This window comes from Maridesulfovibrio bastinii DSM 16055 (assembly GCF_000429985.1).
Taxonomy (GTDB): Bacteria; Desulfobacterota; Desulfovibrionia; order Desulfovibrionales; family Desulfovibrionaceae; genus Maridesulfovibrio; species Maridesulfovibrio bastinii.
This window is the reverse complement of the sequence record NZ_KE387014.1, coordinates 57,672-139,338: the sequence shown is the minus strand read 5'-3', so window position 1 is coordinate 139,338 and position 81,667 is coordinate 57,672. Positions and strand designations below refer to the sequence as shown.

At 43.3% G+C, this 81,667-nt stretch carries 77 protein-coding genes (1 of these 77 running past the window's edge); 57 read left to right on the top strand and 20 right to left on the bottom strand.

The window, feature by feature from the left end; translation table 11 throughout:
• The 3 genes from G496_RS21305 to G496_RS20025 all read right to left on the bottom strand — a co-directional run.
• A partial coding sequence (locus G496_RS21305) for a hypothetical protein (RefSeq protein WP_034633506.1) occupies positions 1-218 on the bottom strand: 218 nt, incomplete at its 3' end.
• Positions 219-235: 17 nt separating this feature from the next.
• Positions 236-547 carry an HMA2 domain-containing protein gene (locus G496_RS0115060; protein ID WP_027179989.1) on the bottom strand — a complete coding sequence of 104 codons (312 nt, stop codon included), beginning with the start codon at positions 545-547 and terminating at the stop codon, positions 236-238.
• A gap of 1 nt (position 548) precedes the next feature.
• The gene (locus G496_RS20025; protein WP_034633504.1) at positions 549-2,732 is read right to left on the bottom strand and encodes a heavy metal translocating P-type ATPase; all 2,184 of its coding nucleotides are present in this window, start codon (positions 2,730-2,732) and stop codon (positions 549-551) included.
• A 515-nt stretch (positions 2,733-3,247) separates the two neighbouring features.
• Here G496_RS20025 and G496_RS20020 point away from each other — a divergent pair.
• Together G496_RS20020 and G496_RS0115045 are read left to right on the top strand one after the other, a co-directional pair.
• Complete coding sequence (locus tag G496_RS20020) at positions 3,248-3,595, top strand: hypothetical protein (protein WP_051295089.1); 348 nt, start codon at positions 3,248-3,250, stop codon at positions 3,593-3,595.
• 34 nt (positions 3,596-3,629) lie between these two features.
• Positions 3,630-3,968 carry a magnetosome protein MamC family protein gene (locus tag G496_RS0115045; protein ID WP_027179988.1) on the top strand — a complete coding sequence of 113 codons (339 nt, stop codon included), beginning with the start codon at positions 3,630-3,632 and terminating at the stop codon, positions 3,966-3,968.
• A 125-nt stretch (positions 3,969-4,093) separates the two neighbouring features.
• Here G496_RS0115045 and G496_RS0115040 read toward each other — a convergent pair whose 3' ends face one another.
• Complete coding sequence (locus G496_RS0115040; RefSeq protein WP_027179987.1) at positions 4,094-5,641, bottom strand: methyl-accepting chemotaxis protein; 1,548 nt, start codon at positions 5,639-5,641, stop codon at positions 4,094-4,096.
• Positions 5,642-6,035: 394 nt separating this feature from the next.
• Between G496_RS0115040 and G496_RS0115035 the strand changes: the two genes are divergently transcribed.
• On the top strand, positions 6,036-6,527 hold the full coding sequence (locus G496_RS0115035) for a YajQ family cyclic di-GMP-binding protein (protein WP_027179986.1): 492 nt from the start codon (positions 6,036-6,038) through the stop codon (positions 6,525-6,527).
• 93 nt (positions 6,528-6,620) lie between these two features.
• Here G496_RS0115035 and G496_RS20015 read toward each other — a convergent pair whose 3' ends face one another.
• Positions 6,621-7,100 carry a hypothetical protein gene (locus G496_RS20015; protein ID WP_051295088.1) on the bottom strand — a complete coding sequence of 160 codons (480 nt, stop codon included), beginning with the start codon at positions 7,098-7,100 and terminating at the stop codon, positions 6,621-6,623.
• 629 nt (positions 7,101-7,729) lie between these two features.
• Between G496_RS20015 and G496_RS0115025 the strand changes: the two genes are divergently transcribed.
• The 11 genes from G496_RS0115025 (at position 7,730) to G496_RS0114975 (ending at position 24,109) form a co-directional block, all read left to right on the top strand.
• Positions 7,730-8,611, top strand: a complete 882-nt coding sequence (locus G496_RS0115025) for a hypothetical protein (protein WP_027179985.1) — start codon at positions 7,730-7,732, stop codon at positions 8,609-8,611.
• Between the two features lie 33 nt (positions 8,612-8,644).
• Positions 8,645-9,754 carry a hypothetical protein gene (locus G496_RS0115020; protein WP_051295087.1) on the top strand — a complete coding sequence of 370 codons (1,110 nt, stop codon included), beginning with the start codon at positions 8,645-8,647 and terminating at the stop codon, positions 9,752-9,754.
• A gap of 125 nt (positions 9,755-9,879) precedes the next feature.
• Positions 9,880-11,088: an S-layer homology domain-containing protein gene (locus tag G496_RS0115015; RefSeq protein ID WP_027179983.1), complete on the top strand. Its 1,209-nt coding sequence runs from the start codon at positions 9,880-9,882 to the stop codon at positions 11,086-11,088.
• 14 nt (positions 11,089-11,102) lie between these two features.
• Positions 11,103-12,035: a hypothetical protein gene (locus G496_RS0115010; RefSeq protein WP_027179982.1), complete on the top strand. Its 933-nt coding sequence runs from the start codon at positions 11,103-11,105 to the stop codon at positions 12,033-12,035.
• Positions 12,036-12,059: 24 nt separating this feature from the next.
• Complete coding sequence (locus G496_RS0115005) at positions 12,060-14,234, top strand: AsmA family protein (protein WP_027179981.1); 2,175 nt, start codon at positions 12,060-12,062, stop codon at positions 14,232-14,234.
• 3 nt (positions 14,235-14,237) lie between these two features.
• A complete protein-coding gene (locus tag G496_RS20010) occupies positions 14,238-16,946 on the top strand; it encodes a NosD domain-containing protein (protein WP_156900675.1) in 2,709 nt (902 codons plus the stop codon).
• Positions 16,947-16,957: 11 nt separating this feature from the next.
• Complete coding sequence (locus G496_RS0114995) at positions 16,958-18,610, top strand: SpoIID/LytB domain-containing protein (RefSeq protein ID WP_034633501.1); 1,653 nt, start codon at positions 16,958-16,960, stop codon at positions 18,608-18,610.
• 21 nt (positions 18,611-18,631) lie between these two features.
• Positions 18,632-19,354 carry a tetratricopeptide repeat protein gene (locus G496_RS0114990; RefSeq protein ID WP_027179979.1) on the top strand — a complete coding sequence of 241 codons (723 nt, stop codon included), beginning with the start codon at positions 18,632-18,634 and terminating at the stop codon, positions 19,352-19,354.
• 522 nt (positions 19,355-19,876) lie between these two features.
• Positions 19,877-22,132 (top strand): methyl-accepting chemotaxis protein, encoded by a 2,256-nt coding sequence (locus G496_RS0114985; protein ID WP_027179978.1) that lies wholly within the window; start codon positions 19,877-19,879, stop codon positions 22,130-22,132.
• Between the two features lie 394 nt (positions 22,133-22,526).
• Positions 22,527-22,967: a MarR family winged helix-turn-helix transcriptional regulator gene (locus G496_RS20710; protein WP_051295086.1), complete on the top strand. Its 441-nt coding sequence runs from the start codon at positions 22,527-22,529 to the stop codon at positions 22,965-22,967.
• Positions 22,964-24,109, top strand: a complete 1,146-nt coding sequence (locus G496_RS0114975; RefSeq protein WP_027179977.1) for an MFS transporter — start codon at positions 22,964-22,966, stop codon at positions 24,107-24,109. The genes G496_RS20710 and G496_RS0114975 overlap by 4 nt, the downstream gene beginning before the upstream one ends.
• A gap of 126 nt (positions 24,110-24,235) precedes the next feature.
• Here G496_RS0114975 and G496_RS0114970 read toward each other — a convergent pair whose 3' ends face one another.
• On the bottom strand, positions 24,236-25,198 hold the full coding sequence (locus G496_RS0114970) for a hypothetical protein (protein ID WP_027179976.1): 963 nt from the start codon (positions 25,196-25,198) through the stop codon (positions 24,236-24,238).
• 304 nt (positions 25,199-25,502) lie between these two features.
• Between G496_RS0114970 and ybgF the strand changes: the two genes are divergently transcribed.
• From ybgF to G496_RS0114935, 7 genes are all read left to right on the top strand, one after another.
• Complete coding sequence (gene ybgF / locus G496_RS0114965) at positions 25,503-26,393, top strand: tol-pal system protein YbgF (protein ID WP_027179975.1); 891 nt, start codon at positions 25,503-25,505, stop codon at positions 26,391-26,393.
• 18 nt (positions 26,394-26,411) lie between these two features.
• Positions 26,412-27,656 carry a DNA-processing protein DprA gene (gene dprA, locus G496_RS0114960; protein ID WP_027179974.1) on the top strand — a complete coding sequence of 415 codons (1,245 nt, stop codon included), beginning with the start codon at positions 26,412-26,414 and terminating at the stop codon, positions 27,654-27,656.
• Between the two features lie 138 nt (positions 27,657-27,794).
• On the top strand, positions 27,795-28,208 hold the full coding sequence (locus G496_RS0114955) for a hypothetical protein (RefSeq protein ID WP_027179973.1): 414 nt from the start codon (positions 27,795-27,797) through the stop codon (positions 28,206-28,208).
• Positions 28,208-29,047 (top strand): HDOD domain-containing protein, encoded by an 840-nt coding sequence (locus tag G496_RS0114950; protein WP_027179972.1) that lies wholly within the window; start codon positions 28,208-28,210, stop codon positions 29,045-29,047. The genes G496_RS0114955 and G496_RS0114950 overlap by 1 nt, the downstream gene beginning before the upstream one ends.
• 71 nt (positions 29,048-29,118) lie before the next feature.
• Positions 29,119-30,084, top strand: coding sequence for a GGDEF domain-containing response regulator (locus tag G496_RS0114945; protein WP_027179971.1), 966 nt, complete (start codon positions 29,119-29,121; stop codon positions 30,082-30,084).
• Positions 30,059-31,009 (top strand): tyrosine recombinase XerC, encoded by a 951-nt coding sequence (gene xerC, locus G496_RS0114940; RefSeq protein WP_027179970.1) that lies wholly within the window; start codon positions 30,059-30,061, stop codon positions 31,007-31,009. Before G496_RS0114945 ends, xerC begins: the two co-directional genes overlap by 26 nt.
• A 48-nt stretch (positions 31,010-31,057) precedes the next feature.
• Positions 31,058-31,618, top strand: coding sequence for a hypothetical protein (locus tag G496_RS0114935; RefSeq protein ID WP_027179969.1), 561 nt, complete (start codon positions 31,058-31,060; stop codon positions 31,616-31,618).
• Positions 31,619-31,629: 11 nt separating this feature from the next.
• On the opposite strand, the gene G496_RS0114930 is transcribed toward G496_RS0114935, so the two are convergent.
• The 7 genes from G496_RS0114930 to G496_RS0114900 all read right to left on the bottom strand — a co-directional run bounded on the left by G496_RS0114930 (position 31,630) and on the right by G496_RS0114900 (position 39,942).
• The gene (locus G496_RS0114930) at positions 31,630-33,588 is read right to left on the bottom strand and encodes a PEP/pyruvate-binding domain-containing protein (RefSeq protein WP_027179968.1); all 1,959 of its coding nucleotides are present in this window, start codon (positions 33,586-33,588) and stop codon (positions 31,630-31,632) included.
• A 62-nt stretch (positions 33,589-33,650) separates the two neighbouring features.
• The gene (locus tag G496_RS0114925) at positions 33,651-34,016 is read right to left on the bottom strand and encodes a response regulator (protein WP_027179967.1); all 366 of its coding nucleotides are present in this window, start codon (positions 34,014-34,016) and stop codon (positions 33,651-33,653) included.
• Positions 34,017-34,045: 29 nt separating this feature from the next.
• Positions 34,046-36,109 (bottom strand): ATP-binding protein, encoded by a 2,064-nt coding sequence (locus tag G496_RS20000; RefSeq protein WP_034633497.1) that lies wholly within the window; start codon positions 36,107-36,109, stop codon positions 34,046-34,048.
• Positions 36,106-37,068, bottom strand: coding sequence for a phosphate/phosphite/phosphonate ABC transporter substrate-binding protein (locus tag G496_RS19995; RefSeq protein ID WP_034633494.1), 963 nt, complete (start codon positions 37,066-37,068; stop codon positions 36,106-36,108). The genes G496_RS20000 and G496_RS19995 overlap by 4 nt, the downstream gene beginning before the upstream one ends.
• Positions 37,069-37,076: 8 nt before the next feature.
• Entirely contained in the window at positions 37,077-37,727 is a 651-nt protein-coding gene (locus G496_RS19990; protein ID WP_245577939.1) for a hypothetical protein, read from the bottom strand.
• A 105-nt stretch (positions 37,728-37,832) separates the two neighbouring features.
• Entirely contained in the window at positions 37,833-38,993 is a 1,161-nt protein-coding gene (locus tag G496_RS0114905; RefSeq protein WP_027179966.1) for a sulfite exporter TauE/SafE family protein, read from the bottom strand.
• A gap of 166 nt (positions 38,994-39,159) precedes the next feature.
• On the bottom strand, positions 39,160-39,942 hold the full coding sequence (locus G496_RS0114900; protein WP_027179965.1) for a DUF169 domain-containing protein: 783 nt from the start codon (positions 39,940-39,942) through the stop codon (positions 39,160-39,162).
• Between the two features lie 445 nt (positions 39,943-40,387).
• Between G496_RS0114900 and G496_RS0114895 the strand changes: the two genes are divergently transcribed.
• The 14 genes from G496_RS0114895 to G496_RS0114825 all read left to right on the top strand — a co-directional run bounded on the left by G496_RS0114895 (position 40,388) and on the right by G496_RS0114825 (position 51,812).
• Complete coding sequence (locus tag G496_RS0114895) at positions 40,388-41,140, top strand: N-acyl homoserine lactonase family protein (RefSeq protein WP_027179964.1); 753 nt, start codon at positions 40,388-40,390, stop codon at positions 41,138-41,140.
• 265 nt (positions 41,141-41,405) lie between these two features.
• On the top strand, positions 41,406-41,612 hold the full coding sequence (locus G496_RS19985) for a hypothetical protein (protein ID WP_034633493.1): 207 nt from the start codon (positions 41,406-41,408) through the stop codon (positions 41,610-41,612).
• Entirely contained in the window at positions 41,612-42,001 is a 390-nt protein-coding gene (locus tag G496_RS0114885) for a holin family protein (RefSeq protein WP_027179963.1), read from the top strand. The genes G496_RS19985 and G496_RS0114885 overlap by 1 nt, the downstream gene beginning before the upstream one ends.
• Positions 41,991-42,203: a hypothetical protein gene (locus tag G496_RS0114880; protein ID WP_027179962.1), complete on the top strand. Its 213-nt coding sequence runs from the start codon at positions 41,991-41,993 to the stop codon at positions 42,201-42,203. The genes G496_RS0114885 and G496_RS0114880 overlap by 11 nt, the downstream gene beginning before the upstream one ends.
• A 226-nt stretch (positions 42,204-42,429) precedes the next feature.
• Positions 42,430-42,702: a hypothetical protein gene (locus tag G496_RS0114870; RefSeq protein ID WP_027179960.1), complete on the top strand. Its 273-nt coding sequence runs from the start codon at positions 42,430-42,432 to the stop codon at positions 42,700-42,702.
• On the top strand, positions 42,680-44,215 hold the full coding sequence (locus G496_RS0114865) for a hypothetical protein (protein ID WP_027179959.1): 1,536 nt from the start codon (positions 42,680-42,682) through the stop codon (positions 44,213-44,215). Before G496_RS0114870 ends, G496_RS0114865 begins: the two co-directional genes overlap by 23 nt.
• A complete protein-coding gene (locus tag G496_RS19980) occupies positions 44,215-44,808 on the top strand; it encodes a hypothetical protein (RefSeq protein ID WP_051295084.1) in 594 nt (197 codons plus the stop codon). The genes G496_RS0114865 and G496_RS19980 overlap by 1 nt, the downstream gene beginning before the upstream one ends.
• An 18-nt stretch (positions 44,809-44,826) precedes the next feature.
• Positions 44,827-45,084 carry a hypothetical protein gene (locus tag G496_RS19975; protein ID WP_051295083.1) on the top strand — a complete coding sequence of 86 codons (258 nt, stop codon included), beginning with the start codon at positions 44,827-44,829 and terminating at the stop codon, positions 45,082-45,084.
• 8 nt (positions 45,085-45,092) lie between these two features.
• The gene (locus G496_RS0114850) at positions 45,093-45,572 is read left to right on the top strand and encodes an aminobutyrate aminotransferase (protein WP_027179958.1); all 480 of its coding nucleotides are present in this window, start codon (positions 45,093-45,095) and stop codon (positions 45,570-45,572) included.
• Positions 45,569-45,718: a Com family DNA-binding transcriptional regulator gene (locus G496_RS20990; RefSeq protein ID WP_084407587.1), complete on the top strand. Its 150-nt coding sequence runs from the start codon at positions 45,569-45,571 to the stop codon at positions 45,716-45,718. Before G496_RS0114850 ends, G496_RS20990 begins: the two co-directional genes overlap by 4 nt.
• The gene (locus G496_RS0114840; RefSeq protein WP_027179957.1) at positions 45,715-47,367 is read left to right on the top strand and encodes a portal protein; all 1,653 of its coding nucleotides are present in this window, start codon (positions 45,715-45,717) and stop codon (positions 47,365-47,367) included. The genes G496_RS20990 and G496_RS0114840 overlap by 4 nt, the downstream gene beginning before the upstream one ends.
• A gap of 191 nt (positions 47,368-47,558) precedes the next feature.
• The gene (locus G496_RS0114835) at positions 47,559-48,710 is read left to right on the top strand and encodes an ABC transporter substrate-binding protein (protein WP_027179956.1); all 1,152 of its coding nucleotides are present in this window, start codon (positions 47,559-47,561) and stop codon (positions 48,708-48,710) included.
• The gene (locus G496_RS20705; protein WP_051295082.1) at positions 48,707-50,887 is read left to right on the top strand and encodes a sensor histidine kinase; all 2,181 of its coding nucleotides are present in this window, start codon (positions 48,707-48,709) and stop codon (positions 50,885-50,887) included. The genes G496_RS0114835 and G496_RS20705 overlap by 4 nt, the downstream gene beginning before the upstream one ends.
• Before the next feature lie 226 nt (positions 50,888-51,113).
• On the top strand, positions 51,114-51,812 hold the full coding sequence (locus G496_RS0114825; RefSeq protein WP_034633491.1) for a hypothetical protein: 699 nt from the start codon (positions 51,114-51,116) through the stop codon (positions 51,810-51,812).
• Between the two features lie 66 nt (positions 51,813-51,878).
• Here the strand turns inward: G496_RS0114825 and G496_RS0114820 are convergent, their stop codons facing one another.
• Positions 51,879-53,597, bottom strand: coding sequence for a Na+/H+ antiporter NhaC family protein (locus tag G496_RS0114820; RefSeq protein ID WP_027179954.1), 1,719 nt, complete (start codon positions 53,595-53,597; stop codon positions 51,879-51,881).
• A 299-nt stretch (positions 53,598-53,896) separates the two neighbouring features.
• Between G496_RS0114820 and thiC the strand changes: the two genes are divergently transcribed.
• From thiC to G496_RS0114735, 17 genes are all read left to right on the top strand, one after another.
• Entirely contained in the window at positions 53,897-55,162 is a 1,266-nt protein-coding gene (gene thiC / locus G496_RS0114815) for a phosphomethylpyrimidine synthase ThiC (protein WP_027179953.1), read from the top strand.
• Between the two features lie 106 nt (positions 55,163-55,268).
• The gene (gene trhA / locus G496_RS0114810; RefSeq protein ID WP_027179952.1) at positions 55,269-55,928 is read left to right on the top strand and encodes a PAQR family membrane homeostasis protein TrhA; all 660 of its coding nucleotides are present in this window, start codon (positions 55,269-55,271) and stop codon (positions 55,926-55,928) included.
• A gap of 12 nt (positions 55,929-55,940) precedes the next feature.
• On the top strand, positions 55,941-56,726 hold the full coding sequence (locus G496_RS0114805; RefSeq protein ID WP_034633488.1) for a sterol desaturase family protein: 786 nt from the start codon (positions 55,941-55,943) through the stop codon (positions 56,724-56,726).
• Positions 56,727-56,885: 159 nt separating this feature from the next.
• On the top strand, positions 56,886-57,230 hold the full coding sequence (locus G496_RS0114800; RefSeq protein WP_034633485.1) for a hypothetical protein: 345 nt from the start codon (positions 56,886-56,888) through the stop codon (positions 57,228-57,230).
• Positions 57,211-57,924 carry a hypothetical protein gene (locus G496_RS20700; RefSeq protein ID WP_051295081.1) on the top strand — a complete coding sequence of 238 codons (714 nt, stop codon included), beginning with the start codon at positions 57,211-57,213 and terminating at the stop codon, positions 57,922-57,924. Before G496_RS0114800 ends, G496_RS20700 begins: the two co-directional genes overlap by 20 nt.
• A gap of 129 nt (positions 57,925-58,053) precedes the next feature.
• Positions 58,054-59,016 (top strand): major capsid protein, encoded by a 963-nt coding sequence (locus G496_RS0114790; protein WP_027179949.1) that lies wholly within the window; start codon positions 58,054-58,056, stop codon positions 59,014-59,016.
• 72 nt (positions 59,017-59,088) lie between these two features.
• Positions 59,089-59,481 (top strand): Bbp16 family capsid cement protein, encoded by a 393-nt coding sequence (locus tag G496_RS0114785; RefSeq protein ID WP_027179948.1) that lies wholly within the window; start codon positions 59,089-59,091, stop codon positions 59,479-59,481.
• A gap of 62 nt (positions 59,482-59,543) precedes the next feature.
• Positions 59,544-60,137, top strand: a complete 594-nt coding sequence (locus G496_RS0114780) for a phage connector family protein (protein ID WP_027179947.1) — start codon at positions 59,544-59,546, stop codon at positions 60,135-60,137.
• A gap of 3 nt (positions 60,138-60,140) precedes the next feature.
• A complete protein-coding gene (locus tag G496_RS0114775; protein ID WP_027179946.1) occupies positions 60,141-62,225 on the top strand; it encodes a phage tail protein in 2,085 nt (694 codons plus the stop codon).
• On the top strand, positions 62,222-62,713 hold the full coding sequence (locus tag G496_RS0114770; protein WP_027179945.1) for a hypothetical protein: 492 nt from the start codon (positions 62,222-62,224) through the stop codon (positions 62,711-62,713). Before G496_RS0114775 ends, G496_RS0114770 begins: the two co-directional genes overlap by 4 nt.
• A gap of 11 nt (positions 62,714-62,724) precedes the next feature.
• Positions 62,725-63,252 carry a hypothetical protein gene (locus G496_RS0114765; RefSeq protein ID WP_027179944.1) on the top strand — a complete coding sequence of 176 codons (528 nt, stop codon included), beginning with the start codon at positions 62,725-62,727 and terminating at the stop codon, positions 63,250-63,252.
• Between the two features lie 92 nt (positions 63,253-63,344).
• Positions 63,345-65,546, top strand: a complete 2,202-nt coding sequence (locus G496_RS0114760; RefSeq protein ID WP_027179943.1) for a hypothetical protein — start codon at positions 63,345-63,347, stop codon at positions 65,544-65,546.
• Positions 65,546-65,776, top strand: a complete 231-nt coding sequence (locus G496_RS0114755) for a hypothetical protein (RefSeq protein ID WP_027179942.1) — start codon at positions 65,546-65,548, stop codon at positions 65,774-65,776. The genes G496_RS0114760 and G496_RS0114755 overlap by 1 nt, the downstream gene beginning before the upstream one ends.
• 250 nt (positions 65,777-66,026) lie before the next feature.
• Positions 66,027-67,205, top strand: a complete 1,179-nt coding sequence (locus tag G496_RS0114750; RefSeq protein ID WP_027179941.1) for an aminotransferase class I/II-fold pyridoxal phosphate-dependent enzyme — start codon at positions 66,027-66,029, stop codon at positions 67,203-67,205.
• The gene (locus G496_RS0114745; RefSeq protein ID WP_027179940.1) at positions 67,202-67,822 is read left to right on the top strand and encodes an alpha/beta hydrolase; all 621 of its coding nucleotides are present in this window, start codon (positions 67,202-67,204) and stop codon (positions 67,820-67,822) included. The genes G496_RS0114750 and G496_RS0114745 overlap by 4 nt, the downstream gene beginning before the upstream one ends.
• Positions 67,819-68,580 (top strand): methyltransferase domain-containing protein, encoded by a 762-nt coding sequence (locus G496_RS0114740; RefSeq protein WP_027179939.1) that lies wholly within the window; start codon positions 67,819-67,821, stop codon positions 68,578-68,580. Before G496_RS0114745 ends, G496_RS0114740 begins: the two co-directional genes overlap by 4 nt.
• 67 nt (positions 68,581-68,647) lie before the next feature.
• A complete protein-coding gene (locus tag G496_RS0114735; protein WP_027179938.1) occupies positions 68,648-69,328 on the top strand; it encodes a CBS and ACT domain-containing protein in 681 nt (226 codons plus the stop codon).
• A gap of 73 nt (positions 69,329-69,401) precedes the next feature.
• Here G496_RS0114735 and G496_RS0114730 read toward each other — a convergent pair whose 3' ends face one another.
• Together G496_RS0114730 and G496_RS0114725 are read right to left on the bottom strand one after the other, a co-directional pair.
• Positions 69,402-69,818, bottom strand: a complete 417-nt coding sequence (locus tag G496_RS0114730; protein ID WP_027179937.1) for a hypothetical protein — start codon at positions 69,816-69,818, stop codon at positions 69,402-69,404.
• A gap of 25 nt (positions 69,819-69,843) precedes the next feature.
• Positions 69,844-70,089 (bottom strand): hypothetical protein, encoded by a 246-nt coding sequence (locus G496_RS0114725; RefSeq protein WP_027179936.1) that lies wholly within the window; start codon positions 70,087-70,089, stop codon positions 69,844-69,846.
• 328 nt (positions 70,090-70,417) lie between these two features.
• Here G496_RS0114725 and G496_RS19960 point away from each other — a divergent pair, with 328 nt between their 5' ends.
• The 3 genes from G496_RS19960 to G496_RS0114710 are packed head-to-tail and all read left to right on the top strand — an operon-like array spanning position 70,418 to position 74,049.
• Positions 70,418-71,287 carry a sensor histidine kinase gene (locus G496_RS19960; RefSeq protein ID WP_084407586.1) on the top strand — a complete coding sequence of 290 codons (870 nt, stop codon included), beginning with the start codon at positions 70,418-70,420 and terminating at the stop codon, positions 71,285-71,287.
• Positions 71,277-72,491, top strand: coding sequence for a hybrid sensor histidine kinase/response regulator (locus G496_RS19955; protein ID WP_051295104.1), 1,215 nt, complete (start codon positions 71,277-71,279; stop codon positions 72,489-72,491). Before G496_RS19960 ends, G496_RS19955 begins: the two co-directional genes overlap by 11 nt.
• Positions 72,454-74,049, top strand: a complete 1,596-nt coding sequence (locus tag G496_RS0114710) for a response regulator (RefSeq protein WP_245577938.1) — start codon at positions 72,454-72,456, stop codon at positions 74,047-74,049. The genes G496_RS19955 and G496_RS0114710 overlap by 38 nt, the downstream gene beginning before the upstream one ends.
• A gap of 58 nt (positions 74,050-74,107) precedes the next feature.
• Here G496_RS0114710 and plsY read toward each other — a convergent pair whose 3' ends face one another.
• The 3 genes from plsY to G496_RS0114695 form a co-directional block, all read right to left on the bottom strand.
• Positions 74,108-74,692, bottom strand: coding sequence for a glycerol-3-phosphate 1-O-acyltransferase PlsY (plsY, locus tag G496_RS0114705; RefSeq protein WP_027179934.1), 585 nt, complete (start codon positions 74,690-74,692; stop codon positions 74,108-74,110).
• A gap of 264 nt (positions 74,693-74,956) precedes the next feature.
• On the bottom strand, positions 74,957-77,020 hold the full coding sequence (locus G496_RS0114700) for a ribonuclease catalytic domain-containing protein (protein ID WP_027179933.1): 2,064 nt from the start codon (positions 77,018-77,020) through the stop codon (positions 74,957-74,959).
• A 135-nt stretch (positions 77,021-77,155) separates the two neighbouring features.
• A complete protein-coding gene (locus G496_RS0114695) occupies positions 77,156-78,430 on the bottom strand; it encodes an IMP cyclohydrolase (RefSeq protein WP_027179932.1) in 1,275 nt (424 codons plus the stop codon).
• A gap of 238 nt (positions 78,431-78,668) precedes the next feature.
• Here G496_RS0114695 and G496_RS0114690 point away from each other — a divergent pair, with 238 nt between their 5' ends.
• A complete protein-coding gene (locus G496_RS0114690) occupies positions 78,669-79,052 on the top strand; it encodes a hypothetical protein (RefSeq protein ID WP_027179931.1) in 384 nt (127 codons plus the stop codon).
• Here the strand turns inward: G496_RS0114690 and G496_RS0114685 are convergent.
• Complete coding sequence (locus G496_RS0114685; protein ID WP_051295080.1) at positions 78,978-80,450, bottom strand: MltF family protein; 1,473 nt, start codon at positions 80,448-80,450, stop codon at positions 78,978-78,980. The two genes, G496_RS0114690 and G496_RS0114685, sit on opposite strands and share 75 nt — an antisense overlap.
• Positions 80,451-80,656: 206 nt before the next feature.
• Here G496_RS0114685 and G496_RS0114680 point away from each other — a divergent pair, with 206 nt between their 5' ends.
• Positions 80,657-81,667: the 5' portion of an adenylosuccinate synthase gene (locus G496_RS0114680; RefSeq protein ID WP_027179929.1), read on the top strand. 267 nt of this gene lie beyond the right edge of the window; the window shows 1,011 of its 1,278 coding nt (coding positions 1-1,011); the start codon lies at positions 80,657-80,659; the stop codon falls past the right edge of the window.

Here is an 81,667-nt window from a genome sequence, read left to right as displayed (position 1 = left end):
TAAACCTGCTGTCCCTGCATGGGCTGCTGCGTGTAGACCTGCTGTCCCTGCATAGGCTGCTGCGCATAAACCTGCTGTCCCTGTACAGGCTGCTGAGCTGCTACTTGTTGTGAACCGTCAGGTGCCTGCATGGTTGCGCCTGTACCGGCATTTCCAGAAGAAGGCTGTGAAGACTGATTTAAATCGAAATTTCCTTCATCCGCATACTTGTGATCCATTTTTATCATCCTCCTTATTACGAAAGCTTATTTTCAAGTTCTGCTGCCAGAGTTTCAAATCTGGCGGCATTTTTAGTTTTCAGAACCTCATCCAGCATTTCCGGATCAATAACGTTCCGGTCGTATTCAATAACTACAGATCTGGCCATTTTGTTGACTCGAGCCTGCCTTACTGCTTTTGGGCGGGGTGAGTCTTCAAACTCTTTCATAAGTTTCAGGGCCTCCGGGTCTTTTAAGACATCAAGGCTGAATTTCAGTCTGATTCTTCCCGGTACATGATGTGCCACATTTAAATAGCGGCGCAGTTCCATAAGGATTTTAAAATTCATTTCAGCTCACTTTTGTTTCAATTGTTTCAGATTCAATTTTGAGAGGTTCAGGCGAGTAGTTCAAAAGCCTTGAAGAGTTGGCGAGAACTCCTGCTGAATGTGCAATGTGGATCATTCCGGCCATAACCGGTGATAATGCTCCCACTGCTCCAAGGATAACCCCGATCAGGTTTGACCCGGTTGCTATCCAGAAATTCTGGTTAACCACTTTAAGAGTTTCGCGGCTTAAGGAATGGACATAGACAAGACCTTCGAGGTCATCATTCACCAGAGCGATATCAGCTGCTTCAATGGCAACTTCCGATCCTCCGGCACCCATTGCGACCCCGATGTCGGACTGGGCAAGAGCCAGAGCATCGTTGATACCGTCGCCGACCATCATCACTGTTTTGCGTTCAGCCTGAATGTTCGAGACGATTTCAGCTTTTTCCTGTGGCATAAGCGAGGGATAGCACTCGGCAATACCCAGTTTTCTGGAAAGTTCTGATGCGGTATTTTTTTCATCGCCGGTAATTAAAACCGTGCCACGAATTCCATTTTGGCGCAGTCTGTTTATAACGGCCTTGCTTTCACTGCGGATCAGATTGTCGAAAGCCAGCAGTCCTACAATTGTGCGGCCTTTAGCCATATATAGTACGGTAAGACCACGCTTTTTCAGTGGAGCGGCTTTGGCTGAAGTTTTGCCCAGAGCAACGTTGTATTCTTCCATCAGTTTTTTATTACCGATAAGAACTTCGTCACCTTCAAGCTCCGCTCTCATGCCCATTCCCAGATAATATTCACACACGGAGTGGGGTATGGGGCTGATGTTTTTATCTTCAGCATGCTTTTTTACGGCCTGAGCTAAAGGATGGTGGTTATGGGTTTCGACAGAGTAGGCCAGTTGGAGCAGTTCGGCTTCGGAAAATTCAGATATACTTATAATGCTGTCCAGAACTGGTTCATTTGTGGTGAGGGTTCCTGTTTTATCGAGGCATACGGTATCTATTTTCCCGGCTTCCTCGAGGTAGCGTCCACCCTTGATAAGAATATTCTTTTTTGCGGCGGCGCTTAGAGCTGCACTTACCGCTGTTGATGCTGCCAGAATAGTTGCACATGGACAGGCCATGACCAGCATGACCGTAAATGCACGCCAGTAGCTTCCTGTTATTAAGAAAGTTGCCGCAGTTGCCCCGAATCCGACTTTAACGAGTGTGGCTGCAAGCTTGTCTGCAACCTGTTCTATGGGGGCTTTGTTTGCCAGTGAATCTTCTACAAGGCTTAAGATTCGTGCGAGGTAGGTTTCATCGCCGACTTTGTCAGCCCGGACGTGGATGACTCCCTGTCTTACAAATGTTCCCGCAAGCACGCTTTCTCCTGTGCCTCTGGGGATAAAATCCATTCTTCCACTTATCGGGGATTCATCAAGCAGGGCTTCTCCGCTTATAATTTCGCCGTCCACACAAACTTTTTCACCCGTATGCAGAACCACCACACTGCCTTTTTTCAGGCTGGAAACCTCAGCTTCAACCTCAACGCCGTCTACCAGTATGAAAGTATGGTGAGATGTAGCGTCCAATATGGATGCAATTGATTTGCGTGATCTTTCGGTAATCCATGCTTTAAGAAGCTCCGCACCGGAATTAATCCAGAGGACTTCAAAGGCTGTCAGGGCTTCACCTGCTGCTACAGCCGCAATTATGCTGGCCCCGAGGAAAACTTCGAGGTTGAATTTTTTATTTCTGATACTTTTCAGGGAACTTTTAATAAGGGGAACTGCTGAAATTACGGCAATAATACCGAGGGGGCTTATCAGAGTTTCGGCTACGGTCAGGCCAAGCAGGGTAGTGCGAATAAAAACTCCACCCATCACGGCTGAAATGGCGGCAAAGCGGAACAGTGCTGGCTTTACAGGATTGCCAGTATCAATTGAACAGCCGCAGGTAGAAGGACAGCTGCTGCCTGCTTCCTCGGTCGGAATTAAAAGCTCTATGGTGGATTTAAGTTTTGTTTCATCAGTCAGGGTGGGATCGTAACGTAAAATTACTGATGAGCCTTTTTTATTTATCCTGATATTTAGAATTCCGACAAAATCTGCAAAGGAGTTTTCAATTTCAGTCCATTCAGGACTGCTTTTTTTCAACCCTTTAATTTTGAGTCGGGTTCTGCCTTTTATTGAATGTCGGACAGAAACTTTATTTATCACTTAAGCTCCTGGTGTTTCTTTTTATTATTCGTTTAATTAGAAAATTGAGAATCACTTTCAATTTAGTATGAGAATGAATTTCATTTTTTAAATCATTAGTCAAGTTGAATTAAAATTTTGTTTTCCGGTGGACCTAAGTGCTCTTTTTTGAATGATAAAAATTTTCATAATTTGATTATATTAAAATAACTATTCTATTTAACAGTGTTTTTTAGAAATAATTTTATTGCTTATTGAAAATGCAATTCAACCTTCCTGATTTACAGAGAAAATAATTCTGTTAATGTTGAAGAAAGTGGATCGGAAAAAGTCTTAAACAGTATTTATGACAGTTATCATCATTTAATGGTTATATCCAGATCGGATTAGCTGAATTGTGATTGTCTGAATTTTGAAAAAAATCGTATTGATACCAGGTAGTAAGTGAAAAGTCTCAATGCCTGGCTGATTGTAATTGTGAATGATAGTGGTGAATTATTTTTATTGTTGTTGATCACTTGGATTGGAGAGTAAAAATGGATTTGGAACTACTGCTGGAACTTAGAAATTATATTTCTATTTGCGGTCATACGCCCGGAAAATTGAAGTTGAAGTTCGGACTTGGAGTTGTGCGGAATCCCAAAGTGATACGCTATGTAAAAGTTAATGGTTTTGGACCGCCGAAAGGTGAAAGCATGCCAGGAATTATTAAAACAACATTCAATCCGTTAAGCAGGTCTATGACCATCAGATATGATAAGGATGTAATTCGTCCGGAACTGCTGCATAAACTGTTTATCTGTAAGAATCCGGATGAATTTGAGGATATTGCCGGGCAGCTGGCATCAACCGTTAATTTTGATCTGGCTGCATTTTGCAATTGATAATTATTTCATAAACTGAAAAATCGGAGGAAACATGACAGTTAAAACTTCTAGAGTAATTCTTCCTGCAGCAGTGACAGCTTCAGGAACAGTCGGTGCGGTTGTAGGTGGAACAGTGGCTGTTGCCAAAGATATCAAGAAGGTCAAAGATGGCAGTATGACTAAAAAAGAAGCTGCCGGAGATGTTGCCCGTGAATCCCTTGGAACCGGGCTTTCCACTGCCGCCGGTGTTGCTGTTATAGGTGCTGCCGGTATTGGGGGCGTTGTAGGTCTGCTTGGAATTGTTGGAGTTGCTTCCGGCACCAAATATCTTTGGGATAAGGCTTTTGCCTCTAAGGCAGAGAAAAAAGCTGCTGTTGTTGCAAGTAAATAATATATTGAATGTTTATTATATCTGATTGACGTTGTATTGAAACAAATCTGTCACTCAGAAAAAAATCAGCCCGCCTATGTTATATAACATGGACGGGCTGATTTTATGGTGAACAAATTATATATTTAAAGCTTTTCTTCCTCTTCCTGCATCTTAAGCATGAAGCTGTCCAGCTCAGTTGCAAGGCGTGCAAGATTCTGTACTGAACCTGCAACATCCTGCATTGAAGTATCTGTCTGCCTTGTAATATCATTTACAGATTCAATTGCATTATTGATTTCTTCACTTGCCGCTGATTGTTGTTCTGCTGCTGTTGCAATGCTTTCAACCTGATCAGCCGTCTGTTTTGAAAATCCGAGAATGCTTTCAAGTGCCTTGCCGGCTTCATTACAAATTTCAGTTGCTTTGGATATGCTTTCGAGAGTGCTGTCTGTAGCTTGAGCACTGTTTTCGGAACTACCCTGTATCGCTGAAATGTATTTTTCAACATCACCTGTAGCGATCATTGTTTTTTCAGCAAGCTTGCGGACTTCATCTGCAACAACGGCAAAACCTCTACCGGCGTCACCGGCTCGGGCTGCTTCAATGGCCGCATTAAGGGCCAGCAGGTTGGTCTGGTCGGCAATATCTGAAATAACCTGCATAATGGATGTTATTCCCTTGCTTTGCGTATCAAGGGTTCCCATTTCTGTTTTCAGGTGACCTGCATTGCCGTTTACTTCACTCATCACTTCAATAACATTTTTTACAAGTCCGGCTCCTGTCAGAGCGGTATCCTGTGTCTGCCGGGCCATTCCAGCGGCATCACTTGCACTTCTTGAAACATCCATAATGGAAGCATTCATTTCACCCATGGCTGTTGCCACTTCTTCCGTCATCTCGCGCTGTTCCTGTATTCCTTCGCTGGAGAGGTTGACTTCTTTGGTTATGCTTTCAGATGTATCAGCCAGTTTTTCGGCCACCTTGCTGGCATCGGCAACGCCTTTGGCAATTTTTTCGTTCTGGGCGATAATGAAATCTTCTTTTGTTTTAATATTAGTGAAATCCATTACAGTTGTCAGGGCACCGATAAGATTTCCTCGGGTATCAAATATGGGAGAAGCTGCAATTGAAATATATTTTATGTTGCCTTTGCGTCCTGTGACCTGAGTTTTTATAAAATGCTGCTTCTGCTCCTGAATGCACTTGTTGACAATGGTGTCGGTTTTTTCTCCGTAAAAGAAAATTGAAAAATCACTGCCAAGGAATTTTTCAGGGTCGCCTTCTTCTTCGACAAGACGGATCATGCTTGTGTTTATCCAGCCGATGATCCCATGAGCGTCAACCATAGCCATAGGAGTCATTATGCTTTTAAGCATTGACTCATTCATGCCGACATTTTCGTTGAGCATATCGTTAAGCTTATCTATGGAACAGGAAAGCTCGCCAAGTTCACAGGAGCAGTTGGTTTGCGGAGTCAGACTGAAATCATGGTTGGATATTCTGTCTATTTTTTCCTTTAATTCTTTAATGGGGAGGATGACTCTTTTTCGGACCAGCAAACCCAATGCAATGAGAATAAGGATGGCGGCTATCTGGGATGATAAAGCGAGTATAGGGTCTTTTATAATCAGTAGTTCAAAAGCCAGAATAGCAATCACCACGAATAGGATAGAGAAAAGCCTTTTGGTCACAGATTCATCCTCCCCTTTTGGCTGAAGCGAGGTCCTGATCCAGCCGTTAAAGTATCAGCTTATACGCATTATATATGCCATTTTTTTTTATCCTGCAAAAGCAATACGTTATAAAACTCAAAAAATGTATATATTTTGTTTATGAAGACATTATGGGACTCCTGATATACTATTGAGTAGTATTGTTAGTGTAAAAATAAAATATTTTAAGGTGTTATATATGTGTCATAAAGAAACAATAAATGTAAAAGATTAAGAACTGATGTCCCGCTGTGGTGAATGTAAGTAAAAAAAATTACATTCAGACATAGTGGAGAACTTGACTGCCTTTAAAAGTTCAGTAACTAAATCCTAACCCGTTTTAAATAAAAATCCAAGGCACAGGAGGAAGATAATGCCTTCTTTTGATATCGTAAGTGAAGTTGATATTCAGGAAGTCGATAATGCAGTAAATAATACTGTAAAGGAAGTTGATACCCGCTATGATTTTCGCGGGATAGAAACAACTATAGATCTTAATAAAAAAGACAGAACCATTTCTCTCGTAACCGGGGATGAAATGAAAGTTAAAGCTGTGCGTGACATGCTGATCACTCATTTTACAAGGCGCAAAGTTGACTCGCGTGTTCTCGAATTCGGTGAGTATGAGCCTACTTCCAAAGGTCAGCTCAAGCAGCTCATCAAGTTGAAAGAGGGAATATCTAAAGAGGATGCTAAAAAAGTTACGAAAATTATTAAAGATTCTAAGCTTAAAGTGCAGCCGTCAATTCAGGATAACCAGATTAGAGTTACCGGAAAAAAATTAGATGATCTTCAGGCTGTCATTTCGTTAGTCAGAGATTGTGATGTTGACCTGCCGTTTCAGTTTGTGAATATGAAAAAATAATCAGGTCTGATTCAGTATTTATTGATAACGCCCCGTAAGAGTAATCTTGCGGGGCGTTTTTGCTGTGCGGCTGTTGGAAATCTCGTAAAAAAATCAGCTTTGGTTATGAAGCTTTCCCCAGTGCGTTTCATAGCTGATAACTGTCTCCATTATTTCCCGGCAGGTTTTCTCGCCCTGTCTGCGTACTTTTTCAGGATGTTCGCTTGCTGCAATCATGTTATCCATGGCGACTTTCTCTGGGTAATCATCAAGACATTCTTCTTCTACAGTATCCTTATCAGGAACAATTTCTCCCTGCTCGGCGACTCTGCAACCGATTATATCCGCAAAGTGGTTGATTGAGGCACGAACAATTTCTTCTCCACCTGCTTCACAAAGGTTTGAAAACAAAATATGGATTCTATCCAGAGGATTGCGCTGATGGTCTTCCGATATGGGTGATGAGCAATACCTGTTTATCTGTGTCTGACCGCGTTGAAAGATCTTTTGTAATTCTTTAGCACCGAGTTTTTCTTTTGCGCATTGCATAAGTTCCCATGTTTCAACTGCATTTAATTTATCATCATTACTCATTGTTTCACCACATGATTTAAAGCTTTCCAAAAGCGAGGGGTAGATCTCACTAAATATACCCTCGCTATTTAAATTATACACAGACATACTTGTAGTCGTGAAAAGAACTGTTTTCCGCTTATGTGCAGGTGGACAGGTCTCAACCATTTCACTGTAGAATTTTGATATACTTTTTCAATAAATTGGAAAAGTACGAAAATAGACTGAATCAGGAGGGTATAGAGAGATCATAATTAAATTAATGTATTTTTTTCAAGGTGTTGTTGACTGATAGTCTTATTGTATGTATAATTTTAAATTATTTGTTTTATTTTTTTCAGATAGTTGTCTCAGGTTTAATTCTTCTATATGGAATTATGGTACTCTTGAGATAATTTAATCAAATTTTGAGAGAAAGCTTGATTTAAGAGGCATCCCGAGGGGGGAGTGTCTTGGTGAATCTAAAAAGCTGTCTCTGACTTTTACTTAAAAGTATAAGATTTTCTGGTGAGGCTGGGGTGGTGTTAAATTTTAAAAACATTTATTGATTCGTTTCCGGGAAATATATTCCTTTATTTGAAAGGATTTATGTTTTTTAATCTATTGGAAGCGATGTGAACCATTATTCATTATTTTAAGGAGAACAGATAATGAAACAGTTGCTTATGCTGGCTGCTGCGGTTTTGGTCTTTCTTGTTGCTCCGACAATTTCGTCCGCAACTGATCTTCCCAGAATCATGATCGCAGGTGAAGATTACGACAGAGATACAATTCCCCGTAATTCAAGGGTCTTCAAACGTGTGTTGGATTCTATAAGCAATGAACTGTTAAACAAGGGCTTTGATGTAAAAGATGAGACCGCTCTAACAAATGATACCCATATACAGGGACGCTCCAGAAGAAGTGATTCAGAACTTATTCAGGTAGCAAGAGATGCTGGAATTGATGTTCTGGTTATTTTCAGCATTTATCCCAGAGTTAAATCAAACGCCAACAGTGTCAGGGTTTCAGCCCGTGTTGAAGGACGACTTCTTTCGGTTATGGACAGTTCCAGACTCGGTAATTTTGAATCAGAGCCGCAGAGTTATACTCCTGTGCCGAAGCCGTACAGCCGGAACGACATTATCGAGGGTGTAGGTAAACTCTCAAAGATTTTAGGATCTGATGTTGGTGCTGTGCTTGCTGACAGACTTGATCAATATCATCCTGAAAATGGTCCCGGCCGTCTGGTCGAATGGACCCTCATTTTTGATGGTTTCGACTCAGATGACATGATGGATATTGAAGACCTGCTGGTTAAATTCACCGGATATGATAGCTACAGACCTAAGAGCAATGCTCTGAATACTTCAAATCATCATGAATACTGGTATAAGTCTTCAATTGATTCTGCGCACCTCGAACGCAACATGAACCGCATGCTCAGAAAGTTCAATATGAGAGGCAGAGTTTATATATCCGGAACTGAAGTTAAAATTGTTAAGCAGCATCAGGTCAGACAGCGTAAAAAGAGCAATAATGACGGCTGGTAGGACCCGCGGTTGATGTAAACCCGGAGGAATAAAATGAAATCACTTAATAAAATCGTTTTCATCATGCTGCTTACTTCTGTTTTTGCAGTGCTGACCTCTGCAGCCTATGCTCTGGAGGTTAACGGAGAAGGTGTCGACCGTCATCAGGCGCTCAACAACGCTCTTCGTTCAGCGGTGGAGATGGAAGTCGGAACCGCAGTAGCTTCCGGTACGCTGGTTGAAAACGGTGTCCTTTTGAATGATGAAATTGCGACCCGTTCAAAAGGTTATGTCAGTTCTTATAAGATTATAAGTGAAGGTCCAATTGACGGCGGTGGATATCAGGTTCGGGTTGATGCAACAGTTGATCGGAAACTGCTTTTCGATAACTACCAGACCCTTGATATCCTTCAGCGCATGTCCGGACTGCCCAGACTGCTTGTTTTTGCCGAGGATGAAGAATTTAATTCTATTCCGGCAAGTTCCATGGATAAGCTTGTGCATGAAGTAGCTGATGTTTTCGGTACAAAATTCAGATTTGAAGTAATTGACTGGCCGCTTTCAAAAGCAAAGTACACCTCGATAGAGGGAATGATGTCTCTTGATAAGGCTGTTAAATTCAACAAGCTGATAAAAGCCGATTACGTTGTCACCGTTGAGCTTAATGAAAACAACGATGGACCTTCAGAGCTTATTCTTAAATGTGTCAGGCTTTCCGATAACTTAAAAGTCGGAGAGATCAGACGTGAAGTTAAAGCTGCTAGTTCTGAGCTGAAAAAGCCGGCTGAGAAATTCAATGCAGCTGTTGAATCTGCTGATCAGGAAGTCTACTGGGCTTCTGTAAAGCTTGCCAAAAAGATGCTCGACTTTATGGAAAGTGAGCTGGATAGAGGTAAAGGGTTCAGATATACGCTGACTTTCCTCGGATTCCCTGATGTCTCCGATATCGGTCCGTCTCTTGAAGAACTTCCGGGCTTCGTCCGCCGCGAAGTAAAGAGAAAGGGAAGCAAAAATGTGGAACTGGTTTACTGGTCCACACTGCGTACTGAAGCTTTGGATTCACAGATTCGTAAGGATCTTAAGGACCTCGGAGTTGAGGAATTTGACTCCAGCGTGTCTGGAAGGGTTCTTAAATACAGATGGAAGGACCCGGAAGGGTTTTAAAATCCAGATATCAAGCGAGGGGGAAATCGTTATATTTTTCCCCTCGCATATTTCTGTTTTAAAAATATAATGAATTATAAATATATTTACCGCCCCCCGAAAGGGTGGTGAGGAGGAGTAACCGGATGAAGAAATATTTAGCCGTATTGGCCGGACTGCTCATGATTCTGGCCCTTGGCGGGTGCGGAAAGAAAAATGCAGCTCCATTGTCTGTGGAAGATAACCCGGCGCATCATTACCTTATGGGTATGCAGCTCATTGAGTCTGGTGATTATGATAAAGCTATGTCCCGCTTTGACAGAGCGGTGGAACTGGATGACGAATATGCCAGAGCTATAGCAGGACAGTCCCTTGTCCATGCTGTCCGTGCTCAGGGTGAAAAGGATTCCGGATATAAAGGTGTTGATGCCGAGCGTGCTTTGGATCTGTTTGACAAAGCAGTATCCGAATCAAGTGACAGTAATGAAAAATTCAGTGTCTATATCACCGGCATCAGAATTTATACCAATTTGAATAGCAGGGGATGGGAAAAACGTGTTGAAGATCTTTATGATGATGCTTCAATCGTTAGAAAATCCGTCAAGGAAGAAGAACTTCCGTACTACAGAAATACAGAAGCTCTGGACTACTTCATGGGTGAAGCCCTGTTTAAAGCAGGTAAGTTCCGTGATTCGGAAGATGCCCTCGGTAAAGTGCTCAGTGCAGCTCCCGGAAAATGGCATGAAAAAGCCCGTGCTCTTTCCCGCCGTGTTCAGAAAATCGTTCTTGCCATGCGCAATTACACCCTTACTGATGTAGCCAGAAAAATTGCTGTAAAAGAAGAAGTTGACCGTGCTGATGTTGCCGCACTGCTTGTTGATGAAATCCATCTTGATAAGCTTTTTGCCGGTCGCATCCCGGTTCCTGCAAGTAAAAATAATGCAAATGAATTTGTACCGGCTGACGTTGTAAACCATATGTTCGAACCGGAAATTATGACCGTACTTAAATGGCATGTCCGTGGTCTCGAACCTGTTTATGACCAGAAATCAAGGGCTTTCCTCTTTTACCCGACCAAGCCTATGACCAGAAAGGAACTCGCTTTTGTCCTTGAGGATGTCATCGTAAAGCTTGTTGGGGATAAATCTATTGCAACCAAGCATCTTGGTCAGAGCAAGTCCCTGTATCCTGACGTTCATCCCACAGACGCATGGTATAATGCCATTGTAACCGTGGTGAACAGAAATCTTATGGAAACGGATCTTTCCGGAGCATTTCGTCCCAATGATACTATGGATGGCGCAGATCTGATTCTGTCATTGATGCGTCTTCGCAACGTGATGAATATTTACTAGTTCAGGAGGTTGATGTGAAAAAGTTAATTTTAGCTCTTGCAGTTGTTTTGGCATATACGGGCAGCGCTTTTGCTGCGGACCACATCGTTGAGGTGGTTAATCCCACACAGGTTTTTGAAAAAGGATACATTCAGGTTATCGGTGAATCCGAAGCCGGACAAAGCCGTTACAGGGCCAAACGCGCCGCAGAAGTCGTTGCTCAGAGACGTCTTCTTGAAATCGTGCAGGGACTTAACCTTTCCGGTGAATCCACTGTGCGTGACGGTATGCTTGAAAATGATAAAATCAAATCCACTGTGCAGGGCTTTCTGCGTGGAGCAACTCCCTGCGGTGAAAGTTATGACCGCAGTGAAAAATATGCCAGAGTATGCCTGAGACTCGACCTTCACGGTTCAGATTCTGTCTACAGTGCTTTTGAAAAAATTATCACCAAGGAACCCGAAGCTCTGAAAGTTCGTTCTCTTCCAACTTATACTCCTGAAAAGAGCGCACTTCCCGATCTTGATGAAGTCCTCAAAGAACAGCCTGTAATTCCGGCTGTTGAGAATGATACTGCACCGGCTGAAACTCCTGTTGAGACTCCGGCAAAAGTGGAAACTCCCATCAAGGCTGTTGACGGCATCATTATAGATGTTCGTGATTTCGATTTCAAACCGGCTCTTGTAAACCGTATCCTCACAGATAAGAATGAAGTCCTTTTCGATCCTTCCAAGGTTGTTAATCAGGTCCTCATTGAACGCGGATGCGGCGGATACACCACTGATCTCCAGAAGGCAAAAGCTCTGCTCTCTTCATGGGGCAGCTCTTCTCCTATGGTTATCAAGGGTGAAACAGTAAAGAATGTAACTGACGCTGTTGTTAATGCAGATGATGCTGCACGCGTTTTTGTAAGCGATCAGAAGAATAATATTCTTGCTCAGGCTAAGGTTGTATTCGTTCTTAAATAATAAAATAAATCTGGATAACGTACTATGACTCGGAAAAAAGTAATTCTGTCGGCAGTTTGTTCCTTGCTGGTTATTTTTGCCGGTGCGGGTTGGATGATTAAAAATCATTTTGCAACCGCCGCGCAGAAACTTCTTTCCGAGATGACGGATATGGGGGTTGTAATGGAAGAGGTTGAATTCCATTACAGCCCGCTTCCTTCACTGACAGTTAAAAATCTGCAAATAACTGATGGTGACCGGCAGATAAAAATACCATTGTTTGAAGTTTATCCGGATGTTGCTGAGCTTTTGAAAGGTAATGTCAGACTGAAACAGGTTGTGGCCCAAAGTCCGGTTATTACCAGTCCCGCAATTGCCGCCTCTGATTCTTCTGATTCTTCCGATCCGGTTGTACTACCCGCGGTTTTTCCTGATAATCTCGAAATAGTTTCAGGACGGGTTACGCTTACCGGTGCCGGAGGTGATACTCCGCTGACCGTTTCGGCAGATGTTGAGAAAGGTGGAGCAGGAATGGCTTTTAATGTCAGGAGTGCTTCCATCAAGGAACTCGGCTTTAATTTTTCCGGCAAGATAGATATCCGCTCAATGTCTCCCCTCAAAGTCGGTCTGGAAGCAAAATCGTGTTCCATAGACCCTGCCGAATTTTTAGGATTTCTGACAGATTTCGGATATCTGGATAATTCCACCATACCCGAACTGGCAAGCGTGGAAAAATTTGAAACAGGCAATCTTAATTTCGATGTGGATACTGTTACCGGAACAATGAATTTCAATGCAGAGAGCCTTACACTTGACGGCAGTGCGGGGCAGAATCTGAAACTTGATCTTGGGCGTGACGGAAAGTTTGAGCTGGGTGTTGCCGAAGCCAGTATCAGTGCCGGTGAACTTTATGCCATGGCTGTTAAAAGTGAGCGGGGCCGGACAGCTCTTGCCGGAATCTGCAAATCCGCACATCTCAAATCCATGATTCCTGATGGAAGTCTGGTTTTGAAAAATGTTGTTCTGTCTTCGGATGGAAATTCCACAGGTTCAGCAGGAAAGGGACTTAACGGCAGATTTACCCTTAGTGCGAAGGGGCTTAACCTGACACTTACATCACTCGAAGGTAAAACTCAGAAACTTTCCATAGGTGATCTTGATGCGGATGTTGAGATTCGTGATGGAAAACCTGTTGTGAGCGTAAGAAAGTTTAATTTAGCCTCATCCGAAGGTGGCAGTGTTGTTGCCAGCGCTTCTTTTTCTTTTCCATTCAATTACAAGGAACTAAAGTTTAACAGTCAGGCTGACGGTTTTAAACTTTTTGACAATGAGCTGACTCTTTCCGCTGAAAAAAAAACTCCCCTTCTTACCGGTTTCGATCTTGAATATAAGAACAGGGATATGTCTGTTGCCGCAGCAGGAAGGTTGAAAAATTCCTATTACGGTTCCGGGGGAATAGAAGCTGTTCTTTCTTCCATGCGGGTGAGCAGGAGTGAGAAGAAAGAAGAAAAGGATGCTGGAATCAGTGAACAGCCTTTTGATTTCAGTCCTCTTTTGGCTCAGGGGTTGAATGGAAAAGCTGTAATACGCAAATTCTCCTACAATGACTGGCCGTTTAGTGATGTTAATATTTCTCTTCAAAGTGGAAAAGACCGGGCCGTGGTTAACGCCAAGGGACGTTTATTTCACTTAAGTCTTGATGCTGATGCTGTTTTCTCCAGTGATAAAGTAGCGGCTCAGTGCAATGTTAAAGGTCGGGGGGCCAGTCTGCCCAGTTTAATAGCCTGTTTTGCCGATGACCTGTCTGTTTATCTGCGCGGCAGTGTTTTTTTAAACGCAAACGTTTTTGTTCAGGGTGAAAATCCTAAGGAACTTGTCGGCTCGGCCCGTGGTGAAGGGCTGCTCAAGATAAGCAATCTGGATGTGTACAGGCTTAGTAACCTTGATGACAGACTGGGGTTTCTTGTTGATATGCTAAGGGTTGTTTCTATGTCTCCGGGAGACAAGGATTCACTTTCATTCAGTTCTGCGGTTGTCCGCACGGCTTTAGTCGGACAAAAGGTTTTTATGAATTCTTTTACACTGCGCGGACCACTTATTCAGGCCTGGGGGGATGGCAGTCTGGACATGCAGGAAAAGAGACTCATACTGGATGGAAAAGTAAGATCAGCAGTTGGAACCGTGAATACATTGAATATTGATCGCAAGTTCAGGTCATAGATTATGAAAAGTAAATCAAAAATATTTTTTTTATTTGTTTCAGTTAGTTGTGTGTTTTTTCTTTCTGCATGCGTTGGCGAAAAAAACGTTAAACAGGAAGTTCATTACGCTGAAGAAGGTTCAATTCCCTATAGAATTGCGATTCTGCCCCCGGAGTATATTCAGCCGGAAAGTAATTCCACGACAGTTAAGTCCATTATTATGGATGATGATAAAATTTTTGTAGCCAATATTGCCCGCGGAGCGTTGCGCAATCAGCTTGCGGGAAAGGGCTATCAGCCTGTTCAGCTCAAGGTTGTGGACAATACTCTTGCCGGTCTGGGACGTGATGAAGGCTGGCGTAAGAAATCCGATAAGGAGTTGTGTAAACTTCTTGAAGCGGACGGCGTGGTTCATATCAGCATATTTTCGGCTGATATGGTTAAAGCCGTTGCATTTGATCTCTTTAAAATTGATGCGGAGGTCAAAATTATCAATGCCGAGGGTGAAAATGTCGGTAGCTGGCGCGAGAGTGCATCCAAACGCAGGGTTTCAGTTCCTACCGGGATACTGTCCTTGGCAGGCACCCTTGTGGAACAGGTTTTTTCAGACCCTGTAAGCCGCCAGATGCGTATGGTTGTTTACGAGTGGGCATGGAACCTGTCGCAAAGTCTTCCTGATTGCCCTACAGGAGATAAACTTCCTGAAGTTATTTCTGTAGATACCAACGTTGATAACCGTATTTTCGGCATAGGGCAGAAAATTGCCGTCAGGGTGGACGCCCAAAATGAGCTGACATGTTCATTTTCAATAGGTGATTTTAAAAAGAACATTCCTCTGCCACAGACTTCTCCGGGAGTGTATGAAGGGTTTTACGCAGTTAAGGAAGGGGATAAAGCCGCGAATGAACCACTGGTCATTCGGATGCGCAAATCTAACGGAGTTGAAAGACTCTGGATAGAATCAGGTTCATTGTTGACTGTGGATGGAACTCCTCCGGATGAGCCTCAGAATATACAGTGCGTTGCCGGCAGAGATGGAATAAGCCTTAGCTGGAAAAATCCCGGTGGTGAAGGCCTTAAGGAATTTGTTGTCGAGCGTGGAAATGATCCGGTCGGTAAATTTGAAGTTATCGGCAGAACACAGGAGCTTAAATTCAATGACCCTCAGTCTCCGCAGGGGCAGACGGTTTATTACAGGGTCCGCAGTGTTGATAGTGCCGGGAATTTGTCAAAAGAGAAGAAACCGGTCGCTGTAACCGTTCCTCAGTTTGATATCCGCGAACTTAGCGGATCACTCAGCGGGAAACTTGTGCGTGGTAATTATATTGTTTCAGACGCAGTCCGAGTTGATCCGGGCCGTAAATTTGAAATAGGTTCTGGTACGGTACTTACTTTTAAATCCGGTGGCTCGCTGCATGTCGGCGGAGAGCTTAATATCAGCGGTGAGATTGAATCCCCGGCGATTTTTAATTCCAATGGAACTGTGGGAATTATTTCCGCAAGAGGTGGAAGAATAAAAATTCGCAACGCTGTATTTAACGGATTCGATAAAGCTGTTGTCGGTGATGGAGGATATGTAGGGATCAGCTCCAGTGAATTTCAGACAAACGGAAAAACAGCTGTTCTGCTCAACGGCGGTGGAGCATATGATCTTCAGGGTGTTAGAATATCCGGCTCTGAAACAGGAGTCGTAATATCTTCAGGTCAGGGGCAGATCGTCAGGAGTTTTGTAAGCAATTGTACTACCGGGGTTCAATATTCAGGCGGTGAAGCCACTATTACCGAGAATAATATTTATGGAAACCGGGTCAATTTGAAGGCTGATACAAAACTTGTCTTGGAAGATAATTATTGGGGATCATCCTCTGCTGACAGCCTTAAAGTTGTTGGTGATGTCCTTGTCAGGTCCATTTATGACGCACCGTATCCTCATGGTAGAAAGATAGTGCTTGTTGATGAAACCGTTATGACTCCCGAAGTTAAGGAAAAGCGGTTCAGCGAAGCCAAATTATCAGGGGAAAAGGCATTCCACGAGCAACGCTACGGAGATTCCTACAAAGCTTTTAACGAAGCCTTGAAATACGGTGAAGACCGGGATGTTTTCCTGTATCTGGCATATACGCTTCTTGCTCTGGAAGAAAATGAGCAGCTTGAACATACTCTTAATGAAGGTATTTCTAAATTCCCTTATGATGTCCGTCTACAGCAGATATATGTCCGCTATCTTATGGGACAGGGAAGGATAGGTGAAGCCCGTGCTGTGCTTGATAAGGCTCTTAAGCTCAGTCCGGCGGACCAGAAATTAATTTTTATGAAGGAATATCTTAACAGTGCTGCTGAAAGCAGTGAGAAAAATGAGTCCGAGCATAAAGTCGGTAACAGCACCACTGAATCTGCTCCGGCTGCGAATAGTGGAGCTGAGAAAGATAAGGTAAAGGATGAAAAATCCGCACCTGCTGAAACTTCACAACCAGAAAAAGATGGGGAGAAAAATGTAAGCCCTGAACCGGCTGCTATCTCTGATCATAATGCAAAAAGCTGGCAGGATGACAAAGCTGAACCAGCTGAGTTTTCCGTTCAGGATGTCCAGAGCGGGGAAATTATCCATTCTTCCCCGGAAGAGTCTGCGCCTGTAGATGTTCACAAAGAACAGCCGGTGAAAACAGATTCTTTAAATCAGTCCCTTGAGACCGAATCCGGTATGACGGATGAACAAAAGACAATAAAATAACGGAGCAGCTGATGAAAATTAAAAATATCGCACTGTTATTGGTTTTATTAATATTTACAACAGTTACATGTCCTTCCGTGGCCGGTGCTGTTTCCAAAGTCGAGCTTGAAGATCAGGCTCAGGCTCAATGGCATATTAATTATGCCAGCTACCTTATTGATGTTGGTAAATATTTTGAATCACTTGAGCAGTATGACACCGCAATAGACTATACCCCGTTTGCAAAAACAAGGGTACAGGCTTTATTTGGTAAAGCGATGGTTCTTTCTACTTTTCTGGATGCTCAGGATAAGGCTGCGGATATTTATGTGGATATTTCAAAAAAATATCCTGAAAGCGCGGAGACAGCTATATATAAGCTGGCGTTTCTCTATTCGCAGGATGATGAACCGGTAAAAGCACAAAAGGTCCTTGATTATTATCTGAAAAAGTATCCTTCCGGCAAATATCGTTTTCAGGTTGAGGCCGTGCTATCCTCTGTAAAAAGAGAGCTTGCTGCAATCGCCGCTAAGAAAAAAACAGATGAAGATATCGCAGCTGAGACTAAAAAAGAAGAGACTAAACCGGAATCAAAACCTGCAACAAAGCCGGCAGTAGATGAAAAGAAACAGCTGGGTGATGAACCTTCTCTTAGAGTCTGCCTCAGCCGTAAGGTTACTAAAATGACCGTAACAACCAAAGGTAGTGCTGATAAGATCTGCACTGATGATCTTGGTTGCGGCAAAAAATATAATATTAAAATAAGTAATGGAGCACTGGTTTTAAATGGTAAAAAAGTAACCGCCGCCAGTATCCGTTTCAGATCAAATACGCACCTTATTGTTGGTTACGGTAAAAGTAAGAAAAAAGTTCGCGGGGATATTTCCGTTAGAGTTTCAAAGGGCAGGCTGCTCATACTCAATAACGTGAAAATTGAAGATTACCTGCGCTCGGTTGTCCCGGCTGAATCGTACGCCTCGTGGCCTCAGGAAGCTTTGAAAGCCCAGTCTGTTGCTGCCCGCACCTATGCTTATTATCAGAAGAAGCACAGAACCCATCTTGACTATGATGTTTATGCCGACACTTATGACCAGATGTACGGCGGGGTGGACCGTGAAGACAAGCGCACGGATAAAGCTTTGAAGTCCACTCACGGACAGGTCCTGATGTATAAAAATAAGCCGATACTGTCACAGTATACAGCCAACAGCGGCGGTGTGACAGCTGATGCAAAAGCCATATTCGGTGCAGGTAAGGCTTACCTTGTGTCCCATGATGACCCGGCAAGTCTTAAAGGCAAGATGGCTTCATGGACAAGATCATTCACGGTTTCACAGATTGAGGCAAAGCTGGCCAAAATTGGTATCTCCGTACCGGGAATAAAGTCTATCAAATCTCTTGAAACCGGACCTTCAGGACGAATAATCAAAGCCCGTATAAATTACAGCGGTGGACATCGTGACCTGCGCACCAGAACAACTCTTGGAAGTTCCAGAGTTCTGAACCTTCCTGATATTCTGCTGTCCATAACTAAAAGCGGTAACAAATATATATTTAAAGGTAACGGCTATGGTCATGGTGTAGGTTATTCCCAGTGGGGATCAGCTGAACTTGGCAAAACCAAGGACTATGAAACTATTCTGGAATTTTACTATCCGAAAACTTCCATTAAACAACTCTGGTAACTGTCTGTATGTGGTGAGCTTATGAACAGAATGCGAAAAGTTAGTATGATGTTTCTGGTTATTATGACATTTTTTTCAATATGTTGTGTTTCCGGTTCATCTGCGTCGGGGACAGCTGAATGCGGTGGTAAGGCTCAGGTTTTAATTGACTCCGGAAAGTATTCCGAAGCCATTGATCTTCTTGAGAAAGGTGTTCAGGAACATCCCGGTTCGGACTGGCTTTTGAGCATGCTTGGCAGAGCTTATTATAAAGAAGGAAATCTGGAAGCGGCAGAGGCTGAATTCCGCAAAGCTCTGGAGATTAATAAGGACAACATAGTTGCCAAAAAATTGATCAAAGAAATGCGCAACACTCAGGACCTGCTGCGTGACCGTGATCTCAGTGAATGGGTTGCTATAGGAAAAGAAAAGGCCGCAGATCTTTTAACAACGGTACTCGGCGTCTGGATAGGTATGCTGCTTTCTTCAATTTCAAGCGGTTTCTATTCCCATTTTACCAGAAAGAGTTTCAGAAGAGCTCTTGCGAAAAAAGATTTTGACTATGCAACTGATATATTGGAAGATCTTGTAGTAAAGAGGGAAAAAGCCCAGCTTCGAAAAAGATTGAAGGAATTGCTGAACGTATTTTCGCTGGAAGATTCCCGTGAACTGATTATTGATTATGTTGACGATCCCGATGTTGAAAAAAAGCTCGTCCATTTTTTGAGTCAGATTTACAAAAAATCATCCCGAAAAGGGGCTTGATGCTTCAATTGTTTTATTAATTTTCATCATCGTAATTTTATAAATGACAAAGGCAGAATTCCCAGTATGTTTACTGAGAATTCTGCCTTTGCCGTTTATTTAAGCAAGCTTGAAAAGGTTTTAGAATAAAATGAATTTATACGATGTATAATTTTATTTTTATCTTGATAAAATAGTGTTACAATGAATGATATCTGTGGATTTAATTTTAATAATCATGTATTAAGTCAATATGTTGGGATAATTCTAGTCTGCTGGTTTATCGGAAACAATTTTACTGTCTGGATTTATAAAGGAGGATTTTCAGTCTGGATTTTACACCGGATCAGAGCTGCTGCTGAGATAGCGCTGCCACTTTGGTTAACCGACAAAATATAATATTTTATAATGCCTTTATCTTAATTTTTTTTGTAAAAGTACGATTATGATAAGTAGATGTTGTTATATTGCTTTATATGTACTATAAAAAAGTGTCACGTTTGCTGGTTTGAATGTTATCTTTTTTAGAAGAGGGGGCCTGTTTTGAATTTTAAGTCTATTAAAACTAAAATAGTTTTGATTTCAGCTCTTTGCGTAGTGATTGTTGCTGCTATTCTGATTTTTCTTCAAATTTCGGATCAGCGGAGTACTAATCAGTTTGTAAAGAGCAATGTTGAGGAACTTCTGGAATCAACAACTAAAATCAGGCTGCTGGCCGTTGCGAAGTCTGAAGCCGGAATAATTAAAGCCAAGCTTGAAACCAATCTGACGGCTGCACGAACTATTGCCAGCGCATTTAGAACCGTCAGAAGTGAAGATGCGATAAGATCAAGCGGTCTTCTCAGCAAGGTCTTTAATGACATCCTGCTGGATGTTTTGAAGGATAATAAGGAATTTCTTGGAGCATACAGTGCATGGCAGCCTGAGGCTCTCGATGGCACAGACTCCACCCATGCCGGCAATACCGATCTTAGCTATGACGACGATGGCAGATTTGTTCCCTACTGGAATAGAGATGAGACGGGAAAAATAGGCCACCAGAATCTTGTCGGTTATGAAGATGCAAGCAGTCATCCTAATGGCGTTAAAAAAGGCGGATGGTATCTCAACCCGAGAGATACAGGCCGCGAAAATATTCTCGATCCTTTCCCGTACATTGTTCAGGGCAAGCAGGACTGGCTTACAACCATGTCAGCTCCGATAGTTGATAATGGTAATTTCCTTGGTGTTGCCGGTACTGACCTGAGATTGAATTTTGTTCAGAAATTATGTGAAAATGTTGCAAGAGAATTATATTCCGGCAAAGCCACACTCAAGGTTGTCAGTTATCTGGGAATTGTTGTGGCTGACAGTCAGAATCCTTCCAATGTCGGTAAACCTCTTGATCAGACTGAAGCTAATAACGCCCAGCTAATTAAAACACAGGTTCGCAATGGTGAATCTTATGTTAATATGGGTAAGGAAACAGGCCTGATTCAGGTTATTTCCCCAGTTTCTCTGGGACGCACCGGAACCCCGTGGGCAGTTCTTATTGAAGTGGACAGAGACGTTGTCTTTGAACATGTTAACGATCTGGCCAAAGCTATGGCTGAGAAAGCTAATTCAAGTTATAAAACAGCTATTTTTACCGGTGCAGCGGTTGCAGTCATTGCCTGCATTGCTATCTGGTTCCTGAGCGGAACTATTGTTGCCCCGATCAAAAAATCCGTGAACTACGCAGAAGCCGTAGCTGAAGGCGATTTTGAACAGAATCTTGATATTGATCAGAAGGATGAAATAGGAGTTCTTGCTGATTCATTGAAGAAGATGGTTCAGAACCTGAAAGCGATGATTCTTGAGGCTGAAGAAAAAAGTAAGGTTGCTGAAGAAGCTGCCGCCAGAGCCAATGTCGCTGTAGAAGAAGCCAACGAGGCCAAAGAACAGGCTGCAAGGGCTGAAAAAGAAGGTAAGCTGCAGGCCGCAAGCGAGCTTGAAGAAGTAGTTAATATTGTAACATCTGCTTCTGAAGAGCTATCGGCTCAGATTGAGCAGTCGACAATGGGAACCAGAGAGCAGTCTTCGCAGATAACTGAAACAGCCACGGCAATGGAAGAGATGAACTCAACCGTTCTTGAAGTTGCCAGAAACGCTTCTGATGCTGCTGAAACAGCCAATCAGGCTAAAGAAAAGGCTCAGACCGGATCGGAAGTTGTTTCACAGGTTCTCAACAGCATGGAAGATCTTCAGAAGATAGCTTTACAACTTAAGGATGACGTTTCGAATCTCGGCAGAGATGCCGAGGGTATCGGTCAGGTAATGGAAGTGATCTCCGATATTGCCGACCAGACAAACCTGCTCGCACTTAATGCCGCAATTGAAGCTGCCAGAGCCGGTGAAGCAGGCAGAGGCTTTGCTGTTGTAGCAGATGAAGTCCGCAAACTTGCTGAAAAGACCATGGCTGCAACTCAGGAAGTCGGGTCAGCAATTGGAGATATTCAGACCGGAACGAAAGCCAATATAGTTAATGTTGAGAAGGCAGTTGAAAAAATTGATGAAACCACTGAGCTTTCCGGTACATCCGGTGAAGCACTTGAAGCTATTGTTAACTTTGTAGACGGTACTTCCACTCAGGTTCAGAATATCGCAACCGCTGCGGAACAGCAGTCTGCTACGAGTGAAGAAATCAATAGGTCACTCAATCAGGTTTCGGCGATTTCCTCCGAGACTTCACAGGCCATGGAAGAGTCAGCCAGAGCTGTCGAAGAAATGGCCAGACAGGCACAGGTTCTTCAGGGACTTATTACCCAGATGAAGAGTTAGCCCTTAGGTTGTTAATTCAGCTCTGATTAAGGTATTAATAAAATTGAAAGGCCGGTCCGGAAAGGACCGGCCTTTTATATATTTGATGTTTTGCATATAGATTTTATTGCTCCATTAATTTTATAATTGTTGCATGGGAAACAGTTGTGTATGCAACAATAGTTGTTTATTCAAAAGCTGTGGGCATAAGAAAACTCTATCAGGAGTTTAAATTACCTTTTCGCTGATGGTGTTCAGGCCTAGGTAGGCCATATGATCGTGATTGGTCGGGATATCAAATTAAGAAATTATTACAGCATATTGTTCAAGAAATGATGGGTATAACAAACTGTGTTTGCAGAAGATTTTCTGCTTTTTAAATCAGTCTGTAGAGCATGAACAAGGGGAGAAGCGTATGGCAAAACATAGGTCGATAGGAAAAAAAGTAGGTATCATAGCAAGATATCTTGATATGATTTTGGATAGTCGTCTTGCCCATCTTGGTCTGAGTGCTGCGACCATACCGATTATTACTTTCCTTTATGAAAACGAAGGGGTGAATCAGGACACTTTGGCTGAGTCCCTGCAGTTTAATAAAAGCACAGCAGCACGAGCTGTCTCCAAACTGGAAAAGGAAGGATATCTTACCAGAACCGTTGATCCGGATAACAGAAGGAGCAACATTCTCCGCACTACGGAGAAATCCCGCAGTATCGAGGAGGCAGTTAATCAAATACTCAAAGGATTGACAGATGATGTGTTCGCTGGATTTAACGATAAGGATATCGATCAGTATTTTCATTTAACCGAACTAATCAGTGCGCGAGTTTTGCAGATGCATAAGGAAACAAAATGATTCGTCTGGCAATTCTTTCTATTTCTTTACTCACGGTTATGTCTGGAGCAGCCGTGGCTCCGGCTGTAGCGGATATCATCGCCTATTTCCCGAATTCTTCGGATATGCTGGGAAAGATGGTGCTCACCACTCCGGCTTTGACAATTATACCTGTGGCTTTGGTTACAGGCCTGCTCAGTAGCAGGATATCTCGAAAGCATCTGGTCTACACCGGAATCTTTTTCTATATTTTGGGTGGAGCCGGGGGCGGACTTGCGACATCTATTCCTTTTCTGCTTTCAATGAGAGCCGTACTCGGCATAGGAGTCGGAATTTTAATGCCCCTATCAACCGGAATCATCGCAGATATCTGGTCCGGTGAAGAAAAGGCCAGAACAATGGGGCTTGCCTCGGCAGCAAGCAATCTGGGTGGCTTTATAGCCATGCTTCTTTCCGGTTTGCTGGCGGCAGTGAGCTGGCGGGCATCTTTTCTCATTTATCTGCTGGGTATAGCTGTCTGGGTGTTGATATTTTTCTTTTTACCGGAAAATCGTCCGACTGCCATAGTGAAAAGTAACTCTACCAAAGGAGCAGGTCAGTTAGTTTCCTATATTCGCTGGGGAATCGGTATGTTCCTGCTCATGATCGCTTTCTATTCCATCCCGGTTAATATCGCCATCTATCTCCAGAATCATCATATTGGAGACTCTCGCATGGCCGGGGCAGCTATGGCCGTTATGACTGCGGCATCATTCCTGACAGGACTTGCCTACGGTAATCTCAAAACAGTGCTGCGCGGGTGGCTTCCAAGTTTGAGCCTAGCCGTATTCGCAATTTCGTACTACGGTCTATCCGCATTTCCTTCAGTGCTCCCCCTTTTCTGCTGTCTGATGTTAAATGGGATGGCTTTCGGAATCCTCGTGCCCTCAATTATGGACGGAGTTACTAAAACTGCTGAGCATACCTCCGGGACTGCCGGAACTTCCGTGGTCACCAGCTTTTTGTTTGCCGGTCAATTTGCCAGCCCTTTGATCATGAGTGAAACCTCAGCTCTTATATTCGGCCCGGGAATATCCAATATTTATCTGACTCTTGCCTTCGGAGCCGGATTAACAGGCGCTCTTGCTTTTGTGCTTCGAATCACAGCCTCAAAGCGAGTTTAAGCACTGCATAAATAATTAAGCTTAGTCGAGATTAATATGGTCTAGGCGTGTCGCTAGGTTGTATAATCAAAAAGCCCCTGACAGATCTGTCAGGGGCTTTTGCAATGCCATTATGGACTGTAATTTTTAAAGTTTGACGAAGATAGAAAAGGCTCCGGCCATGATCAGTGAATGGGCCAGAATAACAAGTATCGGAGCTGCAGCCAGTCCGATCTTATGTCTCATAGGAGTGGCACTTTTCCATGCCACAGCCCAGATTGCACAGCAGATGATGTTTAGAACAGCTGCTCCACCTATGGTCACCAGCATTCCAGTATTCTGCATCAGAGTATCAAGTGACGGGGTGACAAAATATGAAAGCAGCCAGCCTATGGATATAAGCTGTACGATCATAGGGAAAAGTCCCCAGCGGGAGATTACCGGAAGTGCGAATTTGTAATAATCGCGGCCGAAGTTGTCTTTATTGCGTCTGAGAACGAGGTAAAGTCCCCCGGCTGAACCTGCAAAGGTGAAAGCCATGATTACGTATAAAGCACCAAGTGCCATTACTGTTGGTCCGGGGACAACGAGCAGATGGTCCAGAACGGGAATGTCAGGTACAGTCGGTTCAGGATTACTGCCTACCAGCCCGAAGACGAGTCTCATGGTCATTGTGCCACTGTGAATGAAACTAACTCCGCCGAGTACGGCAATTATTCCCAGCAGGATATGGAAAGCTTTTTGTTTTTTTAGTTTTTTCCAGCTGTATTTGTAGGCAATAAGGAAAACAGCACTGATGATGAGTGAAGCGTAAACAATCATCATAGGTGATTCCGGATTTTTGAGCCAGTCCAGAGTCCATTTCCATGTGTGGGCCACATAAGCCAGTGTTCCACCGGTAGCGATGATAAAGACAGCAAAAAGGATAAGAGACATGGAAGCTATCTGTTGAGCCAGCTTATCGTAAAAAATTTTTTTAGAGGCTTTTCCGGTAAGCTCAAGCAGGACAGCTATCAGCGGTGCTCCTATCGCTCCTAGAGCAATATAGTCGAAAATAGCTTTTGGCAGCAGTCCTACCGCCAGCCTTAAAGACTCCATTGGAATTTGCATTTGCGTTCCGCCCTAAAGATATTGATGTTGAAAGAGAGATTTGACCCGTGTGCGGGTCTTTGACGAAATCCGTTTTTTGAGAACTTTTGCCTTAAAATCAGCCTCTAGGCAAGTTTGCCCTCAGATGGTACATCGTAACACAGCTTGACGACTTGCAAAAAGCCATCGACTCGCCTATTTAGATTCAAGTAATTATTGTTTTAGCTTTTCGCAAGGGTTGTTGTCTCTCTTTTATTTTGAATTAATGATACAGTGGAATTGATCCGGTGAATTCAATTGATCGATCAACTTTCGGAGAAGTTTAATGAAATACGCGCGCATTCTCTTATTTCTCATTCTGGCGTTTAGCTCCACAGCCTGTTCCCTGACAAAACAGCAGGATAAACCTGCATGGGGAGGAAGTGAAGAATGGCGCATGAAGAGTCTTGAAGAGAGTTTTTTAAATTTCAAAGAAGGTATGAGCCAGCAGAAAGACGCTTTGAAGAAATTGAACGAAAATATGGATAAAAGATTTGATTCCATAGATGAGAGACTTGATGGTTTTGAAGACAGACTGGCAGAGATGGATAAACAGCAGAAGGAATTGATGGAGGCTCAAAAGAGCAGCTCAACTCCCGAAGTTGTCATGGGCGGAAGTGCCAGTAATGAAGATCGCCCCTGGATGAATGTTCCCGGTGAGGGTAATGAAACAGCTGATAGTCAGGTTGCGGCTGCTCCAGTATCCACCAAATCCGAGGTTAAAACTCCGGTTGTTGAGGAAGCCCCAAAAACAGCTCCTAAGGCTGTTTCCAAACCGGCTCCTAAAGCTCCTGCCGTTAATAAGGCCGAAGCTGTATATAAAGAAGGGGTAAGACTTGTTTTAAACGGCAAGCCGGATGAATCCAGAACTGTTCTTACAAAATTTTTGCAGACATATCCTACCAATGATCTGGCACCGAATGCTTTGTACTGGCTTGGTGAAACTTTCTACAGCCAGAAAAGATATGCGGAATCCATTTTAAGGTTCAGAGAAGTTGGCCAGAGATTCCCTAAAGCGGACAAAGTTCCTGATTCACTCCTTAAAATAGGCCTTGCCTATGACAAGCTTGGCGATAAGCAGAATGCACTTTTTTATATTAACACTTTGATAGGCGATTATCCTAACTCCGCTCCTGCAAAAATCGGTCGCTCAAGACTCAAGGAAATCGGAGGATAGGTTGAACGGTGCGCTGGAATGAGTCTTCGTGAGGAGTTTTTTGCCTGTCTGGCCTTAAGGCATACGCCCGGACTGGGGCCTAAATCATGGTCTGAAATATTAAACAGCTACACAACTGCTTATGAGGCTTTAAAGGACTGTCGGAGCTGGGCTGACAGAGGGTTTACATCTGAGAGTGTGGCCCATGCTGCGGAAAAAGAGCTCTGGCGCAAAAAAGCTGAATCCGAATACAAAGAAGCCTTAAAACAAGGATTCGGCATTCTTCCATGGACCCATTTTTCATTTCCTGAAAGCTTAAAAAAAATCAGCGACCCACCTCCATATATTTATTATTACGGAAATCCGGAACTGCTAAAAAATCCTTCCGTGGCTGTAGTTGGCAGTAGAAAATGCAGTGATTCCGGGCTGGCTGTTGCCGGACGGTTGAGCTTTGAGCTTTCTTCGTGCGGAATTACGGTTGTCTCAGGCTTTGCCAGAGGTATAGATGCCCGCGTCCATGAGGAGGCCTTAAAGCGTATAGGAAGTACCATAGCTGTTCTGGGGACCGGGCTTGATGTTGTTGATTATCCTTCAGGCAGTGTGGAATTACGTGAAAAAATAATAGAAAACGGATTAATGATATCCGAGTTTGTTCCATCGACACGGCCTTATGCCGGTAATTTCCCGTTTCGTAATAGAATTATCAGTGCTCTTAGTGCCGGGGTTATAGTTGCTGAAGCTTCGGTAAAAAGCGGCAGCCTGATCACGGCGAGACTTGCCGGAGAGCAGGGGCGGGAAGTTATGGCTGTACCCGGACCTCCCGGTGATGCCAGATTTTCCGGTTGCCTTAAACTGATTAAAGAAGGTGCGGCACTTGTTGAATCAGTTGAAGACGTACTTTGCACGATAGGGTATGCTCTTGATTCTTCCGGTAATTTTTCGGAAAAAGATGCTGGAATCTCTGGTGGCAGTTCGCTTAAACCTGCCCCTGAGGTAAAACCTCATTTTAATATTTCCGCTCCCGGATCAACTGGCACGTTGCGCAAAAAGAGCGGCATGCGGAACCAGAATGATAACGCAGTTGAAAAAAAAGAACCTGATACTAAAGACCTTAATGCCGATCAGCTGGCATTTGTCGGCGCTCTTAAAGAGTCAGGAAAGCTTCATATAGATGAATTGTCGCGTATGCTGGAGTGGGAAGGCGGTAAGACCGGCGGCGTAGCTCTAGAGCTTGAAGTCCGCGGTGTTATTGCACGGTATCCGGGTATGTATTACAGCCTTTAGCCGGATGAAAATGTTTTATATCGGCTGTTTGGTAAATTTTATTTTCTGTCTTTGTTAAAACTGAACTGGATACTTGCCTGTCAGCAATGTATTCGTTTATAATTTAGCGGTTTTCAATTTCAGGAGTGATTCCATAGTATGCAGAAAATCCCTGTTAAGCTAGCAGCACCGGGCATGAAATTAGCCAAGCCGGTAACCAGAGAGAACGGTATGGTTGTCATCGCCGAGGGGGCCGAACTAAGTGAAACTCTGATCTCACGTCTGGAGCAGATGAAGATTGAGAGGATTATGGTTCAGGGAAACCCGCTGGACCTCGATGGCAGTGGTAATTCATCCTGGAGCAAAAGAGCTGAGAGACTCGACAATCTTTTTCGTAGATATAAAAAAGACAGATGGATGACTCGCGTCAAAGGTTTTTTCAAAGAGTATTTCGAGCTTAAAGCTGCTGAACAGAAGGCGGCTGAGGAAGCTGAGCGGCTGGCTGAGGAAAAAGCCCGTGCGGAAGCTGAAGCAGCAGCACTGGAAGCTGAAAACGGAGATGGTGAAAAATAATGCAGGATCAGGATCTTAAAACCAGTGTCAAAGGGCAGATCCTTTCAGTAACTGATCTGCCGACTCTTCCATCTGTTCTTGATAAGGTTTCCAAACTTGTAGACGATCCCAATTCATCAACCGAACAGGTCGCTAAAGTTATAGCCCATGATCAGGTCCTTTCCGCAAAGGTTCTGAAAATGGTCAATTCTCCTATTTATGGTTTTCCGGGACGCATTACCACTATTCAGCACGCTTTGGTGCTGCTTGGTCTGAACGTCATAAAGGGTATAATTATTTCCACTTCTGTTTTTGATATCATCCAGCAGGCCATGTCAGGATTGTGGGAGCACAGCATAGGGTGTGCTCTTGCCAGCGGAGCTGTGGCAAAAGCTGCCGGGTTTGAAGACCCTGAAGAATTTACTGTTGCAGGACTTCTGCACGACCTCGGAAAGGTTGTTACGGCGGTTCAACTGCCGGAGCTTAATGCTGCCATCCAGCAGACTGTTGAAACAAAGCAGGTCAGCTACTATGACGCTGAACGCATTGTACTCGGTTTCGGGCACGACCGTATCAATGCATGGCTGGCGCGCCACTGGAACCTGCCGCCAAATGTCCGTGAAGCCATGACCTACCATCATCATCCTGATAGAGCCCAGTTTTATCAGCAGACCGCAGCAGTTGTTCATATCGGCAATTTTCTGGTGCGTATTTTTGAATACGGAAACGGTGGAGATGACCAGACTGCTTATTTCAAACCTGCGGCCATGAAGGTTTTGAAACTGAAAATGAAGAATCTTGAACCGGTCATGGATGAACTCTCCGAGCAGCTGATGGAGATTTCCGGATTTACGTTCTAAATATCACAATTTTTTTATTTTTAACGTATTGAGCTTTGACGAACTATGGTGGTGGTGCTATTTTCCTGCATATGGATACAAAGCACGCGCATGGTTTGCAGAATCTCAAGGGGCAGAGAGCTTTTCTGGTCTCTCCTGATGCCTCGCTAAGAGAAATGCTACAATCGATCTGGCCTGAAGAGGTAATAAAATTTACCTGCTTCGAGTATGGTCGTGGTGCTATTGAATTCCTTCTTACAAGCCCGCCTGATCTGCTTATCGTGGATAACCGTGTTGTGGACATCAAAGCCAGTGAAATGGCCAAGCTCGTCAAGAGTGAGAATGTTTACCGTCAGCTACCGGTTATTATCTGTCTTGATGAAACAGATCTGGAAAAACCATGGGACTGGGACGCTATTGAGGTTGATGATTTTCTGCTCCGTCCGTTTTTCCTTCCCGTTGTCCGGGACCGGGTAAATCTTGCCATGTGCCGGGCATTAAGGGCTCTTGATGCCAATCCCCTGTCAAAACTTCCGGGGAACACTTCCATCATTCAGCGTATTCAGTCGCTTATTGACCGCAGGGAAGACTTTGCTCTTGCCTATTGCGATCTTGATTATTTCAAATCCTTTAATGATAAATATGGATTTTCCCGCGGTGATGAAGTCCTCATGATGACCGCAAGGATAATTGTTAATACTATCCGCAGTTTTGCCGGCGAGAAAACATTTGTAGGGCATGTCGGCGGAGATGATTTTGTTTTCATAACTCCACCAGATATTGTGGAGGAAGCCTGTAAACGGATTGTGTTTTCCTTTGATGGGATTGTCCCTAATTTTTATGATCCTGCGGATAGAAAATGCAAATGTATTGTTTCCACTGACAGGCAGGGTAATATTCAGAATTTTCCGCTGATGGCTATTTCCATAGCAGTGGTTTTTAATATTGATGGAAAATTGAAGCATTTTGGAGAAGCCTCGGCAATTGCCATGGGGCTCAAAAAGAAAGCTAAAGAAAACCCCAAGAGTAATTATGTCCTCGACCGGAGAACTCCATAGCCTGCCTGAAACAGCGCAGATGTTTCTAACTCATTTGGATATTGAGAAAGGATCGTCTAAAGCCACTCTTGCCTCCTATGAAAGAGACCTTGACCAGTTTGAACATTTTCTTTCTACACGATCGCTTTCTGTTGCTGAGCCTGAAAAAATAAACAGGGACATACTGCGCGGTTTTTTAGCCTTCCTGCATGGTAAAAAGCTTGCCAAAACATCTGTTTCACGAAAGCTTTCAACATTGCGCTCTTTTTTTAAGTATATGATTAAAATGGGATTTATAACTTCAAATCCTATGAACGGAATCCGTAATCCAAAGCAGGAGACCAGACATCCGCAGGCTCTTAATGTCGATCAGATTTCAACATTGCTGGATTATTCCAAAGACACCTCTCCTCAGCATAAAAGAGATGAAGCCATAGCCGAACTGCTTTACGGCTCCGGCCTGCGTGTGAGTGAAGCAATGGGGCTGAATCTTGATGATGTGGATATTTCTTCTTCGATAATAAGAGTCTACGGAAAAGGAAGCAAAGAAAGACTGGCTCCTTTAAGTGACAGCTCTGTCAAAGCTCTGGATGCATATATCAGGGTTAGAGGAGCCTTTAATCCATCAATTTCCGAAGAAGCCCTTTTTCTGGGAGTCCGCGGCAAACGTCTTAATAGAAGACAGGTTAATAGAATACTGGAAAAAATGGCAGCGGAAGCCCATTTACAGGGCAGGGTCCATCCGCACATGCTGCGACATTCCTTTGCTTCGCACATGCTCCAGTCGGGAGCTGATATGCGCAGTGTTCAGGAATTGCTGGGGCATGAGCGGCTGACAACAACTCAGCGTTATACCCACTTGAATTTACAACACATTATGAATGTGTATGATAAGGCTCATCCGATGTCGGCGGAACATCCGTCAGACAAGGATGACAATAAATGAGGATAGTTCGCTTCTGGATAATCTGTAACAGCAAATCGGAGGATAAGAATGAAAAAACTTACAGCGGCAGCCGTAACCAATGCCATTCAGGAAAAGAGTGAAGAAGCAAGAAAGTCGGCTTTGTTTGAAGTTAAAAGCCTCAAAAAAGATTTGCTTAATCTGGAAAAAATTCTCTCATCTAAAAAATGTATTCTCGAAGACCCTGCTTTCGATATTGTCCACGGTGCTTTTGAAGTTTTCAGACATACTGAAGTTATCTGCCAGAACGTCAAGTTGCAGGAACAGATAGATAACAGCCTTGAGAAGGCTTCGTTTAAAGATTTTCTTGATTCAAAGGGCGCACGTCTTCTAAAAAAGCCTGAAGGATGGCACTGGATTTCTCCAAGCGGTGAAATGCATTATCTTGGAGCTTCCAATGATACTCAGACCGCAGCGGAAACTCTGGAATCACTTTTGAGCAACAAGAAGGCCCCTGCTAAAAAACCGGCAGCAAAAAAGAAAGCAGCAAAGAAAAATACTGAGGGTGCTTCATCCGAACCGGCAGCAAAATCTTCCAAGAAAAAGGCTGATCAAAGCTCTGACAATCCTGAAGCAGCAGCTCAGGCCTGATGACCTCAGCTTCAGCTCACTGAACCGATGATTTGTGAAGCTATCATTCCGGATTTTTCCCGGTCTGATATGTCTTCCGTTCTGGTTGCGGACATTGCGATCAGCAGACCGATAGTTGCAAGCCTTTTCTGGGTTATAGAATCTTTGTAACCGGAAAGGGCGGCTTCAATGAGATCCCCGACCCTTTTAACTTTAAAGTTCTGGGATTCTAAAATCATGGTCATGAACTTGAGCCTTGTCAGTCTGGCTTCATTATTTCCGGCACCGCCTTTGAACCGGAAATGAACGTGGTTCTGTTTTTCTTCAGGACCGCAGACTGCATCTATCTCTGCAAATTCGTGCTTGAATTTAACGGTCAGGTTCATATATGTGCGGGCCAGAATGGCGTATCCGCTGAGTTCCACTTCCGGAGTATCGGCCCAGTTTATGGTTTCTGAGTCAAGCCCGAACCACAGAGCCCACATGGGTGCTGATTTTACATCGTCCGGTGATATTACCTGTTTACCTGCTGCTGTAGTGAAAAGACCGTCAGCGAGGTTTAAAATATTCAGCGTAACCGGAATACGTGCGCTGAGTGATTTTGAACCGTCAAGTCCGAGTCCTTCCTTGCTTACCAGCGCAAACATTTCCGCAATTCCTTTTTCATTGGAAAAGCGGACCAGATCGTACATGGATCTGCTTTTTTCAGGAAGAAAAGAGTCCGCGTCATTTGTTGAGAGGTTCAGTCTGGCAATATGCGGAAGTGCTTTTGAAAATCTATCAAAACTGTTTTTTGTGTTTTCTTCAAGCGGTGTAATAGAAGTGATATGGAGCCTTTTTCTTGAATCCGTTCTCCAGCTGATAGAAAGTTCCTTTCCTGCTTTGTCACGGATGGCTGCTCCTGCTTCAGACAGTTGTCTGAGAGTGTGTTCCGAAAGAGGGTAGTCGTCACTGCGGCCTATCGGACGGTATTTTTTGTCTGTTACCAGAATTTTTATACCCGGATTGCTTCTGCAGACTATACTCATGTAATTATCATCAGGCTCGGCACTGCCGGGTAGTTCAGCGCGCTCCGCTCTGGTGACAAGCTCTCCGTCATATCCTTTGCCGTCATCAGGCTGCAGAATTGAGACAACAGGTGTTTCACCATCCGCAAAGTTTCCGGCAATCCTTTTTTTAAGGAATGAAACAGAATATTTGGCTGCAACAGATCTTTTCCATGCTTTTACAATATCAGCTGGAATAATCTGTGCTTCCCTGTGCAGAATGCCGCCAAGCGGAGTAGGAGAGCCTTCCGGCGTGGCACTTGATATCAGGCTGACATTTTTACCGCCGCGGGCCAGTTCAAGAGCCGCTATTTCCATTTCGTTGGCAATAACGTCCGGCATGTGTGATTTATTTATTATTCCTGTAAGTTCCTCTGAGATGCTTTTAACTGAGAGTTCATCATCAGGGTTTATCAGGGACAGCTCATGGTCGATTATTCTGCGAAGATCGTTGGCTTCTGAAAAATAATGGTAGATATTGGCCGAAAAAACAGTTGATTCAGATATTTTTATGTCAGTGCTTTTTTCTGCGCGGCATAATTCAAGTGCAGGAACACCTGATGCGTTGATATTATTTTCAGCTTCTGACAACGGATAGATAAAAGGTTCAGAAATATCAGGATCAGGCACTGTTACCGCCATGCGGCAGTAAAAGTTGATTTTATTGTAATAATCCATGATGTCCATGAATCTCACCGGATTCATGGTCTGGAGTTGTTCCAGCATCTCACGGACTTTAAAGCCGAGTGATTCTGTTAATTTTTCAACACGCTGCCAGTCTGCTTTTCTTCTTCCGAAATCCATTTCCTCGATTTCAGCAATGATAAGCATGGACTCTTCTTCAAGGTCTATGAGTCTTTTAAACGCGTTGTAACGGCTTCTTAATAACCTTCCCGGAGGAAAGCTTTCATAGGTCCAGTGCAGAAATAATTGTCTGAATGACATTTAGAAATCCTGATATGAAATTTAAGTAGTGTAACAGCTTGAGGTGTAAAGTGAAAAATCAGCTAGGAGTTCTTTTCCAGAACTTCGGCAACTTTTATTTCCAGCTCTTCTTTATCAATGGGCTTAACGCAGTATTCATCTGCTCCCAGTCGCATACATTCACGTGCTGTTTCCAGTGTCGGGTAGCCTGTGAGCATGATAACTTTAATGGATGCCTGTGACTGCTTTAATGCGGCGAGAACATCAACACCTGTCATTTTGCTCAGTTTGATGTCCAGAATGGCGAGATCGACATTATTGTTGCCTACGTATGAGATTGCCTCGTCTTCGTTGGTAAAAACGATTACTTTGTGGCCTTTTCTTTCAAGTATGCGTTTTACAAGTATTCCGGCATCGACTACGTCATCCAATACCATTATTTCAGACATTTTAATTTCTCCTAAGCGGCGTTCAGCAATCAGAATTCAGAAGATAAAATTTCTTTTTCTTTACCGGGTTCAAGTGGCAAAGTAATGGTAAACAGTGTCCCCGGACCTGCTTCTTCAGGAAGTTCTTCTTCCAGTATGCCTTCGGGAAGAGGGCTTGTCACGGATATCTTTCCGCCGTGGTCCTCAATAATTCCGAATGAAACCGAAAGCCCCAGTCCTGTTCCTTTACCTACCGGTTTAGTGCTGAAAAACGGATCAAAAATAGAGTTCAGATTTTTTTTGGCTATACCATAGCCACTGTCGGCAAAAAAGGCCGTTATAGTCATATCCTGAGTATCAAGACGGGTGATAATTTTAACAATTCCGCCACCGTTCATGGCTTCAAGGGCATTAGAAAGAAGATTCAGCCAGACCTGTTTGAGTTTTTCAGGGTCCCCCTGAATAATAGGGTAGCGGTCATCAAGATCAGTTATGATGCTGACATTTTCGAGCTTGAAGGTATGGGTGACCAGCTGAACCACTTCCAGAATAGAATTGTTGAAGCACATTTCTATTTTATCACTGGTTGTCTGACGGGAGAATCCAAGCAGGTCCGCCACAATTTTTCTGCAGAATCTGGCCTGCTTTTCCATGATGCCGAGATCAGCATAAATCTGACTTTCAGGATCAACATCTTCCTGAAGAAGTTGGGCATATCCCAGAATTATTCCCAGCGGAGTATTAATTTCATGGGCCACTCCGCCGGCAAGCTTACCGACAGATTCCATTTTCTGGGACTGTATAAGCTGGGACTGATAACTCTTGAGTTCGGTTATATCTCTGGCTGTTGAAAGAACACCGGTAATATTCTGATCTTCGTCATAAACAGGGACCCTGATGGTATGAAACCATTGAGCGGGATCGCCATCCTCAGGCTGGTACAGGTTTTCCTTGTTGATAATCTTACCAGTGCTGAAAATGCTTATGACTTCCTGTTTACGTTTGTTGGAAATTTCTTCGTTGAAAAGGTCTTCATCTCTCATCCCCATGATTTCTTCTTCTTTTTTGCCGCAGGAGCGGGCAAATGCGGCATTCACGGCCATGTAAGTCAGGTCAGTGCCTACAAGTGAAACCTGATCCGGGGATACACTTAAAATTGTTTGCAGCAGTTTCTGCTGTCTTAAAATATTTTTTTGAGCGGTTTCGAGGTCTTCGATGTGGTATTTCAGAGTATTGGCCATTACATCGAACGTTTCGGTCAGCTCCTGAATTTCATCTCCGCTGGAATTGATGTATATGTCGCAGTTTCGGCAGTTGGTGAGCTTGTCTGGATAATTGTTCTCGCCACATTCCGGGCATTTTGTGCCTGATATATACCAGCACCGGCGCAGATTATCCTGCCATGCCGGGCAGTCTCTTTTTCCGCAGTTGCGAATTTCATGGCAGGTATTGACGGTTTTTTTATCCCGGTTGACTACAAGGTTACCTTTTACCAGATTCTCCGCATGTTCCCTAAGCATCCCTATACGGGCGGTAATTCTTTTAGCAAATTGTGTTGAAACCAGAACCGCCATTGCCAGCGCAAGTCCGGTCAGCATGGAAATAGCCAGAATGAGCGAATTGGTAACCTGCTGAACCTTTGTTCTTGAAAGTCCGAGCCTTACGGTTCCTATTTTTTTGCCGACCAGATAAACGGGAGCCGCAAAGTCATATATTTTTTCTTTGCCGGTATCTATGGTTACAATGTTCATCCGGCTGCCACTCTGGACTTTATTGGCATTAATCAGTTCAACTGGGAATCCGTCTGAAAAAGTATGTACAAGAATTCTGCCCCGTTCATCTTCGATAAAAGCATAAACAACATCGCTGTCAACTTCGGTTATTTCATCAACCATTGTCTTCAGTTGCAGCAGATCAACAGAGAGCAGCGGATCAACAGAACGTAATACCAGATTGCCTGTAAGAACCCGGCCGCGTTTGCGGGCTTCCTGCACCAGAGCGTCTGAAGCCATACGGGTTACGAACATGGCAAGTATCAATGCGGTCATGACCACAATTACGGTAATGCCTATGTTTATTTTGGTGCGGAAGCGCAGGCGACCAAGAAGGTTCAATTGCTGTCCTCCCTGAATGAATTGTTTTCCCTGAACATTCCGAGACTTGCAGCGAGATCCCTGATTGAATCGTAATCACTGTCTTTAGCAGGTATAATTCCACGCATTCCTGCGGTCGAAAGAATTCTGGCCTGAGTAGAATCATTCATACTGAGCTTGAACATAGCTCTGGAAATTTTTTCCACTATTTCAGGGGATAGTCCCTTTCTGGCTGCGTATACCCAGCCCGGATAAGCTTGTGTAGTGGCTAGAATTCTGATTTTATCCATTGAAATTTTATCTTTTACAATATCAAGGCTTCCTTCTCTTATGGAAGCAAGGTCATATTTTCCGGCGTACATTGCCAGAACGGCTTTTTCCTGTTTCCCTCCGGGGCCGGGCGCAAAATTTATCTCTGAAAAATCGTCGGTTGTTATTCCATGTTTGAGAAAAAGTCCGAGAGCGAAAAGATAGCCTCCGGCGGAAAGAGGGTCCACGGCAATCCAGCGTTTTCCCTTGCAGTCTTTAATACTGTGGATCAGCCTGTTGTCTTTACGGATGATAATCTGCCCTCTGAAAGTAGGACTTCCAGAAGGTTCTATGATGCGGGCAAAGGCGCGGGCTCCGCTCTGGGCTATGCGGATGTAGGTCATGGGGTTGGAGAAGGAGATATCTATATCCCCGCGTTCAACCATACGGCGGTGTTCTTCAAAGGTATCGGGAAAGACCTGTCTTATCGGAAGTCCTGTTTCGCGGGCCAGATATTCTATGAGCGGATTATGCCGCTGGTATGAAACCGTGTGTGAATACTGGGGAAGATAGGCATAAGTTATTGCCGGTTCCGGCTCGGGAACTTTTATGTCTTCTCTTTTGGACATGTCCACATGGACGATAGTTTCGTCATCCCTGTCACAGCCACAAAAAACAAGAGGTATAAGAACAACAAAAACTAGGACTGTTAGCAGCCTTCCGATCTTCATCTTTTTCCCTATGATGCAGTTTTAGCCCCTTCACTTTCTTCAAAAGCCAATTGTGTATCTGCTTCTTTCTTCTCTTTCGGCACCAGATCATTCCAAGATTTCATTTCACCGGAATCTTTGGCATCTTCCTCTTTAATTTTGTCTATCCTGTTAAAGAACGGAAGGTTTTTGCGAATCTTAGAAAAGAGATATCTGAGAATTATATAGGCTGAAAGAAAAACAAAGGGATACTCAAGTCCGTAGTTTAGTACGGGAATGGTGTGGATGTCTATGCCGGAAAATCTTTTTTGCAGCCAGCCCATGGCAAATGGGACAGGCCACAGGGAAATGGCAAAAAGCGCAGCGTGTGAAAAAAAGACTTTGCCAAAATATTCGTTGGCCCAGTTGTTTGCCGATTTGAAAATTTTTTTATCTTTTCTGAGAATAGCTTCAATGGAAATATTATGCATACGGATCATTTCTTTGTTTAATCCGTTGTAATATTTCCTGTTCCAGAGATAACCTATGCTCATGCTTATTTCGCCGAACAGGATACACCAGCAGGCAAGAATGGCTGTTCCAAACCAGAATGCCGCAACTGAAGGTATTCCTATTCTGTATGGTGAGATAAGAATTGTGTCGAAAAAAAGATATATGCTGTCGACATCTGCCATGTTCATGCCCTCTCTGGTTTAATGTTCTTTTCCCGGAGACTTTTAAAAGTCTCCGGGAAAAGTGGTGGGAAGGTTGTTATGTTTATTTTATAAGGTGGTGCTTTATACTTTTTAGAACGGAGGAAGCAGGCTTATTCCGAGGAATCCCTTGGATGCGTAGCGGATACCTACATAGAATGCGAGAACTACAAAGAGTCTTTTGAGCCATACGTCCGGGATGTACTTTGAAGTACGGGGTCCGATGAAGGAACCTACCAGAACACCAACAAGCTCAACACCGATCAGGGGCCAGAATACAGGGGTATCCTTAACAACCATGTAGGTGAAGATAGAGGTGGTCATACCAACGAGAACAGCCAGAGCGGATGTTCCTGCAACAAGGTACATAGGCAGACCGGCGATGCTTGTAAGGAAAGGAACAAGCAGGAAGCCGCCACCGACTCCGAGGAAAGATGCCAGAGCAGCGATTACGAAACCACCGCAAACCGGGATCAGAGGGTTGAAGGAAAATTCAACGCCATAGAAGGTGAACACACATTTAGTGATAGCAAAGCTTTTGACTTTTACTCCGAGGGAAGAAGTATCAACGTGGGTACCTTCTTTTTCCTTCTTGATAGTAGCCTCGAAAGCCTTGGCGGCTTCTTTTGCCTTGTTTTTACCTTTCTGAGCACGAGGTGTGGTCTGGTAGAAAAGGTAACATCCGAGGAAAAGAACGAAGAGACCGAAAAATCCTATGTAGGATTTAAGGGAAATTTTACCAGCTGTGAGCCAGGGAACGAGGTATGAACCGGCAATTGATCCAACAGCAAGAGAAAGTCCGAGAGGAAGAACCAGACGGCCCATCTTGTAGTAGTTGAAAGATGACATTGCGGAAGATGTACCTACAAGCCACTGGTTGGACACACGGATGGAGTCTGTAACCAGCTTGTTCATGATAGGGGAAGTCTTCTTGAATGTGGATGCGTAGTTACCGAAACCGTAGATGGTGATGTGGCCTACACCTGCCATGATACCGCCGAATGCACCGACAGTGGAGAAGATCCAGCCTACCCAGATTGCCCATACGAAACCAACGATAAGGTTAACGGATGGAGCGCCGTTGATTCCAAGGAAACCTGTTGCCAGTTCAGGGTTGATCTGGCCGGGTTCGGTTCCGGTTGGAACAGTTTTGATTGCTTCAGCAAGTCTGTCAGCCAGAGCAGGCTGGATGAATGCTGCAACCGCAAGTGCCGCTACGGCAAGGATAAAAAAGCTTTTGCGGGTTTTGAACATGTGATACTCCCAAAACAGTGAAAGTTGGTGGTTTAATGAAATCCTGCCCTTGCATAGGCGACCGCTGCCACGGTTCTCCGGGATTCCAAAGCCTTCATTCCTAATCTAAGGACGGATGGGAATCATCCCATCCATCCTATTTTATATTTCATAAAAAAAGCAAAGACTATTTCTCTTTACCTTCTTTCTTGAATATAATCAGCGGGCAGTTCTTGCAGACGTCTGCTCCGGGGAATCCGTCACCGGGACGGGTAATTGCGCTGCTGGCTTCGTTGATGCGTTCTACCAGTCTGTCTATTACTGCATGGAATTTCTTACCGGGGATGATTACGTTAATTTCGCCGCGTTCTGTTTTACCTGCATTGTAGCTTCCGCTGCATGCGGGGCACATGTTGAATTCCTGCTCAAGGTAGGTCCAGACGTTACCGCCGCATGAGGAGGAGTTCATTGTTACATTCGGGCGCAGAGGATGGGTGTCTGTTCCGGCCATGTAGTCTACTGCAAGGTGGTAAGCCTGCATGTTGTCACAGTAGAAGTGCACGGTGTCAGGTTCAAAAATTCCGTCAATATCACCAAGAGGTGCAACAGCTACTGCGAGAAGACCTTTGGGAAGCTGTGATTTGGATTTTACAAAACGTTCAGCCTGATCTTTGTCACGGGTATATTTTGCATGACCTTTGATTTCGCCTTCATCAAGATCTTTCCAGCCGAAGCTGTAGCGGGCGTTGCCGCAGCCGAGATCGTCGATGGTGGCAAGAACGGTCTGGCCTTTCATGCGTGCAGCGATTTCCCACTGACAGAAAGTCATTGATTTTACCGGGGTGTAGAATTCTGCAGTCTCTTTAAAATGATCCAGTTCTTCCTGCTTGAAAAAGAATTTCACAGCAATAGGATAATGATAAAGACGCAGTTCCTTCATCAGCATTTCCTGAATTTCTTTGTAGGTCATTCCTTTTACCTCCAGCTAAAATTATTGTTCTATAAAGGTTAATTTCGAAGGCTTCAGCCTAAAAACCTCCGAACGACATTTCCATTAAGGCGACTTTTATAGGCATGTGAAAATGTCCACAAGAAAAATGGAAATAGAGAAAAAAATAACTTTTTCACAATAGTCATTCCCTAAAAGAGCAAAATTAGAGCGATACTTTGTGAAAAAAATAACTAAATATTGATATTATCTAATAAAATAAAATAGTTATAAAAAATAGAATAAAAGATTGTTATTTTTGTGATTATCTCTTTTGGGACCATTAAATATTTACTTGTTGAATTTATTGATTATTTTAAAAGTTAAGCAATTAAGCCGAACTCCAGCTTTATTTAAGATCGTGCTTTAGCTATTATTGATAACACTAACATCAGGTGATGTGTTTATCTTTTTTAAGGAGATTTTCATGGGTAAATTTAAAATCCATCCCATAGTCATGGGCAGCAAACGTTTCGATAAAGGTATGATGACTTATCAGCATGATTACGGGCAGCCCTACATAATTCCTATTTATTGCTGGTATATTGAGGGTGGTGACAAGAATATTCTGGTCGATACCGGAGAAATGCAGCCTGTTATCTCAGAAGACCGGGAGAAAGATCTCGGTGGAAAGATATATACTTTTGAAGAAGGTCTTGAAAAATATAATCTTAAACCTGAAGACATTGATATAGTTATCCATACGCATCTTCATAATGATCATTGTGAAAATGACTACAAGTGCGAGAATGCTAAGTTTTACATTCATAAAAAAGAACTTGAGCACATCCGGAATCCACATCCGTTGGATTATCGCTATCTGGAAGATTATATTGATGAAATATCTGAACGGGATCAGATAATTGTTATTGAAGATGATCAGGAAATCGTACCCGGAATAAAAGTGGTTAACACACCTGTGCATACCGAAGGCGGAATGACGGTTCTTATTGATACTGATGGTGGCACAGCCGCGATTACCGGATTTTGTGTTATAAGGGAAAATTTTGAACCGCCGGTACAGATAAAAGCCATGGAAATGGAAGTCATCCCCCCGGGAACAGTGGTAAACACTTATCAGGCTTATGACTGGATGATTAAAGTGAGGGATATGGCTGATATTATTATTCCTTTGCATGAACCGGAGTTTGCCTCTCTGGACACTGTGCCTCAAACCTGAGCAAATAGAAAAGTAAGAGTCTGTTTAAGTCGTCACAAGTAGATTTAAGTTAATTTTTTTAACTTTATATAGTTAAAATTTAGATTTGCTGACGAGAAGAATAGTCTGACAGTATTATAGTTTTATATATCCTATGAAACCCGCTTCCTGAAAAATCAGGGAGCGGGTTTTTGTTTTTTTTATCATTTTTTTTCACAAGCGGACCTGACTCGGCTGATTCATGTCCGCACTCCTCCTTAATCTATATTTAAAAGGGAGGACGAAGATGATTGAAGATCGTGTTGAAACTCTGGCAGCCCTTTATCCTATGGAAAACCGCAGGCTGCTCAGGAATTATGTTTCATTTCTGGATGATTATCCGGACTGGCATTCAAATGGAAGGTCTCTTGATGATTATAAGAGGCGGAGTTTTCTGAGTGAACTTTCATTCGAAGTAGTTTCCAAATCAAAACCTCGGCAAAAGGAAGCATGATGTTTGAATCAATACTGGATATCGGATCGACCATTATTGACAAAATCTGGCCTGATGCCGGGGAAAGGGAGAAGGCCAGACTTCGCTTGATGGAGCTTCACAATAAAGGCGAGCTGGCTGAAATAGAAAACAGGGTAAAAGTCATTGCGGCTGAAATGAACGGCAACTGGCTCCAAAGGTCCTGGCGTCCTATTTTAATGCTCACAATTATAGCAATAGTAGCTAATAATTATCTTTTTTATCCTTACATCAGTTTGTTCTGGACTGATGCACCGAAGCTTGAACTGCCAGAAAGACTCTGGTCGCTTATGCAGCTGGGACTTGGCGGATATGTATTCGGAAGAAGTGCCGAGAAGGTCGCAGCCAAATGGGGGAAGAATGTCAAATGAACAAAGAGAGGAATTGCGTGATCTGCTTATAAGGATAGATGAAAGGGTCCGCTCAATTCAGCTCGAAATAGGAGAAATCAACAGTGACCGCCACTGCCGGACTCATTCTGAAAAAATAAGGAATCTTGAGCGTTCTGTATGGGGAGCCTGCGCTTTGCTCGGAGCCGTTGCCGCAAGGCTTGCTTATGGAGCACTACAATGATTGCAGCAGGCTTAACCTTGCATTCCTGTCTTTCTGTGTCAGGGAAGCATGAAAAAAAATGTTTTCGGTGCGGCAGTTTAAATGGTGTTCAGGAAGCTGTTTTCCGGAGCTCCGGCGATGGTGAAATTTTACGATTCGCGCTTTGCCGTGATTGTCTGAAGGTTGTCAGAGCTGCCCTGATTTCAGCTGCCGGTCCGGTAATATTACATTAGTAGTGGAGGACTGTGTGCGCAAAACTGAAATTATAAAAAAGCAGAAAGAGGAGCTGGACAGATTCAGAGATATTTTTGCCATAGCAATGAAAGGAGATGACATTGATGCGGTTAAGGAACTCAAGCTGAAGCTTGAGATTATGAATAAAAGACATGAAATGGAGCGAAAAACATGGGGAATATGCGATAGCCCGAAATCAGGCAGAGAAAAATCCGCCGGGATGACTGTTAAAGCTCCCAGCAATGAAATCAGGGAAAAACTAAATGAAATTTACAGATCGTGTTAGCGCAGGCAAATGGTATGCAGAGATTCTGCATCAGGCTGAAGCGGCTAAAGAAGTTACCGGAGTTATGGCAGAACTCGGCAGAAGTGATCTTTTCTTTCTGCTTACAAGACTTCTGAACAGGATGGATGCTGATAATGATTGGGTTTTTGCCAGATGTTGCGAAGTTCAGAAACAACCTGACGGTTTTCTGGATCTCTGGAGCAGGGAACACTACAAATCGACTATTATAACTTATGCCCTGACTATACAGGATATTTTGCGTGATCCCGAAGTGACCATAGGGATTTTCAGCCATACCAGGCCGATTGCAAAGGGATTTTTGCGCCAGATTAAAAATGAATTTGAACGTAACCGGTTGCTACAGCAGTGTTATCCTGATGTTTTATGGAGCAACCCTAAAATAGAGGCTCCCAAGTGGAGTGAAGATGATGGAATAGTTGTCCGCCGGACAGGTAATCCTAAAGAAGCAACGCTTGAAGCGTGGGGCCTTGTGGACGGTCAGCCCACCGGAAAACATTTTTCACGGCTGGTCTATGATGATGTTGTGACCAGAGAATCTGTCTCATCTCCTGAAATGATCGCCAAAACAACCGAGGCCTGGGCTTTGTCCGTAAACCTTGGAACCCGTGAAGGCGTTAAGAGGTACATAGGAACCCGCTACCACTTCAACGATACTTATCGGGATATTTTAAAGCGCAAGGCGGCTGTCCCACGAATCTATACTGCAACGGAAGATGGTAACCCGGAAGGCACGCCGGTTCTTTTGAACCGCAGGCAGCTGGAAATAAAAAGGCGTGAAATGGGACCCTATGTCTTCGGCTGCCAGATGATGCAGAATCCCAGAGCAGATGAAGTGCAGGGCTTCAAAGAAGATTGGATTCATCGCTGGGATACCGGAAATATGGATAATAAATTCAAGTGGAAGGACCTTAACCGTTACCTGCTTGTTGATCCTGCCAGTGCTAAAAAATCCGGCAGTGATTATACCGTCATGCTCGTAATAGGGCTTGGTCAGGATCATAATTATTATCTCATTGATGGCATCAGGGACAGGCTTAATCTAACCGAACGCGCCAAAGCTCTGTTCAGACTGCATCGAATATATCAACCGCTGGCTGTCGGTTATGAGCGCTATGGTCAGCAGGCAGATGTTGAGCACATGGAATATGTGATGGGTGAGGAAAACTACAGATTTACCATAACTCCGCTCGGGGGAAATATTTCTAAAAATGACCGGATCAGAAAATTGATCCCTCTTTTTGAGCAGGGCCGCTTCTGGCTGCCATGGCATTGTCGTTTTCTGGATCATCAGGGGCGCGAAAGGGATCTGGCTCGGGAATTTATTGAAGATGAATATCTGGCTTTTCCGGTGGCTCCGCACGATGACATGCTGGATTGCATGGCAAGAATCACAGACCATGATCTGGGGGCAGCTTTTCCTTTGCGCAATTACGACATGCAGAGCGAGGTTCAGGGCATCATGGATTATGATATTTTTGCCGGAGGATTGTAATGTATGCATTTGAAATTCCAGGTGGTTACACATTCTATAAATACAGGGATTTCGATGAAACGCTATCCCTTTCACCGGAACATCTTCACTGGTTCTGGAGGTTGATGTCAGAAGCCGGTCAGCAGCATATTATTTTTTATGACGGCAGTATCATTAGCTATGCAGGTTTCAGAAAACTTGCTGAACAGCGTGATCAGCATTTCTTTCTAGGCTTTAAAGACGGTCGTCCTTCGGGTCTGTTCTGGTTAAACGGATTCGGCATAAAAACCTGTTTCATCCACATGGCTATTCTGGCTGATTTTCACGGGCGTGGAACTCTTGAAATGGGGCGTGGAGTATTGCGCCATCTGCTGACAGCACGCGACGTGGATGGAGAGTATTTCTTGAAAAACGTCAAAGGACTGGTCCCTGTTGCTAATCCTCTTGCCTGCCGTATGGCCGTGGCCAGCGGCTTTAGGGAAGTGGGCACGATAACTGGGGACGCTTATCTTGCTTCGAGAGATAAACATGTTGATGCCGTGCTTTACTGCGCAACTCTCGAAAATCTTAAGGATCGTGGAATTGTTTCACAATCTGAAAATTGCAGTAACTGATAAATTTAGGAGGTTATTATGGGTGGAGGTGGAAAAAGTGCCGGAGTTCCTTCTGTGGCGGCAACTCCGCCACCGGTCGTTGCAGCTCCTGCTGCTCCGGATGTGGATACCGAAGCACTTAAAGCTGAAGAAGAAAAAAAAGTTCAGAGAATGAGGGAACTTGATCGTATGAAGAGAGGGCGCAGTGCAACAATTCTAACTGACGCGGATGATGATTCCTCAGCCGCAGTGCAGAAGCACACTCTTCTGGGGCAGAAGAAAAAACTTGGGGAGTAGGTATTTGGATGGGATCATTTTACAGACCGCAGATGCCTGAAGGTGAGAGGCATAATTCAAAAGTATATTATAAAAATGGAACTCCGGCTTTTAATGCCTATTACAAGTGGAGCTTGAATGAAACCGGCGTAAAACCACATATTTTTGTGGGCCGGCTGGCAGCACCGTTAGACTGGGAACCTCCGGCAGACTGGACTTATTCGGATGAAACAGGGTTCTGGTACACTCCCAAAGAGATGACCGATGCTGGCTATGTTCAACAGGATGGAGAATGGCTTCATAAAAACGAAATAAAAAGAAGAGAGGTAGAAAGACAGAACGCTGAACTTGAAGCTAAAATATCCAGAATAAAGGCCACGCAGGGAAGGATGAGGGATGTTTATGCAAAGGGTAGAGGGCGCACCATTCTTACTTCTGCCGGAGGAGTTCAGGGCGGGGCTGATGTGATTCGCAGTAAACTCACTGAGGCAAAAGGAGTTCTTAAATGAGGGAGTTCAGATGTCCTGTATGCAGGCGGCTTCTGTTTAAAGGTGAAATTGTCAGGGTTCAGGTTAAGTGCCCGAAGTGTAAGAAACTTGTCCTGCTGGTTCCGCCATGCTCATCTGAAACTTTTAAGGAGTTTAAAAATACATGAGCGATAACAGCAGGTATATTTCAAGACATGAGAAGTTGAAAGATGAGCGCAGAAGCTGGGAAGCTCATTGGAAGGAAATTTCTGAATTTGTTCTGCCTCGTAAAGGAATTTTTGACAGGGAAAGAGTAAATGACGGCAGCCCGCGTGGTAACCGTATTGTTGATTCAACCGCGACCCGTGCACTCAGGGTTCTTGCAGCAGGAATGCAGGGAGGGCTGACTTCACCTGCAAGGCCATGGTTCAGATTAAGCCTCGGCGATAATGACTGCGCAGACCGTAAAGACGTGCGCAACTGGTTGGGAAAGGTTGAAAAAGCAATGTACAGGGCTTTGGCAAGGAGTAATTTTTATTCTTGTATCCATTCCTTATATACTGAGCTTGCAGGATTCGGAACCGGAGTTCTTTATTGTGAACCTGATAATGAAAGGGGGGTCCGGTTCAGATGTCTGACTGTCGGCGAATATTCTATATCCACTGATATGCAGGGCAGGGTTGATTCTGTGTACAGGGAATTCAGAATGACAGCCCGGCAGCTTGAGAGCAGGTTCGGCAGAAAGGTCTTGCCTGCCGGTGTTGTCAGCTGTCTTGAAAGCGATCGCGACCGCTGGTTTGATGTTCTCCATGCCGTACAGCCACGCAATGAATTTGATTCTACCAGACTGGATAACATCAATATGCCGTTTGAATCGGTCTTCATTTTACAGGGTATGGGGAACCCTGTGCTTTCGGTAAGTGGTTTTGTTGAAAATCCGTATATGGCTCCGCGTTGGGATACTTCCGGCGGTGATGTCTATGGAAGGTCCCCGGCTATGGATGTGCTTGCTGATGTCAAGATGCTCATGGAAATGAGTAGAAGTCAGATTCAGGCTGTGCATCTGTCACTGCGTCCACCGATGAAAGTTCCGTCCATGTATACCAGGAGGCTTAATCTGCTTCCGGGAGGGCAGAATCCTGTAGAACAGAATCTGCATGATTCTATTTCACCGCTTTATCAGATCAATGCTGATCTTAACGGGGTTTCAGCAAAAATAGCTGATGTGCGGGATGCTGTGCGGGAAGGTTTTTTCAATGATATTTTTCTGATGATGGCAGGTATGGACCGCAGGGATGTTACCGCTACGGAAGTGGCTGAAAGGCATGAAGAAAAGCTTATTCAACTTGGGCCGGTTATTGAGCGTCAGCACTCCGAACTTCTTGATCCGCTGTTGGACAGGGTCTTCGGTATTCTAAACAGGGCGGGGTGTCTGCCTCCGGCTCCGGCGGTGATACGAGGTCTGGATATTAAAATTGATTATATTTCGGTTCTGGCGCAGGCGCAGAAAATTGTTGGAACGGGTGCGATAAAAGATCTTGCTGCTTTTGTGGGGCAGCTTTCAGCTGTTAATCCGGAAGTTCTGGATAAAATAGATATGGATAAAGCAGTTGATGAATATGCGGGGCTTATTGGTGTGTCTTCTGACCTTGTCCGTTCGGATGATGAGGTCCGTAAGTTCCGGGAATCCCGGTATAAAGAAGCAAGTCAGAAGGAGGAACTTGAAAATGGATTCAGAGCAGCGGAGAAAGGTGCTGATATTGTTGGTAAGTTTTCAAAGGCTGGGATAAATTTTGATGATTTGCAGTCAATTGTCAGTAATTCTGAGCAATTATAGAAAACAATAATAGATAAAATATTTTAAATTTGCTAAGGGTTCGGGTTTTCCGAACCCTTTTTTATTTTGTTTGAGTACTGCTGATTATTTTTGTGCTTCTGCCAGCTTTCTATAATGTTTTACGGCTTGGCTTTAATTTTATTTTAATGGTATATAATAAAGTACCATAAAGTTTTTGAGGAGGATAAGTGATGACTGAGCATATAAAAATCACATATCGAAATATTGTGTGCAACGTTATCATATTATTGTTTTCTCTTTTGCTTTCTTCATGCTCAGAAGAACCGGTTCTTCTGGGATTTTCCGGAACACTGAGCGGCAGGTATTCCGACCTGAGCGTTCAAGGAAGAAACGGAGCTATGCTTGCGGTAGAAGATATAAATTCAAATGGCGGAATAAACGGGCGCAAATTAAAGCTTCTTGCAGCTAATGATAAAAATACTGAAGCTGAAACTATAAAAGCAGATCAAAAACTTATTGATGCCGGTGTGGATGTTATTATCGGGCATATGAGCAGCACATTATCCTTTGCAGCGATCAATAAATTTAAGAATACAGTTTACATATCTCCCATCTCTTCCTCTGATGAACTTCAGGGAATCAAAGATAATTTTTTTAGAGTAATTCCGTCCTTCTCTGAGGGAGCAAAATTTTTAGCTTCATATGCCTATAATAAAATAGGATGCCGGCGACTTGCCGTCATGATGGATAAAACAAATCATGATTACACCGAGTCCTATAAAAATATTTTTACCAGAGAGTTTATTGATTCCGGGGGAGAAGTCGCCGGGACAGTAGAATATTATTTAAATCCTTCTTCACCGATTGATTGGAAAGGTATTGTAGCTGATCTTGCTACGTTAAATCCTGATTCAGTCATAGCAATAACATCCTCGCGTGATCTTGCTGCTTTTGCTCAGTTTTGCCGTCTTGAAAAAAAAGATTGGACTATCCTCAGCAGCATGTGGGGATTTACCAAGGAACTTATTCAGATAGGTGGTAAAAGCGTTGATGGAATTTATTTTTCCGTAAACGTAGAAAGGGACTGCCCGGATCTTAAATATAAATGTTTTAAAAAGAGATATGAGGAACGTTTTGGAGCTGAACCAAATTTTGCAGCAAGGTTCGGATATGAAGCCGTCTTTGTTTTTGCCGAAGCTTATAAAAAAAATGGAGAAAGTTCCCGTAGTCTTGAAAAAGTCCTTCCGGGTATGGAGTTCAAAGTTCTGGATAGTGAATTTAAAATCAACGAATTCGGTGATGTTGAGAGAGCAGGCCATGTCGTAACGATTAAAGGCGGACAATTTGAAGGTATAGAGGGTACCTCCGGGGAAGCCAGATGAGCAAAAAATCTTTAGTTGCTATTTTTCATATTAAGCTTGTTCAATGGATTCTTATTCCTGGAATTCTGGTCACTCTGGGAACGGTCTGTATAATAGGGGTAAATCATAAGAATTCGATTCAAAATGAAATTGAACAGCTTTCAAAATCTCTTTCCCAGAATGTCGATTTTTATATTAACGGAGCTGAGGAAATACTTAAAGTTGTGGCTGTATTGCCTGAAGATATTGATCAGGAGAAATTTCATTCGGTTTTCAATAAGCTTCATGAAGAATTTAATCAGTTTGAAAGGATTATTCTGCTTGATAAAAAGGGAAACATTGTAGCTTCGGCTCCTGAATGTCTGACGACTGCTGATTTTCCCATTCATTTTGACAGGCAGGCTCACGGAAAGCATGTTTTAAGTTCTCCTGCAATCTCTCCACATTCCGGAACAATGGTTGTTTATCTTAGTATTCCCGTTAAAAATGGAGGACATATTGTTGCCGAGCTTAATCTGGATTATCTGCAGGACTTTATCTACAGCTTTGTTTCCAAAGACCGTGTGGTTATTTTAACTGATTCTTACGGCAATCTTATTGTTCACCCGGATAAGGAACTTGTAGCTACACAGACCAATATCGGGGATATGAAAATTTTAAGGGATATTGAAAAATCCAGATACGCAAAATTTTATAAATCCGATGGAAAATTGTTTTTCGGGTATTCTGCTAAAATCCCGAATACCGGTTGGAAGCTGCTGGTGGCATGTCCCGGAACGCTTATTTTCAAGCCTGCAATCTCTTTGGGTATGGCCACCGGATTCCTTATAATATGCTTTTTTGTCTTACTGACCATTGGTTTGAAAAGAGAATTCCGTGCAAGAATTATTGCGCCGATTATGAGTTATGTTAACCGGCTTTCTGCCGTGGCTGACGGAATTTATCCGGCATCAAATACAAATGATGCCGGTTTCAAAGAACTTGAATACATGGGCAATGTTTTTGATTCAATGTCTCAAAAAGTAATGGAGCGAGAGCACGACTTAAAAGTTTCCCGCGCATATTTTCAGAATGTAATAGACTCCATGCCGTCTGCCCTGATGCGTATTGATGAACAAATGCTGGTTTGTCAGTATAACAAAAAAGCTTCGGAAATATTTAAAGGAAAAATAGAGGGAAATTCGCAGGTAAAAGTTGCACACCTGTTTTCAGAGGAACAGACTATAATTGATGCTGTGCGTGAAGCTCGGGAGTTTAATATTCCGCGTATTATGGAGCGTAAAAGTTTTGGCGATGATATGCTCAGTCTTTACGATATAACAGTTTATCCTTTGCAGGGTGCCGATATTGACGGAGTCGTCATTAGAATGGATGACGTTACCGCAAGATCAAGAATGGAAGAGATGATGGTGCAGACCGAGAAGATGATGTCTGTTGGAGGTCTTGCAGCAGGAATGGCTCATGAAATTAATAATCCTCTTGGTGGGATATTACAGGGCGCACAGAATCTGGAGAGGCGGTTCAGCTCGGATATAAAGGCAAATATCAGAGCTGCCAAAGTTTCAGGATGCACAATGGAAAATCTCCAGAGCTATCTTAAAGAACGCAGGATTCCGGGCATTATTGATGGCATTAAGGAAGCCGGGATGCGCGCTTCAAGCATTGTTTCCAATATGCTTGAGTTCAGCAAGCCGGGGCGTGATGTCACCGGAACGGTCAATCTTGCAGATATAATAAATAATTCTCTGGAACTGGCCACCAAAGATTATGATCTGAAAAAGAAATATGATTTTCTGCATGTTAAGATTGTCAGGGAATTCGATCCTGATCTTCCGCAGATTATCTGTTCAAGAACAGAAATAGAACAGGTTCTTTTCAACCTGTTTAAGAATGCTGCTCAGGCTATGTCTGAACATGGTTATCAGGGAGACGATCCGACTATTTATGTGCGGACAAGAAAGATGAAAACCGGAGTTGCCGTGGAAGTCGAGGATAATGGTCCGGGTATTTCACAGGAAGCCCGGCGCAGAGTTTTTGAACCATTTTATACCACCAAGTCTACAGAAAGCGGGACAGGGCTGGGGCTTTCTGTCTCCTACTTTATTATAACACAAAATCATGGTGGTACATTTATTGTTGATTCAAAAAAAGGTGTAGGGGCTAAATTTACTTTTACTTTGCCCATAAAAAATAGTTAACCGTTTTATATAGGTCTCACCGTTACATCGCTAATTATGTATTTATGCTCAAAAGGTTCCACCTGTATAAAAATTAAAATATGTTTCCATAATTTTTGAGTCCAATATTTTTATACAACTTTATCAATGCATTCTTGAATGTATATAACCATTTCTTTTAAAGTTGATTATTCTCTATTCTTGCAATATCAGAATGGAAAATATTTTAGACATTTTTGGAGAGTCAATGGGTTATATTATTACTGACCTGACTAGATTTAAGGATAGCGAAGAAGTCTGCATCGCTGTTATCGGAATGGAAGACGGAATATGCAGACGACCATTACCTTATAAGAACAGGGACGATGTTAAAGAACTGAACCTTACTCCCGGTAAGCCGTTTCATGCCGAAATGGTCAAGCTGACAGATTTGAGCGGCCCTCATACCGAGGATTGTAACTTTCATAATCTTGAGTGGCTTGATCTGGCTGAAGAAAACGTATTCAGGTCTATTCTGTCAGGATCAGCTTATGATTCTGTTAAAAGCGGATTTGCAGGAAAAGTTGATCCGCAGACCAGATGTGTGGGAACGGACAGTTTTCCAGACTCTTCAATAATTACGGTCCGCGTTAAACCGGAAGATGTCTCTTTTTCGTTTGTTGAGGCTGAAGAAAAGAAAATGAGAGTTTCGCTGGTTGACAGCTCCGGTGATAGATACCGGCGTTTGCCTGTTGCTGATTTGTTCTTTTACAATCTGGCTACTGAATATGACAACAGAGGGGCTATCCAGGAACTCATGGATTACATCAGCAAATGTGAAGAAGTCTTTTTCAGAGTCGGCCTTGGGCGTCTGCATGAGTCCGCAAGCGGTAAAAAAGGCTACTGGGTTCAGGTTAACGGTATTTATACTTTTCCGGGATATTATGATTTGATGAATTTTAAATAAATCAGGGTTTCATATAAATAAAAAAAGGCCGTCTCAGTGAGGCGGCCTTTTTTATTTAATAATATTCTAGATGCTTACAGGATCAGGAACTTTTTTACCGATGAACCTTACTGTTGCGATGATCGCAACAATACTCAGAGGGAGTACTATGGTCATGGGTAATCCCAGACCTGCCGGAATGTATCCGAATACAATTGAAATGAAAGCAACCGGTAAAGCGTATCCCAGCTGTGTTTTTGTATGGTCTATATGGTCACAGGCTGATCCCATTGATGACAGGATTGTCGTGTCTGAAATAGGAGAGCAGTGGTCGCCGAAAATAGCACCGGTCAGCACTGATCCTATGCTCAGAAGGACAAAAGATTGTGAGCTGTCGAGGGCAAAAGCAAGCGGGATGCAAAGCGGCATAAGTATGCCCATTGTTCCGTATGAAGTTCCTGTCGCAAATGAGACTATCGATCCCATTACAAAAATGATCGAAGGCAGCATGAACGGTGGAATTGAATTTGAGAGGACACTTACAAGGTAAGTTGCGGTCCCGAGTTCTTTAATTATTCCGGAAAGCGACCACGCCAGAAGAAGAATTACAGCAGTAATATTAAGTGATTTGATACCCTGCACCCAGATAGAGACGGCTTCGTCTATTTTAAGGATTTTTTTACCTATCGCCATGGCCATTGCGATCATGCCGGAAATAAGAGCAGCCTGAAAAAGAACAACAGAAGCGTCGGAAGCACCAAATGCAAGCCTGATTGCTTCAAATGAAAGCGGCGAATTATTGAAAAGAGTGATCTGGGCCTGATTTGTGCCATCCATTATGGAATGGTAGCCATTGAAATAAAATCCCAGAAAAGCGGCTACAATCAGTGAGCCGATTGGAATAATTGCATTCCATATTGAAAGTTTTATATCGTCTGAGGGTTCCAGTTCAGTTGCTTCATCCGCAACCATCGGGTTGGCATTATCATCAATTACTTTGCCTGTTGTTCTGGCTCTTTTTTCAGCTTTGAGCATCGGCCCGAATTCACGCATAAACCCGATTGTGCAAAGAATGAATACGAGTATCAGAATATTATAAAAGCGGTAGGGGATTGTCTCAACGAAAGCTCCGTAGGCATTTATGTCCATACCGATGCCGTTTAAACCGTCCCTGATAAGGCCGACCTCATAAGCTACCCATGTGGATATCAGGGCGATACCGGCAATCGGTGCTGCTGTTGCATCAATGATGAAGGCAAGTTTTTCTCTGGAAACACTCATTCTGTCGGTAACAGGGCGCATAATCGGGCCGACAGTAAGGGAGTTTGCATAGTCGTCAAAAAAGATGAGCAGGCCCATAATCCAGGTGACAAGCTGGGAGCTTTTAGGACTGCGGGCACGTTTGGCCAAGGCATCAGCAATTGCTTTTGCGCCGCCCATTTTGGAAACAAGTGCGATCAAACCTCCAATGGCCAGACACTGCAGGATAATACCTGCATTCCACGGATCGGCGAGTGAGTGCAGGATTTCATTTGAAAGCCTTAGAAATCCATCTACAATACCGTCGTAAACAGCAAATCCTTTAACTTCGAGCATGAATGCTCCTGAAAAAACTCCCAGAAACAGTGAAAGGATTACATTTTTGGTTGCAAAAGCAAGCACAATGGCAACAACCGGTGGTATCAGTGTCATCAAGCCGAATCTGGCTGCATTTGCGGGGCCCAGGCTTGAGTCCGCAGCAAAGGCTGTTTGAGCAGTAAGCACGAACATTGCTGTGAAAAATAACAAGCCTCTAGTGGATCGCATAAAAATCTCCCTTTTATTTAATTTTGTTCACAATAATTATGGTAGAAATCGACTTTTAGAGCAAAAAAATGATATTTGCAATATTGTTAAGAAGTAATAATTCAAAATTGAAGATTATCATTTTACAATGATTTGACAGGATAAATATTCTTTAAATATTTAAAATGAATATGGCGTGATTATGTTTTCAATTAAAATGTCTCATTGTCCCTTGTTACATTTTGCGCTATAGATTCCGTAAAAATTATTTTTTCCAAAAAAACGAGTGCAAACCCGTAAAACAATTACAAGGAAAACTGATGCTTTCTAAGAATGCTGCGCTGAAAAAAATATTTGATGCCGGAATTTCTGATCTTGAGAAATTCGAGGAGCTTTCGCAGTCCAGAATTTTACAGGGAATTGAAGACGGAACCATGGTTCTGCTCGGTAACCCAAATCATCCAAACGTAACTCCCACTCTTATCGGTCAACCCGCTAAAGTTAAGGTCAATGCTAATATCGGAACATCTCCTTTCAAAAATGATGTTGAAAAAGAGATGAAAAAGCTTGAAGCCGCTCAGGGTGCAGGAGCACATGCGGTTATGGACCTTTCAACTGCCGGTGATCTGGATAAGATTCGTACTGATATGCTGACCAAATGTCCTCTGCCTCTCGGTACTGTGCCCATTTATGCAATGGCTCAGCAGTATGTGGCCCGGGACGAAGACCCGGCTGGTTTTACCATAGAGGAGCTGCTCAAAGAGATAGAGAAGGAAGCTGAACAGGGTGTTGATTTCATGACCCTGCATTGCGGCCTTACCCGTCGCGGTGCCGAGTGGGCAACATCAGGTGATCGTGTGCTTGGTATTGTTTCCCGTGGTGGTTCTATTCTGGCCCGCTGGATGCGTGACCATGATGCTGAAAATCCGCTGCTCACCAATTATGAAAGAATTCTGGAAATATGCCTCAAGCATAACGTAACCATCAGTCTTGGTGACGGTCTCAGACCCGGAGCCGGAGCAGATGCCGGAGACGCCGCACAGTGGGAAGAAGTTCTCATGCTTGGTGAACTTGCAAAACGCTCAAGGGAATACGGTGTTCAGACCATGATCGAAGGTCCGGGACATGTTCCCCTTAACCTTGTTGAGTCCCAGATTCGCGGAATCAAAAAAGCCACCCATAACGCTCCGCTTTATGTACTCGGACCTCTGGTGACTGACAGTGCTCCCGGATATGACCATATCGCAGGTGCTATCGGCGGAGCTGTTGCCGTAATGAACGGTGTTGATTTTCTCTGCTACCTGACCCCTGCTGAACATCTTACCCTTCCTGAGATTGATGATGTCTGGAATGGTGTTAAGGCTTCACTCGTTGCTGCTCAGTGCGGTGAAGTAGGTATGTGTCGCGAAAGTGCTGTCAACCGTGACTATGAAATGTCCAAAGCCCGCATGGCTCTTGACTGGGATCGCATTGCTGAGCTTGCAATTGATCCTGCTCTGGCATGCAATCGCAGAAAAGATCATAAAGATGAAAAAGAATGCGCTATGTGCGGAAAATTCTGCGCTGTAAGGATGCTTTCGGAATAATTGATTTAAATCTTAATGATTTTAAATATGGCCCTGCCGCACCCTGACTGGTGTGGCAGGGCTTTTTTGGTTATAAGATTTATATAAAAAAGTGCAGGTAGAAATTATGTTGAAATATGTGCGTGACCCCATGAGTGGTCTGACCCATTTTATAGGTTTTCTTCTAGCAATAACCGGTCTTGTTTTTTTACTCTTAAGGGCTGTGAATCCTGTCAGGGTTCCCCTTGTAGTAACTTTTTCCGTTTTTGGCGGATTCATGATTCTGCTGTTTCTGGCCAGTACTCTCTATCACTGGCTGCCGCTTTCGGAAAAAGGTGTAAGATGTCTGCGTAGAATCGATCATTGCATGATCTTTTTATACATAGCGGCAACTTACACTCCTATATGTGTAATTGCCCTAAATGGCGGATGGGGTTGGTCTCTGTTCGGTTGTGTCTGGGGAATTGCTTTAGGTGGAGTTCTGCTGAAAATTTTCTGGCTTGGTGCTCCGCGCTGGATATCAACTTCCATATACCTCGGTATGGGCTGGCTGGTTGTTGTGGGTATATGGCCTCTGGTGCAGTCCTTACAGACCGGTGCACTCTTATGGCTTCTGGCAGGCGGGCTGATATATTCGGCAGGGGCAGTGATATACGCTTTGAAGAAACCTGATCCGTGGCCCGGTGTTTTCGGTTTTCATGAAATTTTTCATCTTTTTGTGATGGCCGGCAGTTTCTGTCATTTCTGGGTGATGTTTGAATATGTGGCAAAGTTGGGATGGAGCTAAAGGCGGGGGATAATGGAAGGCGACAATTACCGCTCTCTGTTTTTTATTTTGTCAGCTCTTGCAGTCTGTTGTGCTGAGCTTTTAGCTCCACGCAGAGATGGAAACAAAAGCAGGCTTAAACGCTGGCCGGTTAATTTTGGAATCGTTTTTATCGGGGCTCTGCTGTGCCGTATTGTCCTTCCTATTCTGCCAGTCGGGCTCGCGGTTGAATTGAATTCAAATCACTGGGGTGTGTTGCCAGCCTCACATATTGGAAGACCTTATGATTTTATCATCTCAATAGTTGTTTTTGATTTGGCAATATATTTTCAGCACCGGGCTTTTCATCATTTTAAAATATTATGGATGCTTCATCGTACACACCATGCTGACACGGTTTATGATTTTTCAACAGGTATAAGATTCCACCCCTTTGAAATTTTACTTTCAACTTTCTGGAAAATGCTGCTTGTTTTTATTCTCGGGCCACCAGCATCTGCTGTCCTTGTTTTTGAAATAATTCTCAATTCTCTGGCTATGTTTAATCATGCAAATTTTAAACTGCCTTTGAAGTTTGATTCATTCCTGCGACTTTTTATTGTTACACCGGACACACATCGAGTTCATCATTCTGTTTATTTCAAGGAGAATAACAGTAACTTCGGCTTTAATGTCCCTTGGTGGGACAGACTTTTTAAAACCTATATTCCGCAACCTGAAGACGGGCACGAGAATATGAAAATCGGGCTTAATATTTTTCGCTCTCCAGAATATTTTTCCTTTTATAAAGTTATTTTAACCCCATTCATCAAGCCATAATCCTTTTTTAAATTTAATTTTTAAATCTGAATCCGCTGTTTTCAGCGGATTTTTTTGTATTTCTTTCACTGGCGGACATGACTCGGCTGTTTCGTGTCCGCTGTAATTCGTATTCTCTTTTTCAGAGGGGGAGGGAAAGTTTATTTTAAGGGAGTGGAAATGAATGATTCAGGTTTTACAGATGAGGACAGCATTGAGGAAAAAGCTATTCTTGATCAGCAGAAGCTGGAAACAGAGCAGTTTCTGGGAGATGTGAGAAAAACTTTTGGTTCCGCTCATGGGAAAAGAATTTTTACCTTTTTGCTGGAACAGGGAATGGTTTCCAGTCCGCTTTATGGTGAAAGTTCAAAAATGATCCGGAATGTGGCTGTTCATGATTTTGTAATTGAAAATGTGCTTGGCCCGGTACTTACGGCTGATGAAGAAATTTATCTTTCAATAGTCAGGTCCAGAGCAGAGCAGTTAAGGAAAAAGGAGGATGATGATGGAAAAACGGTTAAGTAGCACCGAAGCTGCGGCTGATTCACAGATTCCAGCTGAAAGCGGTTACTCCGCGAACAATTCTCAAGCAGGGTCTGAGGGTAACCTTCAGGCAACAGATGTTTCTAAAAATGTTGAGGCTCCGCTTTCTAAAACGGACAGTGCCGCCGCTTCAAATGATGATACTGAGTCAGCAAAAAGTCTGCTCTCAGTTTCAGGAAAGAAAGGAGCTGATACGGAAACAGCTATTATGGTTATTCCTGACAGTCCTGACGGTTATGAATTTATTTACGCAAAAGAAGTAAGCATTGACCCTGAGCTTGAAGGCAGTTTCAAAGACTTTGCCCATCAGAATGGAATAAATGCCGATCTTGCTCAGAAACTGGTTGATTTCAATTGCGAATCTGTTCGCCTGCAACAAAACAGAATGGCTGAGCAGGGCCGAAAATGGGGTGATGAAGTTAAAAAAATGCCGGGCTGGCAGGGCCGGGCATTTAATGAAAAGTTAAATGTGGCACACACTGCTGTCGGCAGATTTGTACCTGATGAGGTTGCGGAACTGCTTGATGTAACAGGTTATGGAAATCATCCTGCGGTTGTGAAAATGTTTTATGAAATCGGTAAAAACATGTCTGAAGATCATTATGTTGATGCTCCTGCCGTGGTTTCCAAACGTGACCCCGCATCCATTCTGTATCCTAATCAGGGTTTGTACTGATCTGAAATAGCGCTTTTTTCAGGCTGTGCAGTTAGTTAACTTGAAATAAATTTTATGCCTTAAATTCAGAGTGCCTTGAGCGCCGTGGACCGAGAGTCTTTGAAAGACCGAAACTTATGGGGCTTATACATGGCAACACTTGGTAACACCGCTTACACTCTTTCGGACTGGGCAAACAGAATAGATCCTTCCGGATCTGTAAGAACAGTTGTTGAGCTGCTTTCGGAAACAAATGAAATTCTTCAGGATGCAGCATGGGTTGAGGGGAACCTTCCTACCGGACATAGAACTACTGTCCGCACTGATCTGCCTTCTGTCAGCTGGAGAAAACTCAATTATGGAATCAAACCCAGCAAGTCACGCACCAAACAGGTGGATGATGTCTGCGGTATGCTGGAATCTTATGCTGAAATAGACAAAGCTCTTGCTGATCTTAACGGCAATACCGCAACCTTCCGTATGTCCGAGGATCGTGCATTTCTGGAAGCTATGAATCAGGAATTCGCAGACACCTTTATTTATGGTGATACTGATCTTGAGCCGGAAAAATTCCTTGGCCTTGCTCCAAGGTTCAGCTCCGTTGAAAATGAGAATGTTATTGATTTCGGAGGAGCCGGAGACAGTTGTACTTCAATCTGGATTGTCTGCTGGTCTGATCAGACTGTTCATTTCACCTTTCCGAAAGGTTCAAGCGGTGGTGTCTCCCATAACGATCTTGGCGAAGTTACCTTGGAGGACAGCAACGGCGGACGTTATCAGGGTTACAGAACTCATTACAAATGGACTCCCGGTCTGGTGGTCCGCGACTGGCGCTATGTGGCCCGCATCGGTTCCATTGATACCGCTAATTTTGGTCAGGGATCAATCCGCAGGGCTTTGATAACCGGACTTAACAAAATACCCAACACCTCAATGGGCAAAACCGTCATCTACTGCAACAGATCCATTAAAACTCAGCTCGATATAGAAGCCTCAGATAAAAACGATACCATGCTCAGAACCGAAAGCTGGGAAGGCCGTCCTGTAACAACCTTCTGGGGCTTCCCCATTCGTTGTGTGGATGCTCTCCATAATACAGAAGTAGCAATCTAAATAAGTTGTTTTTATTCAGCAGAACAGCAGCTCTTTCACGTTTTTAAAAATATAAATTAATGGAGATATTTGATGTATATAGATTATGAAAACTGCTTTTGTGAAAAGCAGCCTATTGTTTCCAATGCCGTATCTACAAATGTCTTGAATGTCGGCAGGGATTGCGGCTGTGGTAATACCGTAAAGGTAAAGGTCATTGTTGACGGCGAAGATTTCGCCGGACTTTCCGGTCTTCGCGTGGCTCTTCAGGCTTCTGAGGATGATGATTTCTCTCTTTTTGAAACCCTGTATGAATCTGGATCAATTCCGGTTGCTTCACTTGTTCGTGGTTACACTTTTCCTCTGCCTTCACTGCCGGACAGGCATCCCGGATTTTTACGCCTTAATTTTACTGTCAGCGGGGGGGATGCAACCTCGGGAAAAGTCAGCGGTTATATCATCATGGATGACCAGACAAACCGTTAAGAAATGATAATGTGACGGTTTCGGTATTTATCCGAAACCGTCACGTATTTGAAAGGAGCTGTATGTCTGTTTCCGAAGTAACTATATGCAACCTCGCATTAAGGAAGCTTGGCGCAAAGCTGATAGAATCCCTTGATGATATCTCACAGGAAGCTTTGACCTGTAATCTGATGTACGGGCATGTGCGGGATACGGTCTTACGTGAGTATCCTTGGAATTTTGCAGCATCAAGATCAAGGCTGGCCAGACTTTCAGATAAACCTGTTTTCGGATTCCGTTTTCAGTATCAGAAACCCCCGGACTGTCTGCATATCAGGCAGCTCAATGAATCCGGTGATCCCTTTGTTGTTGAGGGAGACAGGGTGCTTACCAATAGTGATGAAGCCTATGCAGTTTATACCTCCCGTGTAATTAATCCGGCTTTGTTTGATCCATGCTTTGTTATGGCTTTTGCCGCACGGCTTGCAGCGGAAATAGCTGATGACATTACGGGGTCAAATTCAAGGGTCAAGGAAATGTGGACATTGTATCTTAATACCCTCCAATCTGCGAGGCTTGCTGATTCTTCAGAAGGACATGAGGATATTGTGTCCGATGAACCGTGGCTTGAGGCAAGAGGACTGCCTCAGGATAATTTTTTGAATCTATGGAGATAACAGATGCCGGTCCCGTTAATAATGACAAATTTCAGTGCCGGTGAACTTTCTCCCAGACTCGGGGGACGTGTTGATCTTGCAAAATATTCAAACGGTCTGAGTCTGCTGGAGAACATGTTTATACATCCGCATGGCGGAGCTTCACGGCGAAGTGGATTCCGTTTTATTCGTGAAGTCATAGGAAGGAATATTCTTTCCGGGACAATTGTTTTTGATTCCGACTCATGGAGTCTGGATAAGGGGTGGAGTGTTGTTCAAGGCTGCTTATCCTGTGATGGCTCTCAGGAGGATATGAGTCTTGCATCATGCCTCCTGCCGCTGGAAGAAAAGGTTTATGAGGCCGTGTTTGAAATCAGGGATTATGTGCAAGGCTCACTCTCTGTCTCATGCGGTAGTTTTCAAAGCCTGAATGTAGAATCTAACGGATCGTTCAGGGTGGAGTTTGAAGGAGGGTCCGATAAATTTGAATTAACTGCTGATCAGGATTTTTGTGGAGTTGTTTCAGGTCTTGAGCTGAGATGTCTTAATCCCAAAGTAAAACTAATTCCTTTTGAATTTTCAACTGAGCAGGCTTATGTCCTTGAATTTACAGATAAGAATATCCGTATTTACAAGGATGGCGGTATTGTTGTCGATGAAAATGATTGCCCTGTTGAAATAGAGTCACCGTATAGAAGCAGTGATCTGGAAAAGCTTCATTTTACCCAGTCTGCCGATGTCATGTACTTAGTACATCCTGAAGTTCAACCTTATAAGCTTTCCAGATCGTCACATGTGGATTGGGCTATGGAGATTGTTGAATTTCTCTCTCCACCCGAAGAATGGAACAGCACACTTGGCTATCCTTCATGTGTTACTTTTTTTGAAGAGAGACTTTGTTTTGCCGCCAGTCCCAAAAGACCGCAGACAATATGGATGAGCCGCAGTGGTAAATATGAAGATTTCGGAGTTTCAGAAGATGTAGTGGATGACGATGCCTGCACTTATACTCTGTCGGCCGATCAGGTTAATGCCATCTGCTGGATGGTGAGTTCCAAAAAGTTGATTATAGGTACTTCCGGCGGTGAATGGTGGCTTTCCGGTGGCTCCGGTAGTGATATGGTCACCCCGAATTCGGTTATGGTCAGGCGTGAGACTACCCATGGTTCCGCGCCTGTTACTCCTGTTGTTGTCGGTTCCATTATTCTGTTTCTGCAACGTGAAAAGAAAACAGTGCGCGAACTTTCGTATTCATTTGAAACTGATGGATACGTCGCTCCTGATCTGACCATCCTTGCCGAGCATCTGACCCGTACAAATTCCATTGTGCAATGGGCTTATCAGCAATGCCCTGATTCAATCGTCTGGATGGTTCGTGACGATGGTCTTCTTCTTGGAATGACATATCAGCGGGAACATGACGTTGTCGGATTTCATCATCATAAGACAAAGGGAAAATTTACTTCTGTCTGTGTGATTCCGGGGACTGGACAGGAAGAATTGTGGGTTTCGGTTACGAGAAAAATCAACGGGGTTGAGCGTTGTTATATTGAAAAAATGGAGGATGAGTTCAACGGAGTTGATTCTCGGCAGGCTTTTTTTGTTGATTCCGGATTATCTTATAATCATGAGTCTCCAGCCTGTGTTTTTTACGGATTGGATCATCTTGAAGGGAGCATGGTTTCCATTCTTGCCGACGGGGCGGTAAGGCCTGATCAGGTTGTTGAAAATGGAAGAATAAAACTTGATATACCCGCCTGTAATGTCAGTGCCGGACTCGCCTATACTTCGGATATGAAAACATTGCGCCTTGAGGGTGGCTCTTCATACGGAACAGCACAGGGGCAGTTGAAGAGAATATCCCATGTTATTGTCAGACTCTTTGAATCTTTAGGTTTTCAGGCCGGTTATGATGGGGAGCACCTGGAGCGCGCTCCTTTCAGGTCCTCTGCTGATAAACTTGGAAAAGCTCCGGGACTTTACAGTGGGGACTATGAGATCAAATTCAATCGCGGTTATGACCGGGACGGCCAGATTTTTATCCGTCAGGACCAACCTCTGCCGCTAACCGTTCTGGCTCTTATTCCCAAGGTTTCGGTGTTTCAATGATCAATTTTCAGGAATCCGTAACTGGAAAAATTAAAATCAGAATACCGGAACTGGAGGATATTGATCATATAATTTCAGAACTCAGAGCTTCTGATAAGCGTGATCTGGAGACAATAAGAGCGGATCAGCCCATCGCAGAAGTCATTTTTAATGATGTTATCCAGTCAAAGGTGGTCCTTTGCCTCTATGTGAATGATGCGCCGTGCCTTGTTTTCGGAATTATTCAGCTCTGTGACGGCGTTGGTGTTCCATGGATGGTTTCTTCAGCAGAAGTGGAAAATCACAGTATAAGTCTTGCCCGGATATCAAAACGGTTACTTAAGATTGTTCAATATGAATTTCCTGTTCTTGTAACTTGGATCAGCAAAGATAATCAGCGCAGTCTTTCATGGCATCGCTGGTGTGGTTTTCATTTTTCCGGGACACATAAAATCAGATCAGGTGTTTTTATTAAAGCCGTAAAAAAGGCGGAATCAGTTCAAAAATAAAGGAGGTAACGGTGGCTTCAGGTGTTTTCGGGGCATTGGGCATGGCTACTTATATAGGGACCTCGGCGGTGAATTATCTGAGCAGCACTGCCCGGATAGATCAGAATGCTGCATTGGCAAGACAGGCTGCCAATAATGCTCTGATTGAAGGGCAGTATCGGCAGCAGATAGGTTATAGGAATGCCGAGGCCATAAGGGTTAAAGCTGAGTCCAAAGTTGCTGATTTAAAACGGGAGCTTTACAGGGCCAAGCACAGTCTTGGGAATTATTCCGGTGTTTCATCTGATTCCGGATCTCTGCTGGATTCCAGAAATGCAATGGATCGTCAGGAAAAGATAGATGAAAAACTGATTCTTTATGATGCTGAAATCGATGCCGATAACAGTATTGAGCAGGGAGATCTGGCGTTATGGCGGGCTTCAGGAAGTTCTGGGATTTCTCTTAAACACAGCTACTACAACTCATATAACGGCAGTGTTGAAAGTGCCGGCTCCATGCTTACCGATGCGCAGAGACTCGGTTCCGGCTTGTTGCGATAACAACATTTTACTGTCCTTAATTTAAAAATTCAAACGACTACAATATAGGAATATCAGTTCCGTTTGGTAGACTGATTTCAAGGGGTTTTCAGATGACTGTAGTTTCCAATGCCAGTCCTGTTACATATGTTGGAGACGGTAAGCAGGACTTGTTTTTTTATTCTTTTAAAATTTTTAGCAGCAGTGAGATCGGGGCGGTTATCAGTGATGGCAGCAGTGAACAGACTGAATTGATTCATGGCTCAGATTTTCAAGTTGAATCCGGTATAGGGGATGAGTTTGGCGGGGTTATCCGTTATCCCATCAACGGTAAACCTTTGCCTGAGGGCAAAAAGATAACTTTATACCGGAAAATTGGATTCACTCAGGGGCTTGAACTTGTAGAGAACGATTCATTTTCAGCCGGGCTGCTTAATGAGGCCTTTGACAGATCTGTTATGCGTGATCAGCAGCTTCAGGAGCAACTTTCGAGAACTTTTATGTACGACATTTCAACTCCGGAAGAGGAGCGTTTGTCTCCGCAGCAGTTTCTGCAGGAGACTGTTAAGAATCGGGACAAGGTTGAAGCTGCTTTAAGTGAGTCATTACAGGCCCGTGATATTTCCAAGGCTTATAAAAAATCTGCTGGAGAATTCTGCCTTGCCGCGGAAGAGGCCAGAAAAGAGGCTGAAGCTGCCCGAGATTCAGCTCTGCGCATCGCAACTGAAAATTATACTATTGATCCGCCATTTCTGGTGGCAAGTTCTTCTGCTCCTGAAGGCCATGTGTATCCCGTGAAGATTATGAACTGGAATGACGGGCAGGATTATGTTGTCACTGTTTCAGGAGGCTCTTTTTCAAGAGTAGACTCCATTATTTTATGGACTCTGCCAAAAGTCGACGGAGATACGCTTCACAGGATTTATGTTTATACGACCAAAGCCGGGTATCTAAGATCAGCTGACAGTGAGTTTACTGTCAATGTGCTTGAAGTTCCTGTTCAAGACGGCCCCGTAATGGTTTTTGATGATGAATCCGGCTGGGATAATTTGACCGGAGATTGGAAAATAAATCCGCCTTCTCATAGTGTGAGTGCTGATAATGATAACCAGATTTTAAGTGCTCGAATGGAAATTAAGCAGATTTCAGGACGCATTGATCATGACAGGTACAGCCGTTTCGGTTTTAGTTCCGTAAGTCCGCTTAATGTCGGGGATAGCCTGATAACAGACTGCGGAGAGTGTTCTATTGATGGTTCATGGAAAGTAGGTGGTGAAGAGGTTAATTATCTTCCTGTTATGGATGATTTTACCCGCTGCGGCTTCAGTGTGACTTCTTCTACTGAAAACATCTATGGTCATGAAGTCTGGAAAATTTTTGATGGTCTTATTGATGAATCTGAGCAATCGGCTGATAAATTCCATTCTTTTCAGGCGGCAGTATTACCGGTGGCTATTACAATTTCCGGACCTTTTTTATACCCTATAACTAAGTATTCAATAACATCTAGAAAAATACTCTGGTCTGATCAGGAAACAGCTGACATTGTAGCTAAACGTGCTCCCCGCAATTTTACGTTATCCGGTTATAATGGAAATGAGTGGGTGGAGCTTGATTCTCAGCAAGAAATAAGTGGATGGGCAGCAGGGCATAGTAAGACGTTTAGTTTTAGTAATGACATAATTTATCAAAAATACCGGCTTGTAGTATCAGCAGTTGAAAATATGGGATCGGTACTTGATATAGGCATGCTTCAGCTTATTGCGGCTGACTCACCTAATATATCATATTACAGCTTTGCCTCCGCCGGTTTTGAAACAGCTCCGGAAACAGTTTTTAAGAAACAGGACGTTTTAATGAAGCTGGGATATGGGGCAACTGGAGAAAAAATCTATCCTGAAAAATCTCTGATGCTCGGTGAAGGCTCAACAACTTCAAAGATAGTAATAAAATCACCCGTATCAATGAAGAATATAATTTGTTTTCCCGGAGGATTTCATAATGAGCTTCTATGTGACGGGGTTGTTGTAAAAATTGTTTCTGCCGACGAAGTTGCTAATAATGACAGAACATTCAGCACTTCTGTTTTTCTGGAGCAGCCGCTTTCGTCAGTTCCTACTGAAATTGCTATTGCTGATCGTTTTACCGAAGTCCCGGAATCTTATAACTTTGCGGTGTCAGATGATAAACTCATAATTTCTACTAATGAAATAGCACTCCCAGCGGATACAGCTATAAGAAGACTGGCAATGGAAATTCTTGCTCCTGCTGAAAAGTTTGAATCCGGTAAAATATTTATTAAGGAGAAACCATAATGGGCTTAACGAAGCATATTGTTGAAAGAAAAGCAGGAGTATGTATTCACCGTGAGGTTCCAGAAGTCCGTTCTGCAGAACAGTTTCTGACCTGCAAAGTCAGTTCTGATACTCGGACAGCTTTTCGTAATGTCTGCGTAAATGGCGGAGCAGGCCCGGAAGACTATAGACGATGTTTTTCAGCTCTGCTGGGTAAGGACGTGGTGGATGAAATTTTGCTAGAGTCTTAGCAGTAACGTTCCCTTTCAAGATTAAAAGCCCTTGTATGCAAGTCATACAGGGGCTTTGTGATTGATATCCCCATATTTTCTGATGTGTTCTTTAAATTAAGAATAATTAATTGCTTAGACGCTAAAATAAAAACAATTTAAATTATTTCAGGCTTTGCATGATTATAATATTCTCCATGCTTGCCTTCTTGTTGATGCCAATATATTTTCCTTGCCTACATTTAATTTTTTTGAATTTCCGGATCTGTCTATGACTTCAAAATTTTATGAAAACTGGATTGCAAGCGAGCTGGAATCACTCGAAGCCAATAATATGCTGCGCGGGATTCCTGATATTGATTTCGGGGCCGATAAGTATCTCAACTTCAAGGGAAGAGAGCTTATTAATCTGGCCTCTAATGACTATCTGGGATTATCAGGAAAAAATGAACTTAGAGACGGGGCAATAAAAGCTGTAGAGACTTATGGTTGCGGATCGGCTGCTTCCAGGCTGGTAACAGGAAATTTTGCTATTTATGACCAGCTGGAATCAAAGGTTGCAGAATTCAATAATAAGGATGCATCAATCTTTTTTCCGGCCGGATATTCTGCAAATCTCGCGATAATGGATACCTTTGCCGACAGACATACAATAGTTTTTTCTGATCGTCTTAACCATGCAAGTATCCTGGATGGAATTCGTCTTTCAGGAGCCAGACAGGTTCGTTATCGCCATAATGATATGGTTCATCTAAGAAAAATGGTGGACAAGTATTCTGATATTTCCAGAAAAATACTTGTAACTGATACAATTTTCAGCATGGACGGTGATCTGGCTCATCTTGAGGAGATAGTTCAGATCTGTTCTGAAAATGATATATTTCTTGTGATTGACGAAGCTCATGCAGATGGCGTTTTCGGCGATGGTCGAGGTCTGGCCGGACAATATGGTCTGGAGGATGAAGTTGATCTGCATATGGGAGCTTTTTCAAAGTCATTCGGATCACTCGGAGGGTATGTTGCCGGAAAAGCAGAGTCCATATCTCTCTTGAGAAATTATGGCAGGTCGTTCGTTTTTACAACAGCTCTTCCACCTGCGGTGATCGGGGCTAATCTGGCTTCGCTTGAATATGTTTCCACACATCCGGAGAGAGGCAGAAATTTGTTGGCTGCTGCTGCGGAGTTGCGCAAATTTTTAAAAGGATTAGGTTTTGATACAGGTTGCTCACAGAGCCAGATAATTCCTGTTATTCTTGGTGAAAATACCACTGCTCTGGCCGCTAGAGATTTTCTGATAGACAAAGGTTTATATTGTGCGGCCATACGTCCGCCGACGGTTCCTCAGAATACGGCCAGACTCAGACTTTCAATAAGGGCTGATTTTAACAAAGATGATTTTGTAAAGATTAAAGATGCTTTTGCAGATCTGTCAGCGGAGCTTAGCAATTGAGTATAGTTTTTGTCGGAGGATGGGCTACAGTTCCCGGACAGTTCCCGTGGTTTGCTGAAAATTCAGAATTTATAGTTCCCTTTGCGGACTTCAATCCTTCAGACCTGCACAACAGGTTGATGGAAATTGCCGGTCGTAAAGAAGATAAAGTTCTACTGGGCTGGTCAACCGGAGCGCATATTCTGATTAAAGAGTGTGTTTCTGTTTTTTCTTCTTTTGATAAGGTTATACTTGTTTCTCCTTTTTTATCTTTTCTGGATTCATTTCCAGAGCGTGTTGTTGAGAGCATGATCAAAGGACTTTCTGATGATTTTGAAAGTGTTATCAGACAGTTTCATCTTAATTGCGGTGAAAGCTCAACTGTTTCTGCCAGTGGTTATAATTTAAGCGAACTTCGTAGCGGACTGAATTTTCTGATTGATTCAAAGATTAAGGAAATCGGATGTAAAGGAGAAAATCTGATTTTAATACGCGGAACAAAAGACAGAATAGTCAGGAAAAAGGCCTTTGAAAAAGTGCGCAATATGCTGCCCGAGGCAGAGGTCCTGACACCTTGCACAGGACATAAACCTGATGAATCTTTTCTTGTCTCTATGGTCGGGGGGCAATTGAAATGAAAAGTTTGATCAGGAGTTGTTTTGGAAGAGCTGCCGGAAGTTATTATGATGCCGCTTCGGTTCAAAAGGACGTTGCCCGGATTTGTGTTTTAAACTGTCCAGCAGCTCACTATGGTAATGTGCTTGATATCGGTTCCGGTGTGGGATTTGTTGCTGAAAATTTTAACGGTGATTTTTCCAGCACCAATTATTTTTCGCTTGATCTGACTCTGCCGATGCTTGTTGAACAGCAGAAACGTTTTATGTTTCCGGTTATGTTAGCTGCCGATGGAGAATATCTTCCATTTAGAAAAAAAAGCTTCGATCTCCTGCTCAGCTCATCCGCCATGCAGTGGTATATGAAACCTGAAATATCGATTCCTGAAACTTTGGAATTTCTAAAGCCGGGAGGATACTTTTCATTTTCTGTTTTCATCAAAGGAACGCTTGGGGAACTTGAAGACGTAAGCAGAAGAACTGGTTTCGGCAGAATGCATAAACTAGAAGATGAGCGGTTTTATTTAAATCTTTTTGAAGGAATAAAAAGTCTGGACTTCAGTCATGAGGTTAAAGATTTTGTAACCCTGCATCCCGGGGTTCGCGAATTTTTAAAGGCTCATAAAATGACCGGTGCCGGTGCTTCCAGCGAAAAAATGTGTTTCGGTAAGGAAAGTTACCGAAAATTTGTCAGCGAATATGAGAGATTATACAGTACAGATGGAATGATAAAGTCAACATTCAGGTCTTTATTTATATATGGTCGGAAAAAAGGTATTTAATCTGTCCTAATTTAAACACGGACAGTTCGTTTATTGATCCTTACAGGTTTTATTCAGGAGTGATGAAATGTTAGTAGGCGATTGGATGTCGACAGATGTTTATACATTGAAGCCGGATGAGATGGTTATAACCGCGATGGAAATGATGCGTGAAATAGGAATCAGACAGATTCCTGTGATAGAGTCATCCGGGCTGGTGGTCGGAATTGTAACCGACAGGGATATTCGTGATGCCATGCCTTCAAAATTTTTGCAGGGAGACAGCACCTTCGGTAAAAACGGACACGGACTTAATGATCTCAAAATCAGAGATATAATGAGCCATGATCCACTGGTTGTAACACCTGATACCTGTATGGAAGTAGCTGCAAAAATGCTGCTTGAAAGCCGTATCGGCGGTCTGCCTGTAATAGATGATATCGGTATTGTGGGAATTATTACCGCTGTTGATATTTTCAGATTTCTTACATCTGCTACAGGTGTGGATAAATCCGGTACACAGTTGTCATTTACTCTTGATGATACCGCTTCGGCGCTTAGTGAACTGCTCAATGACCTCTGGAGTAGAGGATTAAGAATTTCAACTATATTTACTTCATACGATGGTGTTGAAACAGGCCAGAGAAAGGTTTTTGTATGGATTCAGCGAATAGATGAGATGACTCTTGTTTCACTGGTAAAACACTTGAAACAGACATACAAACTGTCATATTATGTGCATCAGGAAGAAACATTCAAAGAATTTTAATTGTACAGATTAATTAAGATGGCTGGTAAGCTCCGCATTGTTCTGCATTGCGGAGTTTTTTTATTTAAAGCTATTATGAAAGAGTCGGTTCTATTTTTTTGGCCAGCTCGTACTGGTCTACTGAAATAATATTTAAAGTGAGCAGAGCTGAAAGCAGGTGCATATTTTTACTTTTGGCGTATTCTTTGGCTACTGACAGTTTATGAACATCAACACCTGTATTTTCAAGCAGCCAGTCTTCTATTGTGTGTACTTCTTTTTTCTTCTTTTCTGTCTGCTCAGAATAGAAATTTTTAAACTGTTCTTTTACGTTTGTAAGTTCTCTTTTGCTGGATTTACGTTCATTTTTTAAATTTTCCACTTCTTCATAAATTTGTTTTTCTTTTTCAATAAGGGAATTCTCTTTTGAATCGAATCCAGCGTTGATACTTTTACAGATGTAATATGTTATCAGGATTGTAACTATCGTTGATATTGCTATTTCTATCATTATTTTAAAAACTCAAATTGAATGTTTATTCCGAGAGATCCACAATATCCTTTCCTGATTTCAACGCATTTATTTTATCCTGCTGGGCATCAATGTCTTCTCGTATTCCATCTATTTCACCTCTTATCTTTTCAAGTGTTTTATCCATGTGCTTCTGTTTTAATTCAAAAGCTTTTACACGTTGTGCATACCTGGCCTGTCGGTTGGTGTATACCGAAAAGATAAAAAACGCAGCGATAATGGCAAGAATTGGAATGGTAATATATAGCATTGAAAATCCTAACTTTTTATTAATTTAATTATAAGTAAATTTGGCTGGACAATCAAGTGTCTATTTACGTTTTGCCAAGAGCTTGTGAAAATAATTTTTAAGTTTTCCAGCTGTCTGTTTATTAATTGAAGTACAATGTGATAATTATGTTCATTTTATTTATTTTGTGCTAAATTTATAATGACTCAATTTATTAAATGCTTTCATTGGGCATCTGAAATTTATTGCTGGGAAAGTTTAATAATTAGAGCAGCGGACTTTACAGGGGTAGGAGTGATGAAAAAAGCTATTTTATTATAGTCATATTTTAGCTGACACGGGTGAAACTGTGAAAAAGAAAGCAAACTTAAACAGCTCCACTGATAATTTTCATGATTTTGAGGGGTGCCGCAGCGAAGTTAAAAGTCTGACAAGTCAGATGAATGAGCTTCAGTCTAAACTTGTTGAGGCTGAAAAGGCTTCGTCCCTCGGTTCTCTTGTTGCCGGAGTAGCCCATGAAATCAACACCCCCATAGGAATTGGTGTTACCAGTATAACTTTTCTTGAAGAGCAGTTGCAGAGAATAGAAAAATTATATTTTTCAGGTGCGGTGAAGAAGTCTGATCTTGAACATTTTATTAGCTCTGGAAAAGAGGCCGTTGCTTCAACCCTTAATAATTTAAGGCGTGCTGCGGAACTTATCCGCAGCTTTAAGCAGGTTGCGGTAGACCAGACTTCGGGAGAAAAAAGGTCTTTTAATGTAAAAGAATATATTGATGAAATTTTATTGAGTCTTAAGCCCAAGTATAAGCGCACGGAACATAAGGTCGAAGTTACCGGAAAAGACGATATGGTCGTTACGAATTTCCCCGGTGCGCTGATGCAGGTTATTACTAATCTGGTTATGAATTCTCTGCTGCACGGCTTTGAAGATGTAGCTGCCGGGAATATTCTGATCAGTGTTGATATTCAAGGGGCTGATGCTGTAATTTTATATACTGATGATGGATGCGGTATGAATGCCGAAGTTAAAGAGAAAATATTCAATCCTTTCTTTACCACCAAAAAAGGTGAGGGTGGATCAGGGCTTGGCATGCACATTGTTGATAAGTTGGTAACTGGCAGGATGAAAGGTTCTATTGAATGTGAAAGCAGCCCCGGAGAGGGCGTTCGGTTTAAAATTATTATACCGGATATCGAGGATGATCATGCAGCATAGTAATGAATTTGCGGGCAGTGCTGATGACTATCTCTTTTTTGATGATGATAAATCTGATGAACTGTTTCGTTCCCCGGGAAAATGGCGTGTGCTTGTTGTTGATGATGAGCCTGATGTTCACTCTGTTACCAGGCTGGTTCTTTCAGATTATATTTTTGAGGGCAGACGTCTTGAATTTGTCAGTGTTTTCAGCGGAAAAGAAGCTCTTGATGTTTTGAGTGAGCAGCATGATTTTGCCGTAGTACTTCTGGATGTGGTTATGGAAACTGATTCCGCAGGGCTTGATGTAGCCAGACGTTTGCGTAACGAATTAAAAAACAGATTGATCCGCATAATTTTAAGAACCGGTCAACCCGGAGCAGCTCCTGAGCATAAAGTTATAATGGAGCTTGATATTAATGATTACAGACAGAAAACAGAACTGACTGCGCAGCGTCTTTCCACTTCCATCACCACTGCTTTGCGCTCTTACCGGGATTTAAAAAAGATTGAAGAGAACAGAATAAGGCTTGCCCGGCTGGCAATGTCTGTTGCCCACCAGATTCGTAATAGAACCATGAGTATCAGCGGGTTCGTCAGCCTTGCTGAACGTAAGCTGGATAAAGAATCAAAAATCAGGGAATATCTTAAAACTGTGACTGAAGAGGCCGCGCGACTGGAAGGTATGGTTGCCAGTGTGTCAGAATATGCCGCAATAGAGAATTCTTCACGCAGTGTTATAGGTATTTTTGAATCTATATCAGTAGAACTTGACAGACTTAATGCTTATGCCGATCTTCAGCATGTTAAATTTGATTTAAAATTTGATGGAAATGAAAAAAATATCTTAGTTAATTATGAATATTTTTGCAGAGCTGTGTTTGAACTTTGCAGAAATTGCATTGATTTTTCTTTTGATAATGCTGTGACAGTAACTGTATCTGTTAATTGTGATTCATGTAACTGTCACTTGTGCTTTTCAGATAATGCCAGAGGTATAGATAAAGAAGATCTTCCTTATATATACGATCCTTTTTATACAACTAAGACAGAAGGCGTAGGTATGGGGCTTAGTCTGGTGCAGCGTATAGCTGAAGAACATGGATGGGATATCGATATTGAAAGTGACAAGGGGAAGGGTACAAAGGTTTTTCTTGTGATTCCTGTTAGTTCAGGTGTGGATTCAGATGCTAAAATCAGTGGAAGGTGTGATTATGATAGCTGATGATTTTTTAGATGATGAACTCCTTTTTGCAGAAGAAGATACTAATACAGATGATCTTGAGCCGAGCAAAAAAAATAAATGGAAGCTTTTAATTGTTGATGATGAAAAAGATGTTCATAGCACAACAAGACTTGTTCTCAGTGATTTTACTTTTGAAGGTGCGGAAATAGAATTTCTGAGTGCATATTCTGCAAAAGAAGCAGAAGAATATTTAATCAAAAACCCGGATATAGCCGTTATTCTGCTTGATGTTGTTATGGAAACAACTCATGCCGGTCTGGAACTGGTTCATAAAATACGTAATGAAATGAACAACAGGGCTGTGCGTATAATTTTAAGGACGGGGCAGCCCGGTCAGGCTCCTGAGCGGAAGGTTATAGTGGAATACGATATTAACGACTATAAGCATAAAGCCGAGCTGACAGCCCAGCGTCTTTTTACGGCCGTACTCTCTGCGTTAAGATCGTACCGTGATATCGTTGTTATCGAGCAGAACAGAGCAGGGTTGAAACATATAATTGATGCTTCAAGAGATCTTTTCAAACAGCAGTCGCTTCGTAAACTTGCTCAGGGTGTTTTGACACAGGTCATTTCGCTGATGGGACTCAGAAATTCAATGTATATGCAGAGTAACGGGCTGGCGGTATCAAGTTCTGACGATGGTGGAGAAATGAAAATTATTGCCTCAACAGGTAAATATGCCGTCTGCCATGATTCAATTGCTGACTGCACTGAGCTGACTGCTGATGAAATTAAAATGTTTAATGAGGTTAAGGAAATAGAATCAGGAGCATTTATCGGTGATAATTATGTCGGATATCTTCCGACGATGCAATGCGGCAAGCACCTTCTTTATGTAGAAGGCTGCGGGGCCTTTAGAAGTGAGCAGGATGAAGACCTGCTGAGTATTTTTTCTAATAATGTCGGGGTGGCTTTCGACAATATTTATTTGAACAAGGAAATTATTGATACTCAGAAAGAAATTATAAGGATGCTCGGTGAAGTTGTGGAAAACCGATCCAAAGAAACCGCTTATCATGTTGTGCGTGTTTCGGAGTTTTCCAGAATTCTGGCTGTAGCTATGGGGCTTGATGAAAATTGCGTGGATGAAATTTATTATGCCTCTCCCATGCACGATGTGGGGAAAATAGGTATTCCTGATTCTATCCTTATGAAGCCGGGCAAGCTGACGACCGAAGAATTTGAAATTATGAAAACACACGCCGAAATAGGGCGTAATATCCTTGCTGGAAGTAAAAAAAGTTTATTGAAGACCGCCTCGATAATTGCATATCAGCACCATGAACGCTGGGATGGAAAAGGTTATCCGCAGGGGCTTGCTGGTGAGGATATTGAGATGTGTGGTCGTATTGTATGCTTGTCTGATATTTTTGACGCTATCTGCAGCAAGCGAGTCTATAAAGAAGCTTGGAGCATTGACGAAGCCTGCAACTATATCAAAGAGAACAGCGGGAAGATTTTTGACCCTAAGCTTGTTGAAGCTTTTTTTGATAATTTTGATAATATTCGAGATATTCAGGAGAAATATCTGGATTAATGCTCACAAAAAAAGGCCGTATCCTGTGGATACGGCCTTATACTTAACGGCGCAAAAATTATTTTTTCTTCCAGGAAATTTCTTCGCCTCTGGCCAGTCTTTTTATGTTTTCCCTATGTGTCCAGAAGAGGAGCATTGTTATGAAAACAGCAACCGGCACAGCTCCTATGTTGGCGGTAATCAGGCATAATACTGGCAGTGTTACGGCAAGTGTCAGTGATCCCATAGAAACATATCCTGACAGGATGATAACCGCTACACAGAAAATTACAGCCCATATAGTAGCTGAAGGAGCAAGAGCAAGAAATGCTCCTATAGTCGTAGCAACTGCTTTTCCGCCTTTCATATCCAGAAAAATTGAATAAACATGCCCTAAAATAGCTGCGACAGTGACAAGTGAGAGGAACAACCAGTTCTGGCTGTAACTGGAAGCCATGATTACAGGGATGAATCCTTTTGCCAGATCAAGCACAAGCGCTGCAACGCCGTAGCCGAACCCGCAAAGTCTGGCAACATTTGTTGCACCTGTGTTTTTGCTGCCTTCCTGACGTGGGTCTATTCCGCAGGAAATTTTGGCGACAAAAAGTCCGAATGGAAGTGAGCCTAAAAAGTAGGCGAATACAAGCCAGAATATCCAGAGCATCTGTTACTCCTTGTGGTCTGATCAGTTGTGAAGCTCAATTCTGAAGGTTCTTTTGATGAAAAACCTTTAAATGTGTTTTCCGTAGGCATTCATAATAAAACAAAAAATTGTGATACACCGTAAAAAGTTTCCCGTATGAATGTCTGGAAGACACATTACTCCATTTAGTTTTAATAAGTTGAGAAGGTATATCTTTTTTAGCCGGGATTGGCAAAAGCGTTTTAAGGACTTCTCCAGCAATTTTAAAGCTGATTGGCTTTAAAATTATTCCTCCATGGCTTCGGCAACCCTCAATTCGTTTGTCAGCGGGTCCACTTTGTTGAAGCGGATCATAAAGCGCTGTCCGGGATAAAGTTTGTCTCCCAGCATATTCTTAGGTGTACGCACGTTTATCTGGATATCAGGCATGGCCAGTGTTGCAAGCGGACCATTTTCATCAACCATAACAGAGGAATACCACTGTTTTTTATTTTGCAGAATGTAAAGTAGCTTCCAGTAGCGCGGTCTGAATCTCTGAATTTTGGAAACAGCCTGAGTTCTTATCTGTAGCGATGTTCCAAGCTCAGTCATCTGTTCTTCATCCCAGCGTGCGTTTCCATTGTTCAGAAAATGACAGAGCTGGGTCATATTCAAGAAATCCGCATACCTGCGTAAAGGCGATGATATGGGGCTGTAACCTAATACTGCCAGAGTGGCGTGCTTTTTGGGTGCTGTTTCCAGTGTCGGTGGAATCATCAGGCGGACTCTGCTGTAGATATCCTGAGGTTCGGTCACAATTCCGCTGGAATCAGATGGTAGAGCTATATCCTGAGTTCTGTAGAGAAGACTGAAATTGTTGTCCTGAGCAAACTGTCCAAGTCCTGAATTTATAAGAATCATAAATTCACTAATTATGAGGTCTGCCTTGGAAGTGTCCTCTTTTGACCCGACATTTACCTTAACATTGTCAGGCCAGCCTTCAAGACTGAGTTCCGGCTCCGGCCTTCTTATGACCACCGCACCATTTTTAATTCGTTTATCAAGCAGTTTCTCAGCCAGCTCGAATGCTGTGGACAGTTCCTCGTCATTCTCTGCATCGAGCAGTTTTTCAACAGCTTCATAAGTAGTGTTCTCAGCCAGTTTTACCCAGCTTACGGATGGCGTTACCGATTCTGTCTCACCAGTTGCTGAAATTTCAAAAGTTGTAACCAGTGCCGGGCGTATTTCATTTTCAAAAAGGCTGAAAGCTCCTATGCCTAGAGATTCCGGCAACATGTGGCTTGTGCCTTCCGGAAGATAGATGCTTGTGCTTCTTGCCGCGACTTCATTGCTTAATTCACTTTCGAAATCCCAGTTTAAACAGGGTCTGGCAAGAGCTATTGTCAATGTATAACCACCGTTTTCTCTCCTGCTGATAACGAAAGCGTCATCAATGTCTTTTGTGGACGCTGAGTCGATGCTACGGAAATTTAACGGTAGTGGAGCCTGTTCTTCTTCCTTGAGTGAATTTATGATTCTTTCGGTTTCATCCAAATAAGGCTGAGTCCAGCTGTCATCACGGCAGTAGCCTGCTTCATCGAAAAGAAAATTGTAATGAGGGCCTACAACGCCCCATCCTTGCGCCAGCAGCAGCGGCAGGTGCGGATGATCCGGCAGACCTTTACGCAGAGTGCTCCAGATTTTGTTGGAGGTTTCATCCTCATTTCCGGCAATGCGCTGTTTTAGAAAATTGTAGAGCCTTTCCTGAGTTCCCTGTGACATTTCGGGGATTCTGCTTTTATCAAGCCTGCCGCCGGATGTTCTGGCAGCCCAGATGGCTTTGAAGAGTTCCTGACCGGTGTTGATGATCTCTTCGCGTTCTTTTTCTTCGCGCTGCTGCACAAGCCGTTGTTCAACTTTTTCAGCTGTATAAATAAGAAATTGCGGAGGCTGGAATTTGAAATGAGTTTTAGCAGCTATCATCGCCCGGCCCAGAGCAGAGATCATATCCGGGTCCGGTTCTTCCCACAAAAGTCCGGCAAACCATTCAAGAGGGGCTTTTTCAAGCTCTCCCTGTGCCAGTTCCCAAAGTTCCATGACATTAAGTGATGCCTGATATTCGCCTCTTTTCTCCTGATGAGATACAAGAAGATCAAGCATTTCCTGCCGGGTTATGTCGGCTCCGTATTTTGGACCGACCCATGGCAGCAGACGTGTTGCCGGCATTTTAGTTTCACGTTTGTTGATGGTGTAAAGGCGTAGTTTTCCACCTTGCTCATCGATTACAAACGCGAGTTGCGGCTGGTTGCCGTGCATAAATTCAACTATACTGCCTGGAGCGACAAAACGCCCTTCTGGAAGTAGGGACATGAATATCCTTTATTAAAAAGAGTTTTCCCGAATATCCTTGCTTTTAAAGCCGGAAGAACAGGGCCGGAAGGATTTAATCCCTCCGGACCTGATATTTTTTATATTTCCCCTATGCAATACAGGGGATTCGGAGAATTAGTGCTTGAATGAGCGCTGGCCGGTAAAGACCATTGCAACCTGAGGTGTTGCTTCGTTAACAGCCTGAATTATTTCGTGGTCTCTGATGGAACCTCCGGGCTGTGCTATTGCTGTTGCACCCTGTGCTATGCAGAGGTCAACACCGTCACGGAACGGGAAGAAACCATCGGAAACAACTACTGAGCCGGCAAGACCGCCCTTGGCTTCTTCAGCCCTTTTCTCTACTTCGGCAAGTTTTGCGGCAGCATCGTCATCGCTTAAAGCTTTCAGCTTCAGTTCATAAAGAGACATTTTGAATTCGTCCCATGTGATGACATCGGCATACTTGGTGCGTGATTTTGTAATAGCAAGGTCAACACAGCCAACACGGTCCTGTTCACCAGTTCCGATTGCGGTTGTTACACCGTCGCGGGCAAAAATAACCGAGTTGGAAGTAACTCCTGCTTCAACAGCCCATGCAAAGAGAAGGTCTTCGGCTTCCTGTTTTGTGGGAGTACGGCAGGTGTATTGTGAACCGTCTTTTTCCGCGGTTGCCGGGATGAAATCTTCTGTAGCAAGTATTCTGTTTCTGAAAGAAAACTGCACAATCATGCCGCCGTCTGTGAGTGATTTGATATCGAGAAATGGTTCGGCACGCATTTTTTCAAGCTCGGTGATGCCGGGAATCTGGAGGATGCGAAGATTTTTGCGTTTGCTGATTTCTTCGATGGTTCCGTCTTCAAATGCCGGAGCTGCCACAACTTCAAAATATGCGCTGCTGATAATTTTGGCGGCTTCCATTGTCAGCGGGCGGTTTAGAATGATAGCTCCGCCGAAAGCTGCGATTCTATCTGCAAAATATGCTTTTTCCAGAGCTTTGCCGATGCCTTCATCGGTCCATGCTGCGCCGCATGGATTGTTGTGCTTGAGGATTACAGCGGCAGGCTTCTCAGTGAGATATTGTAAAATATTAAGGCCGTTATCAACATCTGTGAGGTTGATTTTTCCGGGGTGTTTTCCAGCCTGAATCATATGTTCTTCAGTCAGCGCGGAAACAAGGCCTTTTCCGGCTCCTCTGAATTTTATACCGTCAAGTTCAAGTCCTCCGGAAGTCAGTTCAAAGAGTGCTGCCGGCTGGTCTGGATTTTCACCGTAACGCAGTCCTTTAGTCTCTCCGTCGATTTCCCAGGTTCTTTTTTTAAAAGTCAGTTCCTGATCACCAAGTTTAATGGTCAGATCTTCCGGAAAAGGATCCTGTTGCAGAGTTTTATACATTTCCTTAAGGTCGCTCATGATTGCTCTCCTGAATTTTTTACATGGGATGTCCGCTCATATCACAGCCGAACGCCGCGGGCAATTTGTCATTTCCGGGCAAATTCGCCGGATAAAATAGGTTTGCGGTCTTCCTCATCTTTTTGTTATTGACTCGGAACGCAACTGCGCCGGTTTCGGGGGTTGCCCTATACCGGTTTTTATAACGCCAGAATGATAAATTTAAAAACATAACTTAAATGTTTTTTATGGAGACAGAATGTCCGAAGGTTATTTTGAAAAAGCGCTGCTCAAGCTTGCCAGACAGCTTGATGCTTATGACGAAGCTTCACTTGCTGATTTGTGGAACAAATATGAAGCCAGAGTATCTCAGTTTGAGCCTTCAAAGGAGTGGGAGGAAGCAGCAGTCGTTTTCGGCATGATTCAGTCCGTACGGTTGAAGAATCATCTTTTTAATTATCATTGGGGTAGCTCCACTGATAAGGACAATCTGGCTTCCAGACCTTTTCCGGTGATTTCGGACAATGAAACTCCCCACGGAACTGATGATTCTGCTGAGCCTAATGAATCAGGGCCATCCGGCGGGCACTCCGGCGGTAAGCGGAGCAAGGTACTTCTTCTCCGGCCCCGGGATGACAGCTAATCCTTTGAAAATGTAGTAATAGTATCGAACACTGTCTACGTAATCCACCGCTTCATAGCCACGGGTGTAACCATAGCGTGTTTTGGTGTGGTATTTCCTTCTGGTCAGCAGGGGGAACACCTGTTTAAGAGATCTCCATGATTTTGGCGGCTTTTTCATGAATCTGGCAACGTCCATGGCATCATGGACATGACCCAGACCCTGATTATAGGCCGCCAGAGTCAGGAACCATCTGTTCCAGCCTTTTACATTGCGTCTGCCGATCCATTTCCACAATTTTTTAAGATAAATTATTCCACCCATGGTCGACTGTTCCGGGTCAAGCCTGCTTGAAACGCCAAGAAGTCCTGCTGTTGAGTTGGTAAGCTGCATAAGTCCTCTGACTCCGGTCTTACTGCGTGCAAGGGGGTCAAAGCGGGATTCCTGATACATTACCGCTGCAGCAAACATCGGATCCAGTTTGTACTTTTTGGCGGCTTTTAAAATGTATTTTGTGTAGAGCGGGAGTTTTTGTCTGATGTCTTCCCGAATAAGATAGAGTTCGTAGAAATCTGTATCTTCCGGCAGAAAACCAAAATAAAGTTCCCGTTTTTCATTCAAGGTTCCATTGGAACTTATCTTTCCCCAGAATTTGTTTAGCGAGGCTGAAAGTCCGGGAACATCAGTTCTGCAATACCATCTGTAGGTCAGGTCCTTACCAAACGTTTCAGTGGGCATGAGCTTGTCCAGAAATGGTTGCAGCTGGACAAAATTACCTGTTTCAACCAGATGAAAGCGCATGTTTTTGTCATCATTGTATTTCAGCAGATTTTTAAAATTTGAAGCTTTGCTGCCGACTACAAGCGTTGCCTGACATGAAAGTTTATGGGTATATTCTTTGAAAATATTGATCAGGTTCGAGTTTTTCGGTGATGATATGGTCTGATCACACAGTTCATAAGGGGTGCGCAGTTCGTACCTGAGTGTATGATGCAGTAGGGTTGCCGGGGATTTTTCATATACACGGCAGGGTTTGATAAAAATTGATAATCCATTCAGGCGCGGGGTATATCCGGCTCCGAGAAAAATATCCGCTCTGCCTTTTTTGATGGCGTTGAATGCAGCTTCATGGGTAGGGTAGGATTTTATTTTTATTTTTGAACCTGTCATTTTACCATATTCACGCAGGAGGTCCTGTTCAAATCCGGGACCCCACGGAGATACGGTCGGAAAAATTCTTTCAATACCCGGAGCGGCTACTCTTATTGTTGATGGAAGGGGAATTTCATATTTTGTTGTAAATATTAAATATATAAAAAAAACAATAGATAAGTATAAGACAACATTGAATATTTGTCTAAAAAGCTCTCTATATGGAGCTTCCCCGGGTATTGTATTTTTGTTACTATCTATTGACATATGGCTCGATCACTTTTTATGCAATAACGCCTTCTGCCGTGCAATCGGCAGTTTTCGTAATCATGCGAAGGCAGTTCGAACGTTCAGTATGCAAAGTGTTTGCGTACCCGTTTGAGAGACGCGTTGAAGCTGAAAAGCCATTAAATTGCAGCACCCGTATCGGCTGGTGAAAGCGGGGTCGGGGCTGCGCAAGGAGCAAACTTGTAATGTCTAACACGGTCATTATTGGCACCCAGTGGGGTGATGAAGGCAAGGGCAAGATTGTGGACATGCTCGCGGAAGAAGCTTCCGCTATTGTCCGCTTTCAGGGCGGAAACAACGCCGGGCATACTCTCGTAGTCGGCGGAGAAAAATGCATCCTGCATCTTATCCCTTCCGGAATACTCCACCCCGGAAAGATATGTGTTATCGGGAATGGTGTTGTACTGGACCCCGAAGTTTTTCTCAAGGAGATCGACGCTCTTGCTGCCAAGGGAGTTGATATATCTCCCGAGCGCATGATGATCAGTAAAAAAACTCAGATCATTATGCCCTATCACAGGCTTTTGGACAACTGCCGTGAATCGTATAAATCCGAAGAAAGTAAAATCGGAACTACCGGTCGCGGAATCGGTCCATGTTATGAAGACAAGGCAAGCCGTATAGGAATACGTGCTGCCGACTTTGCCGATCCTGAACTTCTGCGTTCAAAGATTGAAGCTGCGCTGGTAGAAAAGAATGCGCTCTTCGTCAACCTTTTTAAAGCTGAAGCTCTGGATCCCGAAAAAGTTTTTCAGGACATTCTGCCCGTAGCAGAACGAATTGTACCTTATCTTGCTGATACTTCCTCTGTTATACAGGAAGCAGCCAAAGATGGTATGATCCTTTTTGAAGGAGCTCAGGGCATTCATCTTGATATAGATCATGGAACATATCCGTTTGTAACATCTTCCAATACCGTTGCCGGAAATGCGGCAGCAGGATCAGGATGCGGACCACGCACTCTGGAAAGAATTGTCGGAATTGTTAAAGCTTACACCACCCGTGTAGGCAGCGGACCTTTCCCCACAGAACTTTTCTGCAGCAATGGCGATACGTTGCAGCAGAACGGACATGAATTCGGAGCAACAACCGGAAGAAAACGCCGTTGCGGCTGGCTGGATATGGTTGTTCTTAAGGAAACAGTCCGTCTTTGTGATCTTACTGAAATCGCCTTGACTAAGCTGGATGTTCTTTCC

What these genes read in the sequence shown, in the direction of transcription:
- G496_RS0115060 (WP_027179989.1), bottom strand. Translation starts at nt 547, where the DNA reads ATGAATTTTAAAATCCTTATGGAACTGCGCCGCTATTTAAATGTGGCA.
- G496_RS20020 (WP_051295089.1), top strand. Translation starts at nt 3,248, where the DNA reads ATGGATTTGGAACTACTGCTGGAACTTAGAAATTATATTTCTATTTGC.
- G496_RS0115045 (WP_027179988.1), top strand. Translation starts at nt 3,630, where the DNA reads ATGACAGTTAAAACTTCTAGAGTAATTCTTCCTGCAGCAGTGACAGCT.
- G496_RS0115035 (WP_027179986.1), top strand. Translation starts at nt 6,036, where the DNA reads ATGCCTTCTTTTGATATCGTAAGTGAAGTTGATATTCAGGAAGTCGAT.
- G496_RS20015 (WP_051295088.1), bottom strand. Translation starts at nt 7,100, where the DNA reads ATGAGTAATGATGATAAATTAAATGCAGTTGAAACATGGGAACTTATG.
- G496_RS0115025 (WP_027179985.1), top strand. Translation starts at nt 7,730, where the DNA reads ATGAAACAGTTGCTTATGCTGGCTGCTGCGGTTTTGGTCTTTCTTGTT.
- G496_RS0115020 (WP_051295087.1), top strand. Translation starts at nt 8,645, where the DNA reads ATGAAATCACTTAATAAAATCGTTTTCATCATGCTGCTTACTTCTGTT.
- G496_RS0115015 (WP_027179983.1), top strand. Translation starts at nt 9,880, where the DNA reads ATGAAGAAATATTTAGCCGTATTGGCCGGACTGCTCATGATTCTGGCC.
- G496_RS0115005 (WP_027179981.1), top strand. Translation starts at nt 12,060, where the DNA reads ATGACTCGGAAAAAAGTAATTCTGTCGGCAGTTTGTTCCTTGCTGGTT.
- G496_RS20010 (WP_156900675.1), top strand. Translation starts at nt 14,238, where the DNA reads ATGAAAAGTAAATCAAAAATATTTTTTTTATTTGTTTCAGTTAGTTGT.
- G496_RS0114995 (WP_034633501.1), top strand. Translation starts at nt 16,958, where the DNA reads ATGAAAATTAAAAATATCGCACTGTTATTGGTTTTATTAATATTTACA.
- G496_RS0114990 (WP_027179979.1), top strand. Translation starts at nt 18,632, where the DNA reads ATGAACAGAATGCGAAAAGTTAGTATGATGTTTCTGGTTATTATGACA.
- G496_RS20710 (WP_051295086.1), top strand. Translation starts at nt 22,527, where the DNA reads ATGGCAAAACATAGGTCGATAGGAAAAAAAGTAGGTATCATAGCAAGA.
- G496_RS0114975 (WP_027179977.1), top strand. Translation starts at nt 22,964, where the DNA reads ATGATTCGTCTGGCAATTCTTTCTATTTCTTTACTCACGGTTATGTCT.
- G496_RS0114970 (WP_027179976.1), bottom strand. Translation starts at nt 25,198, where the DNA reads ATGCAAATTCCAATGGAGTCTTTAAGGCTGGCGGTAGGACTGCTGCCA.
- ybgF (WP_027179975.1), top strand. Translation starts at nt 25,503, where the DNA reads ATGAAATACGCGCGCATTCTCTTATTTCTCATTCTGGCGTTTAGCTCC.
- dprA (WP_027179974.1), top strand. Translation starts at nt 26,412, where the DNA reads ATGAGTCTTCGTGAGGAGTTTTTTGCCTGTCTGGCCTTAAGGCATACG.
- G496_RS0114955 (WP_027179973.1), top strand. Translation starts at nt 27,795, where the DNA reads ATGCAGAAAATCCCTGTTAAGCTAGCAGCACCGGGCATGAAATTAGCC.
- G496_RS0114950 (WP_027179972.1), top strand. Translation starts at nt 28,208, where the DNA reads ATGCAGGATCAGGATCTTAAAACCAGTGTCAAAGGGCAGATCCTTTCA.
- G496_RS0114945 (WP_027179971.1), top strand. Translation starts at nt 29,119, where the DNA reads ATGGATACAAAGCACGCGCATGGTTTGCAGAATCTCAAGGGGCAGAGA.
- xerC (WP_027179970.1), top strand. Translation starts at nt 30,059, where the DNA reads ATGTCCTCGACCGGAGAACTCCATAGCCTGCCTGAAACAGCGCAGATG.
- G496_RS0114935 (WP_027179969.1), top strand. Translation starts at nt 31,058, where the DNA reads ATGAAAAAACTTACAGCGGCAGCCGTAACCAATGCCATTCAGGAAAAG.
- G496_RS0114930 (WP_027179968.1), bottom strand. Translation starts at nt 33,588, where the DNA reads ATGTCATTCAGACAATTATTTCTGCACTGGACCTATGAAAGCTTTCCT.
- G496_RS0114925 (WP_027179967.1), bottom strand. Translation starts at nt 34,016, where the DNA reads ATGTCTGAAATAATGGTATTGGATGACGTAGTCGATGCCGGAATACTT.
- G496_RS19995 (WP_034633494.1), bottom strand. Translation starts at nt 37,068, where the DNA reads ATGAAGATCGGAAGGCTGCTAACAGTCCTAGTTTTTGTTGTTCTTATA.
- G496_RS19990 (WP_245577939.1), bottom strand. Translation starts at nt 37,727, where the DNA reads ATGAACATGGCAGATGTCGACAGCATATATCTTTTTTTCGACACAATT.
- G496_RS0114905 (WP_027179966.1), bottom strand. Translation starts at nt 38,993, where the DNA reads ATGTTCAAAACCCGCAAAAGCTTTTTTATCCTTGCCGTAGCGGCACTT.
- G496_RS0114900 (WP_027179965.1), bottom strand. Translation starts at nt 39,942, where the DNA reads ATGACCTACAAAGAAATTCAGGAAATGCTGATGAAGGAACTGCGTCTT.
- G496_RS0114895 (WP_027179964.1), top strand. Translation starts at nt 40,388, where the DNA reads ATGGGTAAATTTAAAATCCATCCCATAGTCATGGGCAGCAAACGTTTC.
- G496_RS19985 (WP_034633493.1), top strand. Translation starts at nt 41,406, where the DNA reads ATGATTGAAGATCGTGTTGAAACTCTGGCAGCCCTTTATCCTATGGAA.
- G496_RS0114885 (WP_027179963.1), top strand. Translation starts at nt 41,612, where the DNA reads ATGTTTGAATCAATACTGGATATCGGATCGACCATTATTGACAAAATC.
- G496_RS0114880 (WP_027179962.1), top strand. Translation starts at nt 41,991, where the DNA reads ATGTCAAATGAACAAAGAGAGGAATTGCGTGATCTGCTTATAAGGATA.
- G496_RS0114865 (WP_027179959.1), top strand. Translation starts at nt 42,680, where the DNA reads ATGAAATTTACAGATCGTGTTAGCGCAGGCAAATGGTATGCAGAGATT.
- G496_RS19980 (WP_051295084.1), top strand. Translation starts at nt 44,215, where the DNA reads ATGTATGCATTTGAAATTCCAGGTGGTTACACATTCTATAAATACAGG.
- G496_RS19975 (WP_051295083.1), top strand. Translation starts at nt 44,827, where the DNA reads ATGGGTGGAGGTGGAAAAAGTGCCGGAGTTCCTTCTGTGGCGGCAACT.
- G496_RS0114850 (WP_027179958.1), top strand. Translation starts at nt 45,093, where the DNA reads ATGGGATCATTTTACAGACCGCAGATGCCTGAAGGTGAGAGGCATAAT.
- G496_RS20990 (WP_084407587.1), top strand. Translation starts at nt 45,569, where the DNA reads ATGAGGGAGTTCAGATGTCCTGTATGCAGGCGGCTTCTGTTTAAAGGT.
- G496_RS0114840 (WP_027179957.1), top strand. Translation starts at nt 45,715, where the DNA reads ATGAGCGATAACAGCAGGTATATTTCAAGACATGAGAAGTTGAAAGAT.
- G496_RS0114835 (WP_027179956.1), top strand. Translation starts at nt 47,559, where the DNA reads ATGACTGAGCATATAAAAATCACATATCGAAATATTGTGTGCAACGTT.
- G496_RS20705 (WP_051295082.1), top strand. Translation starts at nt 48,707, where the DNA reads ATGAGCAAAAAATCTTTAGTTGCTATTTTTCATATTAAGCTTGTTCAA.
- G496_RS0114825 (WP_034633491.1), top strand. Translation starts at nt 51,114, where the DNA reads ATGGGTTATATTATTACTGACCTGACTAGATTTAAGGATAGCGAAGAA.
- G496_RS0114820 (WP_027179954.1), bottom strand. Translation starts at nt 53,597, where the DNA reads ATGCGATCCACTAGAGGCTTGTTATTTTTCACAGCAATGTTCGTGCTT.
- thiC (WP_027179953.1), top strand. Translation starts at nt 53,897, where the DNA reads ATGCTTTCTAAGAATGCTGCGCTGAAAAAAATATTTGATGCCGGAATT.
- trhA (WP_027179952.1), top strand. Translation starts at nt 55,269, where the DNA reads ATGTTGAAATATGTGCGTGACCCCATGAGTGGTCTGACCCATTTTATA.
- G496_RS0114805 (WP_034633488.1), top strand. Translation starts at nt 55,941, where the DNA reads ATGGAAGGCGACAATTACCGCTCTCTGTTTTTTATTTTGTCAGCTCTT.
- G496_RS0114800 (WP_034633485.1), top strand. Translation starts at nt 56,886, where the DNA reads ATGAATGATTCAGGTTTTACAGATGAGGACAGCATTGAGGAAAAAGCT.
- G496_RS20700 (WP_051295081.1), top strand. Translation starts at nt 57,211, where the DNA reads ATGGAAAAACGGTTAAGTAGCACCGAAGCTGCGGCTGATTCACAGATT.
- G496_RS0114790 (WP_027179949.1), top strand. Translation starts at nt 58,054, where the DNA reads ATGGCAACACTTGGTAACACCGCTTACACTCTTTCGGACTGGGCAAAC.
- G496_RS0114785 (WP_027179948.1), top strand. Translation starts at nt 59,089, where the DNA reads ATGTATATAGATTATGAAAACTGCTTTTGTGAAAAGCAGCCTATTGTT.
- G496_RS0114780 (WP_027179947.1), top strand. Translation starts at nt 59,544, where the DNA reads ATGTCTGTTTCCGAAGTAACTATATGCAACCTCGCATTAAGGAAGCTT.
- G496_RS0114775 (WP_027179946.1), top strand. Translation starts at nt 60,141, where the DNA reads ATGCCGGTCCCGTTAATAATGACAAATTTCAGTGCCGGTGAACTTTCT.
- G496_RS0114770 (WP_027179945.1), top strand. Translation starts at nt 62,222, where the DNA reads ATGATCAATTTTCAGGAATCCGTAACTGGAAAAATTAAAATCAGAATA.
- G496_RS0114760 (WP_027179943.1), top strand. Translation starts at nt 63,345, where the DNA reads ATGACTGTAGTTTCCAATGCCAGTCCTGTTACATATGTTGGAGACGGT.
- G496_RS0114755 (WP_027179942.1), top strand. Translation starts at nt 65,546, where the DNA reads ATGGGCTTAACGAAGCATATTGTTGAAAGAAAAGCAGGAGTATGTATT.
- G496_RS0114750 (WP_027179941.1), top strand. Translation starts at nt 66,027, where the DNA reads ATGACTTCAAAATTTTATGAAAACTGGATTGCAAGCGAGCTGGAATCA.
- G496_RS0114740 (WP_027179939.1), top strand. Translation starts at nt 67,819, where the DNA reads ATGAAAAGTTTGATCAGGAGTTGTTTTGGAAGAGCTGCCGGAAGTTAT.
- G496_RS0114735 (WP_027179938.1), top strand. Translation starts at nt 68,648, where the DNA reads ATGTTAGTAGGCGATTGGATGTCGACAGATGTTTATACATTGAAGCCG.
- G496_RS0114730 (WP_027179937.1), bottom strand. Translation starts at nt 69,818, where the DNA reads ATGATAGAAATAGCAATATCAACGATAGTTACAATCCTGATAACATAT.
- G496_RS0114725 (WP_027179936.1), bottom strand. Translation starts at nt 70,089, where the DNA reads ATGCTATATATTACCATTCCAATTCTTGCCATTATCGCTGCGTTTTTT.
- G496_RS19955 (WP_051295104.1), top strand. Translation starts at nt 71,277, where the DNA reads ATGCAGCATAGTAATGAATTTGCGGGCAGTGCTGATGACTATCTCTTT.
- G496_RS0114710 (WP_245577938.1), top strand. Translation starts at nt 72,454, where the DNA reads ATGCTAAAATCAGTGGAAGGTGTGATTATGATAGCTGATGATTTTTTA.
- plsY (WP_027179934.1), bottom strand. Translation starts at nt 74,692, where the DNA reads ATGCTCTGGATATTCTGGCTTGTATTCGCCTACTTTTTAGGCTCACTT.
- G496_RS0114700 (WP_027179933.1), bottom strand. Translation starts at nt 77,020, where the DNA reads ATGTCCCTACTTCCAGAAGGGCGTTTTGTCGCTCCAGGCAGTATAGTT.
- G496_RS0114695 (WP_027179932.1), bottom strand. Translation starts at nt 78,430, where the DNA reads ATGAGCGACCTTAAGGAAATGTATAAAACTCTGCAACAGGATCCTTTT.
- G496_RS0114690 (WP_027179931.1), top strand. Translation starts at nt 78,669, where the DNA reads ATGTCCGAAGGTTATTTTGAAAAAGCGCTGCTCAAGCTTGCCAGACAG.
- G496_RS0114685 (WP_051295080.1), bottom strand. Translation starts at nt 80,450, where the DNA reads ATGTCAATAGATAGTAACAAAAATACAATACCCGGGGAAGCTCCATAT.